This window comes from Pseudomonas sp. B21-017 (assembly GCF_024749245.1).
Taxonomy (GTDB): Bacteria; Pseudomonadota; Gammaproteobacteria; order Pseudomonadales; family Pseudomonadaceae; genus Aquipseudomonas.
Genome location: NZ_CP087194.1, coordinates 400,982 through 516,324 on the forward strand (window position 1 = coordinate 400,982; position 115,343 = coordinate 516,324).

Annotated in this window: 92 protein-coding genes and 2 pseudogenes (2 of these 94 running past the window's edge); 44 read left to right on the plus strand and 50 right to left on the minus strand. The window is 60.3% G+C overall.

The window, feature by feature from the left end:
• The 4 genes from hisI to ubiE all read right to left on the minus strand — a co-directional run.
• A protein-coding gene (gene hisI / locus LOY28_RS01815) for a phosphoribosyl-AMP cyclohydrolase (protein WP_007936797.1) crosses the window boundary here: on the minus strand, window positions 1–143 show its beginning. It extends 259 nt beyond the left edge of the window; the window shows 143 of its 402 coding nt (coding positions 1–143); the start codon lies at window positions 141–143; its stop codon lies off the left edge, out of view.
• Window positions 144–234: 91 nt separating this feature from the next.
• Window positions 235–1,839, minus strand: coding sequence for a ubiquinone biosynthesis regulatory protein kinase UbiB (ubiB, locus tag LOY28_RS01820; protein WP_028939613.1), 1,605 nt, complete (start codon window positions 1,837–1,839; stop codon window positions 235–237).
• The gene (locus LOY28_RS01825) at window positions 1,836–2,459 is read right to left on the minus strand and encodes an SCP2 domain-containing protein (protein WP_258612984.1); all 624 of its coding nucleotides are present in this window, start codon (window positions 2,457–2,459) and stop codon (window positions 1,836–1,838) included. Before LOY28_RS01825 ends, ubiB begins: the two co-directional genes overlap by 4 nt.
• Complete coding sequence (gene ubiE / locus LOY28_RS01830; RefSeq protein ID WP_007936800.1) at window positions 2,459–3,229, minus strand: bifunctional demethylmenaquinone methyltransferase/2-methoxy-6-polyprenyl-1,4-benzoquinol methylase UbiE; 771 nt, start codon at window positions 3,227–3,229, stop codon at window positions 2,459–2,461. The genes LOY28_RS01825 and ubiE overlap by 1 nt, the downstream gene beginning before the upstream one ends.
• A 154-nt stretch (window positions 3,230–3,383) precedes the next feature.
• Between ubiE and LOY28_RS01835 the strand changes: the two genes are divergently transcribed.
• The 3 genes from LOY28_RS01835 to LOY28_RS01845 all read left to right on the plus strand — a co-directional run bounded on the left by LOY28_RS01835 (window position 3,384) and on the right by LOY28_RS01845 (window position 5,131).
• A complete protein-coding gene (locus LOY28_RS01835; RefSeq protein WP_064615913.1) occupies window positions 3,384–3,659 on the plus strand; it encodes a polyhydroxyalkanoic acid system family protein in 276 nt (91 codons plus the stop codon).
• Window positions 3,660–3,864: 205 nt separating this feature from the next.
• Complete coding sequence (locus tag LOY28_RS01840; protein ID WP_258612985.1) at window positions 3,865–4,287, plus strand: phasin family protein; 423 nt, start codon at window positions 3,865–3,867, stop codon at window positions 4,285–4,287.
• 10 nt (window positions 4,288–4,297) lie between these two features.
• Window positions 4,298–5,131: a phasin family protein gene (locus LOY28_RS01845; RefSeq protein WP_064615917.1), complete on the plus strand. Its 834-nt coding sequence runs from the start codon at window positions 4,298–4,300 to the stop codon at window positions 5,129–5,131.
• An 89-nt stretch (window positions 5,132–5,220) separates the two neighbouring features.
• Here LOY28_RS01845 and LOY28_RS01850 read toward each other — a convergent pair whose 3' ends face one another.
• The 10 genes from LOY28_RS01850 to LOY28_RS01895 all read right to left on the minus strand — a co-directional run bounded on the left by LOY28_RS01850 (window position 5,221) and on the right by LOY28_RS01895 (window position 18,201).
• Window positions 5,221–5,841, minus strand: coding sequence for a TetR/AcrR family transcriptional regulator (locus LOY28_RS01850; RefSeq protein ID WP_018929155.1), 621 nt, complete (start codon window positions 5,839–5,841; stop codon window positions 5,221–5,223).
• A 59-nt stretch (window positions 5,842–5,900) separates the two neighbouring features.
• Window positions 5,901–7,583, minus strand: a complete 1,683-nt coding sequence (gene phaC, locus LOY28_RS01855; RefSeq protein ID WP_018929154.1) for a class II poly(R)-hydroxyalkanoic acid synthase — start codon at window positions 7,581–7,583, stop codon at window positions 5,901–5,903.
• Window positions 7,584–7,712: 129 nt separating this feature from the next.
• Window positions 7,713–8,567, minus strand: a complete 855-nt coding sequence (gene phaZ, locus LOY28_RS01860; RefSeq protein WP_018929153.1) for a poly(3-hydroxyalkanoate) depolymerase — start codon at window positions 8,565–8,567, stop codon at window positions 7,713–7,715.
• Window positions 8,568–8,701: 134 nt separating this feature from the next.
• On the minus strand, window positions 8,702–10,381 hold the full coding sequence (gene phaC / locus LOY28_RS01865) for a class II poly(R)-hydroxyalkanoic acid synthase (protein ID WP_026286647.1): 1,680 nt from the start codon (window positions 10,379–10,381) through the stop codon (window positions 8,702–8,704).
• Between the two features lie 242 nt (window positions 10,382–10,623).
• Window positions 10,624–11,004: a gamma-butyrobetaine hydroxylase-like domain-containing protein gene (locus LOY28_RS01870; protein ID WP_018929151.1), complete on the minus strand. Its 381-nt coding sequence runs from the start codon at window positions 11,002–11,004 to the stop codon at window positions 10,624–10,626.
• Between the two features lie 205 nt (window positions 11,005–11,209).
• Complete coding sequence (gene hslU / locus LOY28_RS01875; protein ID WP_019581849.1) at window positions 11,210–12,550, minus strand: ATP-dependent protease ATPase subunit HslU; 1,341 nt, start codon at window positions 12,548–12,550, stop codon at window positions 11,210–11,212.
• 54 nt (window positions 12,551–12,604) lie between these two features.
• On the minus strand, window positions 12,605–13,135 hold the full coding sequence (hslV, locus tag LOY28_RS01880) for an ATP-dependent protease subunit HslV (protein ID WP_007936812.1): 531 nt from the start codon (window positions 13,133–13,135) through the stop codon (window positions 12,605–12,607).
• A 231-nt stretch (window positions 13,136–13,366) separates the two neighbouring features.
• Window positions 13,367–14,077: an SPOR domain-containing protein gene (locus tag LOY28_RS01885; protein WP_007936813.1), complete on the minus strand. Its 711-nt coding sequence runs from the start codon at window positions 14,075–14,077 to the stop codon at window positions 13,367–13,369.
• Window position 14,078: 1 nt separating this feature from the next.
• A complete protein-coding gene (argS, locus tag LOY28_RS01890; RefSeq protein WP_064615921.1) occupies window positions 14,079–15,815 on the minus strand; it encodes an arginine--tRNA ligase in 1,737 nt (578 codons plus the stop codon).
• A gap of 166 nt (window positions 15,816–15,981) precedes the next feature.
• Window positions 15,982–18,201, minus strand: coding sequence for a primosomal protein N' (locus LOY28_RS01895; RefSeq protein WP_018929148.1), 2,220 nt, complete (start codon window positions 18,199–18,201; stop codon window positions 15,982–15,984).
• A gap of 330 nt (window positions 18,202–18,531) precedes the next feature.
• Here LOY28_RS01895 and rpmE point away from each other — a divergent pair, with 330 nt between their 5' ends.
• From rpmE to LOY28_RS01910, 3 genes are all read left to right on the plus strand, one after another.
• On the plus strand, window positions 18,532–18,750 hold the full coding sequence (gene rpmE / locus LOY28_RS01900; RefSeq protein ID WP_018929146.1) for a 50S ribosomal protein L31: 219 nt from the start codon (window positions 18,532–18,534) through the stop codon (window positions 18,748–18,750).
• 35 nt (window positions 18,751–18,785) lie between these two features.
• Window positions 18,786–19,586 (plus strand): thermonuclease family protein, encoded by an 801-nt coding sequence (locus LOY28_RS01905; protein ID WP_258612986.1) that lies wholly within the window; start codon window positions 18,786–18,788, stop codon window positions 19,584–19,586.
• A gap of 170 nt (window positions 19,587–19,756) precedes the next feature.
• On the plus strand, window positions 19,757–21,025 hold the full coding sequence (locus tag LOY28_RS01910) for a malic enzyme-like NAD(P)-binding protein (protein ID WP_018929144.1): 1,269 nt from the start codon (window positions 19,757–19,759) through the stop codon (window positions 21,023–21,025).
• A 133-nt stretch (window positions 21,026–21,158) separates the two neighbouring features.
• Here LOY28_RS01910 and LOY28_RS01915 read toward each other — a convergent pair whose 3' ends face one another.
• On the minus strand, window positions 21,159–23,600 hold the full coding sequence (locus LOY28_RS01915; protein ID WP_018928619.1) for a penicillin-binding protein 1A: 2,442 nt from the start codon (window positions 23,598–23,600) through the stop codon (window positions 21,159–21,161).
• Between the two features lie 214 nt (window positions 23,601–23,814).
• On the opposite strand from LOY28_RS01915, the gene LOY28_RS01920 reads away from it, so the two are divergent.
• The 11 genes from LOY28_RS01920 (at window position 23,815) to hemE (ending at window position 39,620) form a co-directional block, all read left to right on the plus strand.
• Window positions 23,815–24,879 (plus strand): pilus assembly protein PilM, encoded by a 1,065-nt coding sequence (locus tag LOY28_RS01920; RefSeq protein ID WP_018928618.1) that lies wholly within the window; start codon window positions 23,815–23,817, stop codon window positions 24,877–24,879.
• A complete protein-coding gene (locus LOY28_RS01925) occupies window positions 24,879–25,445 on the plus strand; it encodes a PilN domain-containing protein (RefSeq protein ID WP_018928617.1) in 567 nt (188 codons plus the stop codon). Before LOY28_RS01920 ends, LOY28_RS01925 begins: the two co-directional genes overlap by 1 nt.
• Window positions 25,442–26,065 carry a type 4a pilus biogenesis protein PilO gene (gene pilO / locus LOY28_RS01930; RefSeq protein WP_018928616.1) on the plus strand — a complete coding sequence of 208 codons (624 nt, stop codon included), beginning with the start codon at window positions 25,442–25,444 and terminating at the stop codon, window positions 26,063–26,065. Before LOY28_RS01925 ends, pilO begins: the two co-directional genes overlap by 4 nt.
• The gene (locus LOY28_RS01935) at window positions 26,062–26,589 is read left to right on the plus strand and encodes a pilus assembly protein PilP (RefSeq protein ID WP_018928615.1); all 528 of its coding nucleotides are present in this window, start codon (window positions 26,062–26,064) and stop codon (window positions 26,587–26,589) included. The genes pilO and LOY28_RS01935 overlap by 4 nt, the downstream gene beginning before the upstream one ends.
• Before the next feature lie 13 nt (window positions 26,590–26,602).
• The gene (pilQ, locus tag LOY28_RS01940) at window positions 26,603–28,678 is read left to right on the plus strand and encodes a type IV pilus secretin PilQ (protein ID WP_018928614.1); all 2,076 of its coding nucleotides are present in this window, start codon (window positions 26,603–26,605) and stop codon (window positions 28,676–28,678) included.
• A 4-nt stretch (window positions 28,679–28,682) separates the two neighbouring features.
• Window positions 28,683–29,201, plus strand: a complete 519-nt coding sequence (gene aroK, locus LOY28_RS01945) for a shikimate kinase AroK (RefSeq protein ID WP_019581860.1) — start codon at window positions 28,683–28,685, stop codon at window positions 29,199–29,201.
• A gap of 150 nt (window positions 29,202–29,351) precedes the next feature.
• Window positions 29,352–30,452 carry a 3-dehydroquinate synthase gene (aroB, locus tag LOY28_RS01950; RefSeq protein WP_258612987.1) on the plus strand — a complete coding sequence of 367 codons (1,101 nt, stop codon included), beginning with the start codon at window positions 29,352–29,354 and terminating at the stop codon, window positions 30,450–30,452.
• A gap of 10 nt (window positions 30,453–30,462) precedes the next feature.
• Window positions 30,463–32,070 carry an AAA family ATPase gene (locus LOY28_RS01955; RefSeq protein ID WP_018928612.1) on the plus strand — a complete coding sequence of 536 codons (1,608 nt, stop codon included), beginning with the start codon at window positions 30,463–30,465 and terminating at the stop codon, window positions 32,068–32,070.
• Window positions 32,071–32,421: 351 nt separating this feature from the next.
• Window positions 32,422–36,867, plus strand: a complete 4,446-nt coding sequence (gene gltB, locus LOY28_RS01960) for a glutamate synthase large subunit (RefSeq protein WP_026286612.1) — start codon at window positions 32,422–32,424, stop codon at window positions 36,865–36,867.
• A 33-nt stretch (window positions 36,868–36,900) separates the two neighbouring features.
• On the plus strand, window positions 36,901–38,319 hold the full coding sequence (locus LOY28_RS01965) for an FAD-dependent oxidoreductase (protein WP_007936832.1): 1,419 nt from the start codon (window positions 36,901–36,903) through the stop codon (window positions 38,317–38,319).
• 233 nt (window positions 38,320–38,552) lie between these two features.
• Window positions 38,553–39,620 carry a uroporphyrinogen decarboxylase gene (gene hemE, locus LOY28_RS01970; protein ID WP_018928609.1) on the plus strand — a complete coding sequence of 356 codons (1,068 nt, stop codon included), beginning with the start codon at window positions 38,553–38,555 and terminating at the stop codon, window positions 39,618–39,620.
• A gap of 69 nt (window positions 39,621–39,689) precedes the next feature.
• Here hemE and LOY28_RS01975 read toward each other — a convergent pair whose 3' ends face one another.
• Window positions 39,690–40,964 (minus strand): MFS transporter, encoded by a 1,275-nt coding sequence (locus LOY28_RS01975; protein WP_018928608.1) that lies wholly within the window; start codon window positions 40,962–40,964, stop codon window positions 39,690–39,692.
• A gap of 118 nt (window positions 40,965–41,082) precedes the next feature.
• Here LOY28_RS01975 and LOY28_RS01980 point away from each other — a divergent pair, with 118 nt between their 5' ends.
• Together LOY28_RS01980 and LOY28_RS01985 are read left to right on the plus strand one after the other, a co-directional pair.
• Window positions 41,083–41,976, plus strand: a complete 894-nt coding sequence (locus LOY28_RS01980) for a LysR family transcriptional regulator (RefSeq protein ID WP_018928607.1) — start codon at window positions 41,083–41,085, stop codon at window positions 41,974–41,976.
• A gap of 92 nt (window positions 41,977–42,068) precedes the next feature.
• The gene (locus LOY28_RS01985; protein ID WP_018928606.1) at window positions 42,069–42,512 is read left to right on the plus strand and encodes a DUF2846 domain-containing protein; all 444 of its coding nucleotides are present in this window, start codon (window positions 42,069–42,071) and stop codon (window positions 42,510–42,512) included.
• Between the two features lie 42 nt (window positions 42,513–42,554).
• Here LOY28_RS01985 and LOY28_RS01990 read toward each other — a convergent pair.
• The 21 genes and pseudogenes from LOY28_RS01990 to LOY28_RS02090 form a co-directional block, all read right to left on the minus strand.
• Window positions 42,555–42,722, minus strand: a pseudogene (locus tag LOY28_RS01990) (excinuclease); the annotation flags it as partial.
• Between the two features lie 15 nt (window positions 42,723–42,737).
• Window positions 42,738–43,964: a beta-ketoacyl-ACP synthase gene (locus LOY28_RS01995; RefSeq protein WP_018928604.1), complete on the minus strand. Its 1,227-nt coding sequence runs from the start codon at window positions 43,962–43,964 to the stop codon at window positions 42,738–42,740.
• Window positions 43,964–44,692, minus strand: coding sequence for a 3-oxoacyl-ACP reductase FabG (gene fabG / locus LOY28_RS02000; protein WP_018928603.1), 729 nt, complete (start codon window positions 44,690–44,692; stop codon window positions 43,964–43,966). The genes LOY28_RS01995 and fabG overlap by 1 nt, the downstream gene beginning before the upstream one ends.
• The gene (locus LOY28_RS02005) at window positions 44,692–45,150 is read right to left on the minus strand and encodes a hotdog family protein (protein WP_018928602.1); all 459 of its coding nucleotides are present in this window, start codon (window positions 45,148–45,150) and stop codon (window positions 44,692–44,694) included. The genes fabG and LOY28_RS02005 overlap by 1 nt, the downstream gene beginning before the upstream one ends.
• A complete protein-coding gene (locus LOY28_RS02010; RefSeq protein WP_064615935.1) occupies window positions 45,147–46,343 on the minus strand; it encodes a beta-ketoacyl-[acyl-carrier-protein] synthase family protein in 1,197 nt (398 codons plus the stop codon). Before LOY28_RS02010 ends, LOY28_RS02005 begins: the two co-directional genes overlap by 4 nt.
• Window positions 46,340–46,837: a DUF3261 domain-containing protein gene (locus tag LOY28_RS02015; RefSeq protein WP_018928600.1), complete on the minus strand. Its 498-nt coding sequence runs from the start codon at window positions 46,835–46,837 to the stop codon at window positions 46,340–46,342. The genes LOY28_RS02010 and LOY28_RS02015 overlap by 4 nt, the downstream gene beginning before the upstream one ends.
• On the minus strand, window positions 46,837–47,562 hold the full coding sequence (locus LOY28_RS02020; RefSeq protein ID WP_018928599.1) for a class I SAM-dependent methyltransferase: 726 nt from the start codon (window positions 47,560–47,562) through the stop codon (window positions 46,837–46,839). Before LOY28_RS02020 ends, LOY28_RS02015 begins: the two co-directional genes overlap by 1 nt.
• Window positions 47,559–48,806 carry an NAD(P)/FAD-dependent oxidoreductase gene (locus LOY28_RS02025; protein WP_258612988.1) on the minus strand — a complete coding sequence of 416 codons (1,248 nt, stop codon included), beginning with the start codon at window positions 48,804–48,806 and terminating at the stop codon, window positions 47,559–47,561. The genes LOY28_RS02020 and LOY28_RS02025 overlap by 4 nt, the downstream gene beginning before the upstream one ends.
• Window positions 48,793–49,950, minus strand: coding sequence for a sodium:proton antiporter (locus tag LOY28_RS02030; RefSeq protein WP_258614405.1), 1,158 nt, complete (start codon window positions 49,948–49,950; stop codon window positions 48,793–48,795). Before LOY28_RS02030 ends, LOY28_RS02025 begins: the two co-directional genes overlap by 14 nt.
• A complete protein-coding gene (locus tag LOY28_RS02035; RefSeq protein WP_018928596.1) occupies window positions 49,950–52,289 on the minus strand; it encodes an MMPL family transporter in 2,340 nt (779 codons plus the stop codon). Before LOY28_RS02035 ends, LOY28_RS02030 begins: the two co-directional genes overlap by 1 nt.
• Window positions 52,273–52,875, minus strand: coding sequence for an outer membrane lipoprotein carrier protein LolA (locus LOY28_RS02040; protein WP_258612989.1), 603 nt, complete (start codon window positions 52,873–52,875; stop codon window positions 52,273–52,275). The genes LOY28_RS02035 and LOY28_RS02040 overlap by 17 nt, the downstream gene beginning before the upstream one ends.
• On the minus strand, window positions 52,872–53,297 hold the full coding sequence (locus LOY28_RS02045) for a thioesterase family protein (protein ID WP_018928594.1): 426 nt from the start codon (window positions 53,295–53,297) through the stop codon (window positions 52,872–52,874). Before LOY28_RS02045 ends, LOY28_RS02040 begins: the two co-directional genes overlap by 4 nt.
• Window positions 53,290–54,834 (minus strand): histidine ammonia-lyase, encoded by a 1,545-nt coding sequence (hutH, locus tag LOY28_RS02050; protein ID WP_018928593.1) that lies wholly within the window; start codon window positions 54,832–54,834, stop codon window positions 53,290–53,292. The genes LOY28_RS02045 and hutH overlap by 8 nt, the downstream gene beginning before the upstream one ends.
• Entirely contained in the window at window positions 54,815–55,762 is a 948-nt protein-coding gene (locus LOY28_RS02055) for a glycosyl transferase (protein ID WP_018928592.1), read from the minus strand. The genes hutH and LOY28_RS02055 overlap by 20 nt, the downstream gene beginning before the upstream one ends.
• Window positions 55,759–56,493, minus strand: coding sequence for a glycosyltransferase family 2 protein (locus LOY28_RS02060; RefSeq protein ID WP_018928591.1), 735 nt, complete (start codon window positions 56,491–56,493; stop codon window positions 55,759–55,761). The genes LOY28_RS02055 and LOY28_RS02060 overlap by 4 nt, the downstream gene beginning before the upstream one ends.
• A complete protein-coding gene (locus LOY28_RS02065; RefSeq protein ID WP_258612990.1) occupies window positions 56,486–58,168 on the minus strand; it encodes an acyl-CoA synthetase family protein in 1,683 nt (560 codons plus the stop codon). Before LOY28_RS02065 ends, LOY28_RS02060 begins: the two co-directional genes overlap by 8 nt.
• A complete protein-coding gene (locus LOY28_RS02070) occupies window positions 58,165–58,710 on the minus strand; it encodes a membrane protein (RefSeq protein WP_018928589.1) in 546 nt (181 codons plus the stop codon). The genes LOY28_RS02065 and LOY28_RS02070 overlap by 4 nt, the downstream gene beginning before the upstream one ends.
• Entirely contained in the window at window positions 58,707–58,961 is a 255-nt protein-coding gene (locus LOY28_RS02075; RefSeq protein ID WP_111453912.1) for an acyl carrier protein, read from the minus strand. Before LOY28_RS02075 ends, LOY28_RS02070 begins: the two co-directional genes overlap by 4 nt.
• 9 nt (window positions 58,962–58,970) lie before the next feature.
• Complete coding sequence (locus LOY28_RS02080; RefSeq protein ID WP_018928588.1) at window positions 58,971–59,246, minus strand: phosphopantetheine-binding protein; 276 nt, start codon at window positions 59,244–59,246, stop codon at window positions 58,971–58,973.
• Complete coding sequence (locus tag LOY28_RS02085; RefSeq protein ID WP_018928587.1) at window positions 59,224–60,036, minus strand: 1-acyl-sn-glycerol-3-phosphate acyltransferase; 813 nt, start codon at window positions 60,034–60,036, stop codon at window positions 59,224–59,226. Before LOY28_RS02085 ends, LOY28_RS02080 begins: the two co-directional genes overlap by 23 nt.
• Complete coding sequence (locus LOY28_RS02090) at window positions 60,012–60,737, minus strand: beta-ketoacyl synthase chain length factor (protein ID WP_064615949.1); 726 nt, start codon at window positions 60,735–60,737, stop codon at window positions 60,012–60,014. The genes LOY28_RS02085 and LOY28_RS02090 overlap by 25 nt, the downstream gene beginning before the upstream one ends.
• A 356-nt stretch (window positions 60,738–61,093) precedes the next feature.
• On the opposite strand from LOY28_RS02090, the gene LOY28_RS02095 reads away from it, so the two are divergent.
• The gene (locus LOY28_RS02095; RefSeq protein WP_018928585.1) at window positions 61,094–61,864 is read left to right on the plus strand and encodes a ParA family protein; all 771 of its coding nucleotides are present in this window, start codon (window positions 61,094–61,096) and stop codon (window positions 61,862–61,864) included.
• A gap of 7 nt (window positions 61,865–61,871) precedes the next feature.
• On the opposite strand, the gene trxC is transcribed toward LOY28_RS02095, so the two are convergent.
• The gene (trxC, locus tag LOY28_RS02100) at window positions 61,872–62,306 is read right to left on the minus strand and encodes a thioredoxin TrxC (RefSeq protein WP_258612991.1); all 435 of its coding nucleotides are present in this window, start codon (window positions 62,304–62,306) and stop codon (window positions 61,872–61,874) included.
• Window positions 62,307–62,501: 195 nt separating this feature from the next.
• Between trxC and LOY28_RS02105 the strand changes: the two genes are divergently transcribed.
• Together LOY28_RS02105 and LOY28_RS02110 are read left to right on the plus strand one after the other, a co-directional pair.
• Window positions 62,502–62,798 carry a type II toxin-antitoxin system HigB family toxin gene (locus LOY28_RS02105; RefSeq protein WP_018928583.1) on the plus strand — a complete coding sequence of 99 codons (297 nt, stop codon included), beginning with the start codon at window positions 62,502–62,504 and terminating at the stop codon, window positions 62,796–62,798.
• On the plus strand, window positions 62,795–63,196 hold the full coding sequence (locus LOY28_RS02110; RefSeq protein ID WP_018928582.1) for a type II toxin-antitoxin system HigA family antitoxin: 402 nt from the start codon (window positions 62,795–62,797) through the stop codon (window positions 63,194–63,196). The genes LOY28_RS02105 and LOY28_RS02110 overlap by 4 nt, the downstream gene beginning before the upstream one ends.
• 6 nt (window positions 63,197–63,202) lie before the next feature.
• Here LOY28_RS02110 and selO read toward each other — a convergent pair whose 3' ends face one another.
• The 5 genes and pseudogenes from selO to LOY28_RS29990 form a co-directional block, all read right to left on the minus strand.
• Entirely contained in the window at window positions 63,203–64,666 is a 1,464-nt protein-coding gene (gene selO, locus LOY28_RS02115; RefSeq protein WP_064615953.1) for a protein adenylyltransferase SelO, read from the minus strand.
• 48 nt (window positions 64,667–64,714) lie between these two features.
• Window positions 64,715–68,065, minus strand: a complete 3,351-nt coding sequence (mscK, locus tag LOY28_RS02120) for a mechanosensitive channel MscK (protein WP_258612992.1) — start codon at window positions 68,063–68,065, stop codon at window positions 64,715–64,717.
• Between the two features lie 34 nt (window positions 68,066–68,099).
• Window positions 68,100–69,842, minus strand: coding sequence for a potassium/proton antiporter (locus LOY28_RS02125; protein ID WP_018928579.1), 1,743 nt, complete (start codon window positions 69,840–69,842; stop codon window positions 68,100–68,102).
• A 258-nt stretch (window positions 69,843–70,100) separates the two neighbouring features.
• The gene (locus LOY28_RS29985) at window positions 70,101–70,973 is read right to left on the minus strand and encodes a methyl-accepting chemotaxis protein (protein WP_370695248.1); all 873 of its coding nucleotides are present in this window, start codon (window positions 70,971–70,973) and stop codon (window positions 70,101–70,103) included.
• Window positions 70,956–71,792 (minus strand): annotated as a pseudogene (locus LOY28_RS29990) (MCP four helix bundle domain-containing protein); the annotation flags it as partial. The gene LOY28_RS29985 and the pseudogene LOY28_RS29990, both read right to left, overlap by 18 nt.
• 208 nt (window positions 71,793–72,000) lie before the next feature.
• On the opposite strand from LOY28_RS29990, the gene LOY28_RS02135 reads away from it, so the two are divergent.
• The 3 genes from LOY28_RS02135 (at window position 72,001) to LOY28_RS02145 (ending at window position 74,568) form a co-directional block, all read left to right on the plus strand.
• Entirely contained in the window at window positions 72,001–72,231 is a 231-nt protein-coding gene (locus LOY28_RS02135) for a hypothetical protein (protein WP_018928577.1), read from the plus strand.
• Window positions 72,228–72,530 carry a cell division protein ZapA gene (locus tag LOY28_RS02140; protein WP_007936757.1) on the plus strand — a complete coding sequence of 101 codons (303 nt, stop codon included), beginning with the start codon at window positions 72,228–72,230 and terminating at the stop codon, window positions 72,528–72,530. The genes LOY28_RS02135 and LOY28_RS02140 overlap by 4 nt, the downstream gene beginning before the upstream one ends.
• 100 nt (window positions 72,531–72,630) lie before the next feature.
• Window positions 72,631–74,568 carry a methyl-accepting chemotaxis protein gene (locus LOY28_RS02145; RefSeq protein ID WP_258612993.1) on the plus strand — a complete coding sequence of 646 codons (1,938 nt, stop codon included), beginning with the start codon at window positions 72,631–72,633 and terminating at the stop codon, window positions 74,566–74,568.
• Window positions 74,569–74,687: 119 nt separating this feature from the next.
• On the opposite strand, the gene LOY28_RS02150 is transcribed toward LOY28_RS02145, so the two are convergent.
• Both LOY28_RS02150 and putA read right to left on the minus strand, forming a co-directional pair.
• Window positions 74,688–76,490: an acyl-CoA dehydrogenase gene (locus LOY28_RS02150; protein WP_258612994.1), complete on the minus strand. Its 1,803-nt coding sequence runs from the start codon at window positions 76,488–76,490 to the stop codon at window positions 74,688–74,690.
• 145 nt (window positions 76,491–76,635) lie between these two features.
• Complete coding sequence (putA, locus tag LOY28_RS02155) at window positions 76,636–80,589, minus strand: trifunctional transcriptional regulator/proline dehydrogenase/L-glutamate gamma-semialdehyde dehydrogenase (RefSeq protein ID WP_258612995.1); 3,954 nt, start codon at window positions 80,587–80,589, stop codon at window positions 76,636–76,638.
• Window positions 80,590–81,049: 460 nt separating this feature from the next.
• Between putA and putP the strand changes: the two genes are divergently transcribed.
• The 9 genes from putP to LOY28_RS02200 all read left to right on the plus strand — a co-directional run bounded on the left by putP (window position 81,050) and on the right by LOY28_RS02200 (window position 93,276).
• Window positions 81,050–82,534, plus strand: a complete 1,485-nt coding sequence (gene putP, locus LOY28_RS02160; protein WP_018928573.1) for a sodium/proline symporter PutP — start codon at window positions 81,050–81,052, stop codon at window positions 82,532–82,534.
• Window positions 82,535–82,788: 254 nt separating this feature from the next.
• On the plus strand, window positions 82,789–84,807 hold the full coding sequence (locus tag LOY28_RS02165) for a type VI secretion system tip protein VgrG (protein ID WP_258612996.1): 2,019 nt from the start codon (window positions 82,789–82,791) through the stop codon (window positions 84,805–84,807).
• Entirely contained in the window at window positions 84,797–85,534 is a 738-nt protein-coding gene (locus LOY28_RS02170) for a DUF4123 domain-containing protein (protein WP_258612997.1), read from the plus strand. The genes LOY28_RS02165 and LOY28_RS02170 overlap by 11 nt, the downstream gene beginning before the upstream one ends.
• Entirely contained in the window at window positions 85,534–90,192 is a 4,659-nt protein-coding gene (locus tag LOY28_RS02175; RefSeq protein WP_258612998.1) for an RHS repeat protein, read from the plus strand. Before LOY28_RS02170 ends, LOY28_RS02175 begins: the two co-directional genes overlap by 1 nt.
• Entirely contained in the window at window positions 90,185–90,490 is a 306-nt protein-coding gene (locus LOY28_RS02180) for a contact-dependent growth inhibition system immunity protein (RefSeq protein WP_258612999.1), read from the plus strand. The genes LOY28_RS02175 and LOY28_RS02180 overlap by 8 nt, the downstream gene beginning before the upstream one ends.
• A gap of 281 nt (window positions 90,491–90,771) precedes the next feature.
• Window positions 90,772–90,969: a hypothetical protein gene (locus LOY28_RS02185; protein WP_026331923.1), complete on the plus strand. Its 198-nt coding sequence runs from the start codon at window positions 90,772–90,774 to the stop codon at window positions 90,967–90,969.
• Complete coding sequence (locus LOY28_RS02190; RefSeq protein ID WP_258613000.1) at window positions 90,969–91,385, plus strand: hypothetical protein; 417 nt, start codon at window positions 90,969–90,971, stop codon at window positions 91,383–91,385. The genes LOY28_RS02185 and LOY28_RS02190 overlap by 1 nt, the downstream gene beginning before the upstream one ends.
• Before the next feature lie 404 nt (window positions 91,386–91,789).
• Window positions 91,790–92,113 carry a hypothetical protein gene (locus tag LOY28_RS02195; RefSeq protein ID WP_258614406.1) on the plus strand — a complete coding sequence of 108 codons (324 nt, stop codon included), beginning with the start codon at window positions 91,790–91,792 and terminating at the stop codon, window positions 92,111–92,113.
• A 323-nt stretch (window positions 92,114–92,436) separates the two neighbouring features.
• Entirely contained in the window at window positions 92,437–93,276 is an 840-nt protein-coding gene (locus LOY28_RS02200) for a 23S rRNA (adenine(2030)-N(6))-methyltransferase RlmJ (RefSeq protein WP_018928567.1), read from the plus strand.
• A 113-nt stretch (window positions 93,277–93,389) separates the two neighbouring features.
• On the opposite strand, the gene msrA is transcribed toward LOY28_RS02200, so the two are convergent.
• The 5 genes from msrA to aceE form a co-directional block, all read right to left on the minus strand.
• On the minus strand, window positions 93,390–94,037 hold the full coding sequence (gene msrA / locus LOY28_RS02205; protein WP_018928566.1) for a peptide-methionine (S)-S-oxide reductase MsrA: 648 nt from the start codon (window positions 94,035–94,037) through the stop codon (window positions 93,390–93,392).
• Window positions 94,038–94,105: 68 nt separating this feature from the next.
• Window positions 94,106–96,799, minus strand: a complete 2,694-nt coding sequence (locus LOY28_RS02210) for a bifunctional diguanylate cyclase/phosphodiesterase (protein WP_018928565.1) — start codon at window positions 96,797–96,799, stop codon at window positions 94,106–94,108.
• A 235-nt stretch (window positions 96,800–97,034) separates the two neighbouring features.
• Complete coding sequence (locus LOY28_RS02215) at window positions 97,035–98,429, minus strand: alkaline phosphatase D family protein (RefSeq protein WP_258613001.1); 1,395 nt, start codon at window positions 98,427–98,429, stop codon at window positions 97,035–97,037.
• 347 nt (window positions 98,430–98,776) lie between these two features.
• Window positions 98,777–100,744, minus strand: coding sequence for a dihydrolipoyllysine-residue acetyltransferase (gene aceF / locus LOY28_RS02220; protein ID WP_138866681.1), 1,968 nt, complete (start codon window positions 100,742–100,744; stop codon window positions 98,777–98,779).
• Between the two features lie 11 nt (window positions 100,745–100,755).
• Window positions 100,756–103,401: a pyruvate dehydrogenase (acetyl-transferring), homodimeric type gene (gene aceE, locus LOY28_RS02225; protein ID WP_018928562.1), complete on the minus strand. Its 2,646-nt coding sequence runs from the start codon at window positions 103,399–103,401 to the stop codon at window positions 100,756–100,758.
• A gap of 383 nt (window positions 103,402–103,784) precedes the next feature.
• Between aceE and glnE the strand changes: the two genes are divergently transcribed.
• The 10 genes from glnE to LOY28_RS02275 form a co-directional block, all read left to right on the plus strand.
• Window positions 103,785–106,724 (plus strand): bifunctional [glutamate--ammonia ligase]-adenylyl-L-tyrosine phosphorylase/[glutamate--ammonia-ligase] adenylyltransferase, encoded by a 2,940-nt coding sequence (glnE, locus tag LOY28_RS02230; protein ID WP_258613002.1) that lies wholly within the window; start codon window positions 103,785–103,787, stop codon window positions 106,722–106,724.
• Window positions 106,725–107,030: 306 nt separating this feature from the next.
• Complete coding sequence (waaF, locus tag LOY28_RS02235) at window positions 107,031–108,065, plus strand: lipopolysaccharide heptosyltransferase II (RefSeq protein ID WP_018928560.1); 1,035 nt, start codon at window positions 107,031–107,033, stop codon at window positions 108,063–108,065.
• 1 nt (window position 108,066) lies between these two features.
• The gene (gene rfaC, locus LOY28_RS02240; protein ID WP_258613003.1) at window positions 108,067–109,128 is read left to right on the plus strand and encodes a lipopolysaccharide heptosyltransferase RfaC; all 1,062 of its coding nucleotides are present in this window, start codon (window positions 108,067–108,069) and stop codon (window positions 109,126–109,128) included.
• Window positions 109,128–110,249 carry a glycosyltransferase family 4 protein gene (locus LOY28_RS02245; protein ID WP_018928558.1) on the plus strand — a complete coding sequence of 374 codons (1,122 nt, stop codon included), beginning with the start codon at window positions 109,128–109,130 and terminating at the stop codon, window positions 110,247–110,249. Before rfaC ends, LOY28_RS02245 begins: the two co-directional genes overlap by 1 nt.
• Entirely contained in the window at window positions 110,249–111,055 is an 807-nt protein-coding gene (rfaP, locus tag LOY28_RS02250; protein ID WP_018928557.1) for a lipopolysaccharide core heptose(I) kinase RfaP, read from the plus strand. The genes LOY28_RS02245 and rfaP overlap by 1 nt, the downstream gene beginning before the upstream one ends.
• On the plus strand, window positions 111,055–111,789 hold the full coding sequence (locus LOY28_RS02255; RefSeq protein ID WP_018928556.1) for a lipopolysaccharide kinase InaA family protein: 735 nt from the start codon (window positions 111,055–111,057) through the stop codon (window positions 111,787–111,789). Before rfaP ends, LOY28_RS02255 begins: the two co-directional genes overlap by 1 nt.
• A complete protein-coding gene (locus LOY28_RS02260; RefSeq protein WP_018928555.1) occupies window positions 111,786–112,538 on the plus strand; it encodes a lipopolysaccharide kinase InaA family protein in 753 nt (250 codons plus the stop codon). Before LOY28_RS02255 ends, LOY28_RS02260 begins: the two co-directional genes overlap by 4 nt.
• Entirely contained in the window at window positions 112,538–113,989 is a 1,452-nt protein-coding gene (locus tag LOY28_RS02265; RefSeq protein WP_018928554.1) for a lipopolysaccharide kinase InaA family protein, read from the plus strand. The genes LOY28_RS02260 and LOY28_RS02265 overlap by 1 nt, the downstream gene beginning before the upstream one ends.
• Before the next feature lie 168 nt (window positions 113,990–114,157).
• Complete coding sequence (locus LOY28_RS02270; RefSeq protein ID WP_081626544.1) at window positions 114,158–114,493, plus strand: YceK/YidQ family lipoprotein; 336 nt, start codon at window positions 114,158–114,160, stop codon at window positions 114,491–114,493.
• A gap of 174 nt (window positions 114,494–114,667) precedes the next feature.
• Window positions 114,668–115,343: the start of a carbamoyltransferase gene (locus LOY28_RS02275; protein ID WP_258613004.1), read on the plus strand. The gene runs 1,082 nt beyond the window's last position; 676 of the gene's 1,758 nt are visible here — the first part of the coding sequence; it begins with the start codon at window positions 114,668–114,670; its stop codon lies beyond the right edge, outside the window.

Genomic DNA, 115,343 nt, shown 5'->3' on the forward strand with positions numbered 1-115,343 from the left:
GCACGGTTCTCGGCGGCGGTCAATTGCAGTGCTTCGCGGTTCATCCAGGCCATCATCAGGACGCGTCCGGTCTTGTGATCCTGGGCAATCGCCGGCACCAGTCCATCGGCGTCCCACTTGATCTCGTCCAGCCAGTTTTTCATCTTCGACTCCGACAGCGGGCTCTACTTCAATAGTTGAGGCCAATGTTCAAATTCAGCGTTCAAACAGTGTGCCAGCCGATGATCCAACTGGCTATCGGCGAACGACCAGATACAAGCCGATCGCCACCATGATTCCGGCGGGCCAATGCCCCAGTTCGTGTAACGGGCCACCGGCGGCGAGTATCGTGCCACCCGCCAGATGAGCGGTACCGAGCAGGCGCAGGAACACGTCGTCCTTGCGCCGGTGCCACGGAGGCGGCGGGTCGTTGGCGTGGGGTTGGGACATGCGCTCAAGCAGGTCGCGGGCCATGTTGGCCAGGTGCGGGAGCTGCTCGAACTGGCTCTGCACGTTGCCCAGCAAGGCTTTGGGGCTGACGCGCTCGCGCATCCAGCGTTCGAGGAACGGCTGGGCGGTGTTCCACAGATCGAGGTCCGGGTACAACTGACGACCCAGGCCTTCGATGTTCAACAGGGTTTTTTGCAGCAAGACCAACTGCGGCTGCACTTCCATGTTGAAGCGTCGGGCGGTCTGGAACAGGCGCATCAGCACCTGACCAAAGGAAATATCTTTTAACGGTTTTTCGAAGATCGGCTCGCACACCGTGCGGATCGCCGCTTCGAATTCGTTGAGCTTGGTTTCCGCCGGTACCCAGCCCGAGTCGATGTGCAATTGCGCGACACGCCGGTAGTCACGCTTGAAAAACGCGAACAGGTTGCGCGCCAGATAGTCCTGGTCTTCCGGGGTCAGGCTGCCGACGATGCCGCAGTCGATGGCGATGTACTGCGGGCTCCAGGGCTGCACGGTGCTGACGAAAATGTTGCCGGGGTGCATGTCGGCGTGGAAGAAGCTGTCGCGGAACACCTGGGTGAAGAAGATCTCCACGCCACGCTCGGCGAGCATTTTCATGTCGGTGCGCTGGTCGGCCAGGGTCGCGAGGTCGGTGACCTGAATCCCGTAGATGCGCTCCATCACCAGCACTTTCGGTCGGCACCAGTCCCAATAGACTTGCGGCACATACAGTAGCGGCGAACCGTCGAAGTTGCGCTTCAACTGGCTGGCGTTGGCGGCCTCACGCAGCAGATCGAGTTCGTCGTAGATGGTTTTTTCGTAATCACTGACCACGTCCACCGGGTGTAGCAGACGGGCGTCGGCCGAGAGTTTTTCCGCAGCGCGGGCAAGAATGAACAGCCATGCCAGGTCCTGGGCAATCACCGGTTTGAGGCCTGGGCGGATTACCTTGACCACCACTTCTTCGCCGGTTTTCAGCTGCGCGGCATGCACCTGCGCCACCGAAGCCGAGGCCAGCGGTTCGACGTCGAAACGTGAGAAGACTTCATTGATCTTCTTGCCGAGCTGCTCCTCGATCAGCCGGACCGACACTTGTGAGTCGAACGGCGGCACCCGGTCCTGCAACATCATCAACTCATCGGCGATGTCTTCGGGTAGCAGGTCGCGGCGTGTCGAAAGGATCTGGCCGAACTTGATGAAAATCGGCCCAAGGTCCTGCAACGCCAGGCGCAATCGTGCGCCACGGCTCAGGTCCAGGGGCTTGCGCGGGAACCAGCGCCACGGCAAGGCATAGCGCAGCGCCAGCAGAAACCAGGGCAATGGCAGGGCGAACAGCAGGTCATCGAGGCGGTAGCGGATCACGACGCGCTGGATGCGCAACAAACGGCGGACGGCAAGCAGCTTCATGCGTTATCGCTTGGGTCGAGGGATCGGGAAAGGCGCTCGAAACGCGCCTCGAGACGTTCCAGATCGAGTTTGATCTGGTCCAGTTCACTGAAACGGGCTTCGGCTTCGCGCTGACCGACCAGGGTGCGCGATTCTTCGGCCAGATATTCGCCCAGGTTCTGGTTGAGGCTGGCGAACCCTTGCTGATACCAGCGTGCGCGGCTGCGCAGATGACCGCCGACCAGTTGCGTGGCCAGAGGCCCCAGCCAGCGCGAGAGTTCATACTCCCAGTCCAGCTCCAGGTCCTGAAGGACCGCCGCCAGTTCCAGCAGCACGCCGCTGTCGCCGTCGAGTTCGACTTCCGGGGCATGCAGCACCGACGTCTTGTCTTTGCTCGTCGCCAGTTTCAGCAGGCTTGAGGCCGGTGCGCGCAAGGTGCAGTCGGCACCGGTTTCCCAGTGGGACGCCAGCATCAGGCCTTCATCGCTGGGCAGGATGAACAATTGCAACGCCGGGCTGCGGCAGTCGACGGCAATCACCTTGCCACTCAAATGCGCCAGCCGCGGCAGCGCCGTGCTGTCGAGACGCAGCACCCGGTTCAGACCGAGTTCAACGCTGGCGAGCAGGCCGGCCAGCAACATCAGGGTTTGATGCCACGGTGCAGGGCGACGATGCCTGCGGTCATGTTGTGGTAGGTCACGCGGTCGAAACCGGCCTCGACCATCATCGACTTCAGGGTTTCCTGATTCGGGTGCATGCGGATCGATTCGGCCAGGTAGCGATAGCTTTCCGAATCATTGGTGATCAGCTTGCCCATCAACGGCATGAAGGCGAACGAATAGGCATCGTAGGCTTTGGACATCAGTGCGTTGGTGGGTTTGGAGAACTCCAGCACCAGCAGGCGACCGCCGGGCTTGAGCACGCGCAGCATCGAGCGCAGGGCGTCTTCTTTATGCGTCACGTTGCGCAGGCCGAAAGCGATGGTCACGCAGTCGAAGTGGTTGTCCGGGAACGGCAGCTTTTCAGCGTCGGCCTGGACGAATTCGACGTTGCCGGACACACCCAGATCCAGCAGGCGGTCACGACCGACCTTGAGCATGGATTCGTTGATGTCGGCCAACACTACCTGACCAGTTGGCCCCACAAGATGCGAAAACTTTTTGGTCAGGTCGCCAGTGCCGCCGGCGATGTCCAGCACGCGGTTACCGGCACGCACGCCCGACAGTTCGATCGCGAAACGCTTCCACAGACGGTGCATGCCGCCCGACAGGAGGTCGTTCATCAAGTCGTACTTGGCGGCTACCGAGTGGAAAACCTCAGCGACTTTTTCCGCTTTCTGGCTTTCCGGAACGTTTTTGAAGCCGAAGTGAGTGGTGGGTTCGGCATCGCTGCCTTTGCGCTGATCAGTCATATCGCTGTCACCAAAATAGAATGCGGGACATTCTAATCCCGGTGGCCTGCTTTGTCTTGGCAAGGCTGAAGGTAAGATATAGAGAAACCGGGACGTTTTGACGCAGTAACGGTCAAGATGCTTCAGGAAGTGTCCATAAAGCAGGAGTCATTCGATGGCCCATATTAGTGTTGAGCGTGCCCATGGCCTGGGTAAGGAAGCGGCCCGCGAGAAGGCCGACAAGTTGGCGCAGAAACTGTCCGATCAATATGGCCTGGAGCCACAGTGGTCTGGCGACACGCTGAACCTCAAGCGCTCCGGTGTGAAAGGGGCGGTGCATGTGGGCGAGGATTCGATCCGGGTTGATGTCGAATTGGGGCTGTTGATGTCCGCCATGAGCAGCACCATCAAATCGGAAATCGAAAGGGCCCTCGACAAAGCCCTCGCGTGACTCCCCAAAGAGCGCAGCCTTCGGCGGCTCCTGCATTGAAATGTGTACATCTGCAGGCGTTGCCGAAGGCTGAGATCTTTTCCCGGAGGCACCACCGATTTGTGTCATTTGTTAGGGTGCCGTTTCTAATTTTTCTCCCTACTTTGTGCCTGAGCCCGACACTTTCGCGGGCAGTTCCTCAACCCTTCTGCGCGTGAGGTGGACCATGGCCAAAGTTATTGTGAAGAAAAAAGTCGACGTTGAGACCAACACTCTGAACGACGTCAAATCGTATGCCCGCAAGATCTGGCTGGCGAGCCTGGGTGCTTACACCAAGGTCGGTCAAGAGGGTGGCGAGTACGTTCAAGAGTTGATCAAGGCTGGTCAAGCTGTTGAAAAGAAAGGCAAAAAAGTAGTTGCTGAGAAACTTGAAGCGGCTAATGCCGAGATCGATGAAGCCAAGAGTGAGGTGAGTACTTTCAAAGGCAAAGTCGAACTTCAACTCGACAAAGTCGAGAAGGCTTTCGATATGCGTATCGCAAGTGCCTTGAATCGTATCGGCATTCCGTCTAAACATGACGTGGAGACACTCTCTGCTAAGCTCGATGAGCTGACAGCATTGCTCGAACGTGTCGCGCGTAAATCTTAAGGAGAACGGGATGGCTGGCAAAAAGAATACTGAAAAAGAAGGCAGCTCGTGGATCGGGAAGGTCGAAGACTACTCCCGCAAGATCTGGCTGGCTGGTTTAGGCGTGTACTCGAAGATTGATACTGACGGCAGCAAACTCTTCGATGCATTGGTTAAGGACGGCGAGAAAGCCGAGAAGCTCACCAAGAGCGCTGTCGGCAAGACTGTCGATGCTGCCAAGGACTCCGCTTCGTCGGCCAAGTCGCGCATCAGCGGCGTGAAAGATCGCGCACTGGGCAAGTGGGATGAGCTGGAAGGGGCTTTCGACAAGCGCCTGAACAGCGCCATTTCGCGCCTGGGTGTACCGAGCCGCAATGAAGTCAAGGCACTGCACAGCAAGGTCGATACCCTGACCAAGCAAATCGAAAAACTCACCGGTGCCAAGGTTGCGCCTGTTGCGGCGAAAACCGCGGCGGCCAAACCGGCAGCTAAAAGCGCTGCCAAACCATTGGCCAAGGCCGCAGCGAAACCTGCCGCCAAGCCGGCCGCCAAAACTGCTGCTGCGAAACCTGCAGCCAAAGCGGCCGCTAAACCCGCTGCTAAACCCGCTGCAAAAGCTGCCGCAAAACCAGCCGCTAAACCAGCGGCCAAACCTGCAGCTAAAACCGCAGCGGCCAAACCCGCTGCGGCGAAGAAGCCAGCAGTGAAAAAACCAGCCGCCCCGAAAGCGGCCGCTCCGAAACCAGCAGTGGCTGCCGCCAAACCGGCAACCCCGGTCAGTCCGGCGAACTCCGCCGCTGCGCCGACCCCTGCTGTAACCCCGACTATCGCACCGACTCCATCGGCGCCAACCAGTCAGTCCTGATTTCCAGGACGCAAAAAAACGCCCGGCCTGTAAAGGTCGGGCGTTTTTGTTTGTGCATGGATTCCAGAAGCCATCGAAGACCCACCGGGTCAGTTGTGCTCTTCGAGGTACTGCAACGCCAACCGCTCGGTCGCGACTTTGACCGGCGGCAACAAGTGCGGCGCCACCAGCATCATGATCTGGTACACCACCAGTCGTACTTCACCTTCACGGTCGAGAATCCGCTGATAGTCCAGCGAGAACAGCAATGTCATGGTGATTTGCTCCACCAGTTGCCCCAATGCCTGGGTGTCGCTGACCAACTGCCCCTGAGCCTTCAACTGTGCCAGCAATGAAGCCAGTGTGCGCTTCAACGCATTGAGCAGGTTGCGTATCCCCTTGGCCAGTTTCGGCAGGCGGCCGGCAAGGTTCGACAAGTCCTGGAACAGAAACCGGTATTGAGCCAGGCGTTCGACGATCAGGTGCAGGAACAGCCAGTAATCTTCGGGTGCCAATTCCACATCGGACGGTGGATCGAGCAAGGGCGTCAGTTCGGTCTGGAAGCGTTCGAACAGCCCCAGGATCAGCGGCTCCTTGCCGTGGAAGTGGTAGTAGAGGTTGCCGGGGCTGATGCCCATTTCGTTGGCCACCTCCATGGTGGACACGTTCGGTTCGCCCTTCTGATTGAACAACTGCAGGGCACATTCGAGAATCCGGTCGCGGGTTTTCATCCAGTCTTCTTAATGGTCGAGTCAGGCCACGGCCATTGGCGGCCGTGGTTCATTGAACGTCAGCGCACGCGCACGTAAGTACCGGGTGCCGCCTCCATCGGTGGATAGTTCTGGTTGCCGAGGGTCATCTGGGTTTCGTGTAGTGCGCCGGAGCGTTCCTGAATCCAGCTCAGCCATTGCGTCCACCAACTGCCGTCGACGCGTTTGGCGTCGTAATACCAGGCCCGCGGGTCGCTGCTCAGTTTCGGGTTCTCGACGTAGTTGGCTTTCGAGTTGTGCGGCGGGTTGAGAATGCTCTGCACATGACCGCTGCTCGACAGCACGAAGCGTCGCTCGCCACCCAGCAGCAAGGTCGAGCGATACACCGCATCCCACGGGGTGATGTGATCGTTCATGCCGGCCACGCTGAAACTGTCGACGGTGACTTTCTGCAGGTCGATCGGTGTGCCGCACACTTCCAGCCCACCCGGATGACTCAGCGGGTTGTGCTTGAAGAAGTCCAGCAGATCGCCATGAAACGCTGCCGGCAGGCGCGTGTTGTCATTGTTCCAGTAGAGGATGTCGAACGCCGGTGGCTCCTTGCCCAGCAGGTAGTTATTGACGAAGTAATTCCAGATCAAATCGTTGGGGCGCATCCAGGCAAAAACCCTGGCCATGTCGCGACCTTCCAGAACGCCCTTCTGATATGAGCGGCGCTTGGCCGCTTCCAGCGTTTGTTCGTCGACGAAGAGGGTGGCCGGGCTTTCTATCTGACTGTCGAGCAGGCTGACCAGATAGGTCGCGCTGGACACCCGCCGCAGCTGCCGCTTGGCCTGCAAGTGCCCTTGCAGCGCGGCGATGGTCAGCCCGCCGGCGCAGGCACCCATCAGGTTGACGTCGCGGGAGCCGGTAATCGCCCGGCACACATTCATCGCTTCTTCGGTGGCTTCGACGTAAGACGACAGCCCCCATTCGCGGTGACGCACATCAGGATTGCGCCAGCTGATCACGAAGGTCTGCAAGCCGTTTTTAAGGGCGAACTGGACGAAGCTGTTACTGGGGCTCAAGTCGAAAATGTAGAACTTGTTGATCTGTGGCGGCACGATCAGCAACGGCTTGGAATACTGTTTTTCGCTCATCGGCTTGTACTGGATCAGTTCCAGCAGCTCATTGCGAAACACCACGGAGCCGGTGGTGGTGGCGACTGTCTTGCCTACCTCGAATGCTTGTTTGGTGACCTGTCTGGGCAAGCCGTCGTTGTGCAGCAGATCGTCAAGCAAATGGCCGATACCCCGCACCAGGCTGTGACCGCCAGAGTTGAAGATCTCCTTGACCGCCAGCGGATTGAGCAGGGTGTTGGACGGCGCCACGGCGTCGTTGATCAAGGCAAACGCAAAGTGGGCGCGGGCGCGATCGTCCGGGCTCAGGTTGCTCTCGTCGATCCAGTTTTTGACCTCCTTCTGCCAACTCAGGTAGGCCTGCAAGCTGCGGCGATAAAAAGGGTTGAGGCTCCACGCCGGGTCGGCAAAGCGATTGTCTTGCGGATTGATCGGGTGCAGGGTTTCACCCAACAACACGCGGCCAAGCTGGCCCCCCAGCTTCAAGGCATGCCGGGCCGTGTACACCGGGTTGCGCAGGCCATGGGTGGCCAGGCTGCGCAAGGTTGAAAGCAAGTCCCGGCCGCGCAGACCGGTAACCGCACTCTGTGCGTTGATGAATGCAGCGGGAGTGGGCAAGGAGCCCTTCGCTGGTTTGTCGCGCATGAGTCAACACTCCTTCGTCATCAGGCCAAAAACAAACTCACCGAACAAATCACCATAGACGTTGTTGCGGATTGTTGCGCGGTACGACGTCCTGTCGACGCTCTTTTCCTGAACCAAATCCGGGGCCGGTCAACTGCCCGATGGCGCCGGATGCGGATGCATCACTGCGCGCTGACGTTCCTCTTCGAGAAACTTCATGATGATCGGTGCCACCGCTTCGGCCCGGGTAATCAAGAACAGATGCCCGTCGTCGATGATGTGCAATTGGGCGTTGGGAATTCGCCAGGCCAGCATGCGCATATTGATCAGCGGGATCAGTGGGTCGTCGTCGCCGGCCAGCACCAGGGTCGGCTGGTGGATCTTGTGCAGCCAGTGAATGCTGGTCCAGCCGAACCCGGCGAATAGCTGCCAGTAGTAGCCCAGTTTGCCTGCCGAGCGAACCCGCGCGGCGTGACTGGCCGCCAGGGTCGGATCGCGACGGAACGAGCCGCCATAGATCATCGGCGCGATGCGAATCACATGGGACGGCTGGATGTAGCGTCGTGGGCTGGCCATCATCCATAGCACTTTTGGTTTGCCCGGGACCATCACTGTGCCGGCCGCCGTGGCTGCCAGCACCAGCTTCTTGCAGCGCTCGGGATAGTCATAGGCAAATTGCTGCGCCAGGGCGCCACCCCATGACACGCCGATCACATTGACCTGCCCGTAATCGAGATAATCGAGCATTCGCGCCGTCAGTTTCGCCAGGCCCGAAAAGCGATACGGCCGGCTGGGCGTCGATGAGCCGCCGACACCGGGTACGTCGAAGGCGATGACTTCCAGGTCCGGATCCAGTGCCTGGACGAACGGAAATATCAGCTCCAGGTTGGCGCCGATGCCATTGAAAACCAGCAAGGGCGTCAAGTGAGGCTTGCCGGGGCGTACCGCGGTGCGGAGGGTCTGCCCATCCAGGTTGACGGTACGGAATACGAACGGTTGCGGCATGCACGAAGCCCTGTAAGTTTTAAACGCTGATTGGGCCATCCCGGGCCGTCGCAGAATGTTCGAGGCTGGCCTCGAGGCTGATTAATGACAATCGCGGCACCTCCCAGTGCCGCGGACTGCGAGTTGTTTGAAGCTCAACGTTCGTGCACATACGTGCCTGGCGACGCCTCACCCGCGGGATAGGCCTTGTTGCCAAGGTTGGCGGGGGACTTCTTCAGTTTGCCCGAGCGTTCGGCCTGCCACGCCTGCCAATGCAACCACCAGGAGTCGGTGTGCTTGGTGGAGTTTTCCATCCAGTCCTCGGCCTTGACCGGCATGTCGGTGCTGGTCATGTAGCGTGCTTTCGGATTGCCCGGCGGGTTCAGAATGCTCTGGATATGTCCGCTGCTGGACAGCACGAACTCGACCTTGCCGCCGAACAGTTGTGCCGACTTGTAGCAGGACTTCCACGGGGTGATGTGATCGTTGGTGCCGGCCAGGGAAAAGATGTCGGCATCGACCTGTTTGAGGTCGATCGGTGTGCCGCACACTTCCAGTGCATTGGGGCGGATCAGTGGGTTGTTTTTGAACATCTCGATCAGGTCGCCGTGGAAAGCGGCCGGCAGGCGAGTGGTGTCGTTGTTCCAGAACAGAATGTCGAACACCGGTGGCTCGTTGCCCAACAGGTAGTTGTTGACCCAGTAGTTCCAGATCAAGTCGTTGGGACGCATCCAGGCGAAGACTTTCGCCATATCGCGACCTTCCAGCACACCGGCCTGGTAGGAGTGGCGCTTGGCGGCTTCGAGGGTCTGCTCGTCGACGAACAGGGCCACGTCGCTGTCGAGGGTGGTGTCGAGCACGCTGACCAGCAGCGTCAGGGCGTTTACTTTCTTCTCGCCGATCGCTGCGTAATGACCCAGCAGCGCGGTGCAGGTAATGCCGCCGGAGCAGGCACCGAGCATGTTCACGTCTTTGCTGCCGGTGATCGCGGTGACCACGTCGACCGCTTCCTTGAGCGCTTCGATGTAGGTCGACAGACCCCACTCGCGTTGTTCCTTGGTCGGGTTGCGCCAGCTGACGATGAACGTCTGCATGTTGTTGCGCAGGCAGAAGCGCGCCAGGCTCTTGTCCGGGCTGAGGTCGAAAACATAGAACTTGTTGATTTGCGGCGGCACCACCAGCAGTGGGCGTTCATGCACTTGCTCGGTGATCGGCTTGTACTGGATCAGCTCCAGCACGTCGTTGCGAAAGACCACCGCGCCTTCGGTCACACCCAGGCTCTTGCCGACTTCGAACGCGCCCATGTTGACCTGGCTCGGCATCCCGCCGTTGTGGATCAGATCCTTGGCCAGATGAGAGAGGCCGTCGAGCAGGCTTTTGCCGCCGGTTTCGAAGAAGCGTTTGACCGCCGCCGGGTTGGCTGCCGTGTTGGTCGGGGCCATGGCTTCGGTCATGAGGTTGATCACGAAATGCCCGCGAGCGACGTCCTTGGGCGAGAGATTGCTCTTATCGATCCAGGTATGGAGCTCCTTGCGCCACGCCAGATAAGTTTGCAAATAACGTTTGTAGAGAGGGTTCTGGCTCCAGGCCGGGTCGAGGAAACGGCGGTCGTCGCTTTGCGGTTGAAGCTCGGATTTTCCGAACAGCACGTTCTTGAGTTCGATGCCGAAATGGGCGACGTGCCTGGCACTGTGGATGGGTTGTCTGATGGCCTGGGTCAGCACCATTCGGGCAGAGCCCAGTAGATCCTTTCTACGCAGCCCAACAACAGGATTCAGTCCCAAGGTATTTTCTGAAGCCTGGAATTTCAGGTCATCGTTTTGCTTGTTACTCATCTACGACGCTCCATTGTCCTGAGGCGAGTACCTGAGCCCAGCTGTGTAGTCACACAGCAAACGCCAGGTACTACTGCTCGGGGTGACCGTTAATTGCGCATAGCTACAAATGCACGGAACTTGCCAGCTCCATTGGTTACCCGAGTTTAATTTTTTCGCAAGCGGGCCAATCGTTGACCCGGCAGCCAAGCATTCAAACAGATGGAATTAGAAAATGCCCTCTAAATACCTCGAGGCCTGACCTAGAGCATCAGCTTGACGACCGACTCGTTCGGATCACGGGTCTTTCCGGCCGCTTTGAGTTCGGCAAGATAATCGTTCCACAGATCCTCTTGGCGCACCGCCAACTGGTACAGATATTCCCAGGTGAACAGGCCGCTGTCGTGGCCGTCGTCGAAGGTCAATTTCAGTGCGTACTGACCGGCTGGTTCGACCTTGCTCAGGCCTACGCCGATCTTGCCAAATTGCAGGATAGGTTTGCCGTGGCCCTGGACCTCGGCGGAAGGAGAGTGCACGCGAAGGAATTCTGCGGGCAGGTGATACTCCTCGCCGGACGCGTATTTGAGCGTCAGGGTTTTCGAGGCTTTGTGCAGTTTGATGTCGGTGGGGAGTTGGGTCGTCATGGGGCCGATCTTCCGTTTGTATGAAGGCCCTGTGTCGGCGGGTGATCTGTGGCGAGGGAGCTTGCTCCCGCTCGGCTGCGTAGCAGTCGTAAATCCGGTGAATGAGGTCTTGTAGATAAACCGCATTCACCGACTTTAGGGCCGCATCGCGACCCAGCGGGAGCAAGCTCCCTCGCCACAGAAGCCCGCTCACACAGAATGAGACCTACAGGATATAACGGGACAGGTCTTCGTTCTGTGCCAATTCGCCCAAGTGGCTGTTGACGTAATCGGCATCGATCAGGATCGCCTTTTCGTCATGGGTGCTGGCCAGATCGCCGGCACTGAACGACACCTCTTCAAGCAGACGCTCCAGCAAGGTGTGCAGGCGACGGGCGCCGATGTTCTCGGTCTTCTCGTTGACCTGCCAGGCAATCTCGGCAATACGCTTGATGCCGTCCGGCTGGAACTCGATGAGCAGCCCTTCGGTTTTCAGCAGCGCGCAATACTGCTCGGTGAGAGAGGCATGCGGTTCGCTGAGGATACGCTCGAAATCTTCCGGGCTCAGGGCCTTGAGTTCGACCCGAATCGGCAGGCGACCTTGCAGCTCCGGCACCAGATCACTCGGCTTGCTCAGGTGGAATGCACCAGAGGCGATAAACAGGATATGGTCGGTCTTGACCATGCCCAGTTTGGTGTTGACGGTGCAGCCTTCGATCAGCGGCAGCAAGTCGCGCTGTACGCCTTCACGGGATACATCGACGCCACCGGTATTGCCGCGCTTGGCGACCTTGTCGATTTCGTCGATGAACACGATGCCGTGCTGTTCGACAGCTTCCAGCGCCTTGGCCTTCAACTCTTCTTCGTTGACCAGGCGACCGGCTTCTTCGTCGCGAACCAGTTTCAGCGCTTCCTTGACCTTGAGCTTGCGGCTCTTGCGCTTGCCCTTGCCCATGTTGGCGAACAGGCTCTGCAACTGGTTGGTCATTTCTTCCATGCCCGGTGGCGCGGAGATATCGACGCCGGTGATTTCGGCGACTTCGATTTCGATCTCCTTGTCGTCCAGCTGACCTTCACGCAGGCGTTTGCGGAACAGCTGGCGGGTGTTGGAGTCCTGGGCCGGGGCGGCGTCTTCGTTGCTGAAACCCATGCGTGCCGGTGGCAGCAAGGCGTCGAGGATGCGTTCTTCGGCGGCGTCTTCGGCGCGGTGGCGAACCTTGGTCATTTCCTGTTCGCGCAGCAGCTTGATCGCCGCGTCCGCCAGATCACGAATGATCGATTCGACGTCGCGGCCGACATAGCCCACTTCGGTGAATTTGGTCGCTTCGACTTTGATGAACGGAGCGTTGGCGAGTTTGGCCAGGCGACGGGCGATCTCGGTTTTACCGACGCCGGTCGGGCCGATCATCAGAATGTTCTTGGGGGTGACTTCGACGCGCAGCTCTTCGGGCAGCTGCATCCGGCGCCAGCGGTTGCGCAAGGCAATGGCGACGGCGCGTTTGGCATCGTCCTGGCCGATGATATGGCGATTGAGTTCGTGGACGATTTCACGGGGGGTCATGGGCATAGTAATTGGCGGTCCTCAAGCAAAAGTGAGCCGTGGCGCTAGGCCAAGACAGGCTTACTCAGCGAGATCCTGCTCCTCGATGGTGATGTTGTGGTTGGTGAACACGCAGATGTCGCCAGCGATGCCCAAAGCGGTTTCGACGATTTCCCGGGCCGACAGGTCGGTCTTTTTCAACAGCGCGCTGGCCGCAGCCTGGGCGTAGCCGCCGCCGGAACCCATGGCGATCAGGCCTTCTTCAGGCTCAACCACGTCACCGTTGCCGGTGATGATCAGGGAGGCATCCTTGTTGGCGACCGCGAGCATGGCTTCGAGGCGGCTGAGGGAGCGGTCGGTGCGCCATTCTTTGGCGAGTTCGACAGCGGCGCGAACCAGGTGGCCCTGATGTTTTTCGAGTTGGCCTTCGAAACGTTCGAAGAGGGTGAAGGCGTCAGCGGTAGCCCCGGCAAAACCGGCGATAACCTGACCGTGGTACAGGCGGCGAACTTTCTTCGCGTTGCCTTTCATCACGGTATTGCCGAGCGAAACCTGGCCGTCGCCGCCCATGACGACTTTGCCGTGGCGGCGAACTGAAACGATGGTGGTCAAGGGAGAGTCTCCACGCAGCGGGGCGAAAATGCCTTATGCCAACTCATATGGGGGTGGTGGAGCGTTTTTCAACTGTAGGACGCGGCGGGGGACGAGCGGTGGTGGGCAGAGATGAATGTGTTGTCTGTTCTGACGCCTTCGCGGGCAAGCCTCGCTCCTACAGAGATTTACGTGATCCTGTAGGAGCGAGGCTTGCCCGCGAAGAACGATGACGCAGTGTCCTTGACGAAATTAGCGGCTCTGGCGTTGTTGTAACAACAGGTTACTGAAGCCACTGCCCGCCAATTGTTTCTGGGCGGTGGTCAGTTGTTCGCGGTTGCTGAACGGGCCGACCAGCACCCGGTACCAGGTCTCGTCCTTCACCGTGCCGGATTCAACCGCCACGGCCTGACCCAGCAGGATGATCTGCGCCCGAACCTTGTCGGCATCGGCTTGCTTGCGGAACGAACCGGCCTGCAGGAAGAACTTGGTCACTGGCGCCGCTTTAGCCACCGGTGGCGCTGGCGGCGGAGTGATGCCGGCCAATGCCGCCTGAGCCCGGGCGGTGTCGATCTTCGCCGCTTCCGCAGGCGTCACCGGCGTGGTCGGCACGGCCGGCACTTGTGGCGTCGGCAGGGTTTTCTCCGGTACCGCATCCGGCGGCACGATCACTTCCGATTCCGGCAGCAAGGTGTAGAAGTCGTACTTCGGCTTCACCGGTTGCGTCGGGCTCGGCGGGGTCTTGTTGGCTTCGGCGATCTTGGTAGCTTTCTGCTGTTGCTCGACCTTCTCGCGCTTGACGCTGTCACTGCCCTTGCCCGGCTCCAGCTTCATCAGGAACACAATGAACGCGCCGACCGTCAGGCCGATGGCCATCCACAGCCAGCCCGGGATCGGTTGCTTTGCAGGAGCTTGGTAACGGCTGGCGCCACGCTTGGGTGCAGGTTTTTTCTTGGCAGCCAACTTACATACGCTCCAGAGTTTCCAGACCCAAGAGTTCCAGGCCTTGCTTGAGAGTGCGGCCGGTCAACGCAGCAAGGCGCAAACGGCTCTGCATTTGCGCCGGGGTATCGGCGCCGAGGATCGGGCAGTTCTCGTAGAAACTGGAGAACAGGCCGGCAACATCGTACAGGTAGGTGCAGAGAATGTGCGGCGTGCCTTTGTCGGACACGTTATTCAGGATTTCGCCGAACTGCGCCAGTTTCGCCGCCAGCTCATGTTCGTGCGGCGCTTCGAGGACGATTTGCCCTTCGACTTCGCTGAAATCCTTGCCAAGCTTGCGGAACACGCCGGCCACTCGGGTGTAGGCGTACAGCAGGTACGGTGCGGTGTTGCCTTCGAAGTTCAGCATCAGGTCGAAGTTGAAGCTGTAGTCGCTGGTGCGGTGCTTGGACAGGTCGGCGTACTTCACCGCGCCAATGCCCACGACCTTGGCGATGTTGCGCAACTCGTCTTCGGCCAACTCCGGGTTCTTCTCCTTCACCAGCGTGTAGGCGCGTTCCTGGGCTTCGGTCAGCAGGTCGATCAGCTTCACGGTGCCGCCGTCACGGGTTTTGAACGGGCGGCCATCGGCGCCGTTCATGGTGCCGAAGCCCATGTGTTCCATTTCCATCGGATGGGTCACGAAGCCGGCCTGACGCGCGACCTGGAACACCTGCTGGAAGTGCAGGGCCTGGCGCTGGTCAACGAAGTACAGCGCGCGATCGGCTTTCAGCACGCCGCTGCGGTAGCGCACGGCCGCCAGGTCGGTGGTGGCATAGAGGTAGCCGCCATCGGCCTTGACGATGATCACTGGCAGCGGTTCGCCCTCGGCGTTCTTGAACTCGTCGAGGAACACGCACTGGGCGCCGTTGCTCTCGACCAGCATGCCTTTGGCCTTGAGGTCGTTGACCACGTTGATCAGGTCGTCGTTGTAGGCGCTTTCACCCATCACGTCGGCCATGGTCAGTTTGACGTTCAGCAGTTCGTAGATTTTCTGGCAGTGGGACAGCGAGATGTCCTTGAACTTGGTCCACAGGGCCAGGCAGTCCGGGTCGCCTGCTTGCAGCTTGACCACCAGGCCACGGGCGCGGTCGGCGAACTCTTCGGACTCGTCGAAGCGCTGCTTGGCGGCGCGGTAGAAGTTTTCCAGGTCCGACAGCTCGTCGCTGGTGATCGGGTTTTCCTGCAGATAAGCCATCAGCATGCCGAACTGGGTGCCCCAGTCGCCGACATGGTTCTGACGGATCACGGTGTCGCCGAGGAACTCCAGCACCCGGGCCACGCCGTCGCCGATGATGGTCGAGCGCAAGTGGCCGACGTGCATCTCTTTGGCCAGGTTCGGGGCCGACAGGTCAACCACGGTGCGCTGCACCGGGCCGGCCTTGCGTACGCCGATGTGGTCGTCGGCCAGGGCCGCGTCCAGGCGGGTCGCCAGGGCTTGGGTGTTCTGGAAGAAGTTCAGGAAGCCAGGGCCGGCGATTTCGGCTTTGGAGACGTTTTCGTCAGCCGGCAGCGCGGCGATGATTTTCTCGGCCAGGTCACGGGGTTTCATGCCGGCCGGTTTGGCCAGCATCATCGCGATGTTGCTGGCGAAGTCGCCGTGAGTCTTGTCACGGGAGTTTTCCACCTGGATCGCCGGCGACAGGCCTTCAGGCAACACACCTTCGTTGACGAGTTGGGTGATGGCTTGTTGGATCAGCTGGCGAATGGTGTCTTTCATGGTCTTCTCTTTCGACCGCAGGCGCGGCGGCGCTTCAGTGCGCTAGTGGAAAAACTGGGCATTATCCGTTGCGAAGACGGGCTTGCCAACTATAGCGGGCAGGTTATGGATATGTGGTGACTATTCGACCGCTATCGCGGGCTTGCTCGCGAAAGCAACCTTCCAATCAATACAAATCCACAGGGTCGACATCCAAAGACCAACGCACTGCCCGCCCACTGGGCATCTGCTCCAAAGCCAGCAACCAACTGCTCAACAATCGATGCAGTGGCGCCCGGGCCGTGGCTTGCAGCAATAACTGTGCGCGATAGCGCCCGGCTCGGCGCTCCATCGGTGCCGGAACCGGCCCCAGCAACTCGATGCCGGTCAGATGCTGTTCGGTCAGCAGTCGTTCGGCCTCACTGCACGCTTCATCGAGGAACCCTTCGGCCTGCCCCGGTTTGTGCGCTTCGGCCCGCAGCAGCGCGAGATGCGCAAATGGCGGCAACCCGGCGGAGCGGCGCTCGCTCAGCGCCTGTTCGGCGAAGGCGAAGTAGCCCTGTTCGGTCAGTTGCACCAGCAGCGGGTGGTCCGCCAGGTGCGTCTGGATGATCACTTTGCCCGGTTCTTCGGCCCGCCCCGCGCGCCCGGCGACCTGCACGATCAACTGCGCCATGCGCTCGCTGGCGCGGAAGTCACCGGAGAACAACCCGCCGTCGGCATCGAGAATCGACACCAGTGTCACCCGAGGAAAGTGGTGCCCTTTGGCAAGCATCTGTGTGCCGACCAGAATGCACGGCTGGCCTTTCTGGATGGTCGCGAACAACTGATTCATCGCGTCTTTGCGTGAAGTACTGTCGCGGTCGACCCGCAGCACCGGGACGTCCGGAAACAGAATCCCCAAGCGTTCCTCGGCACGCTCGGTACCGGCGCCCACGGGCCGCAAATCGACCTTGCCGCACTTCGGGCAATGCCGAGGCACGCGCTCGACGTAGCCACAATGATGGCAACGCAATTCGCCCGAGCGCTGGTGCACGGTCATTCGCGCGTCGCAACGCTGGCATTCGGACATCCAGCCGCAATCGTGGCAGAGCAGTGTCGGGGCGAACCCTCGACGGTTGAGGAACACCAGCACCTGCTGGCCGGCGGCCAGGGTCTGACCGATGGCTTGCTGCATCGGCCCGGAAATGCCGCTGTCCAGTGGACGACTTTTCACGTCCAGGCGCAGGAAGCGCGGTTGCTTGGCACCACCGGCGCGCTCATTCAGGCGCAGCAGGCCGTAACGACCGGTGTAGGCGTTTTGCAGGCTTTCCAGCGAAGGCGTGGCGGAGCCGAGGACAATCGGGATGTTTTCCTGCCGGGCGCGAACCAGCGCCAGGTCGCGGGCGTGGTAGCGCAAGCCTTCCTGCTGTTTATAGGAGCCGTCGTGCTCTTCATCGATGATGATCAGGCCGGGGTTCTTCATCGGCGTGAACAGCGCCGAACGGGTGCCGATAATAATGTCGGCTTCGCCATCCCGGGCGGCCAGCCAGGCGTCCAGGCGCTCGCGGTCGTTGACGGCGGAGTGGATCAGTGCGATGCGTGCATTGAAGCGCTGTTCGAAGCGCGCCAGGGTTTGCGGGCCGAGGTTGATCTCCGGGATCAGCACCAGGGCTTGCTTGCCGGCCTCGAGGGTTTCGCGGATCAGTTGCAAATAGACTTCGGTCTTGCCGCTGCCGGTGACGCCGGCCAGCAGGAACGCGTGATAACTGTCGAACCCGGCGCGAATCGCTTCATAAGCGGCGCGCTGCTCCGGGTTGAGCGGCAATTCCGGTTGTGCCAGCCAGTGTTCGTGGCGAGCGCCGGGCGCGTGCCTGCGGATGTCTACCTGCACCAGATCCTTGGCCAGCAACAGATCGAGGCTGTCCTTGCTCAGCATCAGTTTGCTCAGCAACTGATGGGCGACGCCGTGGGGATGTTGCGCCAGGGTCGCCAGGGCTTCGCGCTGCCTCGGGGCGCGGGCGATGCGCGGGTCATCGAGGCTGGCGCCGGGCGCGGCGGACCAGAACCGCTCCTGACGGGCTTCGGCCAGTTCACCCTGACGCAGCAACACCGGCAGCGCCCAGCTCAACGTGTCACCGAGGCTGTGCTGATAATACTGGGACGTCCACAGGCACAGCTTGAACAGCGCGGGTGGCAGCGGCGGTACCGCATCGAGCAGGGCCAGCGCCGGTTTGAGCTTTTCTGTCGGGACTTCGCTGTGGTCGGTGATCTCCACCAGAATCCCGATCATCTCCCGCCGGCCGAACGGCACCCGCAAACGCATGCCCGGGTGTAACTGGGCGCGCAGGACTCCAGCCGGGGCGCGATAGTCGAACAGGCGGCGCAGGGGCGAAGGCAGGGCGAGGCGCAGAATGGCGTTGGGCACGCGATTGTTTACTCGGTGAAGGGGTGATGAAGAAGGCCGGGAGCCTAGCAGACGGTCGGATTTGTGTCCTCCATCAGGAAAGCGTTCAAGTGTTGACGAGTGGATTTTAATGCCAGGCAAGGCGCTACGACGACTCATAGCGCGCTATGGGGAGGAGTAGCAACGCAGCATGGCGTTAAAAGACGCCGTCAACATTGAACAGTCTTTCCTGATGGAGGGCACCCACGACAGCTTGCGTGTTTGCAAAGGTCTGGTAGAATCCGCGGCCTAATTACGTGCGGTATTCAACAATAGTGTTGGGTGGCGGCACGCTAGCCTGAGGAAGACACCATGAAAGCTGATATCCATCCAGAATACCCAGCAGTTGCTGTTACCTGCAGCTGCGGCAACAAGTTCGAAACCCGTTCGACCTACGGCAAAGCCCTGGCGATCGACGTTTGCAACGAATGCCACCCGTTCTACACCGGTAAGCAAAAGACTCTGGACACTGGCGGCCGCGTTCAGCGTTTCGCAGACCGTTTCGGTGCTTTCGGCGCGAAAAAGGCCTAAGGCCGATCAACTTGGGAAGCCGTTACGGTTTTTCCATGCTGATGAAAAAGGCGTCCCTCGCGGGCGCCTTTTTTATGTCTGCGATTTGGTTTTCCGCTGCCCAGGCCTTCTGCCCGGCGCCGAGCGGGCTGACGCCGGTCGCAGTCCAGCGGGTGGTGGATGGCGACACCTTGCGTCTGAGCGATGGGCGCAGTGTGCGCATGATCGGTTTGAACACGCCGGAGCTGGGCAAGCAGGGTCGTTCCGACGAGCCGTTCGCCGAGGCCGCGCGCAAACGCCTGGAAGCCCTGGTGGCCGCCAGCGACGGGCGGGTCGGTCTGCTGCCGGGTAAAGAAGGCAAGGACCATTACGGCCGCACGCTGGCCCATGTCTACAGCGTCGATGGCGCCAACCTCGAAGCGCAGATGCTTGCTGAAGGTCTCGGTTTTCAGGTCGCGGTAGCGCCGAACGTCGATTTGGTCGGCTGCCAGCAGGCGGCGGAACGCAGTGCTCGTCAGGCCGGTCTCGGGCTGTGGCGACAGTCACCTGTACTGAAAGCGGAGCAGATCAACGCGTCCGGCTTCGCCGTGCTTAGTGGTCGTGTGAGCAAGGTTCAGCGCAATCGCGGCGGGGTTTGGATCGAGTTGCAGGATTCAGTTGTATTGCGGGTTGCACCCAATTTGCTGGGGCAATTCGATGACGCGTCGCTTGAGAAGCTCAAAGGCAAGCAAATCGAGGCTCGTGGCTGGGTCGTGGATCGTTCGCGCCGTGGCGGGCTGAAGCCCGGGCAGGCACGCTGGCTTTTGCCGCTGACCGATCCGGCGATGTTGCAGGTCGCGCCGCAAGAAAAATTGTAGACATTTATTCTGTAGATTGTGAACAGTCCATCCCTTGTATTCCGTGGCTCTTGGCCCAAAGTCGTAGGGCAGGGCGCTTGACAGGGGTGACTGGTCAGTCTTGTGGGGACTTTGCGACACGAGTATCCTCGGCGGTCCGTCTGTCCAACAGTAAAAAGCGGAATGCCCACATGTCTGATTTGAAAACTGCCGCTCTCGAATATCACGCCAATCCTCGTCCAGGGAAGCTGAGTGTCGAGCTCACCAAGGCCACTGCTACCGCCCGCGACCTGTCGCTGGCCTACAGCCCCGGCGTAGCCGAACCAGTACGCGAAATCGCCCGCGATCCTGAACTGGCCTACAAATACACCGGCAAAGGCAACCTGGTTGCAGTCATTTCCGATGGCACCGCGATTCTGGGCCTGGGTAACCTCGGTCCATTGGCTTCCAAGCCGGTGATGGAAGGTAAAGGTGTTCTGTTCAAGCGCTTCGCCGGCATCGACGTGTTCGACATCGAAGTCGACTCCGAAAGCCCGCAAGCCTTCATCGACACCGTCAAGCGTATCTCCATCACCTTCGGTGGCATCAACCTGGAAGACATCAAGGCACCTGAGTGCTTTGAAATCGAACGCGCTCTGATCGAGCAGTGCGACATTCCGGTATTCCACGATGACCAGCACGGTACCGCGATCGTGACCGCTGCCGGCATGATCAACGCCCTGGAAATCGCCGGTAAAACCCTGCCGGAAGCCAAGATCGTCTGCCTGGGCGCCGGTGCTGCCGCCATCTCCTGCATGAAATTGCTGGTGAGCATGGGCGCCAACATCGAAAACATCTACATGGTTGACCGTACCGGTGTGATCCACTCCGGCCGTGATGACCTGAACCAGTACAAGGCCGTCTTCGCTCACGCGACCGACAAGCGCACCCTGGCTGACGCACTGGAAGGCGCCGACGTGTTTGTTGGCTTGTCCGGCCCGAACCTGCTGAGCGCTGAAGGCCTGAAATCCATGGCGGCCAACCCGATCGTGTTCGCATGCTCGAACCCGGATCCGGAAATCTCCCCGGAACTGGCGCACGCCACTCGCAACGATGTGATCATGGCCACCGGCCGTTCGGACTACCCGAACCAGGTCAACAACGTACTGGGCTTCCCGTTCATCTTCCGTGGTGCCCTGGACGTTCGCGCCAAGCGCATCAACGAAGAAATGAAAGTGGCTGCTGCCAACGCCCTGCGTGAACTGGCCAAGCTGCCAGTGCCTCAGGAAGTGTGCGATGCCTACGGCGGCATCAAGCTGGAATTCGGTCGTGAGTACATCATCCCGAAACCAATGGATGCCCGTCTGATCACCCTGATCTCCGATGCCGTGGCCAAGGCTGCAATCGAGACCGGTGTGGCGACCCTGCCGTATCCGAAGAACTACCCGCTGAAAAGCGTGGATGACGTGTTCAACGGCTAAGCCGTTGTAGCGCTTCAACCAAAGGCCCCGGCTCATTCTGAGTCGGGGCTTTTTTGTATCTGAGTGGTTTGCAGGCAGGCAATAAAAAGCCCCGCACTTCTTTCGAAGGCGGGGCTTTTTGGTGTTGCGGCGATCAGAACAAATCGATCGGCGCCGCTTCGTCCGCTGGTAGCGGGCTGCCCGGCACATTGCCGTTACCCAGCTCGTTCACCGACGGTGGCGTATCTTCGGCCTTGAACAGCTCAAAGTAGGCGCCTGGCGTGCTTGGGGTGGCTGCACGACCGCTGACCGGGTCGACCCGCAGGCTAAGGATGCCTTCAGGTTCCGGCTGGGTATGGGCTGGCTTGCCTTTGAGGGCAGCGCCCATGTAGTTCATCCAGATCGGCAGGGCGACGGTGCCGCCGAACTCGCGTTTACCCAGGCTTTCCGGTTGGTCGAAGCCGGTCCAGACGGTGGTCACGTAATCGGCGTTGTAGCCGGAGAACCAGGCGTCCTTGGATTCGTTGGTGGTGCCGGTCTTGCCCGCAATGTCACTGCGGCCCAAGGCCAGCGCACGACGGCCAGTACCGAGTTTGATCACGTCCTCAAGCATGCTGTTGAGGATGTAGGTGGTGCGACCATCGATGATACGTTCGGCCACCGCTGGCGTTTGTGACACTGGCTGGGCGCCCGGCGCTTCGCCTGGGATGGCGTTGACGGTGAAGGTATTGGCGGCCGGCACGGCGATGCCGTCGCTGACTACGTTGCCTTTCGGAACGCTCGGCGGGTTGGCAACGAACAGTGTGTCGCCGTTGCGGCTTTCAATCTTGTCGATGATATACGGGGAAATCTTGTAGCCGCCGTTGGCGAAGGTGCTCCAGCCAGTGGCGATTTCCATTGGCGTCAGGGTCGCGGTGCCCAATGCCAGGGACAGGTTGCGTGGCAGGTCCTGCTTGTTGAAGCCGAACTTGCTGATGTAGTCGATGGTGCGGTCGACGCCCAGCGCTTGCAGCAGGCGGATCGATACCAGGTTGCGCGACTTGTAGAGCGCTTCACGCATGCGGATAGGGCCGAGGAAGGTGTTGGTGTCGTTCTTCGGGCGCCAGACCTTGTCCAGGTACTCGTCGACGAACACGATCGGTGCGTCGTTCACCAGGCTGGCGGCGGTGTAGCCGTTATCCAGGGCGGCACTATAGACGAACGGCTTGAAGCTCGAACCTGGCTGGCGCTTGGCCTGCATGGCGCGGTTGTAGTTGCTCTGCTCGAAGGCAAAACCGCCGACCAGGGAACGAATGGCACCGTTCTGCGGATCGAGGGACACCAGTGCGCCCTGGGCCTGCGGAATCTGGCTGAATTTGAGCGAATTGTCCGGCTGACGTTGTACGCGAATCAGATCGCCGACCTGCGCGACGTCCGACGGCTGCTTCGGATTGGCGCCCATGCTGTTGGTGTTCAGGAACGGACGGGCCCACTTCATGGTGTCCCAGGCAACGTGTTCTTCGCCGGTGCGGGTCAGCACCTGCACGCCGTTCTTGTCGACCTGGGTCACGATCGCCGGCTCCAGGCTGCTGATGGTCCGCTGCTTGGTCAGTTCCTGGGTCCAGGCCTCTCGGGTTTTACCCGGCAGGCGTGACTCGGGGCCGCGATAACCGTGCCGTTGATCGTAGGTCATCAAGCCTTCGTGAACCGCGCTGTTGGCCATTTCCTGCAAATCGCTAGGCACCGTGGTGGTGACGCGGAAACCTTCGGTGTACGCATCGCTGCCATAGCGACCGACCATTTCGGCGCGGGCCATTTCGGCGACGTACGGTGCGTTCACTTCCGGAGTCGGCACGTGATAGCTGGCGTTCAGCGGTTCGTTGATCGCCGCGGTGTAGTCGGCTTCGGTGATCTTGCCGAGCTTGTACATGCGCCCCAGGATCCAGTCGCGACGCTCCTTGCTGCGGGCCGGGTTGGCCAGCGGGTTGAAGCGCGACGGGGCTTTTGGCAGACCGGCGATCATCGCCATCTGCGCCAGGCTGACGTCACGAATCGACTTGCCGTAATAGACCTGCGCCGCTGCCTCGATGCCATAGGCGCGGTTGCCCAGATAAATCTTGTTGACGTACAGCTCGAGGATTTCGTCCTTGGTCAGCTGCCGTTCGATCTGCAGGGCCAGGAGGATTTCGGTGGTTTTGCGCGAGAAGCTGCGTTCGCTGCTCAGGAAGAAGTTCTTCGCCACCTGCATGGTGATGGTGCTGCCGCCGGACTGAATGTGTCCGCTCTTTACCAGCTGGGTGGCGGCACGCATCAGGCTGCTGGGATCGACGCCGTAGTGGTTGGCGAAATTGTCGTCTTCAGCACTTAGTAACGCATTAATGAAATTGGGGGGAATGTCGGCGAAACGGATCGGCGTACGGCGCATTTCGCCAAATTCTGCGATCAACTTGTTGTCGCTGCTGTACACCCGCAAAGGAATCTGCAACTGAATGCTTCTCAGCGCCTCCACAGATGGCAATCCAGGGCTAAGGTAAAGAAAGGCGCCGCTCAGACCCAGGAGCAGTCCGCAGAAAACGGCGACGATGGACCAACCGAAGAATTTCAGCAGACGAATCAAGGCTTTTGGATATCCAGGGCAAAGAATGAATTAGGCATCAGGGTTCAGGCTATAAAGAGAATGACCCGCGCTTGCAGTGAAAGCGGAAAAACGCTCGGCATTATAAGCATTTTTCCGCAGGGAGCGTCATTTGCGCTTCTGTCAAGACGGGGGGTATTGAACGCAATGGATATTACAGAGTCCGTAACTCACGGATAGTCATAGGGAATTGGTAGTGCTAGGACTCTTCAATAAAAAAACCAATGCGCTTCTGGGGATCGACATCAGCTCTACGTCGGTGAAGCTGTTGGAGTTAAGCCGCCAAGGCGACCGTTATCGGGTCGAGGCCTATGCGGTCGAGCCGCTGCCCGCCAGTGCCGTGGTCGAAAAAAATATTGCCGAGCTCGAAGGCGTGGGGCAGGCCCTTGCGCGCGTGCTGCTCAAGGCCAAAACCAGCCAGAGGAACGTCGCCGTAGCGGTCGCCGGCTCGGCGGTGATCACCAAGACCATCGAGATGGACGCCGGTCTTTCCGACGACGAGATGGAAAACCAGCTGAAGATCGAGGCCGATCAGTACATCCCGTATCCGCTGGATGAAGTGGCGATCGACTTTGAAGTGCAAGGCGCGTCAGTGCGCAACCCCGAGCGGGTCAATGTGCTGCTGGCCGCCTGTCGCAAGGAAAACGTCGAGGTTCGTGAAGCGGCCCTGGCCCTGGCCGGGCTGACCGCGCGAGTAGTCGATGTCGAAGCCTATGCCCTGGAGCGAGCGTTCGGCTTGCTGGCAACCCAGCTGGCCGCCTCTCAGGAGCATCTGACCGTGGCGGTAGTCGATATCGGCGCCACCATGACCACCCTGAGCGTGTTGAATAATGGGCGGATCATCTACACCCGCGAACAATTGTTCGGCGGCCGACAACTGACGGAAGAAATCCAGCGCCGTTATGGCCTGACGGTCGAGCAGGCTGGGTTGGCGAAGAAACAGGGTGGTTTGCCGGACGATTACGTCAGTGAGGTCTTGCAGCCGTTTCGGGATGCGTTGGTGCAACAAGTATCGCGCTCATTGCAGTTTTTCTTTGCCTCCGGCCAATACAGCTCGGTCGATCACATTCTCCTGGCCGGCGGCACTGCCTCGGTCCCAGGGCTGGATCGGTTGATCGAGCAGCGTCTGGGTACGCCGACCCAGGTCGCTAACCCATTCTCCGACATGACCCTGAGCAGCAGGGTCAACGCCAGTGCCCTGGCGAGCGATGCGCCGGCACTGATGATCGCCTGCGGGCTGGCCCTCAGGAGTTTCGACTGATGGCACGGATCAATCTTTTACCCTGGCGTGAAGAGTTGCGCGAAGCGCGGCGCAAACGCTTTTTGCTGGCGTTGGCCGGTGTGCTGGCAGGGTCGGTGGGGGCACTGCTGATCACGGACCAGGTCATTAACAGCGCCATTGATCAACAAGTCGCGCGTAACGATTACATCGCCAAGCAGATTGCCGTGGTCGACGAACGGATCAAACAGATCAGCGATCTGAAGGCTCGTCGCCAGCAGCTCGTCGAGCGCATGCGCATCATCCAGGACCTGCAAGGCAACCGGCCGATCAGCGGGAGGATCTTCGATCAGTTGGCGCGCACCTTGCCGGACGGCGTGTATTTCACCGAAGTGAAAATGGTCGGCAAGACCTTGTCCATCACCGGCGCGGCGGAGTCCAACAATCGTGTTTCGGATTTGATGCGCAATCTAGATGCATCCGACTGGTTTGATGCGCCCAATCTCACGGAAGTCAAAGCGACCACCGCCGGTCAGCTGGATCAGGCCAATATTTTTCAGTTGACCGTCCGTCAGACTCAGCCGGCGATTGTGGGGGTGGCTAAATGAGGCTGTCCGAATGGCTCGAAGGGTTGCGCCAGATCGACATCAGCGATCTGGACACCAACAACATGGGTTCCTGGCCAAGGGCGATCAAGGTTCTTGCGAGTGTTCTGCTGATGGTGCTGGTGATGGCTCTGGGCTATAGCTTCCTGATCAGCGACCTGGAAAGCCACCTGGAACTCAAGCGTGAGGAGGAGTCGACGCTCAAGGAGCAGTTTGCGACCAAAGCCCACATGGCGGCCAATCTTGAGCTGTATACCCAGCAGATGAAGGAAATGGAGAACTCCTTCGGCATGCTATTACGGCAATTGCCCAGCGACACCGAAGTGCCCGGCCTGCTGGAGGACATCACCCGCACCGGCCTGGGCAGTGGCCTGGAGTTCGAAGAGATCAAGCTGCTGCCGGAGGTCACCCAGCAGTTCTACATCGAACTCCCTATCCAGATCACCGTCACCGGCGCCTATCACGACCTGGCCACTTTCGTCAGCGGCGTGGCGGGGTTGCCGCGGATCGTCACCCTGCATGATTTCGACTTGGTGCCGGCCAATCCCGAAGGCGGTCCGAAGTTGCGCATGAGCATCCTTGCCAAGACCTACCGCTACAACGACAAGGGGTTGCAGAAATGAACCCGATTCGTTGCCTGTCGATGGTGATGTGTCTGGTCGTCCTGGCCGGTTGTGGCGGTGACAATGGTTTCAGCGACATCGACGCCTACCTGAACGAAGTGCGCCTGCGAGCGCCCGGCAAGATTGAACCAACGCCGACATTCCAGTCTTATCCGACATTCACCTACAGCGCTGCCAACCTGCGCAGCCCGTTCTCCCGGCAGGTCAGAGTCGATCTGGCTGGCCAGAAGCACGGCTCGCGCAACGTCAAGCCCGACCCCAACCGGGTCAAGCAGTACCTCGAAGGCTTCAACATCGAACAATTTGAAATGGTCGGCACAATCTCCAATGCCTCCGGCTCCTTTGCGCTGCTGCGTGGGGCGGGCGGTGTGCATCGGCTGAAAGTCGGCGATTACCTGGGACGTAATGATGGACGGATCGTCGCCATCAGCGCTTCGCAAGTCGATGTGGTCGAAATCGTTCCCGATGGCGAAGGCGCCTGGCTGGAGCGGCCGCGGACCATCCCTTTGAAAGAGCACTCATAGTGGAACTCGAACAATGAACAGGATTTTCTCAACCTTCGGTATTTCGCTATGGATAGCGTTTCTGTCGCCGTTGGTACAGGCGGCCAACCTCAAAGCGCTGGATGTCGCCGCGCTGCCTGGTGACCGTGTCGAGCTGAAGTTGTCGTTCGACGGGCCGCCACCGCAGCCTCATGGCTATACGACTGAGCAGCCTGCGCGGATTGCGCTGGATTTGCCGGGAGTTACCAGTCAGCTGGCGAACAAGAGTCGTGACCTGGGCGGCGGCAATGCCCGCAGCGCCACGGTGGTGGAAGCCAAGGACCGCACGCGGCTGATCATCGGTCTGACTCAACTGACTCCGTATAACGCACGCGTCGAAGGCAACAACCTGTTCGTGGTCGTCGGGCAGGCGCCCGGTAACAAGGCGTCCAAACCGATTGCCAGCGCACCACGCGCGGCCACGGCGGTACCCGCACCCGCCAGAGCCAGTGCTCCCGTGGGCAAGGCTATTCGTGGCGTGGATTTCCAGCGTGGCACCCAGGGTGAAGGCAACGTGGTTATCGATCTGTCGGATCCGTCCATCGCCCCGGACATTCAGGAACGCGATGGCAAGATCATCGTCGGCTTCACCAAAACCCAATTGCCTGAGCGGTTGCGCGTCCGTCTCGACGTCAAGGATTTCGCTACCCCGGTGCAGTTCGTCAACGCCAGCGCCACGGGCGACCGGGCCATCATCAGCATCGAGCCCAGCGGCGCCTTCGATTATTCGACCTACCAGACCGATAACAAACTGACCATCAGCATCCGGCCGATGACTGTCGATGACTTGCAAAAACGCAACGCCGAACGTTTTGCCTACAGCGGCGAAAAGCTCTCGTTGAATTTCCAGGACATCGATGTGCGCTCGGTGCTGCAATTGATCGCCGATTTCACCAACCTCAATCTGGTGGCCAGTGATACGGTGCAGGGCGGCATCACGTTGCGCCTGCAGAATGTACCGTGGGATCAGGCGCTGGACCTGGTGTTGAAAACCAAAGGCCTGGATAAGCGCAAAATTGGCAATGTGTTGCTGGTGGCGCCGGCCGATGAAATCGCCGCCCGGGAGCGTCAGGAGCTGGAGTCGCAGAAACAAATCGCCGAACTGGCGCCTCTGCGTCGCGAGCTGTTGCAGGTCAACTACGCCAAGGCTGCCGATATCGCCAAGCTGTTCCAGTCGGTGACCAGCGCCGAGGCGAAAGTCGACGAGCGCGGTTCAATCACTGTCGATGAGCGGACCAACAACATCATTGCCTACCAGACCCAGGACCGCCTCGACGAGCTGCGTCGCATCGTTGCGCAGCTGGATATTCCAGTGCGTCAGGTGATGATCGAGGCGCGCATCGTTGAAGCCAACGTCGATTACGACAAAAGCCTCGGCGTGCGCTGGGGCGGTTCGGTGCAGAAGGGTAATTGGAACGGCTCCGGGGTCAACGGCTCTTCGACCACCGTCGGCACGCCGGGCAGCACCAGCACCAACTCGCCGTTCGTCGATCTTGGGACTTCCTCCAACACCTCGGGGATCGGCATCGCCTTCATTACCGACAATGTGCTGCTGGACCTTGAGCTGACGGCCATGGAAAAAACCGGCAACGGGGAAATCGTCTCGCAGCCCAAGGTGGTCACGTCAGACAAGGAAACCGCGAAAATCCTCAAGGGCACCGAAATCCCCTATCAGGAAGCCAGCTCCAGCGGTGCCACTTCAGTGTCGTTCAAGGAGGCTTCGCTGTCCCTGGAAGTGACACCGCAGATCACCCCGGACAACCGCATCATCATGGAGGTCAAGGTCACCAAGGACGAACCGGACTACCTGAACAAAGTGCAGGATGTACCGCCGATCAAGAAAAACGAGGTCAACGCCAAGGTATTGGTCAACGACGGCGAGACCATCGTGATTGGTGGGGTTTTCTCAAATACTCAGAGCAAGGTTGTAGATAAGGTGCCATTTCTCGGTGATGTGCCGTATCTTGGCCGCCTTTTCCGGCGTGACGTGGTTTCGGAGAAAAAATCCGAGCTGCTGGTATTTCTCACTCCGCGTATCATGAACAATCAGGCGATTGCTGTGAGTCATTGATTCTGTGCGAAATTTGATTCTTGTTGGACCGATGGGGGCTGGAAAAAGCACCATCGGCCGGTTGCTGGCCAAAGAGCTGCGCCTGCCGTTCAAAGATTCCGATAAGGAAATTGAATTGCGCACGGGCGCCAATATCCCGTGGATTTTCGATAAAGAAGGCGAACCGGGCTTTCGTGACCGCGAGCAGGCGATGATTGCCGAGCTGTGCGCGTCCGACGGCGTGGTGTTGGCGACCGGTGGCGGAGCGGTAATGCGCGAGGCCAATCGTCGGGCGCTGCACGCCGGTGGTCGGGTGGTCTATCTGCACGCGTCTGTCGAGCAGCAAGTGGGCCGAACGGCTCGCGATCGCAATCGGCCACTGCTGCGTACCGCCGATCCGGCCAAGACCCTGCGGGACTTGCTTGCGATCCGTGACCCGCTGTATCGGGAAATCGCCGACCTGGTGGTGGAAACCGATGAGCGGCCACCGCGGATGGTGGTGCTCGATATTCTCGAACGCTTGCAGCAGCTGCCGCCCCGTTAATGCACGGGGCGAAATGCGCTATCCTCGGCGTCCTGTCGCAGCCGCTCAAGGTTGTGGCGGATGACTACCGGACGGCGTCACACCAGCAGACGCCATGGAATTCGTAAACTCAAGGCAGGACGCCTGATTCCATCTTCACTGTGGGGACACATGCAGACACTCAAGGTCGATCTAGGCGAGCGCAGCTACCCGATTCATATTGGCGAAGGTTTGTTGGATAAGCCTGAGCTGCTGGCCCCGCATATCCGCGGGCGGCAGGTGGCGATCATCTCCAACGAGACCGTCGCGCCGCTCTACCTCGAGCGTCTGACCCGCAGTCTGGTGCAGTTCTCGGTCATTTCCGTGGTGCTGCCCGATGGCGAAGCCTTCAAGACCTGGGAAACCCTGCAACTGATTTTCGATGGCCTGCTGACCGCTCGGCACGACCGTCGCACCACGGTGATTGCCCTCGGTGGCGGCGTGATCGGTGACATGGCCGGTTTTGCCGCGGCCTGCTACCAGCGGGGCGTCGATTTCATCCAGGTGCCGACCACGTTGCTGTCGCAAGTCGATTCCTCGGTGGGCGGCAAGACCGGGATCAATCATCCGCTGGGCAAGAACATGGTCGGCGCCTTCTATCAGCCCAATGTGGTGCTGATCGATACCGCCACCCTCAACACACTGCCGGCCCGCGAACTGTCTGCCGGGCTGGCGGAAGTCATCAAGTACGGGCTGATCTGTGACGAGCCATTCCTGACCTGGCTCGAAGAAAACGTCGATCGCCTGCGCGCCCTGGACCAGGCCGCCCTGACTTACGCTATCGAACGTTCCTGTGCGGCCAAGGCGGCAGTGGTGGGTGCCGACGAGAAAGAGACCGGCGTGCGTGCCACGTTGAACCTGGGGCATACCTTCGGCCACGCGATCGAAACCCATATGGGCTATGGTGTCTGGTTGCATGGTGAAGCAGTCGCTGCTGGCACCGTGATGGCTCTGGAAATGTCCGCGCGGCTGGGCTGGATCAGCGAAGAGGAGCGTAATCGCGGTATTCGCCTGTTCCAGCGCGCCGGCCTGCCGGTCATCCCGCCGGAAGAGATGACCGAAGCAGATTTTCTCGAACACATGGCAATTGACAAGAAAGTGATCGACGGTCGTTTGCGCCTGGTGCTGCTGCGCCACATGGGCGAAGCGGTGGTGACCGACGATTATCCGAAAGAGGTTTTACAGGCCACGCTGGGAGCGGATTACCGCGCCCTGGCTCAGCTTAAAGGTTAATAAGATCCCGATGACTAGTTTGCATGCCGACGAGGCTTTCCTCGGCCATTACCAGTTAAGTCATGACCCTTTCGCTCCACGGGTGCCTGGCTTCAAATTCTTCCCGGCCCAGCGCAAGCCGGTGCTGGGCCAGTTGCACCACCTGGCTCGCTACAGCCAGTTGCTGCTGGTGGTCACCGGTCCGCAAGGCAGCGGCAAAACCCTGTTGCGTCAGGCCCTGGTAGCCAGCACCAACAAACAGTCAGTGCAGAGCGTGGTGGTTTCCGCCCGTGGCGCCGGCGATGCCGCTGGCGTGCTGAATCAAGTGGCTCAGGCGCTGGACGTTGCTCAGGCCGAGATCGGTGCGATCCTGGCTCAAGTGGTGCAGCTTGCGCTCACGGGGCAGGAAGTCTATTTGCTGGTGGATGACGCCGAGCAACTCGACGAGTCTGCACTGGAAGCCTTGTTGGCCCTGGCTGCCGGCGCGCCGGAAGGTCGTCCGCATGTATTCCTGTTCGGTGAGTCCTCGCTGATTGCTCAACTTGATGCGCTGAGCCTCGAGGAAGAGCGTTTTCACGTCATCGAATTGCAGCCCTACACCGAAGAAGAAACCCGCGAATATCTGGATCAGCGTCTTGAAGGTGCTGGCCGGGGAATCGAACTTTTCACCGCGGATCAGATCTCTGATATTCACGAAAGCTCCGACGGTTGGCCTGGCAACATCAACCAGGTCGCCCGCGATGCAATGATCGAAGCCATGATTGCCAGCCGCTCAGCGGTCAAGCGTCCAAGTATGGGGTTCAACATGCCGAAGAAACACGTATTGGCAATTTCCGCCGTCGTCGTGGTCGCGGTAGCTGCCGCCTGGTTGATGCCAGGTCGCAACAAAGCACCGACCACCGGCGCGCCTGCCAACGAACAGGCACAACTGCCGCTGGGCCAGGGCACGCCAAAACCTAACAGTGCAGGCGCTCCCTCCGTGGAGTTCGCCGGTAATACGCAACCGATGCCATTGCCGTTGGTCGGTAACTCGCAGCCAGTGATGCGTGGTCCGTTGGCCGAAGCGGCTGGAGGCATTACCGAAGGCGATGATGGCGTACCGGTCGAAGGCTCCAGCGCCACACCGCCGACCGTGACCACCACTGCGCCACCGGCAGGCGTTCCAGCGGGGCCCGCGCCGACACCGGCTGCCAAGCCGACGCCTGCGCCGACTCAAGTCGCGACCGCCAAGCCTGTCGCGCCTGTGGCCAAGCCAGCGCCTGCACCGGCTGCCAAACCGGCTCCAGCGCCCGCCAAGCCGGCCGTCGTGGCCAAACCCGCCGAGAAGCCAGCTACCGTGGCCAAAGCCGCTGGTGGCAGCTGGTACGCAGGCCAGGCACCGGGCAGCTATGTAGTGCAGATCCTTGGCACCAGCTCCGAATCGACCGCGCAAAACTTCGTCAAGGAGCAGGGCGGCGAGTACCGTTATTTCAAGAAAGTGCTCAACGGCAAGCCGCTTTACGTCATCACCTACGGTAGCTTCGCCAACCGCGATGCAGCCGTTACTGCCATCAAGGCCTTGCCAGCGAAGGTTCAGGCTGGTAAACCTTGGCCTCGCACTGTCGCCAGCGTCCAACAGGAACTGGCAACAACTCGCTGAAGATTCGGCGGCCTTACCCAGGCCGCCTCTCCAAGCACCTCAAAATTTCTACAAGTGCGCGCGCTGTCTCTATAGACCGCGTGCCTTGTGGTGTCTGCGTCACAGTAGTCTTTGAGTCGCTGCGGTCAAAATTAAAAAAGTTTTGACTAGCACAGCATATCGCTTTAAACCTTTCACAAATGCGACATGGATTTGCGACATTTCGTCGTCAAATTTGTGAGCCTCTGTGTCGGTGTGTACAATGACCTCCCTTTTGCCCCGCAAAGCTGGCGTACGTTCGGCGTGGATGGTAACTGGTTGAATTGAAAAGAAATTTGCCTCGGTAAGAGGCAGCCTGGTGAGAAAGTGTCTATGAAAGCAGGTCTGTACCAACCAGATGAATTCAAGGATAACTGCGGTTTTGGCCTGATAGCCCATATGCAGGGCGAGCCCAGTCATACCCTTTTGCAAACGGCCATTGAGGCCCTGACCTGCATGACCCACCGCGGTGGGATCAACGCCGACGGCAAGACCGGTGACGGTTGCGGTCTGCTGATTCAAAAGCCGGATGTGTTCCTGCGTGCCATCGCCCAGGAAACCTTCGGCGTCGAACTGCCCAAGCAATATGCCGTGGGCATGGTCTTCTTCAACCAGGATCCGGTGAAAGCCGAAGCCGCTCGCGAGAACATGAACCGCGAAATCCTGGCCGAAGGCCTGACCCTGGTCGGCTGGCGCAAAGTGCCGATCGACACCAGCGTCCTCGGCCGCCTGGCCCTCGAGCGCCTGCCGCTGATCGAGCAAGTGTTCGTCGGTGGTGAAGGCCTGAGCGATCAGGACATGGCGATCAAGCTGTTCAGCGCCCGTCGTCGTTCGTCCGTGGCCAACGCCGCCGATGTCGATCACTACATCTGCAGCTTTTCCCACAAGACCATTATTTACAAAGGCCTGATGATGCCGGCGGACTTGACCGCCTTCTATCCAGACCTGAGCGACCAGCGCCTGCAAACTTCGATCTGCGTGTTCCACCAGCGCTTTTCGACCAACACGCTGCCGAAATGGCCGCTGGCGCAGCCGTTCCGCTTCCTTGCCCACAACGGCGAAATCAACACCATCACCGGCAACCGCAACTGGGCGCAGGCCCGTCGCACCAAGTTCACCAATGATCTGATGGATCTGGATGAACTCGGCCCGCTGGTGAACCGTGTCGGTTCCGACTCCTCCAGCATGGACAACATGCTCGAGCTGATGGTCACCGGTGGCATCGACCTGTTCCGTGGCGTGCGGATGATCATCCCGCCTGCGTGGCAGAACGTCGAAACCATGGACCCGGATCTGCGTGCGTTCTACGAATACAACTCGATGCACATGGAACCGTGGGACGGCCCGGCCGGCGTGGTAATGACCGACGGTCGCTACGCGGTGTGCCTGCTCGACCGTAACGGCCTGCGGCCGGCGCGTTGGGTGACCACCAAGAACGGTTTCATCACCCTGGCCTCGGAAATCGGTGTCTGGAACTACCAGCCTGAGGACGTGATCGCCAAGGGGCGTGTCGGCCCGGGCCAGATCTTTGCCGTGGACACCGAAACCGGTCAGATCCTCGACACCGACGCCATCGACAACCGCTTGAAGTCCCGTCATCCGTACAAGCAATGGCTGCGCAAGAATGCCCTGCGCATTCAGGCGACCATGGAAGACAACGACCACGGATCAGCGTTCTACGACGTCGACCAGCTCAAGCAATACATGAAGATGTACCAGGTCACGTTCGAAGAGCGCGACCAGGTGCTGCGTCCGCTCGGCGAGCAAGGCTACGAAGCCGTCGGCTCGATGGGTGACGATACGCCGATGGCCGTGCTGTCCCAGCGCGTGCGCACGCCGTACGACTATTTCCGTCAGCAGTTCGCGCAGGTCACCAACCCGCCGATCGACCCGCTGCGCGAAGCCATCGTCATGTCGCTGGAAGTCTGCCTCGGTGCCGAGCGCAACATCTTCCAGGAGTCGCCGGAACACGCCTCGCGCGTGATCCTCAGCTCGCCGGTCATTTCTCCGGCCAAGTGGCGCTCGCTGATGAACCTCGATCGCCCAGGCTTCGAGCGTCAGATCATCGACCTCAACTATGACGAGAGCGTCGGTCTCGAAGCCGCGGTGCGTAACGTCGCCGATCAGGCTGAAGAAGCCGTTCGCGCCGGTCGCACCCAGGTCGTACTGAGTGACCGTCACATTGCTCCGGGCAAGCTGCCGATCCACGCTTCGCTGGCGACCGGTGCCGTGCACCATCGCCTGACCGAAAAAGGCCTGCGTTGCGACTCCAACATTCTGGTGGAAACCGCGACCGCTCGTGATCCGCACCACTTCGCGGTGCTGATCGGTTTCGGCGCCTCGGCGGTCTACCCGTTCCTGGCCTATGAAGTGCTGGGTGACCTGATCCGCACCGGTGAAGTGCTGGGCGACCTCTATGAGGTGTTCAAGAACTACCGCAAAGGCATCACCAAGGGCCTGCTCAAGATCCTGTCGAAGATGGGCATCTCGACCATCACGTCGTATCGCGGTGCGCAGCTGTTCGAGGCCATCGGTCTGTCCGAAGAAGTCTGCGAACTGAGCTTCCGTGGTGTGCCAAGCCGCATCAAGGGTGCACGCTTCGTCGACATCGAAGCCGAGCAGAAAGCCCTGGCGGCCGAAGCCTGGAGCCCGCGCAAGCCGATCCAGCAAGGCGGTCTGCTGAAGTTCGTCCACGGTGGCGAATATCACGCCTACAACCCTGACGTGGTCAACACCTTGCAAGCCGCAGTGCAGCAGGGCGACTACAGCAAGTTCAAGGAATACACGTCACTGGTGGATAACCGCCCGGTGTCGATGATCCGCGACCTGCTCAAGGTCAAGACCCTCGACACGCCGATGGACATCAGCGAAGTCGAGCCTCTGGAGTCGGTGCTCAAGCGCTTCGACTCCGCTGGTATTTCGCTGGGCGCCCTGTCGCCGGAAGCCCACGAAGCCCTGGCCGAAGCCATGAACCGCCTCGGTGCGCGTTCGAACTCCGGCGAAGGCGGCGAAGACCCGGCGCGCTACGGCACCATCAAGAGCTCGAAAATCAAGCAAGTCGCCACTGGCCGCTTTGGCGTGACCCCGGAATACCTGGTCAACGCCGAAGTGCTGCAGATCAAAGTCGCCCAGGGTGCCAAGCCCGGCGAAGGTGGTCAGTTGCCAGGCGGCAAGGTCAACGGTCTGATCGCCAAGCTGCGTTACGCAGTGCCGGGCGTGACCCTGATTTCGCCTCCGCCGCACCACGACATCTATTCGATCGAAGACTTGTCGCAGCTGATTTTCGACCTGAAACAAGTCAACCCGAATGCGCTGGTTTCGGTGAAGCTGGTGGCAGAAGCGGGCGTCGGCACCATCGCGGCCGGTGTGGCCAAGGCCTACGCGGACTTGATCACCATCTCCGGCTACGACGGCGGCACCGGTGCATCACCACTGACCTCGATCAAATACGCGGGTGCGCCGTGGGAACTCGGCCTGGCCGAAACCCACCAGACCCTGCGTGGCAACGACCTGCGCGGCAAAGTCCGGGTACAAACCGATGGTGGCCTGAAAACCGGCCTCGACGTGATCAAGGCAGCCATTCTCGGCGCTGAAAGCTTCGGCTTCGGCACCGCGCCAATGATCGCCCTGGGCTGCAAATACCTGCGCATCTGCCACCTGAACAACTGCGCCACCGGCGTTGCGACTCAGAACGAGAAGCTGCGCAAGGATCACTACATCGGGACCGTCGACATGGTGGTGAATTTCTTCACCTACGTCGCCGAAGAAACCCGTGAGTGGCTGGCCAAGCTGGGCGTGCGCTCCCTCGAAGAGCTGATCGGTCGTACCGATCTGCTGGAAGTCCTCGAAGGCCAGACCGCCAAGCAGAACCACCTGGACCTGACTCCGTTGCTCGGCAGCGATCACATCCCGGCAGACAAGCCTCAATTCTGCCAGGTCGACCGCAACCCGCCGTTCGACAAAGGCCTGCTGGCCGAGAAAATGGTCGACATGGCCACCTCGGCAATCAACGACCTGAGCGGTGCCGATTTCGCCCTGGATATCTGCAACTGCGACCGTTCCATCGGCGCGCGGATCTCCGGTGAAATCGCTCGCAAACACGGCAACCAGGGCATGGCTAACGCGCCGATCACCTTCCGCTTCAAAGGCACGGCGGGTCAGAGCTTTGGCGTGTGGAACGCTGGCGGCCTGAACATGTACCTGGAAGGCGATGCCAACGACTACGTCGGCAAAGGCATGACCGGCGGCAAACTGGTCATCGTTCCGCCGAAAGGCAGCGTCTACAAGACTCAGGACAGTGCCATCATCGGTAACACCTGCCTGTATGGCGCCACTGGCGGCAAGCTGTTCGCTGCTGGCACCGCGGGTGAGCGTTTCGCAGTGCGTAACTCCGGTGCTCACACCGTGGTGGAAGGCACAGGCGATCACTGCTGCGAGTACATGACCGGTGGTTTCGTCTGCGTTCTGGGCAAGACCGGTTACAACTTCGGCTCAGGCATGACCGGTGGTTTCGCCTACGTGCTCGACCAGGACAACACCTTCGTTGACCGGGTCAACCACGAACTGGTGGAAATCCAGCGGATCAGCGGTGAGGCGATGGAAGCCTATCGCAGCCACTTGCAACGCGTGCTGAACGAATACGTCGAGGAAACCGACAGCGAGTGGGGTCGTAACCTCGCTGAAAACCTCGATGACTATCTGCGTCGTTTCTGGCTGGTCAAGCCCAAGGCTGCCAACCTGAAATCGTTGCTTTCCAGCACCCGTGCCAACCCGCAGTGATATGCGCCTGAAGAGTTTGATGAGGTTTTAACAATGGCTGAACGTCTGAATAACGACTTCCAGTTCATCGATGTCGGGCGCAAGGATCCGAAGAAGAAACTGTTGCGTCAACGCAAGAAAGAGTTCGTGGAAATCTACGAACCGTTCAAACCCCAGCAGTCGGCCGACCAGGCCCACCGCTGCCTGGGCTGCGGTAACCCGTATTGCGAATGGAAGTGCCCGGTGCACAACTTCATTCCCAACTGGCTCAAATTGGTGGCTGAGGGCAACATCCTCCAGGCCGCCGAGTTGTCGCACCAGACCAACACCTTGCCGGAAGTCTGCGGCCGGGTGTGCCCGCAGGATCGTCTGTGCGAGGGGGCCTGCACCCTCAACGACGGTTTCGGTGCGGTGACCATCGGTTCGGTCGAGAAGTACATCACTGACACCGCGTTCGCCATGGGCTGGCGCCCGGACATGTCCAAGGTCAAGCCGACCGGCAAGCGTGTTGCGGTAATCGGTGCGGGCCCTGCGGGCCTGGGCTGTGCCGACGTGCTGGTGCGTGGCGGCGTGACGCCGGTGGTGTTCGACAAGAACCCGGAAATCGGCGGTCTGCTGACCTTCGGCATTCCTGAGTTCAAGCTGGAAAAGACCGTGCTGAGCAATCGCCGCGAAGTCTTCACTGGCATGGGCATCGAGTTCCGCCTGAACACCGAAGTGGGCAAGGACGTGACCATGGAACAACTGCTCGAAGAGTTCGATGCGGTCTTCATGGGCATGGGCACCTACACCTACATGAAGGGCGGCTTCGCCGGCGAGGACCTGCCAGGCGTGCACGACGCGCTGGACTTCCTGATCGCCAACGTCAACCGCAACCTGGGCTTTGAAAAGTCGCCGGAAGATTTCGTCGACATGAAAGGCAAGAAGGTGGTGGTTCTGGGCGGCGGTGACACGGCGATGGACTGCAACCGTACCTCGATCCGTCAGGGCGCCAAGGCAGTGACCTGTGCCTATCGTCGTGACGAAGCGAACATGCCGGGCTCGCGCAAAGAGGTGAAGAACGCCAAGGAAGAAGGCGTGAAGTTCCTCTACAACCGCCAGCCGATCGCAATCGTCGGTGAAGACCGTGTCGAAGGCGTGAAGGTGGTCGAGACCCGTCTCGGCGAGCCGGATGCCCGTGGCCGTCGCAGCCCCGAGCCGATCCCGGGTTCCGAAGAGATCATCCCGGCCGACGCCGTGGTCATCGCGTTCGGTTTCCGTCCAAGCCCGGCGTCGTGGTTCGAGCAGTTCAGCATCCAGACCGACAGCCAGGGCCGCGTCGTGGCGCCGGAGCAAGGCCAGTACAAGCACCAGACCAGCAACCCGAAAATCTTCGCCGGTGGTGACATGGTGCGCGGTTCCGACCTGGTGGTGACGGCGATCTTCGAAGGCCGCAATGCCGCTGAAGGGATCCTGGATTACCTGGGCGTCTGATCGACGCCTGACCCTGTAGGAGCCGGCTTGCTGGCGATGAACGATAACGCGGTGTACCTGATACATCGCGTCGTCTGAATCGCCAGCAAGCCGGCTCCTACAGTGTTTTGTGGTGCTGCAAAGTCTGCATTTCACCGCGACAAATTGACCCGATAGACAAAAGGATCGGCTCTTGCCGTGCCTTTTGCGTCGCGCTCTGAGAAAATGCCCGCACTTTTTTTCCGGATGCCGACATGACTGCCCTGAAGAACGACCGTTTCCTTCGCGCCCTGCTCAAGCAACCCGTAGACGTCACCCCCGTGTGGATGATGCGTCAGGCCGGTCGCTACCTGCCTGAATACCGCGCCAGCCGTGCCAAGGCCGGTGACTTCATGAGCCTGTGCATGAACCCGGCGTTCGCTTGCGAAGTCACGATGCAACCGCTCGACCGCTATCCACAACTGGACGCGGCGATCCTCTTCTCCGACATCCTGACCATCCCCGATGCCATGGGCCAGGGCCTGTACTTCGAGACCGGTGAAGGTCCACGCTTCAAGAAAGTCGTCAGCACCTTGGCTGACATCGAAGCGTTGCCGATTCCTGATCCACAGAAAGACCTCGGCTACGTCATGGACGCAGTCAGCACCATCCGCCGCGAACTGAACGGCCGTGTGCCGCTGATCGGTTTTTCCGGCAGCCCATGGACCCTGGCCACCTACATGGTTGAAGGCGGTTCGTCGAAAGACTTCCGCAAGACCAAGGCCATGCTCTACGACAACCCGCAAGCCATGCACCTGCTGCTGGACAAGCTTGCGCAGTCGGTCACCTCGTACCTCAATGGCCAGATCCTGGCTGGCGCGCAAGCGGTGCAGATCTTCGACACCTGGGGCGGTAATCTCTCGGCGGCGGCGTACCAGGAATTCTCCCTGGCCTACATGCGCAAAATCGTCAGCGGCCTGATCCGCGAACATGAAGGCCGCAAAGTGCCGGTCATCCTGTTCACCAAGAATGGCGGCCTGTGGCTGGAAAGCATCGCCGACGCCGGCGCTGATGCGCTAGGCCTGGACTGGACTTGCGACATCGGTGAGGCCCGTCAACGCGTCGGCAACAAAGTCGCCCTGCAAGGCAACATGGACCCGACCGTGCTTTACGCCAAGCCAGAAGCCATCCGCGCCGAAGTCGGCCGGATCCTCGCCAGCTACGGCAAGGGCAGTGGTCACGTGTTCAACCTCGGCCATGGCATTACCCCGGAAGTCGATCCGGAGCACGCAGGCGCTTTCTTGCGCGCGGTGCATGAGCTGTCGGCGCAGTATCACGAGTGATCGTCGCCCGATAAAAAACGCCCGGCATTTGCCGGGCGTTTTTGCATCAAAATCAAAAAGATCGCAGCCTTAAGCTTTCAAATTCTCCAACGGCGGCAACTTCGCCAATTTCAACGCCACCAACAGCGCAATCACCAGCAATCCGCTGATGAACAGCCCGATCCCGTTCCAGCCACCCAGATGCCAGGCCATACCGCCCGCCGTACCCGCGATACTCGACCCGGCGTAATAGCTGAACAGGTACAACGACGTCGCCTGCCCCTTGGCCTTGGTCGCGCGACGACCGATCCAGCTGCTGGCCACCGAATGCGCGCCGAAGAAGCCGAAGGTGAAGACCAGCATGCCGAAGATCACTACTGGCAGGGGCGTAAACATCGTCAACGCAAGGCCCGCGAGCATCACCACAATGGTTGCCCAGAGCACTTTGCGCCGGCCGAGCTGGTCGGCCAGGGCGCCGATTTTCGCCGAGCTGTAGATGCCCGACAGGTACACCACCGAGAGTAGCCCGACGAAGGCCTGGTCCATGTGATACGGCTCGGCCAGCAGGCGATAGCCGATGTAGTTGAACAGGGTAACGAACGCGCCCATCAGCACGAACGCTTCGACAAACAGCAGCGGCAGGCCGGCGTCGCGAAAGTGCATGGTGAAGCCGTCGAGCAGGCTACGCGGGTGCAGCGAGCGGGCGCGGAAGTTGCGCGATTCGGGGAGGATTTTCCAGAACACCGCGGCGGCAATCAGCGCCAGGCCGCCGATGACCAGCATTGCCGTGTGCCAGCTGACGAAGTCGATCAGCACCCCGACGATCAAGCGTCCACACATGCCGCCGATGGCATTGCCACCGATGTACAAGCCCATGGCCAGGCCAATGTGCTGCGGGTGGATCTCTTCGCTCAGGTAAGTCATCGCCACCGCCGCCAGACCGCTCAACGACAGCCCGACCAGCGCCCGCATCACCAGCACGCCTTGCCAGCTCGGCATCATCGCACTGGCCATGGTGCACAGTGCGGCGGCGAACAGTGCGGCGACCATCACCGGTTTACGCCCGATGCGATCGGAGATGGGGCCGGTGATCAGCAAGCCGATGGCGAGAAGGCCGGTGGCGACCGACAGGATCAGGCTGCTCTGGGCCGCATTGATGGAAAACTCGCGGGACAGCAGCGGCATCATCGGCTGTACGCAGTAGAGCAGGGCAAAGGTCGCGAAGCCTCCGGAGAACAGCGCCAGCACCGTGCGCATAAACATCGGTGTGCCTTTCTCGATGTAGATCTCGTTGTGTTCAGCGACGACATCATTCAGCGCGGCGGGCGGGATTTCATGGGCGAGTGGGGCGACAGCAGTTTTCACTTCGGACCTCGGAGGACGCAGCCGGTCAGGCAATGAAAAAATCATATAGCTGGCTAATGTTTCTATCCAATATATTGTTCGACCTGTTTGATAGGTTTAACGACCTAATGGAGTTTTCATGGAATTGCGTCACCTGCGCTACTTCATTGCCGTCGCCGAAGAACTGCATTTCGGCCGCGCCGCCCAAGTGCTGGGCATCTCGCAGCCGCCGCTGAGCCAGCAGATTCAGGCGCTGGAACAGGAAGTGGGGGCGCGTCTGTTCGAGCGGACCAATCGTCGGGTCGAGCTGAGTGAGGCCGGTCGGCTGTTTCTGGAAGAGGCGCGGCTGGCGCTGGCGCAGGTCGACAAAGCGGCGGATGTGGCTCGGCGGGCACAACTTGGTGAATTGGGTGAACTGAAGATCGGCTTCACCTCGTCGGCGCCGTTCAACTCGACCATTCCCCAGGCGATTTTCTCATTTCGCCAGCGCTTCCCGGCGGTGCACCTGAACCTGCGGGAAATGAGCAGCACCCAAGTGGCCGATGCGCTGGTGGACGAGTCGATCGAGGTCGGCATCATGCGACCGTTGGGCTTGCCGGACTCCCTCAGCGTGGTGGAACTGATGCGTGAGCCATTGGTGGCGGTGCTCAGCTCCAAGCATCCGCTGGTGGATGGCAGCGAAGAAGGTCTGTTCCTGTCCGCTCTGGCCCTCGAGCCGTTCGTATTTTTCCCGCGCAGCTATGGCAGCGGTCTGTACGCACAACTGCTCAGCCTGGCGCGGGACGCCGGCTTCAGCCCGCACTTTGCCCAGGAGGCGGGCGAGGCGATGACCATCATCGGGCTGGTGGCGGCGGGTTTGGGGGTATCGGTGTTGCCGGCGTCTTATCAGCGGATGCGCATTGATGGCGTGGTGTATCGGCCATTGCTCGATCCAGAGGCGATTTCGGCGGTGTGGCTGGTGCAGCGCAAGGATCAGAAGTCGCCGATGGCCAAGGCGTTTGTGGAGTTGTTGACGCGTAAGCTGATGCCATAGCGCTACAAGGTTTTTATTGGGTGCAGCCCTAGGTCTTTTAACGTATCGGCCGATACCGTCATTGGACTCATCACAAACTAGGGAGATACAGGATGTTCAAGCAGTTAACGTTCACCGCATTGCTGGCATTGTTTGCTCTGACCGGTGGTTGTGCTTCGGTAAAAATGGCCGATGAGACCCAGGACGCTCAAGCGAAGACTTTCCAAGTGAGCCCCGACAAAGCCAATATCTACGTTTATCGCAACGAGAGCATGGGCGCCGGGGTGAAAATGCCGGTGACCCTCAATGGCAAGCCTGTAGGGCAGACAGTCGCCAAGTCCTATCTGATGTTGGCCGTCCCGGCTGGCCAGCAGACGCTGGTGTCTTCGGCGGAAAACGACTCGGAACTGAAACTCACCGCAGAAGCGGGCAAAAACTACTTTGTCTGGCAGGAAGTGAAAGTGGGTTTCATCAAGGCGCGTAACAACCTGCAAGTCGTCGACGACAAGACAGGCCGTGCTGGTGTCGCTGAAAGCAAGTTGATTCAAGCGCAGTAAGTGTCTGGGCGGCCCCTGCGCTGAGCGTGGGGGCAAGCCCCTTCACCTCAAGTGTTGTTGCTGAACCTTCGCCAAATCCCCCTTCAACGCAACCCCGGCCATGATCGCCCCAGCGTGGCACTCATAGGTCTTGGCATCCTTGCGCTCATTGCTCTTGTAGAAGCTGACGAGGTTGGTCACGGCGTTGGCGCCGGCATGCTGGTCTCCTTGACCCTGGTATTTCGTTTACGACCAGCGGCGGAAGATCAACGAGGTGTTGACCCCACCAAAAGCGAAGTTGTTGTTCATCACATACTGGTTGCTCATCTGCCGGAATTCGCCGCGCAGGTAATCGAGCTTGCCGCACTGCGGATCGACCTCGTCGAGGTTGAAGGTGTGCACGTACAGGTCGCGGTTCATCATTTCGATGCTGAACCAGGACTCCAGCGCGCCGCAGGCTCCCAGGGTGTGGCCGAGGAAGCTCTTCTGCGAGCTGATCGGCATGTGTTCGCCGAACAAACTGTTGGTCGCCAGTGTTTCGGCAATGTCGCCCTGTTCTGTCGCCGTACCGTGACCATTTACATAACCGATGGCGCTTGGGTCGAGCCCGGCGTCTTCCAAAGCCAGCTCCATGGCCCGGCGCATGGTGATCAGCTCGGGGCGGGTGGCATGCTGGCCGTCGGCGTTGCTGCCGAAACCGACGATCTCGGCGTGGATGCGGGCGCCACGTGCCAGGGCGTGTTCGAGTTCTTCGAGTACCAGCATGCCGCCGCCCTCACCGATGACCAGGCCATCGCGGCCGCTGTCGTAAGGGCGCGGGCTGGTTTGCGGGGCATCGTTTTTCAGGCTGGTGGCGTAGAGCGCATCGAACACCATGGCCTCGGTCGGGCACAGCTCTTCGGCGCCGCCGGCGAGCATCAGCGGCAGGCGGCCGAACTTGATCGACTCGTAGGCGTAACCGATGCCCTGGCTACCGCTGGTGCAGGCACTGGAGGTCGGGATCAGTCGGCCGGTGAGGCCGAAGAAGATGCTGATATTCGCTGCCGTGGTGTGCGGCATCATCCGCACGTAGGAGTTGGCGTTCAGGCCTTCGGCCACCGAGTTGAGCAACATTTTGCCGAACGCCTTGATCTCGTCGGTGCTGCCGGTGGACGAGCCGCAGGACACGCCCATGCGCCCGTCCTTGATCGACTCATCACCCAACAGCCCGGCGTCCGCCAGGGCCTGTTCTGCAGCGCCGACCGCTAGCCGCGATACCCGGCCCATGCTGCGCAGTTGCTTGCGCGTCCAGTGGCCGGGCACCTCGAAGTCGTCTATCGGCCCGGCCAGGCGGGTATTGAGTTCGGTAAAGCGATCCCACTCGTGCATGCGACGAATGCCGCTGCGGTTGGCGGCGAAGTTGGCGGCGATGGTGTCCCAGTCGCTGCCCAGTGAGGTGATGCCGGCCATGCCGGTGACGACGACGCGCTTCATCAGCACAGGCCTCCGTTGACGGCCAGAACCTGCCGGGTGATGTACGAAGCTTCCGCCGACATCAGGAAATTCACTGCGCTGGCCACCTCTTCCGGGGTGCCCATGCGTTGTGCGGGGATCATTTTCATCAGTTCTTCCACCGGCACGTTTTCATCGAGCATCGCCGTGTCGATCAGGCCGGGTGCGACACAGTTAACCGTGATTTTGCGCTTGCCCAGCTCAATCGCCAATGCCTTGGCCGCGCCGATCAGACCGGCCTTGGACGCGCTGTAATTGACCTGCCCGCGATTGCCGATCAGCCCGGACACCGAAGTAATGCAGACAATCCGCCCGGCGGCGCGACGACGGATCATCGGCATCATCACCGGGTGCAGCACGTTGTAGAAACCGTCGAGGTTGGTGCGCATCACCACATCCCAATCCTCCTCGCTCAGGGCCGGAAAAGCACCGTCGCGGGTCAGGCCGGCGTTGAGCACCACGCCGTAATAGGCGCCATGGGCTTCGACATCGGCTTCAAGGATCGCTTTGCAGCTGGCGCGGTTGCTGACGTCGAATTGCAGGATGCGCGCGTTGCGGCCCAAGGTTTCCACTTCGGCTTTGACGGCTTCGGCGTCCGCCAAGCCGCTGCGGCAGTGCAGCACGATGTCATGCCCGGCCCTGGCCAGACGCAATGCGATGGCGCGGCCAATACCACGGCTGGAGCCGGTGACCAGTACGGATTCAGTCATCACTCGACTCCTTGGGATTCATGCAGATATTGAGCGGCTTGAGGCGGGCGGAACACGTTCAGCCGAGCGGTCGCGTGGATGCCGGGGGCGGTGATGTGGCATTCGAATACGCCCATGCCGTTATCGTCTTCCAGCGAGCGTATCCCGTGGATAGTCAGCTCGGTGCCGGCGGGGAAGTGTTCCACGTTGCATTCGAATTTGCGGCTGCCGAGCAGGAAGCCCAGTTCCACCGCATTGCCTTTCTGGCGCGCATGGCAACCGGCATAAGCGGCGACGCTCTGGGCCATCAGCTCGATGCCGACCCAGGCCGGCAGACTGCCGTCGGGGCGATTGAACAGGCCGCCGGGTTTGACGGTGAGTCGGGTATAGATCTGCTCGTCGTCGAACGACAGGATCTGATCGATGAGGATCATGTCGCCGGCGTGCGGCAGCAATTCGGCGAGCGGCCAGGTAATCATGAGGCGTCTCCGATAATCAGGCTGACGTTATTGCCACCAAAGGCAAAGGAATTACTCATCAGGTAGCGGGGTGCAATGGACGTCAGGTGGTCGGTCGGGGTCACCCAATGCAACGCCGGCAACTCGGGGTCGGGCTGCCCGTCCCAGACATGGGGCGGCAGGGCATGCTCGTGGTTATCCGCGCTCAGGCTCAACCAGCAGAACGCCGCTTCCAGGGCACCAGCGGCGCCGAGGGTATGGCCGGTCATCGGTTTGGTCGATGAGCAAGGCACGCCTTGTGGAAACAGCGCCGTCACAGCCAGGCTTTCCATGGCGTCATTGTGTTGGGTGGCGGTGCCGTGCAGGTTCAGATAGCTGATCTGTTGGGGTTGCAGGCCTGCGCGGCTCAAGGCTTTGTGCATGGCTTGCCGGGCGCCACGGCCGGTGGGTTCCGGCGCGGAAATATGGTGTGCATCGGAGCTGGCGCCACTGCCGAGCAAAGCAATCGGTTGGCTGCTGCCGGCGGTTTTGCTCATCAGGAACAGCACCGCGGCTTCGCCGATATTGATGCCGTTGCGGTTCGCCGAAAACGGGTTGCAGCGTTGCTCGGACACCGCTTCCAGGGCAGAGAAACCGTTGAGGGTCAGCTTGCACAAGCTGTCGACACCACCGCACAACACGGCGTCGCACATGCCCAGGTCGAGCAGTCGTTGGGCACTCATCAGCGCGCGGGCGCTGGAGGTGCAGGCGGTGGATATCACATAGGCCGGGCCGCTCAATTGCAGCCAGTCGGCGAGAAACGTCGCCGGTGCGCCGAGCTCTTGCTGCTGATAGTCATAATCGGCCGGGAAGTGATGTTCGCGGATGTAATGGGCCAGGCCGCGGCTGGCTTCGTCGATGCCTGAGGTGCTGGTGCCCAGAATGACGCCGATACGGTCGCGGCCGTAGGTCTGGATCGCCTGCTCAATGTCTTGGCGAATTTGCAGCGCGGCCTCCAGCAGCAATTGATTGTTGCGACTGCTTTGATGAGCCAGCTCAGCCGGAATCGGTGCCAGCTCACCACGCACCGCCGCCACTGGCAACGAGCGCTCCGCGACCCAGCCGGCCTCGTTGCGTATGCCCGAGCAATCGCCGGCAAACAGGTTGCGGGCGACTTCCTGCTTGTCGCGGCCGAGGGCGCAGATTACCCCGAGGGCATTCAGGTAAGCGGTCATGGCGTGTTTTCGCCTAACGGGGTGACGCGATAATGCGGGCCTTGGGACACGTTCAATTCAAAGCTCGGTGGTTGCGAAAGACTTGGTTGTGAATAGCGGATATTCCAGCGCGCTGACAATGACCGTTGCCCGTCATGCTGCCGGGCGGCGGGATAGTTGCCGTGCAACTCGCCTTCGGGGGTCAATGCAAACAACAGGGCGGCGAACAGCTCCCGGGCTTCCGGATTGGGTGGTAGCAGACCGTCGGCTTGCCATTGGCCATCGATCAGTTTCTGTCGTGCCACGGGAATCCCCAACGGGTCCATCATCGACCAGCGAATGCCCGGGCCTTCACGCTGGATCACCAGGAGCCAGTCCTGACGCTGCTCGGCCATCTGCCGTTCGATATGCAGTTGCAGTGGCAACGCCAGGTTCGGGGTTCGCTCGGGCAGCGGCGTCTGGCTGGCACAGGCGCTCAGTAGCAGGACACAACCCAGAAGCAGGAAACGGATCATCAGACACTCTCTTCAAGGGGCTTGCGCGCGACCACATTGACCAGGGTTTCTTCCCGTTGGCCAAAGGGTTTTGGCTGGCGCAAGCCGAAGCGTTCGAGCAGGCCGAAATCCTTGGCGCGACTCCACCACAAGTAAGGGTAAGACACGTTTTTCGGGCCGAATTCAAAACCCTGCCGACGAATCATCTCCAGGTAGCCGGCGGCGCTCTTTTGCACGTGCATCGGGTGGCGGAACAACCAGCGAATCACCCACGTATCAATGTAAGCCTCGGTGGACTCGGCGAACAGCAGATAACCGCCCGGCTTGAGCACCCGATAGAACTCGGCCAGGGCCTGATCCTGATCGACAAGATGATGGAAAGTCTGGTGACAGAACAGCAGATCGACACTGGCGTCCGGCACTTTAATGCTCGCGCAGTCACTGCCGATCAGCTCTACCTCCATGCCCTGGCGGGCCGCTTCTTCGCCGCTCAGGTTCAGGCTGTGAGGGTCGGCATCCAGCCCGATCAGATGCTTGGGCGCGAAGGTCTGACGCAGGTACTGGAACGACTTGCCCTGGCCGCAACCGGCATCGAGCAAGACCGGTTTGTTGGGCAATGGCTCGCTGAACAGGCTGCGCAAATCGTTGATCGCCACTCGCAATACATGGTGCTGCCAGGTGTGGCTGCGCAGGAACCAGAAGCCGAAACGGGTTTCTTCGACGTAGTTGTCGCTCAAATAACTCATGTCGCGTCCCTTGCGCACAGGTCCGAGATCATCCGCAGTCGGCGTTTGGCTTCGCTGACGAACGGGTTGCGTTCATCCCAGGCATAACCCGCGAGGATCGAGCTGATCATGCGGCGAATATCCTCTGTACCGCCCTGATAGAAAATCACATCCTGAAAAGTCCCTGCGTACCAGCCTTCGACGTAGCAACGGAAGGTGTCGACGCCGCGCTTGAGCGGTTCGGCGAATTCGGTCTGCCAGTCGACGCTTTCACCTTGCAGTTGGCGGTGCAACACCCCGGCGGCCATGCTCGCCGAACGCATGGCAATGGTCACGCCGGAGGAGAACACCGGGTCGAGAAATTCCGCGGCATTGCCCAACAAGGCGAAGCCAGGGCCATGCAGGGTTTTGACGTTGGCCGAGTAGCCGCCGATGGTCCGCGCAGGGGTATCCCATACGGAGTTGTTCAGCACCCCTGCCAGGCTTGGCGTTTCGGCGATGAAGCCGCGCAGGCAGTCGTCCAGATTCTCGGTGCGGCCTGCGAAGTGTTCGGCGGCTGCCACGACGCCCACCGAGCAGCGACCGTTGCTGAACGGGATGGTCCAGAACCAGATGTCGCGCTGGGTCGGATGGGTGGTAATGAGGATTTTTTCCCGTTCGAAAGCCGGGCTGTCGATACAGTCTTCGACGTGGGTGAACACCGCCTGGCGCACCGGAAAGTTCGACGGTGCCTCAAGGTCCAGCAAGCGTGGCAGTACGCGACCGTAGCCGCTGGCATCGAGCACGAAATCGGCCTCGACGCGGTATTGGCTGCCATCTTCGCGAAGCACATCGAGCTGCGGTTTCGCCAAGCTGAAATCAACGCTGACGATGGCTTCGCCGTAACGGACGTCGACTCCCTGCAGTTCAGCCTGATCGGCCAGCAGTTTGTCAAAGTCGGCGCGCTGGACCTGGAAGGTCGTCGGCTTGCCGTTGCTGAACGTCTCACCGAAATCGAAGGTGCTGTACTGATCGCCCCAGGCGAATGCCGCACCGTTCTTCAATTGGAAACCGGCCGCATTGACCGCGTCGAGCATGCCGGCTTCTTCGACGAAATCCAGGCAGTGGGACAGCAGGCTTTCACCGATGGAAAACCGCGGGAAATGCTGGCGTTCGATCATCAGCACATCATGGCCTTTGCGCTTGAGCAGCGCGGCGGCGATGGCGCCCGAGGGACCGGCACCGATCACCACCACCTGACGACGTTCCATTTCAACTGTTGGCACGGGTGCTCCTTGCCGGGGCGGCGATGTTCAAAGGGATTCGGTGCATGCCGGCGAGTGCCGGCAGCAGGGTTGCGACCAGGCCCATCAACATCAGCGCGAAATACAGCTCGGGGCTGATGAGTTGTTGTTGCAGCAGCAGGTTGAGAAAGACGATCTCGCTCAAGCCGCGGATATTCAGTAAAAGGCTTTCCCGCCAGCGGCTGGCACCTTCAAACGAGACGCCGGCCCAGCCGAGGCCCAGCCAGTTGCCCAACAATTTGCTGGCGATCGGCAACAACAGGAGCGCGGCCAGTTGCACCCCACCGAGATTGTCGAGGGCGCTGTGCACGTTGATCTGCACGATGCCGAACGTGAGGATCAACGGGATGGCGATCCAGGTCTGCAAACGACTCATCCACGCCGTTGGCAATGGCAGTACCAGCGACACCTTCAGCGCGGCCATGCACAGCAGGTAACCGATGCCGAAAATCAGCGCATTGAGCTTGAAGTGCTCGGCGACCACCAGCAGCGCGAAGAAGCAGCCGCTGTGCAGCAACGGTTGGCGCAACCCGAGCAGTCGCAGCAATAACGGCAGACAGGCGCCTGCCAGCGGCAGCAAGAGGCTGCTCAGGTGCAGGCTGCCTTGGGCGAACGCGAACAGGGTCCAGCAAGTCAGGTCGATCAGGATCGCGGTCTGCACCAGGCGCCGGGTGGCAGCGGGCGGGTAGTTGATGTGTCGCAGGTACAGGTACAACACCGGAATCGCGGTGATGGCGAACAACAGACCGACCGCCAGCGAGCTGATCCACGGCTGTGGCGGCAGTAGCCAGACCGCTGTCGCCAGCCCGCAGGCAAATGGAATGCAGAAACTCGGCAGGGCGATTTTCAGGCTCTGGCGATCCAGTCGCAGGTCGATCACGTCGCTGAGGATATGCCCCAGCAGCAAGGCAAAGCTCAGGCTGTAGAGGTTCTTCAGCCAACCCGGCGAGATCAGGTCGGCACCGCTGAGATGCCAGCCCGGTTCGATCCAGAAATACATCAGCAGCGGCAGGCCGAAGGTTGCCAGCAACAACTGGCTGACGATCGGAATCAGACCGAAACGTCGACCGACGTGGGTGGCCATGGCGAACAACACCAGGGCCATGACCCAGAACGCCGTGACCATCACGCTGCTGGCTCCGCAACCGGGGCGGTGTGGACTTGGCGTCCGGCCCACGGCGCCAGGATGAAGCTGTACGCTAGGCCGAGGCTCACCGACAGGCCGAAGTTGCTCACCGCCGGTGTGCTGGACACCGCCAGCAGGCCAAACGACAACCATGTGGTTGCAGCTGCCAGCATGGTGCCCAACAGGCTCGCGGCGGCGCCACCGATCTGTTCGCGCATGAGGATCGCGTAGTCGACGCTGATGGCTGTCACCAGCAGCAGGCCGAACAGGCTGAACAGCGTCAGCGGCTGCCCGAGCCAGCCGAGGCTTGCCAGGCTGCACAGGGCCGCCAGTAGTGGCAGGGAGACAATTCGCAGTGCGCCACCGAGACCGAATGGCAGGATCAGCACCAGCACAATCAATACGCAGGAGGCGAGTTTCAATTCAGCGGCGCTGATTTGAGTTGCGGCGAACACCTTGTTCAGGTCGCCGAGGCGGTCGACCAGTTGCACACCCGGCAAGTCCAGCGCCTGGACCCGCAACAACGCCGGATTGTTCAAACCTTGCAGGCTGACCATCGCGGCCACGCCGTTATCGGTCGGCCCCAGCCACAGGGTGCGGTAGGGCTCGGCCAATGGGCCGGCCAGGGCCGCATCGATATCTTCGGTGGGCAGCGCCTGTAGCTTCACCAACTCGGCTTGCAGCGCGTCGGCAGGCACGCCAAGCTCGAGCAACGGTTGCCAGAACTGCGGCAGCTTGCCCAGAGCATCACGCACTTTGCGCTGTTCGCTCGGCGGGCTGACCAACTGGTTGAGCGACAGGTAGCCCTGGAGTTTTTCCAGGTTGACCAACTGATCCAGGCGCTCGCTCAGTGCCGTCTGGCGTTCGAGCAACTCCTGCTGATTGGCCGCGCGCACCAGGAAAAACTGGCTGGTGGGTTGATAGCCGGTGATGCGCGCAATGGTCTGGGCTTCGTCCGTCAGTTGCTGCGGTGCGCCGACCCATTGGCGAATGTCGTTTTTTGTTTGCAACTGCAACAGACCGCCAACACAGAACGCGATCAACAGCGCCAGCAACACCGGCGTGCGTACGTATTTGAGCAGCGATTCACGCAGCGCCAGCAAAGACTCGGCAATGCGCATCGGCCATTGCGCCGGACGCAGTTGCGCGCCCTTGAGCAGCGCCGGCAGCAGGCACACCGCCGACAGATAAGCGCCGAGCAGGCCCGCGGCGGAGAACACGGCAATCTGGGTCAGGGCCGGGAACGGCGTCCAGGCCAGGGCCAGGTAGCCGATGCAACTGGTGATCAGGCTCAGCGTCAGCCCCGGCAGGGTCAGGCGCAACGCCGGCCAGCTGTGCCAGGGTTTCAGGCTCCAGCTTTTCGACAGGTAATGCAGTGGGTAATCCACCGCCACGCCGATCAGGCTTGAGCCCAGCACCAGCGTCATCACATGCATCTGACCGAACAGTGCCACGCAGGCCACCGCGCCGAACAGCATGCCCACCAGCACCGGGACGAACGCTAGCACCACCCGCCAACGCCGGAAGGCCAGCAACAGCAGCAACAAAATCCCCATCGTGGCGCCGCCACCGACCCAGGTGATCTCGCGCGCGGCTTGCCGTTGACCGCTGGCGGCATACAGCAGGCCGCTGGCGGCGAGCAGTTGCACATCCGCCTGGGCGGCTTCTTCGCGACTGTGCTGGAGCAGGTCAGCCACTTGCAGCGGCAGGTTCATGTCGAATGCGTTGCCGACGGTTCGCGCCCGCAGCATCACCCAGCTCTTGCCGTCGGCATCGGCGACCAGCACGCCGCTGCCGATGTCCAACTGCACCGAACCGCGCTGTGGCTGGCTGTTCTGGATGCGCCCGGTCAGGCCGAGCCAGTCATCCTGGCTCGGCACCAGGCTGAACCCGGTGAAGGGGTCGAACAGGGCTTGTACCCGTTGCTGGATAAAGGCGTCGGGATGCTCGATGAGTTGCTGACGGTCGGCCGCGGACAGCATCGCCAGTCGGCCTTGCAGCAATTGCGTGCGCAGCGCTGGCAAGTCGGCTTGCAGGTTCCACTGGACCTTTTCGAACACGCCGCTGGCTTGCCACTGTTCACCGAGTTTTTGCGCCATGGCGATGGCTTGCTGACGGTCTTTATGGCCGACCAGCACCAGCATTTCCCGGTTCAGCGGTTCTTGCATGCGTTGTTCGGCGCGCAACTCCAGCGCGTCCGGCGCGGTGCCTGGCACCAGTTCCATCAGGTTGGCCGACAGCGGAGTGCCGTCGCGCCACTGCCAACCGGCGAGTGCGAGCACCGCCAGCAGCAGGACCAGGAACAGCCGCGGCAGCATCCGTTCACTCGGCAAAGTCATGTTGCTCCGCATCGCTCAAAGGTTGGGCGCTGGTGCTGTCCTGCATGCGCAACAGGGTTCGGTCACCCTGGGTTTCGAGCAGTTCGATGTTGTGTACCAGTTCGCCGCCGTCAATGTTGATCTGATTGAACACCTGTTTGAGCAGCATCGAACGCGGGGTCAGGGTCAGTTTCCAGTTCTGCGCATCGCCACTCAACGACAGCTCGAAATCCCGTTGCAGGCCACTGCTGTCGCCTTGCAGCACGGCGAGGAACAAACGGTTCTGTTCGGCGCCGGCACTCTTGTTCGGCAGCATTTGCCAGCCGCTGGCATCCCGCCGGGCAATGCCCTTGTCGCTGATGCGGTAATCCTGTTGCAGCGGCGTTTTCAGCAGCCAGAGCAAGCCGTGATTTTTCGCCAGAACGAAGGTGCCCTTGCTGGTCAGCGGCTGGGGCAGGGCGCGCAGGTGTTTTTCCTGGATGAAGTTGCCGTGGATCACATCGGGTTTGGCCAGTTGATCGCTCAGTTGCTGGAGATCGAAGGCCTGGGCCAACGATGAAAGCCCGAGCAACGCTAAAGCGCCAAGGCATTTGAAAAGCGAATTCATGGCAGCACCCTTTCAACCGCGTCGGTAAACACCTTGGGCGAAGCCAACTGCATTTCGCGGCTGCTCATGTCGACGGCAACCTGCACTGAAACAGCGCGGGTCAGACGTTCGCCGGTTGCGAGATCGCTGATCAGGTAATTGATCTTCAGTCGGTTCTCCCATTCCACCAGGCTGGCGCGCACATTCAACTTCTGGCCGAACACGGCGCCGCGCACATAGCGCAACTGCAAGTCGATCACCGGCCAGGCGTAACCCGACGCAACCATGGCGTCGTAGTTGTGGCCGATCCTGTCCAGCAGCGCACAGCGGGCGACTTCCAGGTATTTGACGTAATGGCCGTGCCAGACCACGTTCATGGTGTCGACGTCAAAGAACGGGACGAGGATTTCCGTATCGGTGTGAAGCACTCCCTTGCTACGCATGCAGCCTCCAGTGTTGCTCGGCGATGCGTTGCAGGCACAGGCGCAATTCGCCTTCCAGGGCACGGTCTTCGATGACCGGCGGGAAGTCCTTGGCCAATTCCTCGTGCATCGCGGCCAGGGCCGGTGGCAGTGGACGAGCGTCTTCAGCCTGGCCGCGCAGCCACACGCCTTGATTGGCGGCCAGCAGCGTGGCGGCGGCAACCTGTTCGGTCAGCTCCAGCACGCGGATGGCGTCGCGGGCAGCGATGGTGCCCATGCTGACTTTGTCCTGGTTGTGGCACTCGGTGGAGCGCGAGAAGACGCTGGCCGGCATGGTGTTTTTCAGGGCTTCGGCGGTCCAGGCGCTGGTGCCGATCTGCACGGCCTTGAAGCCGTGATTGAGCATCGCACGGTCGGCGGTGGCGCCGGACAGGTTGCTCGGCAAGCCATGGTTGTAGCGTTCGTCCACCAGCAGCGCGAGTTGACGGTCGAGCAAGTCGGCGACGTTGGCCACCAGGTTTTTCAGGCTGTCCATGGCGAACGCAATGTGGCCGCCGTAGAAGTGCCCGCCGTGCAGCACGCGTTCGGCTTCGGCGTCGATGATCGGGTTGTCGTTGGCGCTGTTGAGTTCGATCTCGATGAACGAGCGCAGCCAGTTCAGACTGTCGGCCAGCACACCGAGCACGTGTGGTGCGCAACGCAGGGAGTAACGGTCTTGCAGGCGATGCAGCGGCGCGGTCGGCGCGTCGATCGCCAGATCCTTGCGCAGCCACGCGGCAACTTGCATCTGCCCTGGATGGGGTTTGGCGGCGAACAGGCGCTCGTCGAAGTGCTCCGGGTTGCCCTGCAAAGCGACCACGTTCAGCGCGGTGATGCGCGTGGCCAGTTGCAGCAGGTAATCGGCACGGGCGTAAGCCAGGCACGCAAGGCCGGTCATCACGGCGGTGCCGTTCATCAGCGCCAGGGCTTCCTTGGGGCGCAATACCAGCGGTTGCCAACCCAGTTCCTTGTGCACATCAGCCGCTTGCCGGCGTTCGCCGCGGAACATCACTTCGCGCTCACCGGACAAGGTCGCGGCGACGTAGGACAGCGGCGTCAGATCACCGCTGGCGCCCACGGAACCTTCTTCCGGAATCAGCGGCAGGATGTCGTGTTCGAGGAACGCTTGCAGGCGCTCCAGCAACTCCACGCGTACCCCGGACACACCCTGGCACAGCGACTGTAAACGTGCCGCCAGCACCGCACGGGTGGCCTGGGCGTCGAGCAGTTTGCCCAGGCCGCAGCCGTGGAATGTGTACAGATGACGAGGCAGGGCTTCGACGTGGTGCAGCGGCACCGCCACCACACAGGAATCGCCATAACCGGTGGTCACGCCATAGATCACGCCTTCCTTGTCCAGCAGGGAGTCAAGGAACTGCGGACCCTTGGCAATGCGCTGGCGAAACTCGGGGTTGCCCTGCAACTGCGTCGGCACCTGACGGTTGGCCAGGGCCAGCACGTCTTCGATGCACAAAGGGAGTTCGCCGAAGGTTACCGGCTCAAGCGTTGGCGTCGTCATCGGTCTTCCAGAAAGGGTAAAAGTTGAACCATTGTTGGGGCGCTTCGAGGCAATAGTGACCCAGGCGTTCGGCATAGCGCGAAGCCCACTGATGAATGACCTGTTCGCGTTCGCTGCGTTTCCACACCACCGCCTCGGTGAACGGTTCGAGGGTCAGTCGATAGTCGCCCGTGGGCTTCTTCAGGCACAGCAGCAGATTGACCGGGCATTTCAGCAAACCGGCCAGCAGCCACGGGCCTTGCGGGAACGCTGCCTGGTGACCGAGAAAATCCACCGTCACGCTGCGCCCGCCATGCAGCGGCACGCGGTCGCCGGCAATTGCCAGCCACTCGCCGCGTTCCAGGCGCTCATGCAGTTGCAACATGATCACCGGGTCGAGCTCGCTGACCTGGATCAGCCGCAGATTGGTTGCCCCGGCTTCGCCCAGCAGGCGGTTGAACTGCTCGGCGTGCTTGGTGTGCACCAGCACGTTCATGGTGACTTTCTCGCCGATCTCGGCCAGTGCCCGGCAAACCTCGAGATTGCCCAGGTGCGCGCCCACCAGCATCTGCCCGCGTGTGCCGCGCAGTTTATTGCGCAGCAGCGCCGGGTCGATGATTTCGATCTGCTCGATGCTCAGCTTGCCGTTCCACACGTCGAGTTTGTCGAGCATGGAATCGGCGAAGGCCATGAACTGGCCGAACACCCGCCAATGAGTCGGACGCAATTCGCTGCGCCCGCTCCAGTCGGCGAGCCGCTGCTGGTATTGCCAGGCGCTTTGGCGGGCGCTGCGTCCGAACAGGAAAAAGTACAGCACGATGCCGTAGAGCAGCGGGCTCAGCAGGCGTCGGCCCAGGACCTTTGCGCAGAATGCGGTGAACTTCATCAGCCAGAAACTGCCACGCTCCTGGCGGTCGGCCCAGTGCTGTTTGTCTGCGTTGCCGTTCATGCCCGCCACCGTCGCCAGAGGATCACCGGTGCTCGCAGCAACATGCCGAAGAACAGCCGGGTGTGCATGCTCGTAATCAGTACGTTGTCGTAGAACAGACGGAAATGTGAAACGCCATCCAGAGGGTAATGGACCCTGGTTTTCAGCCACTGCATCGGCAGATTGCGCCAGGCCAGGCGCACCAGGATGTCGGAGTCGAAGTCCATGCGCTTGCCGATCCTGGCCGAGTCGATCAGTGCCAGGGTTGGCGGTAACGGATAGACACGGAAGCCGCACATCGAGTCGCGAATCTGCAGTGACAGGGTGTTGATCCAGACCATGACGTGAGTCAGGTAGCGCGCGTACAAACGACCTTTCGGCACGCTGGCGTCGTATTGCGGATAGCCGCAGATCACCGCCTCGGGATGGTTGCGTGAGTATTCGATGAAGACTTTGACGTCTTGCAGGTCGTGCTGGCCGTCGGCGTCCACCTGCAAGGCATGGCTGAAGCCCAGGCGCGAAGCCTCCCGCAGACCGGTCATCACTGCGCCGCCCTTGCCCTGATTGATGGTGAGCCGGATCAGATAAACCCTGTCGCGCTGCGCCAGTTGGTCGAGTACCTTGGCGCAGGCGGGGCTACTGGCATCGTCCACCAGAATGCATGGCAGGTCACAGGCTAGCAGCGCATCGACCACGGCAGTGATGGCGGTTTCGTGGTTGTAGACCGGGATTATGGCGCAGGGGTTATGCATCGCTGGCAGCCTCCAGCAAAATCCGCCCGCTGGAGCAGGTGGCGGTTTCGTTGCGATAGGCGAAATACAATTTGCCGCGCACCGGGTCGAAGCGAAGGTGCAACTGGATTTCATCGCCAGGGCGCACCAGTTGCTGGAATTTCAGCACTTCCATGCCGGCGAACTTTGCCGGCAGGTCCATCAATTGTTGGCCCAGGCTCATTGCCCACTCCACTTGCACCACGCCGGGCAATACCGGCGCCCGGGGAAAGTGTCCGCTGAAATACGCCAGGTCCGGCGGGACGGCCAGTTGCAGGCTCCACTCACCATCGGCTTCGACCTGCTCCAGCACTTGCGGCGCCTTTGGGCGGGGCGCCAGCAGCAAGGCTTCAACCTCAGCCTGGGGCAGTTTGCCCTGCGCGTTCAGCGGCAACTGCCGCAACAGGCGCCAGCGTCGTGGCAGGGCCAGCGTTTCACAGTGCTGGCTCAGATGCTGACGCAACGCTTGTGTGAGGCTGCGTCGTCCCTGATTGCGCAACGCGTGCATACCTCGCTCGCTGAGCACCAGCAGCGCCCCCAATGAGGCGCGGTTTTCCTGAACCACTCCCAGGCGCGCTTCGGCGACCCAGGCGTGCGCCATCAGCGCGTGTTCGAGCATGGGTAGCGAGATACGTTTTTCTTCCAGTTTGACGATCCGGTCCAGCCGCCCCAACAGCTCGAAACGGCCGTCGGCTGCGATGCGCGCGGCATCGGCGGTGTGTTCGATATGACCTGCCGGCAGGTATGGCGATGCGATAAGCAGGGCGCCATCGCTGTCCTGGCTCAGCTCCACGCCGGCGAAGGGCTGCCAGAGATCCTGGCCCTGACGCCAGGCGATGCCGCCGGTTTCCGAGCTGCCGAGGATCTCGGTCGGCCATTGTTGCAGGCGTTCGTAAAGGCTTTGCGAGGCTTCGGCGGGTAACGCGCCACCGGAGGAGAACACTCGGCGCACTGCGCTCAGCGCTGGCCAGTCGAGGTTGTCGCCCATGCGCTTGAGCAATGCCGGGCTGGCGACCCAGGCGAAGGCCGGGTGTTCGCGGCTGGCGCGTTGCAAGTCTTCCGGGAAAGCCAGTTGCTTGCGCACGAACGAACGCCCGGCGCACAGCGGCCACAGCACCCGAAACAGCAAACCGTAGATGTGCTGGGTGGCGACGCTGCCGATGATGCAGGCTTCGCCCAGATCTGCGCCCCACAAGTGCTCCAGCGCTTCGACTTCATTGGCCAGTTGGCGCAGGGTTTTGTCGATGCGCTTGGGTTCGCCACTGGAGCCTGAGGTGCACAGGCTCAGCTGACAACGATCCAGGTCCAGCGGGTGGGTTGGTAGCGGCGGATGCCGATAATCGCTCAGGTGCGCATCGTCGGTCTGATCGGTCAGCCACAGATCGACCTCGGTCGACCAGCGCTGGCGCGTCTGCGCTTGCAGGTCGGCGGGCAGCAGTACGCTGATCCCGGCACGCCAGGCGCCGAGCAGGGCAATGGCCAGGTCGGCGGCGTCTTCAAGGTGCACGGCGATGCGCTGCACACCCTGGGCTTGCAGGCCGGCAGCCAGGCTCAGGGCCCGGTCGCACAATTGCGCGTGATTCAACGCCGGCTCGGCCGTCACGGCACGCTCCGGCTGAGCCTTGAGCAGCAGTTGCTCAAGTTTTATCCAATTCATGGGTGGCCTCGTACCCGTTGTCGTATCAGCCATTCAATGGCAAACATCAGGCCGATCAATCCATAGGAGATCAGGCCGGTGTACAACATCCACCAGCTCAGCGGCGCCCAAAGGGTCAGGGCGGCGGCGCACAAACCGTTGCAGAGAAAAAACACGCTCCAGGCAATGGTCACCTGGCGGGTGTAGCGAATGGCCCTGGGCGGTAAATCCGGTTCTCGCAGGCGGGCCAGGCGTTCGACCATCGGCGGGCCGTATTTCAGGCTAAGACCGAACAGCACCAGCATGAACGCGCTGATCAGCACCGGGTACCAGCGCAGCAGCACCGGGCTGTCGAACGCTGCCAGCAGCAGGCAGAACGCGATGGCGACCGTGGACATCCACAGGCTGCCGGGGCGCCGTTCGCCGGTCAGTGCTCGCGCCAGCCACAGGCTGCCCAGCAGCAGACCGAACTGCCACGGGGCAAAATGCTCCATGCCGAAATACACCGCAAAGGGGTACAGCAGGCCTGCGAGCAGCAGGCCAAGGCCGATCAGTCGGCTCATGCGGCGGGCTGAACCAGACGGTAGACCGCCTCGACCACGTCGCTGACGGTACGCACCGATTTGAATTCTTCGGCGGCGATTTTCTTGCCGGTCTGGCGTTTGATGTGATCGATCAGGTCGACCGCATCGATGCTGTCGATTTCCAGATCCTGGTACAGGTTGGATTCCAGGTTGATGCGCTCGGGGTCCAGCTCGAAGAGTTCGACCAGAGCATCGCGCAGGGTGTTGAAAATATCGTCACGAGTTTGCATGGTCCGGTCTCAAGCTGCCTGTTTTGCAGTGACGAACGCCGCAAGGCTCGCCACGTTGCTGAAGTGATTACGGGTGTCCTTGGCGTCGGCATCGATTTTGATGCCGTACTTTTTCTGGATCGCCAGGCCGAGTTCCAGCGCGTCTACCGAGTCCAGGCCCAGGCCTTCGCCGAACAGCGTCTGGTTGTCGCCGATGTCGTCGACGCTGATGTCTTCGAGGCCCAGGGCTTCGATGATCAGCTCTTTGATTTCCTGCATCAGGCTAACGGTGTTCTGATCGCTCATCTTCGGCGAGCTCCTTGATAAAGTAAGAGTGCAAATAGTCGTTGAGCTTGCGCGAGGCCTGGGGTGCAGGGCCTTGCGTAGCGAAGGCCTGTGGGTCTATATCGGCCCCGACGCGAAAACTGAAGTGCACGCGGCGTTTGGGAATCCGATACCAGGGTTCGGCCTTGGTCAATGTGGTCGGGTTGACCTTGATAATCACTGGGGTGAGGATTCTCGCACCGCGCAGGGCGATTGCCGCGCCCCCCCGATGAAAGGCCGGCGGTTGGCCGGGTCGGGTCCGGGTGCCCTCGGGAAAGATGATCAGGGTCTGACCGCTTTTCAGCGCGTCGGCAGCGGCGTCGAGCATGTCCATGCTGCCATCGTTGCTGATGTATTCGGTACAGCGTAGCGGACCGCGAGTGAACGGGTTTTCCCAGAGGCTTTTCTTGACCACGCAGTTGGCGTGGCGCACCAGTCCGATCAAAAACACCACATCGATCAGCGAGGGGTGGTTGGCCACGATCATTTGGCCTGGGCGCCCGAGCTTTTCTGCCCCCTGAATGTCATAGGTCAGCACGCCACTGCGCGCCATGAACCGAATGAAAAACCAGAAACACCGGCTGACCGTATGTCGCGCGCGTTGACGATGGACCTGAGCGTCTCCTGGCAGGCAGTTCAACAGCGGGAACACCACCAGTCGCAGGCACAGGCTGCTCAACCCGAACAGGGTAAAGCTTGCGGCGGTGGCCAGCAGGCGCCAGTAGTAGGCGTCGCGGTTTTTATCGGTTACGGGTTGCGTTGCCAGGTCCATACACGATTTTTCCAGGCATGTTGGCAGGTTGTTTGCTGGCCGAGCAGCGTACGCAACAGATTCAGAGCATGGGGCCAGCGGGCTTTGGACAACGTGTGCGGGTCGCTGTTCAGCGACAGTTGCCACTGATTACCGGGGGTGATCAACAGGCCGACCGCATAAGGGAAAGGCACATCATCGATCCAGGCCGAGTAGGCGGCGGGAGGTTGCTCTTCGGTGACGATCAGCAGTACCGCGGGCGCGCCTTCCTCAAGCAGCGCCGCGGCCTCTAGCATGCCGTGTTCAAGACCATCGCCGGCGGCGGCGAGGGCGGTCATTTCGCTGGTTTCGCCACGCATGATCGACCACAGGCCGATGACCGCGTTGTGCACCGACAGGCTGAACTGGGTGGGCGACAACGGTTGGTCGGTCGCCAGATCGCTGAGAATTTCGAAGGTGCGCGGGGTTTCGCCGTGGCGAGAAATAAAGACCAACGGTAAATCCGGATGACCTTCGGCCAAGGGCCAGCCGACACTGAACGCCATCCGCGCCAGACGGCTGAGTCGCCGACGCTGCATGGCCGGCAGAAACGACACATCCGGGGCGGCATCGCTGGGCTCGAGCACGACCGGTTGTCGGCTCCAGGCCTGCCAATCATCCACGCTTTCAAGCCCAGGGGCCCAAGCGCGCCATTGGGCGATGTTGAAGTTGATCACAGACATTCATCCCGCCCCTGCGGGCTTCCTTTAACGCGGTGAGTCGCAAGAACCGCGGCTGACCTGACGTGGCGCTTAACGCCGAGTGGCGCGCATTATCCCGGTGCTGCGGGCGTGTAGCAAATGCTGGTTACATTTTGCGCAACGAAATGTACCGTCTGGTTCGCGAAAAGCTGTCGTTTGGCCATTATCCACAATGCGGCGGACATGTCTGTCGGCACTGTCGGCTATCAATGGACGAGTTGGCAGCTGTTCCGGCCAGAGATTTGCCTATGACTGTGTAGTCTAGATGCTGGCGAGGTAGCTAAGCAGCGATGTGGACTACTACACTCGGTCATTCTTTGATACACGGAGGTTTAGACATGCGGCGCGTGGTGTTCAATCAGAAAGGTGGCGTGGGCAAATCAAGCATTGCCTGCAATCTGGCGGCGGTCAGCGCCAGCGAAGGCTATCGCACGTTATTGGTGGATCTCGATGCCCAGGCCAACTCCACTCAATACCTGACGGGGCTCACCGGTGAGGATATCCCAATGGGTATCGCCGACTTCTTCAAGCAGACCCTGTCCTCCGGGCCGTTCTCGAAGAAAGGTCAGGTCGACATCTACGAAACTCCGTTCGACAACCTTCACGTCATCACTGCCACCGCTGAGCTGGCAGACTTGCAGCCCAAGCTTGAGGCCAAACACAAGATCAACAAGCTGCGCAAATTGCTCGAGGAGCTGGACGGTGATTACGACCGGATCTACCTCGACACCCCGCCAGCGCTGAATTTCTATGCCGTCTCCGCCTTGATCGCCGCTGATCGCGTGCTGATTCCCTTTGACTGCGACAGCTTCTCGCGCCAGGCGTTGTATGGTCTGTTGGCGGAAATCGAAGAGTTGAAGGACGACCACAATGAAGGGCTGGAAGTCGAAGGCATTGTCGTCAACCAGTTCCAGGCCCGCGCCAGTCTGCCGCAGCAAATTCTCGACGAACTGATCGCCGAAGGGCTGCCGGTACTGCCGGTGTACCTGGCAAGTTCGGTGCGCATGCGCGAATCCCATCAGGCCAACACGCCGCTGATCCACCTCGACCCGCGGCACAAGCTGACCCAGCAATTCGTCGAACTGCACAACCTGCTGGAAAATGCCTGAAAGGCAATCAGATCCCCTGACTGTGCAACCAGCTCATCAACTGCGGTAACGGGAAGGCCCCGCTTTGGCGAGCCACTTCCCGGCCGTTCTTGAACAGAATCAGGCTCGGGATCGAGCGAATCCCCAGCTGCGCCGACAACTGTTGATTCGCCTCGCTGTCCAGCTTGGCCAACCGACACTTGCCTGCCAATTGCCCCGCCGCTTGCTCGAACACCGGCGCAAACGATTTGCACGGCCCGCACCAATCAGCCCACACATCCACCAGCAACGGCAGGTCACCCTTGATCTGACTGGCGTAATCGCCTTGCTTCAGTTCGAACGGCTTGCTCAGCAGGACATCAGCCTTGCAGCGGCCGCATTTTGGATGATCGTTGAGGCGTTCGGCGGGGATGCGGTTCAGGCCGTTGCAGTGGGGGCAGGGGATGAGGAGTGGGTCGGTCATGAAGGAGGTCCTGTTAAGAAGCCGATCACTCCTATGTGGAGACGTTTGCTCATATTTTCAATCGTGCAGCGTCTGGCGATGAAACTAGGCTGAATCGTACTGAGCGAGACCGTTGGTCTGCCGAGAGCTATCGCAACTTGCGATATTTTTGATCTGTGTTTAACTCCCCATAGCAGAATGCGATAAGGATGTTGCATGCATGTGTTTACTGAAAAACCAATTCGTGAGGCCAAGGAAAAGTGGCCGCGGGCAGCCAATGCATTGGAGCAGTGGTATCGACTCGCCAAAGGGAGTAGCCCGGGAGACTTCGCGGCGATGAAGTCTATTTTTCCCGCAACCGACAAAGTCGGCGAGTTTCATGTGTTCGACATCGGTGGCAACAAATTGCGGCTTATCGCTTTTGTCAGGTATCGGTCTCAAAAGCTTTATATCAAGCATGTGCTGGATCATAGCGAATATGACCGCGGTAAATGGAAGGAGGGAAGGGTATGAGTGTTCTAATCAAAAAAGCTGCTGAGCATTGGGAGTTCGTCTCGCCATTGCTTCGAAAACCGAAAAACGAAGACGACTATGACATGTTGGCGCGGGCACTCGATGAATTGCTTGAGATGACCGGCGATGATGAGTCGCATCCGTTGATGAGCTTGGTGGACATCATCGGTGACTGGATTGCGGAGTGGGATCGCAACCATCACCCCATGCGCGAAGCCTCTGGTGCAGAGGTTCTTGGCTATATGATGCGCGAACACGGCCTGAGCCAGAGCGAGCTGCCCGGTGTGGGCACGCAATCGGTAGTCTCGGAGATCTTAAGCGGCAAGCGCCAGCTCAACCTGCGGCAGGTTCGCTGGTTGGCCGAGCGCTTTGGTGTGTCCGTAGAGACCTTTATCTGACAAGCCTCACGACGAACAGCTGATCTCCAGATGCTTGCCCCATTCCGGTGGCCGCTCGGCGTAGCTCTCCATTCCAGGCTGCTCCTCGAACGGATTGCTCAATACCGCGTGCAAGCGACGAACTTCTGAATAGTCGCCGCTTTCCGCCGCATCGATGGCTTTTTGCGCCAGATAATTGCGCAGGATGTACAGCGGATTGACCGCATGCATTCGTTTGCGGCGCTGCTCCTGATCAATCACGCCTTCACGGGCAACCCGGGCGGCGTAGAGCTCGCCCCACGCATCGAAACCCTTGATGTCGACAAAGTCATCGCGCAACCGGGCGACAGCCAGCTCCGGTGCCTCATCGCCCAGGCGGCGGAAGAACAGGCTGTAATCGACGCCGCTGTTCTGCATCAGTTGCAGCAGCTGCTCCAGCAGTTTCTGGTCGTCGTCTTCGGCGGTAGTAAGGCCGAGGCGGCGGCGCATCAGGTCCAGGTAGTGGGCCTGGAACAGTGGCAGGTACAGGCCGAGAGTCTCGCGCAGGGCTTCGACGCTGATGAACGGTGTCAGGGCCTGGGCGAGGGCGCTGAGGTTCCACTGGCCAATCGGTACCTGGTTGCTGAAGGAGTAGCGGCCCTGGTCATCGGAGTGGTTGCAGATGAAGTGGGCGTCGAAGTCGTCGAGGAAGGCGAACGGGCCGAAGTCGAAGGTGATGCCGAGGATCGACATGTTGTCGGTGTTCATCACGCCGTGGCAGAACCCATAGGCCTGCCATTTGGCGATCAGTTCGGCATTACGCTCGACAATTTCGCGGAACATCGCCAGGTACGGCTCCGGCTGCTCCAGGCAGTGCGGGAAGTGCATGGCCAGCACGTGCTCGCCGAGTTCTTTCTGCTGCTCGGGGCGCTTGGTGTAGTAGAAAAATTCGAAGTGCCCGAAACGCACATGGCTCGGCGACAGGCGCAGGACCATGGCCGCGCGCTCCTGTTTCTCGCGCCAGACCGGCGTGTCGGAGCCGATCACGCAGAGTGCGCGCGTGGTGGGAATGTTCAGGGCATGCAGGGCTTCGGAGGCAAGGAATTCGCGGATCGAGGAGCGCAGCACCGCCCGTCCATCGCCCATGCGTGAGTAAGGCGTCTGACCGGCACCCTTGAGGTGCAGGTCCCAATGCTCGCCGGCTTCGTTATAGACCTCGCCCAGCAACAGGCCGCGACCGTCACCCAACTGCGGGTTATAGGAGCCGAATTGATGCCCGGAATAGACCATCGCCCGCGGCTCGGCTTCAGCCCACAGCTTGTGGCCGCCGAACAGCTCGGCGAATACTGGTGTTTCGGCCTCGGCCGGGTCCAGGTCCAGCAGCGCCATGGCGGCGGGGCTGGCGACCACCAGTCGCGGAGCCGCAATGGGCTCAGGCAGTACGTGGGTTGAGAACGCATCGCCCAGGCGGGCGAAGCGATTGTCGAAGGTCAGTTCGTCGAGGGCTTTCAACGGCCATCTCCAGCAGAATGTCCGAGCATTCTGCTAGGGATAGCGCGCTTAGTCGAGTTCGACAGGCGGTGGCTCTTGCCGCGGTTTGCTGGTGGGTTCCGGAACAACGGTTTTGGTTTCCGGCTCAACCGGGACCATTTTGTATTCCTGGCCCTGAAGGTTCTTGAGATAGACCTCCATCTGCCGGAACGAGATGTTGATGTGCTGCTTCTTGAACTCGCGGTTGATGAAGCGGTTGACCTCATCGAGCACCGGGTTACGGTCACCGAGGTCGCGCACATGCATGCGCAGCTCGTGGTCGAGGGTGCTTTCGCCGAAGTTCAGGAAGTACACGTGGGGTTCCGGGTCCTTCAGCACACGCGGGTTATCGCGTGCGGCCTTGAGCAACAGTTCTTTCACCAGGTCCAGATCCGAGCCGTAGTCGACGCCGAGCTTGAGGGTCACCCGGGTGATGGTGTCGGTCAGCGACCAGTTGATCAGTTGCCCGGTGATGAACGTCTTGTTCGGGACGATGATGTCCTTGCGATCGAAGTCGGTGATGGTCGTGGCACGGATGCGGATCTTGCTCACCGTGCCCGACAGGTTGCCGATGGTGATGGTGTCGCCGATCCGCACCGGGCGTTCGAACAGGATCATGATGCCGGAGATGAAGTTGGCGAAGATTTCCTGCATCCCGAAACCGAGACCCACCGACAGCGCTGCCACCAGCCATTGCAACTTGTCCCAGCTCACGCCGAGCGTGGACAGGGTCGAGACGAAACCGACACCGGCGATCACATAGGACAGCAACGTGGTCGTGGCGTAGGAACTGCCCTGGGCCAGGTTGAGCTTGGACAGCACAAACACTTCCAGCAGACCCGGCAAGTTGCGCGCCAGCGCGAAGGTGATGCCGATGATGATCAGCGCGCCAAGCATGTCGCCGATGCTGATCGGCACCATGCTCATGTTGGCGCCGGTGCCGCTGGTGTATTCGTAGAGGGTGATGTTGTCCAGGTACGAGAACACCGAGATCAGGTCCGACCAGACCCAGTACAGCGCCGCGATGAAACCGCCGAGCAGGGCCAGGCGGATCAGTCGCAGCGACTGCTCGTTGACCTTCTCGATGTCCAGGGTCGGCTCTTCGATCACGGCTTCGCCGTCGCCAGCCTCTTTCGCAGCCTGGCGTTTGGCCAGGGCGCGCTGATAGGCCAGGCGCCGTGCCGCAACGCTGAGGCCGCGCACGAAGGTGGCTTCGATCACCAGCCAGAACATCAGCAGGTACAGGGTGTTGATCAACCGGTCGCTGAGTTTCAGCGCGGTGTAGTAGTAGCCGAAGCACACGGCGACGAACAACGCGATCGGCAGGACGGTGAACATGATTCCCACGGCCTTGCGGAACAGCGAGGCGTTTTCATGGTTTGGGCTGCTGACCAGCAAGCGGCTGAGCAGCCAGGTCATCAAGGCGTAGCAGGTCAGCACCACCGGCATGCCAAGCACGTCATCGGCCAGCGCCGCCGGTTGCAGCTCGGCGACCGCCACTACAGTCACCAGGGCCATCACCACCAGCCCGAGCCGGCGAATCCAGCCTTGAAGGAATTCGACCTGGGGCTTTTCCCAACGGAAATGCAGTTCGGCCACGCCACCCGGCGCGAGGATGCGGTAGGCGGTGTAGAACACCAGCCAGGCCTGGGCCATCTGCAACAGCGCTGCGCCCATGTTGGCGTTCTGGCCGCGGGCGTCGATCTGCAAGGCCAGGCCGCACAAGGCCAGGCCCAGGGAAACCGGCATCGCCAGCAGGATGTTGATCAGAATCGCTTGCGGGGTGTGCCACTGGCTGTCGCGTTTGAAATGGCCGATGTCCTGGTGAACTTTGTTCAGGCGGGAATAGAGATTTTTGCGGCGCCACAGCAGCGCGCCGATCAACAGGGCCAGTGGCAGGAACAGCAGCGGTCGTTGCGTCAGGCCATCGGTCAATTCGCTCAGGCTCGAAGCCCACGGCAGGGTAGTGACCTGGCGTTGCAGGCGTTCCGGCACGCTGTGCATCCACTCAAGATCCAGCGGTTTGTTGCTGGGAATCCAGAACATCTGCTCGTCCAGCGTAGCCCGCAGACTTTGCGCGGTGCTGAGCAGTTGTTTCTGATTGAGTTGCAGCGTGATGGATTCGTTGAGCACCGCGCTCAGTTCGCGATTCAAGCGCTCCAACAGGTCCGCGCGGGTGTTGGCCAGGTCCAGCAGGCTCTTGCGCAGTTGCGGGGTGACTTGCTCGGGTGGTTGAGTCGCCAGCAGGTTATCGACGTAGGTGATCGGGTTGCTGAGCAGTTCCCGTTGCTGGCTGACTTCGAACTGATACAGGCGAATGTCGGCAATCTGGTCGGCCAGGTCGCGGTCGAGCCTTAGGCGCGGCAGGGCCTGTTTCTGTTTGTAGAGAATCTTGGAGAGCAGCAGGCTGCCCTTGAGCACGTTGATCTGTTCGTCCAGCGCCGAGTCGCTCTGGGTCACGCTGTCCAGTTGCTGCTTGGTCTGCAGGTTCTGTTGAGTGACTTCGTTGAGGCGGTCGGTGCTTTTGAGCAGGTAGTCGGAGAGCTTCAGGTTGGCCGCGCTTTCGGTGGCCAGCAGGCTACTGCCGCCGGCCTTCTGCGCCTCGATGGACTGCTGGGTCACGGTCTCTTGTGACTGGGCCAGGCGTTTCTGGTTGATCAGGGTTTGCAGGTCCTGGATCTCCTGATCCAGGCGATCGGATTTTTCTGACAGCAAGTCGTGCTGGCTGTTGCCCAGGTCCTGCAACAGGCTGTTGCCGGCCAGTTCCTGGCGACGCAACGGGATCAAGGCGTTCAGTGCCGCGAGTTCGGCGTTGAGCTGATCGCGTTGCTCGGCGGTCAGGGTCTTGCCGCTGTCCTTGCCAAGTTTGAGGATGTTGTTGATCTGCTGGATGCGCGTCTGGCTGGCAGAGATCTCGGCCTGGGCGCGCTCGGGGCGGGTCTGGGCGGTAATGATCAGGCTGTTCGCTTCGGCCAGGGCTTTCTGCAGGTCGCTTTGTTGAGTGGAGCGTTCGGTCAGCAGTTGCTCAAGCTGCTGGATCGTCTCTTTGGTATAGCGTTGCCCCACCGGCACCACTTTGGTGGCCTTGAGGCGGGTCAGCTCGCGCTGGTTCTCGATGTTCTGCCTGGGAGCGTTGGTCAACTGCTGCTTGAGATCGATCAGTTTCTGGTCGTAATCACGCCGGTTGTTGAGCTGGGTGAGCGTGCTCTGCAGGACCGCTTGCAGGGCTTTTTGATCGGCCTCCGGCAGTTTGCGGTCGGCGATCTTGTCCAGGCTCGCTTGCACGGCTTCGCTGGACGGCGGCTCGGCGGCTTGTAGCGTGTTGATGGAAAGACTCAAGCCCAGCAGGGCCATGATGAAAAAGGTACGCAGAGTTGACATAGAGACCGATCGAAAACGAGACGAAGTGTGGAGTTTAGAGGAACAGGCCGGGGCCGGGGCGACTTCCTTCGGGGAATCTGACGCCCACTTTCCCAATCTTGTTCCCTTCCATGACCGCGACGGTCCAGAGGGTGTTGTTCCACTCCACCTGGTCACCGACGACTGGAGCGCCGCCCACTTTCTGGGCAATGAAGTGGCCCAGGGACATGTTCGGATCGATGCCCTCGACTTTCAATCCGTACAGGGCCGCAACCGCGCCCAGCTGGGCGTCTCCTTCGAGTACGAAGTCGCCGAAGAAGCGCAAATCCAGCCCCCGTTGCGGTGCCTGGCTGAAGAGTTTTCCGAGGGCCGGAAGGTTGTGTTCATGGCCGATCACGCAGAGCAAATCATCGACTTCGAGCACCGTACTACCCGACGGATGGAGCAGTTGCTGGCCACGAAACAGGGCTGCGATACGTGTGCCTTCGGGCATTTTCAGTTCGCGAAGGGGTGAACCGATGCACCATTTCTCGGCACCGAGGCGATACACGAACAGTTCCCACTCGCTGGTGACATGCACTTCCAGCGCCGATCGGGAGATCGGCAGGGGCTCTGGCGGGACGGTCACTTTCAAAAGCTTGGCGACCCACGGCAGGCTTGTGCCCTGCACCAACAGCGACACCAGCACGATAAAGAACGCCAGATTGAAATACAGTTGAGCATTGGGCAGCCCCGCCATCAGCGGGAACACCGCCAGAATGATCGGTACGGCGCCGCGCAGGCCAACCCAGGAAATGAATGCCTTCTCGCGTCCATGGAACGCCTTGAAAGGCAGCAGGCCAGCCAGCACCGACAGCGGACGGGCAAACAGAATCATCCACAGCGCCAGGCCCAGCGCCGGCAAAGCGATCGGCAGCAGGTCATGGGGCGTGACCAGCAGCCCCAGCACCAGGAACATGCCGATCTGGGCCAGCCAGGCCATGCCGTCGAGCATATGCAAAATGCCGTGACGGCTGCGTACCGGGCGGTTGCCGATCACCAGGCCGCACAGGTACACCGCCAAAAAGCCGCTGCCGTGCAGGGCGTTGGTCAGGGCGAACACCACCAGGCCGCCGGCAATCACCAGAATTGGATAAAGGCCGGTGGCCAGGTGGATGCGGTTGACCAGTTGCAACATCAGCCAGCCACCGCCGAGGCCGATGACGCCGCCAATACCGAACTCACGCAGCAAGTGCCCGAGCAGGCTCCAGTGCAGGCCGGTCTGGCCGCTGGCGAGCATGTCGATCAGGGTGACGGTGAGAAATACTGCCATCGGGTCGTTGCTGCCGGACTCGATCTCCAGGCTCGCGGTCACCCGCTCGTTCAAGCCTTTACCACCGAGCAGCGAGAACACGGCCGCGGCATCGGTGGAACCGACGATGGCGCCGATCAGCAGGCCCTGAATCAGGTTCAGGTCGAACAACCACGCCGCCGCCATCCCGGTCAGCCCGGTGGTGATCAACACCCCGACCGTGGCCAGCGACAGCGCCGGCCATAACGCCACGCGAAAACTCGCCACCCGGGTGCGCAAGCCGCCGTCGAGCAGGATCACTGCCAGGGCGAGGTTACCGACCAGATAAGCCGTGGGGTAGTTATCGAAAATAATGCCGGCGCCGTCGACACCGGCCGACATGCCCACCGCGAGGATGATCACCAGAATCGGGATCCCGAGGCGCGATGAAAGTGAGCTCACCAGAATGCTCGCACCTACCAGCAACGCGCCGATCAAGAACAGGCTGTTGATGGTCGTCGCATTCAAGGGCAGTACTCCGGAAGCGTAAAGGCGGGCGCAAACTGACCATGCAGTCCGCGTGCCAGCGATTCTAACCTGTTGAAATGTGATGCTGTCAAAAAGCTTTTGACGGCGATCATCCCCTGTGGCGAGGGGGCTTGCCCCCGTTGGGTCGCGCAGCGACCCCAAAGCCGGCGCTGCGGTGCGCCAGGTTCAACGCGTGGGTCAATTGCGACTGCTTCGCAGCCGAACGGGGGCAAGCCCCCTCGCCACAGAGGGGAGCCGTTACAGGCTAAACCGTCCAACCATGTTGTTCAGGTCCAGCGCCAGGCGCGACAGTTCGTTGCTGGCCGCACTCGTCTGGTTGGCACCGGTGGCCGATTGCACCGACAGGTCACGAATGTTCACCAGATTGCGGTCCACTTCACGGGCCACTTGCGCCTGCTCTTCGGCCGCGCTGGCGATCACCAGGTTGCGCTCGTTGATTTCGACGATGGCGCTGTTGATGGTGTCCAGCGACAGGCCGGCACCGCGCGCGATGTTCAAGGTCGACTCGGCGCGCTCGGTGCTGTTGCGCATCGAGTCCACGGCGTGTTCGGTACCGCTCTGGATGCTGCCGATCATGCGTTCGATTTCGCTGGTCGACTGCTGGGTGCGGTGGGCCAGGGCACGTACTTCGTCGGCAACCACCGCAAAACCACGACCGGCTTCACCGGCACGGGCCGCTTCGATGGCGGCGTTCAACGCCAGCAGGTTGGTCTGGTCGGCCAGGCCGCGAATCACGTCCAGCACTTTGCCGATGTCTCGCGACTCGTTGGCCAGATCGCCGATCAGGGTGGCGGTGCTCTGCACATCGGCGCTCATGCGTTCGATGGCGCTGACGGTCTCCTGTACCAGGTCACGACCGTCTCCCGCCGAGGTGGTGGCGTTTTTCGAGGCTTCGGAAGTGCTCACGGCATTGCGCGCGACTTCTTCCACGGCGCTGGTCATTTCGTTGACGGCGGTGGCGGCCTGTTCGATTTCGTTGTTCTGCTGGGTCAGGCCGCGGGCGCTTTCGTCGGTGACACTGTTGAGCTCTTCCGCGGCGGATGCCAGTTGCGTGGCTGAACCGGAAATCCGTTGCAGGGTGTCGCGCAGTTTGTCCTGCATCTTCTCCATGGCGGCCAATAGACGACCGGCTTCGTCTGCACCGTCAACCGTGATCGGGCGCGTCAGGTTGCCTTCGGCGATTTCTTCGGCGGCGCTCAGGGCGTTGGCGATCGGCTTGGTGATGCTGTTGGTCAGCAGCCAGGCGAACAGCAGAGTCAGGCCAGTGGCGATGACCAGCAGGGTCACCACCAGGTTGAAGGCCGAAGAGTACTGGTCGGCGGCTTGCTGGTTGGTGTCGATGGTCTGCTGAGTGTTGATCTCCAGCAAACGGTTGAGCGCGGCGTTGGTGGCTTCAACGTTGTTCAGTAAATCGGTGTTGAGCAGCGTGCGCAGTTCGTCGACCTGATTGTTGCGCGACAGGCTCTTCATCCGATCTTCGATCTGGCGGTACTGACCCAGCAGTTGCACATACTGATCATAGGCTGCACGTTCCTGCGGGCTGGCGATCAACTTTTCGTAGCTCGTCTGCGCCGCTCGGATCTGCTGGTTACGGGTTTCCAGCAGCTCGATGGTTTTCTGCTGGACGTCCGGCTCACGATTCACCAACAGGCGATAAGACAGCACACGCAGGCGCAGGGTTATCTGAGTGAGTTCGTCGAGGCTTTTGATGCTCGGTACGCTGTTCGAGGTGATCTCTTCGGCGGCGCTGCGAATCTTGCTCATCTGGTTCAGGGCGAACACACCCAGGATCAGCATCATGGCGCCAATCAGGGTGAAACCGAGGAACGCCCGCGGTGCGATATTCATATTTCTTAGGGACATGGTGTTCACCGAAAAAAGCGCCTCCGTGCGAGGCTGAGACTGTTGTATGGATGACTTATCGGTCATGCGACTAAAGTCTTGAGTCGCTGCGCGTATTTGTCGCAGAAGGGCCGCGACGACGAAGTGCAGGAACCAGAGCCGTCAATCGCAGTCTTTAAAGTTCGCGAGGAAGGTCGACCGCCAGGAAAATCAAGGCCTTGCGCCTGCATACCCCTGGCTTCCACAGTGACTTTTCTTTATCGTACGCGCCCTTTGAAAATGCCCGGAAATCAAAATGTTAGAAGCAACCCTAAGCCAATTGGAACAACTGGTCAGCGACCTGGTGCAACAGAACCAGGCGCTGCTCGGCACCAATCAATCCCTGAGTGCGGAGCTGGCCCAGGTCAAGGATGAAAACGAAAGCTTGCAACTGAGCCTGATGGAACAGGAAGAGAAACAAGGCGCCACCGTTGCACGCATTCAGGCCTTGGTTGAGCGCGTCAGCGCCGGCCCTGTCAGCGCATGAGTTACGGCGCCGCAGGGGTAAAAGTCGTCTCGATTCTGGGTGAAGACTATTCAATCAAGGCTCCGGCCGGGGAAGAGCAGACCCTGCTGGACGCCGCCTTAATGTTGAAGGCCGCTCTGGCCGAGACCAAAAAGAAATACCCGGCACTGATCGGTGACCGCTTGCTGGTGCTGGCGGCGATGAATCTGTGCTCGCAGCAGATCGAAATGCAAAAGCGTCACCAGCAGGAACTCGACCGTTACCAAGAGCAAGTCAGCGCCACGGTTGAAGTGATCGCCAAGACGATCAACCAGGCCTGAGCGGCTTTGCGCACAACCAAAGAATAAATTGTCGATTTAGTTGTATACAATCGGCATGGCTGTTGCAGTGTTTCAGCCTCTTATTCTTTGGGGGTGCTCCATGCAGTTCTGGCGACGCAGTATTCAATGGCAGTTGATCCTGAGCATGGGTACCGCCCTGCTGATCAGTATTCTGATCGTGGTTGGCATTTATACCCTCGTGGTCAACCGCCTCGCCCAGCGCTATCTGGTCGAGCAGGCGTTACCGTCGAGCATCGAAGCGATGCGCAACGACATCGAGCGCATCCTCGTTCAACCCCTCACCGCCGCCAAGGACATCGCCAGTAACAGCATGGTGCGCGACTGGTTGGCCGGAGGCGAAAACACTGCCCAGACCGCGGCCTTCGTCAGTTACCTGGAAGGCATCCGGACCGAGCACAAAGCCTTTACCGCGTTGATCATCGGCACCGCTTCAAACCATTACTTCACCGAAAAGGGCCTGGATCGTACGCTCAGCCGCTCCAATCCCAATGACGCCTGGTTCTATTCGTTCCTCGACAGTAATCAACCGCGCACCCTCAATATCGACCATGACACCGCCACCGGCGAGTTGGCGCTGTTCATCGACCTCAAGGTCGAGCAGGCCGGCAAAGTCGTGGGCGTGGCCGGGCTGGGGCTGAGCATGAAAGAGCTGTCGGAGCTGATCCACAACTTCAACTTTGGTGAGCGCGGCAAGGTCTATCTCGTGCGCTCCGACGGTTTGATCCAGGTTCATCCCGAGGCGCAGTTCAGCGGCAAACGTACGCTGGTCGAACAGATCGGCGCCTCGGCGGCGCAAGCGGTGATGACCTCCACCGCGTCTGGCAGCAGCAGTTTTGCCCGCGATGGTGAAGAGTTTCTGGCCTTGAGCCTGCCGCTGCGTGATCTGGGCTGGACCCTGGTGGCCGAAGTGCCGCAGTCGCAGATCTACGCTGAAGCTCGCCGGGCGATGTGGATGAGCGGCGGCATTGGCCTGGCGGTGGCGTTGGTTTGTCTTTTATTGGTGGTGTTGCTGGCTCGTGGATTGGTGCGACCGATTCGTCAGGTAACAGCGGCGTTGGTGGCCATCGGTAGCGGTGGTGGAGATTTGACCCACCGGTTAGATTCCAGTCGCGCCGATGAGCTGGGTGACCTGGCTCGTGGCTTCAATCGGTTCCTGGAAAGTCAGCGCGAGATGATCGGCGAAGTGCTGGCCACCAGTGAACATTTGCGCACGGCAGTCAGTCAGGTGGCGCGGGTGGTGGACAACACCGCTGAGCGTTCCGGACGTCAGCAGGAAATGACCGACATGGTTGCCACCGCCGTTCATGAGATGGGGCTGACCGTGCAGGAAATCGCCCAGAACGCCGGCAATGCGGCGGTCGCTTCGCAAACCGCGCGGGATGAAGCGCTGCAGGCGCGGGAAGTGGTGGGCGGGTCGATCCGGCACATCGAAAGTATGTCTGACGAAATTGGCGTCGCCGCCGCAGCGGTGGGTGAGTTGGCCCAGCAGGTGGCGTCCATCGATCAAGTGTTGGCGGTGATTCGCGGGATTTCCGAGCAGACCAATTTGCTGGCACTCAACGCGGCCATTGAAGCGGCGCGGGCCGGGGATATGGGGCGCGGGTTTGCGGTGGTGGCCGATGAAGTGCGGACCCTGGCGCGGAGGACTCAGTCGTCCACCGACGAGATCCAGCAGATGATCGGCAGCCTCAAGCAGGGTGCGGAGCATGCAGTGTCTTCAATGCACGCCGGGCAAGCGGCGACCGGCACGGGGGTTGAGTCAAGCCAGCGCACCGGGGCGTCGTTGACGGCGATTACCGGGCAGGTCGAGCACATCAGCGACATGAACCATCAGGTGGCCACAGCGACTGAAGAGCAATCGGCGGTGACGGAAGAGATCAACCGCAACGTGCAGGGGATTTCCGATTTGGCACGGGCCACGGCGGGGGAGGTCAGGGCTTGTCGTGAAGACTGTCAGACGTTGCAGCGTCTGGCCGATGATTTGGCGCGGCAGATGGGTGGGTTCAAGTTGAGCTAACTGATCATTCCCACGCTCTGCGTGGGAATGCAGCCCGGGACGTTCCGCGTCCCATTGGAACGCGGAGCGTCCCCTGAGGCATTCCCACGCGGAGCGTGGGAACGATCAGTGTGAGGGGGTCAGAACCACTCATCCTGCATGCTCAGGCACACATCATCCCGCGCCTCAAGAATCGCCAGTTCATGGTGGCAACCCGGCACTTCCCACGTCAGGAAATACCGCGCCGCCTGTAGCTTGCCTTTATAGAAGCTCGCATCCGCCGCATTACCCTTGGCCAACCCTTCCTCGGCGCGAATCGCCTGTTCCAGCCAGCGCCAGCCGATCACCGTATGACCGAACACTTTCAGGTACAGCGCCGAGTTCGCCAGGCTGCTGTTGACCTTGCCCTGGGCCAGATCGGTCAGCAGGCCGATGGTCACGGTTTGCAGGCGAGCCACCAGTTTTTCCAGCGGTTCACGCAATGGAGTCAGCGACTCATGCGCCTGCGCCCGCTCGGCGGTGTCGGCGATCAGACGGATCAATTGCTTGAGCCCCGCGCCACCGTTTTGCGCCAGTTTGCGCCCCAGCAAGTCCAGGGACTGAATGCCGTGGGTGCCTTCATGGATCGGGTTCAGGCGGTTGTCGCGGTAATACTGCTCCACCGGATACTCGCGGGTGTAGCCGTGACCGCCGAGAATCTGGATCGCCAGTTCGTTGGCCTTCAGGCAAAACTCCGACGGCCAGGATTTGACGATCGGCGTCAGCAGATCCAATAGCTCGTGGGCCTGTTTGCGCTCGGCTTCGCTTTCAAGCGTCGTGGTGTCGTCGAACAGCCGCGCCGCATACAAACCGAGGTCGAATGCGCCTTCGACGTAGGCTTTCTGGGTCAGCAGCATGCGTTTGACGTCGGCGTGCTGAATGATCGCAACCGGTGCGGTGGTCGGATCCTTGCTGTCCGGCACCCGACCTTGCGGACGCTCGCGGGCGTATTCCAGGGAATACAGATACCCGGCGTAACCCAGCATCACCGCGCCCATGCCGACGCCGATCCGCGCTTCGTTCATCATCTGGAACATGTAGCTCAAGCCATGGTGCGGCTTGCCCACCAGATAGCCGACGCACTCGCCGTTATCGCCGAAGTTCAGCGCAGTGGAGGTGGTGCCGCGCCAGCCCATCTTGTGGAACAGCCCGGCCAGCAGCACATCGTTGCGCTTGCCGAGACTGCCGTCATCGTTGACCAAAAACTTGGGCACGATAAACAGCGAAATCCCCTTTACCCCGGCCGGAGCGTCCGGCAACTTGGCCAACACCATGTGCACGATGTTTTCCGACAGCGGGTGATCGCCACCGGAGATGAAGATCTTGTTGCCCTTGAGTCGATAGGTGCCGTCGGACGCCGGCTCGGCGCGGGTACGAATATCCGACAGTGATGAGCCGGCGTGGGGCTCGGTCAGCGCCATGGTGCCGAAGAAGCGACCGTCGATCATCGGTTGCAAAAAACGCTGCTTCTGCTCATCGGTGCCGAAGCTTTCAATCAGGTTGGCCGCGCCCATGGTCAGGAACGGGTAGGAGGTCGATGCCGCGTTGGCCGATTGAAAGTGCGCGAAGCAAGCCTGGGACAGCAGCGTAGGAAGTTGCATGCCGCCGGCATCGAAACTGCGCGCGGCGTTGAGGAAACCGGCTTCGAGGAAGGCATCCACCGCCGGCTTCACTTCCGGAATCAGAATCGCCTGACCGTCCTCATAGCGCGGCTCGTTCTCATCGCCCTTGCGGTTGTGCGGGGCGAAGAACTTCTCGGCGATATTGCGGGCAGTGCCGATGGCGGCATCGAAGGTCTCGCGATTGTGCTCGGCGAAACGCTCACGTTGGGTCAGGCCCTCGGCATCAAGGACTTCATACAGCTCGAAAGCCAGATTGCGGGAACTGAGCAACGTCTCGGACATGGCGGCCTACCTTTATTTGGGATGGGCCGAGTCTAGGCGTGGGAATAGAGGCTGAACAGGATGATTGATCTTGGTGATGGAGAAGCAAAAGATCTTGCTTCAAAAAAACCGGACGCCCATTGCAGGCGCCCGGCTTTATTACGGTTTAACCGATAGTCATCAAGCTGGCATTACCACCCGCCGCGGCGGTGTTTACGCTCAACGCCCGTTCGATCACCAGGCGCTCCAGCGCAATGTTGGTTTCACCCTGGGACAAACCATGAACCCCGACAATCGCCCCCGCCCGCTTGGCCACTTGCTGGCACACCGCGCGCAGCTGATCGGAATGGCCATGATGCAGAACGGCATCAACCACCACTTCGTCCTTGGTCCAGTCGGCCACCCGCTTGATCCGTGCCTGCACTTCTTTCGGCAGACGTGCGAACAAGGCCTTGCCCGGTTCCGCGTCCGGCCACACCGCCGAGCCGCCGACGGCCAATACCGCCGCCAGTTGAGTCAGCAGATCGCCTTCGACGTCCGCCAGGCACAGCACGTGTTCGCGCGGCAGGATGGCGTAGCTGTTGCGCTCGCCGGTCGGGCCGGCCAGCACGCGGGTGATCCCGCTTTGCGATTGTGCCGCGAACTGCACGCACAGGGCGCTCAGGTCCGTAAGCTTGTTGCTGTCGGCCCAGGCTTGCAGCGCGGTCAGCGGTTTGCTCATGGCGTCTCGCAGACGCACGTCCGGCGCTACGATAGCGTCGCCGCGAGCGAAGGATTGTTCGATCGCATCGGTAGGACGCGTCGACAGCAGACGGTACAGGTACAACGGACCGCCGGCCTTTGGACCGGTACCCGACAGGCCTTCGCCGCCGAATGGCTGCACGCCGACCACGGCGCCGACGATGTTGCGGTTGACGTAGACGTTACCGGCGTTGACGTTGTCGATCACCTTGGCGATGGTCTCGTCGATGCGCGTGTGTACACCCAGGGTCAGGCCGTAACCGGACGCGTTGATCTGGCCGATCAGTTGGTCGATGTCTTTGCGCTTGTAGCGCACCACGTGCAGCACCGGGCCAAAGATCTCCCGTTGCAGCTCGTCGAAGCTTTCCAGCTCGATCAGGGTCGGCATCACGAAGGTGCCGCGTTTGACTTCTTCGCTGTTGGCGATCGCCACCTGGTACACGTTGCGACCTTTGTCGCGCATGGCCTGGATGTGTTTCTCGATGCCGGCCTTGGCTTCGGCGTCGATCACCGGGCCAATGTCCACGGACAGGCGCTCCGGGTTACCGAGACGGCATTCCGCCATGGCGCCCTTGAGCATTTCGATGACACGATCAGCGGAATCTTCCTGCAAGCACAGCACCCGCAGCGCCGAGCAGCGTTGACCGGCGCTGTCGAAGGCTGACGACACCACGTCGATAACGACTTGTTCGGTCAGTGCCGAGGAGTCGACGATCATCGCGTTCTGGCCGCCGGTTTCGGCGATCAGCGGGATCGGACGGCCCTGAGCATCCAGGCGACCGGCGATGTTGCGTTGCAGCAGGCGCGCGACTTCGGTGGAGCCGGTGAACATCACGCCTTTGACCCGATCGTCGCCGACCAGACGGGCGCCGACGGTTTCGCCACGGCCCGGCAGCAGTTGCAGCACGCCTTCCGGAATCCCGGCTTCGAGCAGCAGGCGCACGGCTTGAGCAGCGACCAGCGGGGTTTGCTCGGCAGGCTTGGCCAGTACCGGGTTACCGGCGGCCAAAGCAGCAGCCACTTGGCCACTGAAGATTGCCAGCGGGAAGTTCCACGGGCTGATGCACACCACCGGGCCCAGTGGGCGGTGGGCGTCGTTGGTGAAATCGTTGCGTGCCTGCACCGCGTAATAACGCAGGAAGTCCACGGCTTCACGCACTTCGGCGATGGCGTTGGCGAACGTCTTGCCGGCTTCGCGAGCCAACAGGCCCATCAGCGGCTGGATCTCGCCTTCCATCAAATCGGCGGCACGTTCCAGGATCGCGGCGCGTTCGGCCGGCGGCGTGGCCTGCCAGATCGGCGCAGCATTCAAGGCGCATTGGATCGCGTTGTCGACGTCTTCGACGGTGGCTTCCTGCACATGGCCCACCACGTCACGCAGATCGGAAGGGTTCAGGACTGGCGCAGGGCTTTCAGTGCTGGAGGCGCAACCGAGCATCGGCGCGGCTTTCCAGTTGTTGTGCGCGGTGGCCAGCAGGGCGCACGACAGGGATGCCAAACGGTGTTCGTTGGCCATGTCGATGCCACTGGAGTTGGCGCGCTCGGCACCGTACAGGTCACGTGGCAGCGGGATGCGCGGGTGCGGCAGGCCGAAACCGCCTTCCAGCGTCGCCATCTGCTCGATGCTGGCCACCGGATCGGCCACCAGTTCCTGAATCGAAATCGACTGGTCGGCAATGCGGTTAACGAATGAGGTGTTCGCGCCGTTTTCCAGCAGACGACGCACCAGATACGCCAGCAGGGTTTCGTGGGTGCCGACCGGAGCGTACACGCGGCACGGACGGTTCAGCTTGCCTTCGGAGACTTTGCCTACAACCTGTTCGTAAAGCGGTTCACCCATGCCATGCAGGCACTGGAACTCGTACTGACCGGGGTAATAGTTCTGGCCAGCGATGTGGTAAATGGCCGACAGGGTGTGGGCGTTGTGCGTGGCGAATTGCGGGTAGATGACTTCCGGCACCGACAACAGTTTGCGCGCGCAGGCGATGTAGGAAACGTCGGTGTACACCTTGCGGGTGTAGACCGGATAGCCTTCCAGGCCTTCGACTTGGGCGCGTTTGATTTCGCTGTCCCAGTACGCGCCTTTCACCAGGCGGATCATCAGGCGATGACGGCTGCGGCGAGCCAGGTCGATCACGTAGTCGATCACGTAAGGGCAGCGCTTCTGGTAAGCCTGGATCACGAAACCGATACCGTTCCAGCCGGTCAGTTGCGGCTCGAAGCACAGGCGCTCCAGCAGATCCAGCGACAACTCGAGGCGGTCGGCTTCTTCGGCGTCGATGTTCAGGCCGATATCGTATTGCTTGGCCAACAGGGTCAGCGACAGCAGGCGCGGGTACAGCTCGTCCATCACCCGCTCGTACTGGGCGCGGCTGTAGCGCGGGTGCAAGGCGGACAGCTTGATCGAAATGCCCGGGCCTTCGTAAATCCCACGGCCGTGAGAGGCTTTGCCGATCGCATGGATGGCTTGTTCGTACGAGGCCAGGTACTTCTGGGCGTCATGTTCGGTGAGGGCGGCTTCGCCCAGCATGTCGTAGGAATAGCGGAAGCCTTTGGCTTCGAACTTGCTGGCGTTGGCCAGGGCTTCGGCGATGGTTTCGCCGGTGACGAACTGCTCGCCCATCAGGCGCATGGCCATGTCGACGCCCTTGCGGATCATCGGCTCGCCGCTCTTGCCGATGATGCGGCTCAGGGAGGAGGTCAGTCCGGCTTCATTGTGGGTGGCGACCAGTTTGCCGGTCAGCAACAGGCCCCAAGTGGCGGCGTTGACGAACAGCGACGGGCTGTTGCCCAGGTGTGGCTGCCAGTTGCCGGTGCTGATCTTGTCGCGGATCAAGGCATCGCGAGTGCCTTTGTCCGGGATGCGCAGCAGCGCTTCGGCGAGGCACATCAGCGCTACGCCTTCCTGGGACGACAGGGAAAACTCCTGCAACAGGCCCTGAACAATCCCGGCACGGCCGCCGGCGCTCTTCTGATTGCGCAGTTTCTCGGCAATCGAGGCAGCGAGCTTGTTGGTGGCGTCGCACATCGGTGCCGGCAGGCGAGCCTGTTCGATCAGCATCGGCACCACTTCAGGTTCCGGGCGACGGTAAGCGGCAGTGATCGAGGCGCGCAGCACCGATTGCGGCAGGATGCTTTCAGCGAATTCCAGGAAGCATTGGTGCGCGTGATCGACGTGGACCTCGCCCACCTCGTCAACTTCCTTGCCGTTCAAACCGTTCAGCTCGGACAGGGTTGCACCACCCTCGAGTTTTTCCAGGTAATTGAAAATTGCCTGCTTGATCAGCCAGTGCGGTGTGCGATCAATCGAGGTCGCGGCGGCCTTGAGGCGTTCGCGGGTCGGGTCGTCAAGTTTGACCCCAAGGGTGGTGGTAGCCATATTTTTATCCTCATGTTTGCCACGACCGCGTGGCATCAGCTGACGGCAAGATTAGCTGTGCGCTGGTTGAGGTGCAACCGGGTGCAACCCTTTTTTTGCCGGAATAATAAGCAGCTCGTCAGGAAATAAATTCTGGTACACCCGGACCGCTCCTGCTTGGTGCTTTTACTTCTAGCGCAATCCGGAAAACGCCCTAAAAAGGAGCAAAAACCGACTGTTTTCAGGTAAATCCGATTAGGTGCAACTTATTCGAACGAAACTGGTTGCACCTTATTTGCATTGTTGAATAGCATTCGCGGCCAAGGTGCAACCGGTCAAAAAATCGGAGCACCGGCTGATGGCTTTCCTGGGGAAACATCAGTCATAAATGCGCGGGCCCCCGAATCGTCTGTCAAACGTCATCGTTTGCGAGCGGTTCACCAGCCGCCGCTACATAAAAACAATGCCAGGGCGTAACTCAATGAGCGTAAGCAATCCAACCCTGATCACGTTCGTGATCTACATCGCAGCAATGGTGCTGATCGGCTTCATGGCCTATCGCTCCACCAACAACCTTTCTGACTACATTCTGGGCGGCCGTAGCCTGGGCAGCGTCGTGACCGCACTCTCTGCCGGTGCTTCCGACATGAGCGGCTGGTTGTTGATGGGCCTGCCGGGCGCTATCTACATGTCCGGTCTTTCCGAAAGCTGGATCGCCATCGGCCTGATCGTCGGTGCTTACCTGAACTGGCTGTTCGTCGCCGGCCGTCTGCGTGTGCAGACCGAGCACAATGGCGATGCGCTGACCCTGCCGGACTACTTCTCCAGCCGTTTCGAAGACAAAAGCGGCCTGCTGCGGATCATCTCCGCGGTCGTGATCCTGGTGTTCTTCACCATCTACTGCGCTTCCGGCATCGTGGCCGGTGCCCGTCTGTTCGAAAGCACCTTCGGCATGTCCTACGAGACCGCGCTGTGGGCCGGTGCTGCGGCGACGATTGCCTACACCTTCGTTGGTGGTTTCCTGGCAGTGAGCTGGACCGACACCGTACAAGCCACGTTGATGATCTTCGCCCTGTTGCTGACGCCGATCATCGTGCTGTTGGCCACTGGCGGCATCGACACCACGTTCCTGGCCATTGAAGCGCAAGATCCAAGCAACTTCGACATGCTGAAAAACACCACCTTCATCGGCGTGATTTCGCTGATGGGCTGGGGTCTTGGCTACTTCGGCCAGCCGCACATCCTGGCGCGTTTCATGGCGGCGGATTCGGTCAAGTCGATCGCCAACGCTCGTCGCATCTCCATGACCTGGATGATCCTGTGCCTGGGCGGCACCGTCGCCGTAGGTTTCTTCGGCATCGCTTACTTCTCGGCAAACCCAGCCCTGGCCTTGCCGGTGAGCGAAAACCACGAACGTGTGTTCATCGAACTGGCAAAAATCCTGTTCAACCCATGGGTTGCCGGTGTGTTGCTGTCGGCCATTCTGGCGGCGGTGATGAGTACCCTGAGCTGCCAACTGCTGGTGTGCTCGAGCGCCCTGACCGAAGACTTCTACAAAACCTTCCTGCGTAAAAGTGCTTCCCAGGTTGAGCTGGTCTGGGTCGGCCGTGCCATGGTGCTGCTGGTTGCGCTGATCGCTATCGCTCTGGCGGCTAACCCGCAAAACCGTGTACTGGGCCTGGTCAGCTACGCCTGGGCAGGTTTCGGTGCTGCGTTCGGTCCAGTTGTCCTGATCTCCGTGATCTGGAAAAACATGACCCGCAACGGCGCACTGGCCGGCATCCTGGTTGGCGCGACCACTGTGATCGTCTGGAAACACTTCGAACTGCTGGGCCTGTACGAAATCATCCCTGGTTTCATCTTCGCCAGCCTGGCGATCTACATCGTCAGCAAAATGGGCGCACCGACCAGCGGCATGCTTTCGCGCTTCGCTGCAGCCGAAAAGGATTTCCGCCTGAACCAGTGAGGGGGATGAGCTGATGCTCTGACCTTTCGCCGAACATGAAAACGGCCCGCTTCCTTTTGGAGGCGGGCCGTTTTTTTTGCGCTCCCACATTTGTTTGGTGGTGCTTCTGACAGGAATGTCTGTAGTGCTTTATCCAGTTTTTTGAAGGAAAAATCCCTAAAAAAGCAGGGTAAATCTGATTTCCTTGTCCCTCCATCAACACCCCTTGTCGCTCATGCAGAATCGCCCGCCTTCATTCTGCAGAGACACATCGGATGTTCGCGCCTGCCAATCAACCGCGTTTCACGTTGACCCTCGACGGCGTCCAGAATGAGCTCAAGGTGCTTGAGTTCACGGGCAAGGAAGCCATCAGCCAACCCTACCGTTTTGACCTGGAACTGGTCAGCGAGCGACCCGACATAGAGCTCGAAAGCCTGCTGCATCGTCAGGCGTTTCTGAGTTTCGATGCGCAAGGTTCCGGTATTCATGGTCAGATCTTTCGCGTCGGCCAAAGCGATTCCGGGCACCGTCTGACGGGTTACCAGATCAGTCTCGTACCGCGTCTGGCGTATCTCGACCGGCGTATCAATCAGCGGATCTTCCAGCACAAAAGTGTGCCGACGATCGTCACGCAAATCCTCAAAGACCATGGCATCCAGCGCGATGCCTTCGAGTTCCGGCTCGGCAGTGACTACCCCGATCGCGAGTACTGCGTGCAATACGCTGAAAGCGATCTGGCGTTCATCCAGCGCCTGTGTGCCGAGGTCGGCATTCACTATCACTTCCAGCACAGCCCCGACGGGCACCTGTTGGTGTTCGGCGATGACCAGACGGTTTTCCCCCGTCTGCCCGAGCCGACGCTGTACCTGCCGGGCAGCGGGATGGCTGCGGATGCGCCGGCGATCAAGCGTTTCAATGTACGGCTGGAAACCCGGACCACCGCAGTCACCCGTCGCGACTACGACTTCCAGAAACCGCGTTTGCAACTCGAGAGTCGCCTCGACAGCGAGCAGCGACCGGTGCTGGAGGACTACCACTTCCCCGGCCAATTCACCGATCGCGAACACGGCAAGCACCTGGCTCAACGAGCGCTGGAGCGACACAGCGCGGATTACCGTCAGGCCGAAGGTCGCGGCGACGAATCCGCATTGGTCAGCGGGCATTTCCTATACCTGGCCGAACACCCGCGTCAGGCGTGGAATGACCTGTGGTTGATCACCGAAATCGAACACCGCGGCCGTCAACCGCAGGTGCTGGAGGAGTCAGCCACCAGCGACAGCCCGGATGATTTCCAGGGTTATCGCAATACCTTTCTGGCGACGCCGTGGGACGTTTCTTTTCGCCCACCGCTGGGGCCTGAAAAGCCACGGATGCTCGGCTATCAACCCGCAGTGGTCACCGGTCCGACGGACAGCGAAATCCATTGCGACGAGTACGGTCGGGTCAAGGTTCAGCTCGCCTGGGACCGTGACGGTCAGCTCAACGAGCACTCCAGTTGTTGGTTGCGCGTAGCCACTGGCTGGGCTCACGACCGTTACGGCAGCGTGATGATTCCGCGCGTCGGCATGGAAGTGCTGGTGGGGTTTATCGATGCCGATGCCGACAAACCGCTGGTGATGGGTTGCCTGCCCAACGCCGCGACGCCTGTGCCCCTCGATCTGCCGGCGGACAAGACCCGCAGCATTTTCCGCAGCCAAAGCAGTCCCGGTGGCGGCGGTTACAACGAATTGCGCATCGAGGATCGCAAAGGGGCCGAGGAAATCTACCTGCGCGCCCAGCGCAACTGGACTCAGCACGTCCTCAACGATCAACAGGTGCAGGTTGATAACCAGCGCAGCATCGTCGTCACCGGCACCGCCCGCCATGAGTTGAAGGCCGACGAAAAGCGCATCACCCATGGCCAGCGCCAGACCGAAGTGCGGTTGGACGATCACCTGGTGGTGGTCGGCGACCGGCACATTCGCGTGAGCAATCAAGCCCTCAATGCCAGTCAGCAATTCCACGTCAGCGCCGGCCAACAAGTGGTCATCGACGGCGGCGCCAGCGCGACCATTCAGGCGGGCGGGCAGTGGATCAACATCGGCCCCGGCGGGATTTTCAGCAGCGTGCCGATTCAGGTCGGTGGGGCACCGATGGCGGCCATGGCTTCTGCGCCGAACTTGCCGGATGTGCCGTTGAAGCTTGCGGCGGCCCCGGCGGCGCTGCTCAGTGCCGCGCAGATTCTCAGCCTGCAAAGCGACGCGCCGTTCTGCGAAGAGTGTGAGCGCTGCAAGGGCGGTGTCTGTGCTGCCTGATGTTTTGTCGCCTCGCGCCTGGCTGGAGCGCCAGCCACTGCAACCGTCGGAGCAACTGTTCGCGATTTTCAGCAGCGCCAGTGCCGCCGAACCGTTCAAAACCTGGCAACGCTCGATCACTGCACAAGCGCCGAGCCCGATCTGGGCCGGCACTGCCTACGCCGAGTGGGAAGCGGTGATGCCCTATGTCGGAATCGTCACCGCTGACAGTGAGTTTCTGGACTGGGTAGCCGCCACTGAGTCCCGCGATTGGGGTTGGCTGGCGGTGTCTTGCGCCACTCAAGAGGCGTTGGTCGAGCATTTGCGCAGCCTCACACACGTTCTGATGCCCAACGGCAACGCGGTGTTTTTCCGCTATTGGGATGGGCGCTATGTGCTGCCGATTCTGCAGTCTGCCGAGGTTAACGCTGCGCAACTGATGCCGGTGATCGGGCGTTGCCTGATCAATGGCCAAGCGTTGGACGTCGGTGGGAGTGCGCTGAAAACCGCCAGGGTTTTTCCGTGGTGGGAGGTTTCCGAGTTGCTGCTCAACCACCTCGCCACCGAGTCCGCGACAACGCATATCAACAACCTGCTGAAGTGGTTGAGCGAGGACCGTCCTGATCTTTATGAGGCGTTCTCCGAAAGCGTGTTGCGGCGCAAAGTCGCGAGCTTTCTTGAGACGCCCGACCTGCCTCAAGCGCCGAAATCAGCGTTGGTGGATTACCTGATGACGGAGCTGGACTGATGGATCAGATCGTACGGATCGAGCAGGAGCTCGACGGTTTCAAAGACACACTGGTTTTGTATCGCCAACAGCTTGGCAACTTCTTGAGCCGGAATGCGGACAAGGTCAGCCGGGCGATGGACATGCCTTCGCTGTTGGATATGGAGCGGGTGATAAAACTCGGCGACACCACGACTGCGGTGAGCAGTGGCGACGATGATTTTATCTCGGGTCTTGCGCAGTGTCCGGACGGCGGAACTCTGCAGATCGAGAGCAAGTTCGAATCGGTTTATGACATTCCATTGGGGAATATTCAGGTCGATGTGATTGCCGTTGATGGCGGCGAAAGCACGCCAGTCACGCTCGATGAACATGGTAAAGGGCAGTTCACAGGCACACCCGGCAAGTTCTATCGCGTTCATGTCCAGGGTGAAGTTGCACCCTCGAAAATCAACGATCTTTTTGATTCTTACAAAGGCCTGACCAGCGACTTGGAGGGCTGGCTACGCAGTGAGTGGGAAGGTTTCAAACCTCAGTGGTCGCAATCGACTTTTGCGGCTGCCGGTAGCGGCCTGCTTGCGGGCAGTTGGGCGGCAGTCATGGGCGTTTGGGACAGCCTCAGCCTGCTCTCGGACATCCTCAAGGATCCCGGCCGGTTCGCAGAGCGGTTGGGCAGCGGTGCCGATCAGTTGCGTGAGCTGGCGGAAAAATCACCGCAAGTGATGCAAAAAATCCAGCTACTGGCCAGTGACGAAGCGGCGCTCTGTTTACTGTTGCGTACTGCCAGTCTCTGGCTGGAAATGCTGCCGCCCAGCGAGATCGCCGGCAACGCGGCAGAGGCGGCCAGCCAAGTCATCGTCTCGGTGCTGATCGATATTCTGATTGCTTCGGTACTGGCTTTCACAGGTGTCGGCATACCCGCCGCCAAAGCCTATTTAACGGCTCGCGGTCTTAAATACGGGATGGGGCTGGCCAGTCTCGCGATGCGCTTCGTTGAGGCAACGTTCAATATCCTCAGCGCCTTCATGAAGTACGTCGACCAGTACAAAGCGGTCGCCGCACGCGGTGTTGCAGCGGGCCTGAAAAAAGGCCGGATGCAACTGCGCTGGGATGCCAAACGCAACACCACACTCAAGCAAAACGAACACCACGACGACTCCCCGGATCAGGCGAAAAACCCCAACGGCGACAGCGCCGACTCAGTCGACAAAACTGCGACCAACAAATGCCCGGTGTCGATGGTCACCGGCGAAGAACTGCTGACCCTCACCGACGGTGCGCTGGACGGCATCCTGCCGTTCGACTTCACCCGACTCTATCGCACCAGCGCCGCCGAGATCGACTGCGGCCTCGGCTTTGGCTGGAGCCATTCGCTCGCCCATCGACTGGAGATCGACGGCGACCAGGTCATCTGGATCGACCACGAAAACCGCCGCACCACTTTCCCGCTGCCGAGCAGCGAACGCCCGGCGATCCACAACAGCCTGTCGCGCGCGGCGATTTATCTCGGCGATGCCCCTGAAGAACTGATCCTCGCCCAGGCCGGCGACGACACGCGGTTCTACCACTTTCACCAGGGTCGGCTGACGGCGATCAGCGACGCCTACGACAACCGCCTGCGCATCACCCGCGACCGCCAGGAGCGCATTCAGCGCCTCGACAACGGCGCCGGCCGCGCCTTGCTGTTGCGTTACGACTGCGCCCACCTGATCGCCGTCGACTACCAGTGTTTCCGCCCGGCGCAGACCCTCGCCGAGGCCTGGTATACCGAGCAGACGCTGGTCAGTTATCACTACGACGAACGCGATCAACTGATCGAAGCGAGCAATGCCGCCGGCGAAAGCGAACGTTACGACTACGACGACAACCACGTAATTTTGCAGCGGCAACTGGCCGGTGGCGCGAGTTTCTTCTGGGAGTGGGAAAGGTCCGGCAAGGCGGCGCGCTGCGTGCGGCACTGGGCGTCGTTTGCGCAGATGGATGCGCGCTACGTCTGGGATGATGCGGGCAGCGTCACGGTCCTGAACATCGACGGCAGTGAAGAGGTTTACGTCCACGACGACCGGGCGCGGCTGGTGCGCCGGGTTGGGCTGGATGGCGGTGAACAGCTCAAGGCCTACGACGAGCAGGGCCGGTTGGTGGCCGAGCAGGATCCACTCGGGGCCGTCACTGAATACCGCTACGACGACGTCGGACGATTGGTGGCGCTGATTCCGCCGGAGGACGAACCGACGTCCTACGAGTATCGCAACGGTTTCTTGCACGCGCGCTATCGCGGCAAAGCGGTGTGGAAATACCAGCGCAATGCTCAGGGCGATGTCACCGAAGCGACCGATCCCGACGGGCACGTTACCCATTACCACTACGACCCTCAGGGGCGGTTGCTGTCGATCCGCTACCCGGACACCAGCCGCCATGTCTTCGTCTGGAATGCCCTGGGGCAGCTGCTCGAAGAGACCTTGCCGGACGGCGGGCAGCGGCGCTTTTCCTACGATGTCCTGGGGCGACAGACGACCCGTCAGGACGAACATGGTGCGGTAACCCAATACCAATGGGACGCCGTCGGCCGACTGATCCAGACGACATTGCCTACCGGGGCCTCCCGGGCGTTCAGTTACAACGCCTACGGCAAGATCACCGCTGAACGCGACGAACTGGGCCGCGTCACCCGCTACGAATACGTCGACGATCTGCACCTGGTCAGCCGCCGGATCAACCCCGACGGCACCCAGCTCCAGTACCGCTACGACAACGCGCAGCTGCTGCTCACGGAAATCGAGAATGAATCCGGCGAAACATATCGGCTGGACTACACACCCGGCGGATTGATCCGACAGGAAACCGGTTTCGACGGCCGCCGCACCGCCTACGTCTACGACCTCAACGGCCATCTGCTGGAGAAAACCGAATTCGGCGATGACGGCTCGCAGCTGGTTACCGGGTACGAGCGGGATGCGGAAGGACGGCTGTTAGTCAAAACCTTGCCCGACGGCATCCAGGTCCAATACCGCTACGACAGCCTCGGTCGATTGGTCAGCGTCGACGACGGCCACGACCATCCGCTGGAATTCGAATACGACCAGCAGGACCGGCTGATCACCGAGCATCAGGGCTGGGGCACGCTGCGTTATGCCTACGACGCCTGCGGCCAACTTAACCGCCTGCGCCTGCCGGATGGCAGCAAGCTCGACTACCACCACGCCAAGGGTGGTGCGCTGACGGCTATCGACCTTAATGGCACACGTCTTACAAACCACACGTACAAATCCGGTCGAGAACTACAGCGCCAGCAAGGCCTGCTGCTCAGCGAATATGCCTACGACGAACAGGGCCGGCTAAAGGCCCACGCCGTCAGTCAACAGCAAAAAAGCCTGTACCGCCGCGACTATGCCTACAGCCTCAACGGCAATCTCGACCACATCGCCGACACCCGCCACGGCCAGCGCAGTTACCAGTACGACCCGCTGAACCGGCTGACCCGCGTCCGCCACTCCCACGACCAACAGCCGGAAAGCTACGCCCACGACCCAGCCGGCAACCTGCTGATGCAGGACCGCCCCGGCCCGACGACCGTCAAAGGCAATCGCCTGCTGATGCAAGGCGACCGCCATTACGACTACGACGCCTTCGGCAACCTGATCCGCGAACGCCGTGGCACCGCGCAAAAACTCGTCACCGAATACCGTTACGACTGCCAGCATCGGTTGGTCGGTGTCACATTGCCGGATGGAAGCTGTGCGAGTTATCGCTACGACGCCTTCGGCCGCCGCATCGCCAAAACCATCGACGGCAAAACCACCGAGTTCTTCTGGCAGGGCGACCACCTCGTCGCTGAAAGCAGCAATGAGCACTACCGCAGCTACATCTACGAACCCGGCAGCTTCCGCCCGCTGGCCATGCTCGACGGCAAAGGCCCGCGTAAGGCTTGTCCCTTCTACTACCAGCTCGACCACCTGGGTACACCGCTGGAACTGACCGATTTTGGTGGTGAGATCGTCTGGTCGGCGAAGTACAACGCCTACGGCAAAGTCACGGACCTCGCACTCGGTGGAGGCGAGCAGCTCGACCAACCACTGCGTTTCCAGGGGCAGTACTTCGACGTCGAGAGCGGTCTGCACTACAACCGGCATCGGTACTATGATCCGCAGGTGGGGCGGTATCTGACGCCGGATCCGATCAAGCTAGCCGGTGGGCTGAACCAGTACCAGTACACGCCGAATCCGACGGGGTGGGTTGATCCGTTGGGGTTGGCATGTCTACCTTGCCCCGGTGAGCCTGAAGGGCCGTTTAGCGAAATTGTTCCGGGTGGTGGCTTGGGGGCTCATGAAGCTCGAGGCGGGCATTTGATCGCGAAACATATAGGTCGAACGGAAGCTCAATTGAGGGCTAGGCTTACAGCAGAACCGAGAATACCAATTGCGTCCACATTTGCTAATAGGGTTGAAGCTGAGGCGGCTGTTTCAGGCGTTATTGATAATAATAAGAAAAAAATTGATGATTTTTTGAGTGGTCAAGAAAGAAGGCTAGTTATTAATCAAGTGGTGCCAGCACCTGCAGGTGTTGGTGTAGTGCGCGAGAGTGGAAAGCTTGAAGCATTATCAAAAATAAGGTTAATACTTCAACGAGATCCGGGTTCTCCAACTGGGTATTTCATATTGACAGGGTTTGTAAATGAATAGTGATGATTTTCCGCGCCTTTATCAGTTTTTTGGAGCTTACTTTCATGAAGATTGGATGTGTGAGTTTAAAACGGCTGATGATGTTGTTAAATCGTTTTTATCGGGCTCTAGTAAGGAGGCTGTTTCAGCGGCTAGGGAAGAGATAAGTATGCTTCTGATGGAGTCGGCGGGTGAGGGGGAGTTGCGAGATTTTTTGTTAAAGGATATGGGGGCTTGTTATTGCTATTGGCATGAGTGGCCTTCGGGAGAGTCGTGGTTAAAGCACGTTGTTGTTCTCCTTGGTGGTGAACGGAAATAGAGTAAATAAGTTCTTTATTTTTTACTACTTTAATTGTGTTTCTTTATGGCCGGTCTTTGAAGAATGATGTTGTTAATGATTGTTAAAAATGGATCGCAGTAGTGCGAGGTACGGATAGGAGTCGGGCAGATAGTTCGGGTTCTGCTGTTCAGCAACAAACCACTAGCTGCGAACTTCGTGGTGAAAGCAAGAGTTGGAGAGCCGTTCCAAGCTCTAGGTTTATAAGCCATAGAGCACAGCTGAATGCTTATAATGAAGTGATGACAAGGGAGGCTAGAAAAATGTCTCGTTTTACTGGGGAGGATAGTAAAGGAAATTTGGTAGTAAGAATGGAGGCTGAAAATGTAGGTCAGGGATATGAGCCTAATCCTTTAGACCCAGAAAATCCGCGTTTCATTCCTCAGATGAATGCCTTTGAGATGAAATTCGATTTTGAGACATTGAAGCCTATAGCGCTTTATCCGATAGAGAAAATCTAATGTTGATGCATCCGTATCTTAATGTTCCATATAATCCAAGTGTAGAGCACTTTCTCGGTGGGTTCGATATATATGATCGCGAGGAGAGTCTTGGGGTTGAGTTGTCGGCGTACGATCCTGGGTGTCCTTCAGATAGAGAATTTTTAATATCCCGGTTTATTGTCAAACGCTTCGCTGCGTTGAGTTATCGGCACAAGTTTGTTTTGTTCTTTGTGTTGGGAGAGGCTCTTGATGGTGACTCGAGTGTTTTTTCTGAGATTTTGGAACATGATCCGATGTCTCCCTCCTCGCTCCCTCCTGGGTGGAATGAAATGGAAAATCCTAGGGCGTTTTTTGAAGATGTGTACCTCAAGTTATCCGAGGCGTGGGTTGATGATCTGTATAAAGCAAGTCAGGAGGATTTTTTAACTTGGTGAAAGCTATCATAAAATCGCTAATAGATTGTCTGGCAGACTGGATCGGGCATGATGGCTACGGCTGCGAAATTTCCGGGCAGGATTATCGGAAGTTTCCTTCAGCTCGTATCGGTTTCCATGAACTGGTTTGAAATGCATTCCATCGATAGTCTCTGGTGGTCACTGAAGACTCAGTGGCGGGGTGTAGGAACCCTTCAAAGTCGTTGGAAATGTATTAGCGTTGAAGCTTGGTTTGCGGCCGTTAACGTGCGTCCGTAATATCAGTTGCGGCGGTTGTGCGCGGGCACGCTTCGGCGTGGTCGAGTTTTCCAAAGGCCTCGATATTCCTACCCCGCGCATAGCTGCCACCCCAGCCTGTAGGAAGGCTGATGGCAGTTCCTGTTTACTGCCTCTGGAACTTGAAAATGAAAAATCTTCACCCCGACCCACCCTACGAAAAACCAATTCCCCACCCCAAAAGCCGCTTCATGGCCCTAACCGGCAACTGCACCGACATGCCCACGCTATTCGTCGATACCCACGCGCCACTGGATATCTTGACCGACACTGCCAGCTATCGAATTCGCGCAGTTACTCAGGTGCTTGAGAACATGTCCATGCGAGGTTCGGTCGAGTGCGAATCCTTCATTCTTAGTGATTTTGCTTTGCTCTGTGCCATTTCATTGCGCGATGGGTGTGATGTGCTGGATGTGGTGGGGCGGCGGTTGCGGGCTCGGCCTTCGGAATAACGTCGAGTGGCTTTTGTGGCGAGGGAGCTTGCTCCCGTTGGGCTGCGTAGCAGCCCCAAAGCCTGCAATCCCGTTTTGTCAGCTGTACCGAGTGGTTTGGTTTGGCGACTGCTTCGCAGTCGAGCGGGAGCAAGCTCCCTCGCCACAGGTTATGGGGTGGTCTGGATATTTTGGGGCTGCTTTGCAGCCCAACGGGGGCAAGCCCCCTAGCCACAGGGTTTATGGATTGGCGCGGTATTGGGGTTGTACTTGCCCGCTCAGCCGCGAACCCCTGACGTTCTGCGCCGTACAAGGTAAACTTCCCGGCCTTCGCAGGAGCAGCCATGAATTATCGTCACGCCTTCCATGCCGGCAATCACGCCGATGTGTTCAAACACCTGACTTTGACCCGCCTCATCGCCTTGATGTCGCGCAAGGAGCAGCCGTTTGCTTATCTCGACACTCACGCCGGCATCGGCCTGTATGACCTGCAGGGCGATCAGGCCAGTCGTACCGGTGAGTACCTGGAAGGCATCGCGCGGTTGTGGGATCAGCCGGATTTGCCAGCGCTGACCGCTGATTACATGAAGGTGTTGCACGAGATGAACCCGGATGGCCAGTTGCGCTATTACCCGGGGTCGCCGGAGTTGGCGCGGCGTTTGACCCGGCCGCAGGATCGCGTGTTGCTCAATGAGAAGCACCCGGAAGACGGTGTGTTGCTCAAGGACAACATGAAGGGCGATCGTCGGGTGAAGGTTCACCTGGGCGAAGGCTGGCATGTGCCGCGTGCGCTGCTGCCGGTGCCGGAGAAGCGGGCGGTGATGTTGATCGATCCGCCGTTCGAACAGCTTGATGAGATGCAGCGTTGTGCGGCGTCGTTGAAAGAGGCGATTGGCCGTATGCGCCAGACGGTGGCGGCGATCTGGTATCCGGTGAAGGATCAGCGGGCGTTGCGGCGCTTCTATCAGGATCTGGCCGGAACGGGCGCGCCTAAGTTGTTGCGGGTGGAGTTGTTGGTGCATCCGCTGGATACGCCGAACAGCCTGAACGGTTCGGGGTTGGCGATTGCCAATCCGCCGTGGGGGCTGGAAGAGGAGTTGCGTGAGTTGCTGCCGTGGTTGTCCAAGAAGTTGGGGCAGACCCAGGGTGGGTGGCAGATGGATTGGTTGATTGCCGAGAGTTAATCAGTTGCATGTGTGGCGTCTAGTCGGACGCCTTCGCGGGCAAGCCTCGCTCCTACAGGTCGGTGTGACCGTAGGAGCGAGGCTTGCCCGCGAAGCTTTTCAGCGTCCGAAATTTAGATCGGGCACGTCACGCCAGTACCGCCAATCCCGCAATACCCCTCAGGATTCTTGGCCAGGTACTGCTGGTGATACGCCTCGGCGTAGTAGAACGTCGGTGCTTCGTCGATCTCGGTGGTAATGATGCCTTTGCCCGCTTTGGTCAGTTCCGCCTGGAACACTTTCGCGCTGTTCTTCGCCGCTTCCAGTTGTTCCGGTTTGGTGCAGTAGATCACCGAGCGGTACTGGGTGCCGATGTCGTTGCCCTGGCGCATGCCCTGGGTCGGGTTGTGCAGTTCCCAGAACATTTTCAGCAGCTGTTCGTAGCTGACTTTTTCCGGCTCATACACCACGAGCACCACTTCGGTGTGCCCGGTCAGGCCCGAGCAGACTTCTTCGTAGGTCGGGTTCGGCGTGAAGCCGCCGGCATAACCGACCGAGGTGCTGAACACGCCTTCGCGCTGCCAGAATTTGCGTTCCGCGCCCCAGAAGCAACCCAGGCCGAAGATTGCGAATTCTACGTTGCCCGGAAACGGACCCAGCAGCGGGTTGCCGTTGACGAAGTGTTTCTCCGGAACCTTGATCGGGGTTTCGCGGCCAGGCAGAGCTTGTTCTTTAGTCGGGAGCACGTTTTTGTTCACCAGAATTTCCGAGCGCAGAACCATGATCAGTCCTCTCAGTCAGGTTGAGATGTAAATACAGACTGCCAGTTTGCCCGAGTGTTACGTCGCTGTCAGGCGATTGGGCCGCGCGGGTAGCGTTTGAGCTTTTCGATCAGCTCGGAGCCCGGGATCGGTCGGTCGAACAGGTAGCCCTGGCCGACGTCGCAGCGGTGGCGGCGCAGGAAGGCCAGTTGCTCGGCAGTCTCGATGCCTTCAGCCACGACCTTGAGTTTCAGGTTGTGGGCCATGGCAATCACGGCGGAGGTGATTTCCATGTCGTCCTGGTTGTCCGGGATTTCGTGGATGAAGCTTCGATCGATCTTGATGATGTCGATCGGGAATTTTTTCAAGTAGCTGAGCGACGAGTAACCGGTGCCGAAGTCGTCCATCGCCAGGGTCAGGCCCAGACGCTTGAGCTGATCGAGCTGCAAGTGCGTGTCTTCGGTGGCTTCCAGCAGCAGGCCTTCGGTCAGTTCCAACTCCAGCAGGTTCGCCGGCAGCGCTTCTTCCTTGAGGATGTTGGCGATGGACGCCACCAGGTCCGGGTCGGAGAACTGCTTGGGCGACAGGTTGATCGCCACTTGCAGGTTGCCCAGGCCAGCGGCGGTCAGGTCTTTGCTCATACGGCAGGCCTGGCGGGCGATCCATTTGCCGATCGGGATGATCAGCCCGGTTTCTTCGGCCACGCTGATGAATTGGTCCGGGCGGATCATGCCTTTTTCCGGATGGTTCCAGCGCAACAGCGCTTCCATCCCCAGCAAGCGACCACTGCGCAGGCACAGCTTGGGCTGGTAGAACACGTCCAGCTCGTTCTGGGTCAGGGCGCGGCGCAGGTTGTTTTCGACGAACAGTTTGTAGCTGGCCTCGGCGTTCAGCGCTTCGGTGAACACTTGCACCTGGTGTTTGCCGTTGGCCTTGGCCTTGTGCAGCGCCAGGCCGGCGTTGCGCATCAGCGTCTGTGGGTCGCGACCGTGCAGCGGCGCGCAGGCCAGGCCCACGGAGCCGGTGACGCTGATCAACTGGTTGTCGACGAACATCGGTTTGTCGAGGGTTGCCAGCAATTGATTGGCAACCTGCTGGCCCGCCGAGAGGTCAGTGTCGTCCAGCAGCACCGCGAATTCGTTACTGGCAAACCGCGCCAGACTGCCGCTCGAACTCAGGCTGTTGCGCAGGCGCCGCGCCAGGCTGATCAGCAGTTTGTCGCCGGTCTGGTGGCCGAGGCTGTCGTTGATCCGCTTGAAGTTGTCGATGTCCACCAGCAGCAGGCTGATGGGTGTATCGCTGTCTCGGGCGAAGCGCTCATCGAGGTTGCGGATGAACGCCGGGCGGTTGCCGAGGTTGGTCAGGTTATCGGTGTAAGCCAGGCGCTCGATGCGCTGCTGGGCGAGCTTGGTCTGGGTGATGTCTTCGTAGATGCCGATGTAGTGCGTCAGCTCACGGTTGTCGCCGTAGACCTTGGAAATCGACAACTGGCCCCAGTAGGGTTCGAGGTTTTTACGTCGGCTCTTGAACTCGCCCTGCCAGCTGTTGCTTTTGGCCAGCGCCGACGGAGCGTCGAACAGCAGTTCGCTGAGGTTTTCCAGCGCCGGCAGTTCCGACAGCCGCTGGCCGTGGACTTCCTCGGTGGTGTACTGGGTGATCGCGGTGAAGCTTGGGTTGACGTACTCCACCACGCCGTCGCAATTGACCAGCAGAAAGGCGTTGGCGCTTTGTTCCACCGCACGCTGGAACAGGTGCAGGGCGCTGGTGGCGGTACGGCGGTTGTGGTTGTTGATGACTTGGGCGAATTGATCCGCCAGTTCGCCGGCAAAGGCGATTTCGTCCGATTGCCAGGCGCGGGTCGCCCCGATCTGTTCCAGGCAGAGCACGCCGACCACCTGGCCATCGACACGGATGCTGGCGTCGAGCATGGCGTTGACGTCGCGCGGGCGCAGGTACTCGGCGATTTCCCGGGTGCGCGGGTCGCGCATGGCGTTGTGGGCGTCGATGGCGCGGCCGGTGTGCAAGGCCTCGAGGTAATCGGGAAAACCACTGGCGTCGATCGGCTTCGGCAGTTGGTGATTGCGGGTGGCACGGTGATAGGCCGAGATCGGCGTCAGTAGCGAGCCATCGAGGTTCCACAGGCTGGCGCAGTCGATTTCATAGATGTCGCAGGCGCTGCGGGTGATCAGTTCGGCGGCTTCTTGCAGGGAGTTGTTGGTGCTATAGCGCTGGCGGGTCAGCAGCAGGATCAGGTCTTGCTGGGCGCGCACCCGGTCCAGGTGCTGCAGTTGTTCCTGCTGGGCACGTTGATTGAGTTCCAGGGCGATTTGCAGGCGTGAGTTCTGGGTTTCCAGATCCAGCGCCGGCAGCAAGGGTTCGCCGTCGAACAGACCGTCCACCACCATCAGGTAGCCGCGCAGCAGGTGCCGATTGTGTTGTTTGTAGGCTTCGCCCAGTTCCAGCAGACTCAGAACGCCGGCGGCGGTGTGCAAGGTGTAGCGGATCAGGTAATGCGGGCTTTCGGTGAGTTGCTGCTGGATCGTGTCATGCAGTTGATAGCGCGCTTCGGGCTCCATCAGGCTGGCGTAGGGCGAGCCGACCAGAGCACAAAGCTCCACCGCCGGCAGGCCGAACTGTCGTTCGCAATTAGGATCGAGAAACAGCAGCGCCCAGCTTGGTTCATTCAGCCGTTCGAAACGCAGCATGCCGAGCCGCGAGGGCACAGGCAACTGCGTCACTACCTCGGCCACCATACGGCTGGCGGCATCGGGTTGGCTTTTCATTGAAGGAAACTCGCTTCGAATATGCTGATCGCGCCGGGCTCTCGCCCTCTTTACTGTTGCCTGCGGCAAGGTTGCATCATTGCGACACCGACTGACAAGAGACATGAAGGCCAAGTGCTATAAGAATATGTCGGCAGGCGCACAGTTTTCTCCAGCGAGGCGTCAAAAAGTAATGTTGTGGGCCAAAAGATTGCAGCCCGTAGGGGCTGCCGAAGGCTGCGATCTTTTCGAGGGATCAACGAAATTTGATGCTGATCGACTGCAATGGCTTGCCATCCCGATCGTGATAATTGACGCGAACCTGCTCGGCCTCGACGATCAGATGCGCGAAGTTGTCCTGGCTGATCACCTCGCTGGTCAGTTCATGCCGATAGTCGCCTGCCGCTGTTCGGGCCAGGGCCTGATCGAGGATGAAGGTCGATGCCTTGGCGTACGGCAGCAGTTTGCTGTTGCACAACGGTGAAGACACGATGGTGTGGACTTCGAAATCCGGGTCCTCGCTGTGGGTCAGGCGACTGGTGAGGGAGCCGTGGACATCGCCGGAGATGAACAAGACGTTCTTGATACGGCGTGTACGAATCGTCTCCAGCAGCCGTAGGCGTTGCTCCGGGAAGGCTTTCCAGGCGTCATCACCGTGAAGTTTACGGTCGGGATAGAACATGACGCTGGTGACCACGAATTTGACCCGGGCCGGGTTATTGATCAGCCATTTGAGCAGCGCCTGTTCCTGTTCTTCGTCAAGGATGCGCCGGTCGTTGGCCCACAGATTGCGTCGGGTTCGACTGTCGGTGACAAACCACCCGATATCACCCTCGGAGAACTGATACCAATACTTTTCCAGTCTTTTGCTTACTTGCCCATTGGCCAGCAGCTCATACGTGGGGCTGTGACTGGCTTGATATAACTCATATGCTGCAATGGCGTTTTTGTATAAGTAATCATCGGCGTTACTTTTGTTGGCGGGCCAGTTGTCTTCTATTTCATGGTCGTCGAGGATCATGTAAGTCGGCATGCCCGACATTAACTTGGAAATATGAGGCTGCGAAAAGGCTGTGCGGTATTTTTTGAGAATGTCCTTGTATTCCCGGTCGGGGGCCACGAGGTTCAAGTCGTCGACGTAAATCTGATCGCCAGTCATCAGCATGGCACTGACGGGCGGTTCGGCGCTGTCCGCCAGGCTGTTGATCGAGGCAAAAATCCGGTCGCCCAACTGTGGGGCCGACGCAATGCCGGCGGTCATTCGCAGGTAACGACACGAGCCGACGATATAGGCCCGTGGCTGGCTGATTTTGCTGGACTGCGTGCGAAAGCGGTAAATCTCCCGTGGCCATTGCAGCGGCAGTTCCTGAACTGTCTCCACGGTATGCACCGGGCTCATGGGGCTGAACCAGCCTGCCTGGTACTCATAGTCGGTGTCGGTGACCAGGTCATTGAGTGCAATGACATCGGACATGTCGCGCAAGACGGACAGTTTTGCAAATACGCCTTTGGACCAGAGTTTCTCGCCTGTGCGTCGATAACGGATGCCCGCAAATACCAAGGCATCGATCTGTAATTCGCCGCGCAAGAAAATACGCGCATGGTTAGTTGTGGTATGGCCGATAATTGGGCCGACAGTTGGTTTGAACATGTTCGAATCCATTCGAGGTAATGCTAACTAAGCAAATTAAGTCATCGAGGTTTCTATTAGAAATCTCCGAACTAAGCCTAGTTATTGGCTGGAGAAAAATATCGGGCAGAAGTGGACTGGGATTGTAGGTGGCGTAAGCCTTAGATGTAGGAATAAGGCATGAAGAGGGTCAATCCCGTAGCAGCAGCCTCGCAAGCTCGACAGCTGCTACATAGGATGCTGAAACGCGGAGGGCTTTCTTCAGGGCAAAAAAAAGCCCCGCCAAATCGACGGGGTTGAGGTACGAGCGTGGCGCTCGGAAAACGTGGAACGCGATTGGCCCTCCGCCAGGGGAGGGCCAGTCGGTGTTACAGCAGGATGGTGCGGATGTCCGCCAGCAGGTCGCTCAGACGCTTGGTGAAGCGTGCAGCAGCGGCGCCGTTGATCACACGGTGATCGTAGGACAGCGACAGCGGTAGCATCAGTTTCGGCTGGAAGGCTTTGCCGTCCCAGACTGGCTGGATGGTTGCCTTGGAAACACCGAGGATCGCCACTTCCGGCGCGTTGACGATCGGCGTGAAGCCGGTGCCGCCAATGTGGCCGAGGCTGGAAATGGTGAAGCAGGCGCCTTGCATCTCGTCCGACGAAAGCTTCTTGGTCCGGGCTTTCTCAGCCAGGGAAGCAGCTTCGGCGGCCAGTTGCAGGAGGCTCTTCTGGTCGACGTTCTTGATGACCGGTACCAGCAGGCCATCCGGGGTGTCGACGGCGAAGCCGATGTTCACGTATTTCTTGCGGATGATCGCTTTGCCGCTTGGTGCCAGCGAGCTGTTGAAGTCCGGCAGTTCCTTGAGCAGGTGTGCGCAGGACTTGAGCAGCAGCGGCAGGATGGTCAGCTTGACGCCGGCCTTCTCTGCAACGGCTTTCTGGGCGTTACGGAACGCCTCCAGCTCGGTGATATCCGCCGAGTCGAATTGCGTCACGTGCGGCACGTTCAGCCAGCTGCGGTGCAGGTTGGCAGCGCCGACCTGCATCAGGCGTGTCATCGGCACTTCTTCGATTTCGCCGAAGCGGCTGAAGTCCACGACCGGAATCGGCGGGATGCCCGCGCCGCCGGTTGCACCAGCTGCAGCGGCCGGAGCTTCCTTGGCCTTCTGCATCATGGCCTTGACGTAAACCTGAACGTCTTCCTTCAGGATGCGACCGTGCGGACCGCTGGCGCCGACAGCGCTCAGCTCGACGCCGAACTCGCGAGCCAGTTGACGCACGGCAGGGCCGGCGTGAACTTTCGCGCCAGGCTTGGCAGGAGCAGCAGCCGGGGCAGCAGCAGGAGCGGCGGCAGCCGGAGCGGCAGCGGCAGGCGCTGGAGCACTCGGCGCGGCAGCGGCAGTCGGAGCCGGGGCTGCAGCAGGTGCCGCGCCTTTGACTTTCAGCTTCAGGATCAGGTCGCCGGTACCGACTTCGTCATCCAGCTTGATGGAAATGCTTTCCACCACGCCAGCGGCAGGCGATGGGATTTCCATGCTCGCCTTGTCGGATTCCAGGGTGATCAGCGACTGATCGGCGGCAACAGTGTCGCCAGCCTTGACCAGTACTTCGATGATCTTGGCCTTGCCCGCCGAACCGATGTCCGGGACGTGAATGTCCTGAACGCTGTCGGCAACCGGTGCAGCCGGAGCCGCGGCGGCTGGCGCCGGAGCAGCGGCAGCAGGCGCAGCAGCCTGGGCAGGAGCGGCAGCAGCAGGGGCCGCAGCACCCGCCACTTCCAGATCCAGAATCAGGTCGCCCGTGCCGACTTCGTCGTTGAGCTTGACGCTGATGGCCTTGACCACGCCAGCAGCGGGCGAAGGGATTTCCATGCTGGCCTTGTCGGATTCCAGGGTGATCAGCGACTGATCAGCCTCGACGGTGTCGCCGACCTTGACCTGGATCTCGATGATCTGGGCCTTGCCCGACGAACCGATGTCCGGCACGTGCACTTGCTGGATGCTGGCAGCAGCCGGCGCGGCAGCAGGCGCCGCTGGCGCAGGTGCGGCAGCCGGTTTGGCTTCAGCTTTGGCAGCTGGCGCAGCAGCCGCAGCAGCCGCAGGGGCTGGCGCAGCGGCACCTTCGACTTCCAGTTCCAGCAGTTCGTCGCCTTCTTTCAGGCGATCGCCCAGCTTCACTTTCAGGCTCTTGATGATGCCGGCCTTAGGCGCAGGCACTTCCATGCTCGCCTTGTCCGATTCCAGCGTCAGGATGCTCTGATCGGCTTCGATACGGTCGCCGACCTTCACAAACAGTTCAATTACTTCACCTTCACCGCTGCCGATGTCAGGTACGCGAATGAGTTCGCTCACAGAGTGTCTCCTCAGCAGTCCAGTGGGTTGCGTTTTTCCGGGTTGATGCCGAACTTGGCGATGGCTTCAGCCACCACTTTAGGTTCGATGTCACCACGGTCAGCCAAGGCTTCCAGGGCTGCCAACACCACGAAATGACGGTCTACTTCGAAGAAGTGACGCAGCTTCTTGCGGCTGTCACTGCGGCCGAAACCATCGGTGCCCAGGACTTTGAATTCCTTGGACGGGACCCACTGACGAATTTGTTCAGCGAACAGCTTCATGTAGTCGGTAGAGGCAATGACCGGACCTTTACGGCCGTTCAGGCACTCTTCGACGTAGCTCAGCTTAGGCTTCTGGCCAGGGTGCAGACGGTTAGTGCGTTCAACGGCCAGGCCATCGCGACGCAGTTCGTTGAAGCTGGTAACGCTCCATACGTCGGCGCCGACGTTGAACTCTTCACGCAGGATCTTCGCCGCTTCACGGACTTCACGCAGGATGGTGCCGGAGCCCATCAGCTGAACGTGGTGCGCCGCTTCGCGGGTGTCTTCCTCGAGCAGGTACATGCCTTTCTTGATGCCTTCTTCGGCACCGGCCGGCATGGCTGGCTGCTGGTAGGACTCGTTCATTACGGTGATGTAGTAGAAGACGTCCTGTTGCTCTTCGGTCATCTTCTTCATGCCGTCCTGAATGATCACCGCCAGCTCGTAGCCGTAGGTTGGATCGTAGGTGCGGCAGTTCGGGATGGTCGCGGCCAGCAGGTGGCTGTGACCGTCTTCGTGTTGCAGGCCTTCACCGTTCAGGGTGGTACGGCCGGCGGTGCCGCCGATCAGGAAGCCACGGGTACGGCTGTCGCCAGCGGCCCAGGCCAGGTCGCCAATACGCTGGAAGCCGAACATCGAGTAGAAGATGTAGAACGGCAGCATCGGCTGGTTGTGGCTGGAGTACGAAGTACCGGCAGCGATGAAGGAGCTCATGGCGCCCGCTTCGTTGATGCCTTCTTCGAGGATCTGGCCCTTCTGGTCTTCCTTGTAGAACATCACCTGGTCTTTATCGACTGGCTCGTAGAGCTGGCCGACGGAGGAGTAGATGCCCAACTGACGGAACATGCCTTCCATACCAAAGGTACGGGCTTCGTCCGGGATGATCGGTACGATGCGCGGGCCGATTTCCTTGTCCTTGACCAGTTGCGCGAGGATCCGCACGAAGGCCATGGTGGTGGAAATTTCACGGTCGCCCGAGCCGTCCAGGATCGCCTTGAGGGTGTCCAGTGGAGGGGTAGGGATGTTGAAGCTCTTGGCGCGACGCTGAGGAACGAAACCGCCCAGTGCGGTACGGCGCTCGGCCAGGTAGCGGGCTTCGGCGCTGCCTTCTTCCGGTTTGAAGAATGGCAGGTTCTCCAGCTCTTCGTCCCTGACCGGAATGTCGAAACGATCGCGGAACAACTTCAGGCTGTCGACATCGACTTTCTTGGTGTTGTGCGCAGTGTTTTTCGCTTCGCCAGCACCGGTGCCATAACCCTTGATGGTCTTGGCCAGGATGACGGTCGGTTGTTCCTTGTGGTTGACCGCTTCGTGGTATGCCGCGTAGACCTTGTACGGGTCGTGGCCGCCACGGTTGAGCTTCCAGATCTCGTCGTCGGACAGATCGGCAACCATCGCCTTGAGTTCTGGCGAGTTGAAGAAGTGTTCACGCACGAACGCGCCGTCTTTGGCTTTGTAGTTCTGGTACTCGCCGTCGATGACTTCGTCCATGCGGCGTTGCAGGATGCCGTCGACGTCCTTGGCCAGCAGTGGGTCCCAGAAGCGGCCCCAGATGACTTTGGTCACGTTCCACTGAGCACCGCGGAACACGCCTTCGAGTTCCTGGATGATCTTGCCGTTGCCGCGAACCGGGCCGTCGAGGCGCTGCAGGTTGCAGTTGATGACGAAGATCAGGTTGTCCAGCTTTTCGCGGCCGGCCAGGGAGATCGCGCCCAGGGATTCCGGCTCGTCGCACTCGCCGTCGCCCAGGAAGCACCAGACTTTCTGTTTGCCTGGCTGGATGAAGCCACGGTGTTCCAGGTACTTCATGAAGCGTGCCTGGTAGATCGCCTGGATCGGGCCCAGACCCATGGATACGGTCGGGAACTGCCAGAAGTCAGGCATCAGCCATGGGTGTGGGTAGGACGACAGGCCCTGACCGTCGACTTCCTGGCGGAAGTTGTTCATCTGGTCTTCGGTGATGCGGCCTTCCATGAATGCACGGGCGTAAACGCCTGGCGAGGTGTGGCCCTGGAAGTAGATCAGGTCGCCGCCGTGTTCGTCGGTCGGGGCCTGGAAGAAATAGTTGAAGCCGATGTCGTACAGGGTTGCGCTGGAGGCGAAGCTGGAGATGTGACCGCCCAGGTCAGAATCTTTCAGGTTCGTGCGCATCACCATGGCCATCGCGTTCCAGCGTACCAGCGAGCGAATGCGGCGTTCCATGAACAGGTCGCCAGGCATGCGTGCTTCGTGGGTAACGGGAATGGTGTTGCGGTATGGCGTGGTGATGGCGTAAGGCAATTGCGAACCGCTACGGGTTGCGAGTTCGCCCATACGGGTCATCAGATAGTGAGCACGGTCTTCGCCTTCTTTGTCGAGAACCGATTCCAGGGCGTCCAGCCATTCCTGGGTTTCGACGGGATCGAGGTCTTGCATGGCTTGCTCCAGGGCGGAAAGGCTTCCAGAATCGGTTGCCTGAGTTTGCGACTGGCCTTGTGGGCAGACGATATAAATTCTTGGATTGCCGATAGGTTGTTCCGGCGGCGTGTAGTTTTACTACAAATCTTCGGGCATTTCAGCCTTTCGAATGTATATACGAGTAGTAAAACTACAGATGATTGGCTTGTGGCCTCCGGCTGCGTTGTGAGAATAATCGTTAAGGTTGGTCTTTTGCCAATCGAAAAAGGTGGAAGCTTGATGATCGCTGCCAAAAAAAAAGAAATTTCAGCTATTTCTAACCTTTGTTCGACAGTCAGTCGCGTAGCGTGTTTTCACGAATCACTACATGCAGCCCTTCACACGCCGATCAAGGATAGACCATGAGCCTCCCTTCGCTTGCCGAACTGCCCGATGGGCTCCTGCCGTTAGTCACCCGCGCCGAGCAGTCGTTTCGTACGACGGTCGGGGTCCTTCCCGATGACCATGGCCTGTCTGCCTGGACGCCTGAGCGCTGGGTGCAATTTGCCCGCGTCGCCGCTGCCAGCGACTTTGTGATTGAACAGAGTCTGCGTGACCCTTTGATGTTGCTGGAACTGGTGCAGTCCGGCGAACTGGACCGCGCCTTGGCACCGGGCGAGTTGTGCGCACAGATCGCCATGGCGGTGAGCGCCGCCGAAACCGACGACCAGCTAGGCCGTGCCCTGCGCCGCCAGCGTAATCGTCACCAGGTGCGGATCATCTGGCGCGACCTGACTCGCCAGGCCGATCTGGTGCAGACCTGTCGCGACCTCTCGGACATGGCCGATGCCAGCATCGATCAGGCCTATCAGTGGTTGTACTCGCGGCATTGCCAGCAGTTCGGTGTGCCCACCGGGCGGCGCAGCGGCGAGCCGCAGCAGATGGTCATCCTCGGCATGGGCAAGCTCGGCGCGGTGGAGTTGAACCTGTCGTCGGACATCGACCTGATCTTTGCCTACCCCGAGGGCGGCGAAACCGTCGGCGTGAAACGTTCGCTGGATAACCAGGAGTTTTTCATTCGCCTCGGCCAGCGTCTGATCAAGGCGCTGGACCCGATGACTGTCGACGGTTTTGTGTTCCGCGTCGACATGCGCCTGCGGCCTTATGGTTCGTCCGGCGCTCTGGTGCTGAGCTTCAATGCGCTGGAGCAGTATTACCAGGATCAGGGCCGTGACTGGGAACGCTACGCGATGATCAAGGCGCGGGTGGTGGCTGGCGATCAAGTGGCTGGCGCCCAGTTGCTCGAGATGCTGCGGCCGTTCGTTTACCGGCGTTACCTGGACTTCTCGGCCATCGAAGCGCTGCGCACCATGAAGCAGTTGATCCAGCAGGAAGTCCGGCGCAAGGGTATGGCCGACAACATCAAGCTTGGCTCCGGCGGCATCCGTGAAGTCGAGTTTATCGCCCAGGCCTTCCAGCTGATTCACGGTGGTCGCGACCTGAGCCTGCAGCAGCGTCCTCTATTAAAAGTACTGAGCACCCTGGAGGGGCAGGGCTATCTGCCGCCGGCGGTGGTCAGCGAACTGCGCCAAGGCTACGAATTCCTGCGTTACACCGAGCACGCGATTCAGGCAATTGCCGACCGCCAGACCCAGATGTTGCCGGACGGCCCGCAGGATCAGGCGCGCATTGCCTTCATGCTCGGGTTTGCCAACTGGACGGCATTCCACGAACAACTGATGTACTGGCGTGGCCGGGTGGCCTGGCACTTTGGTCAGGTGATTGCCGATCCCGATGAAGAGCAGGGCACCGAGAGCGAAGTGGTGGTCGGCGGGGAATGGCTGCCGCTGTGGGAAGAAGCCCAGGACGAAGAAGCCGCGTGCCGCCAGCTCGAAGAGGGCGGTTTCGCCGATGCCGCCAAGGCGCTGAAAGCATTGGCCAGTCTGCGCAGCAGTCCGCAATTGCGTGCCATGCAGCGCCTGGGGCGGGAACGCCTCGATGCTTTTATACCGCGCTTGCTCGCCCAGGCCGTGGAGCACGCCAATCCCGATCTGGTGCTGGAGCGCGTGCTGCCACTGGTTGAAGCGGTGGCGCGGCGTTCCGCCTATCTGGTGCTGCTGACCGAAAACCCCGGTGCGCTGCGCCGTCTGCTGACACTGTGCGCGGCGAGCCCGTGGATTGCCGAACAGATCACGCGCTTCCCGTTGCTGCTCGACGAATTGCTCAACGAAGGCCGGCTGTTCAAGCCGCCACTGGCGCCGGAACTGGCGGCCGAGTTGCGCGAGCGTCTGACGCGGATTCCCGAAGACGACCTCGAACAACAAATGGAAGCCCTGCGGCATTTCAAACTGGCGCACCGCTTGCGTGTCGCAGCTTCGGAAATTGCCGGTAGCCTGCCGTTGATGAAAGTCAGCGATTACCTGACCTGGCTTGCCGAAGCGATCCTCGAACAAGTGCTGGCCCTGGCCTGGCGCCAGACGGTGGCCAAGTACGGTACACCGCTGCGCACCGATGGCAGCGTGTGCGACCCTGGATTCATCATTGTCGGTTACGGGAAAGTCGGCGGCCTGGAATTGGGGCACAGTTCGGACCTGGACCTGGTGTTCATCCATGACGCGGATCCGCAAGCGGAAACCGACGGCCCGAAACCCATCGACGGTGCACAGTTCTTTACCCGGCTCGGGCAGCGGATCATTCACTTGCTGACGGCTCAGACCAACTCCGGTCAGCTATATGAAGTGGACATGCGCCTGCGGCCGTCCGGTGCTTCCGGTTTGCTGGTGAGTTCATTGGGCGCGTTTGCCCGGTATCAGGAGAACGAGGCCTGGACCTGGGAGCACCAGGCGCTGGTGCGGGCGCGGGTGCTGGTGGGTAGTCAGGATGTCGGCCAGGCGTTCGAGAAGGTCCGCGCGACGGTATTGGCCAAATCGCGGGACCTGTCGACCTTGCGCCAGGAGGTCAGCGAGATGCGCGCCAAGATGCGCGATAACCTCGGCAGCAAGAGCACTGCGGCAGGCACGGCGGCAAATGCCTTCGAGGCCACGGCGCCGTTCGATCTCAAGCAGGACGCTGGAGGTATCGTCGATATTGAATTTATGGTGCAATACGCGGCTCTGGCGTGGTCTGAAACACATCCGTCATTGCTGCGCTACACCGACAATATCCGCATTCTGGAAGGGCTGGAGGAGGAAGGGTTGATACCCGCCGAAGACGCCAGCCTGTTGCGTGAGGCTTATAAAGCCTACCGCTCCGCCGCTCACCGGGAGGCCTTGCAGAAGGACTCCGGGGTAATACCGGGCGATCAGTTCGTGGATGAGCGACGGCAGGTCATGCGGATCTGGCGTGAGCTGGGGTTAAGCTGAAGCTGACAAGAGTGTGGCAGGCTTTTGTGGCGAGGGAGCTTGCTCCCGCTGGAGTGCGAAGCACTCCCATATCAGATTGTGCGGTCCGCCAGATTAAAACGCAGTGGCAGTTTTGGTGCTGCTTCGCAGCCCAGCGGGAGCAAGCTCCCTCGCCACAGAGGGTTATGCTAACTAACATGGATGTGTATTAAATTTATTCGACGAGCCCCAGCCGGCTCGTCCAAATGACCTGGCGGCTCACCCCGCAGGTGCTGGATTCTCGAGGCGGGGAGGCGTATGCCTCCCCGGTTCGTTTTTGGAAACCACATGAAAATTCTGATCGTTGGGCCCAGTTGGGTCGGTGACATGGTGATGGCGCAGACACTTTTTCAGTGTCTCAAACAACGCCACCCGCAGTGCGAAATCGACGTGCTGGCCCCCGAGTGGAGCCGGCCGATCCTCGAGCGCATGCCCGAAGTACGCCAGGCCTTGAGCTTCCCGCTCGGCCACGGCGTGCTGGAACTGGCGACGCGTCGGCGCATCGGTAAATCCCTGGCCGGTCAGTACGACCAGGCCATCCTGCTGCCCAATTCGCTGAAATCGGCCCTGGTGCCGTTTTTTGCCGGCATCCCGAAACGCACCGGCTGGCGTGGCGAGTTCCGCTACGGCCTGCTCAATGATGTGCGCACGCTCGACAAAGAGCGTTATCCGTTGATGATCGAGCGCTTCATGGCCCTGGCCTTTGAGCCTGGCATCGAGCTGCCGAAACCTTATCCACGGCCGAGCTTGCAGATCGATCCGGTGACTCGCGACGGCGCGCTGGCCAAGTTCGGCCTGGCCCTTGACCGTCCGGTGTTGGCGCTGTGCCCTGGCGCCGAGTTCGGCGAGTCCAAGCGCTGGCCATCCGAGCACTATGCCAAGGTCGCCGAGGCGAAGATTCGTGAAGGCTGGCAAGTCTGGTTGTTCGGCTCGAAAAACGATCACGCGGTGGGCGAAGACATTCGTGGGCGGTTGATTCCGGGGCTGCGTGAAGAGTCGGTAAACCTCAGTGGCGGCACTTCCTTGGCCGAGGCCATCGATCTGCTGTCCTGCGCCGACGCGGTGGTCTCCAACGACTCCGGCCTGATGCACGTGGCTGCCGCGCTGAACCGCCCGTTGGTGGCGGTGTACGGCTCGACGTCGCCGGGTTTCACGCCACCGCTGGCCGAGCATGTCGAGATCGTGCGCCTGGGCATCGAATGCAGTCCGTGCTTCGATCGCACCTGCCGTTTCGGTCATTACAACTGCTTGCGCCAGCTCATGCCCAAAGCGGTGAACGAAGCCTTGCAGCGTTTGCTGGGCACTGTGGTCGAGGTCAAATAGTTTGCGGGTACTGTTGATCAAGACTTCTTCGCTGGGCGACGTGATTCACGCGTTGCCAGCGTTGACCGATGCGGCGAGAGCGATCCCCGGCATCAAGTTCGACTGGGTGGTGGAAGAAGGTTTCGCCGAGATTCCGACCTGGCACCCGGCCGTGGGCAAGGTGATTCCGGTGGCGATCCGTCGCTGGCGCAAGAACATCTGGCAGACCATCAAGAGTGGCGAGTGGAAGCGCTTCAAGCAAAGCGTTCGCGCGACGAAATACGACTTGGTGATCGATGCCCAGGGCCTGCTGAAAAGTGCGTTGCTGACGCGCTATGCCAAAGCGCCGGTGGCCGGACTGGACAAGAATTCGGCCCGCGAACCGATCGCCGCGCACTTCTATTCCCGGCGTCTGGCCGTGGCCCGTGGGCAGCACGCGGTTGAGCGAGTGCGTCAGCTGTTCGCGGTGGCCCTGGGTTACGACCTGCCCAAAGGCCTGGGTGATTACGGTCTGAACGTCGAGCGGCTGGTGGAATTGCCGCGCAAGAATCCGTACGTGGTGTTTCTCCACGGCACCACCTGGGACACCAAGCACTGGCCTGAAGCTTATTGGCGCGAGCTGGCCGAGCGGGTGGGTTATCTCGGCGTGGCGGTGAAGCTGCCATGGGGCAACCCGGTCGAAAAAGCCCGCGCCGAGCGCATCGCCAAAGACATGAAACACGTCGAAGTGCTACCCAGGCTGAACCTGGCGGGTGTCGGCAAAGTCCTGGCCGGCGCGCAGGCGTGCGTGGCGGTGGACACCGGCCTCGGTCACCTGGCTGCGGCGCTGGACGTGCCGACCCTGTCGCTGTTCGGCCCGACCAATCCGGGCCTGACCGGCGCCTATGGCAAATCGCAGATTCACATGGCCAGCGACTTCCCTTGCGCACCGTGCCTGCAAAAGAAATGCACCTATCAACCGACGGCCGACGATGCCCGTCGGTTTGACCTGAAACGCGAGTGGCCCCTGTGCTTCACGCGTCTGAATCCCGAGCGTGTCGCGAGCCGACTGAGCACGTTGTTACTGGCTGAGGAGCTGCGCTGATGCAATTGGCATTTGTCCTGTACAAGTACTTTCCCTTTGGCGGCTTGCAGCGTGACTTCATGCGCATCGCCCTTGAATGCCAGCAGCGCGGCCATCAAATTCGTGTCTACACGTTGATCTGGGAAGGCGACATCCCGCCGGGCTTCGAAGTGTTGGTGGCGCCGGTCAAGGCGTTCTTCAATCATCGGCGCAACGAGAAACTCACCGAATGGATGGAGGCCGATCTGGCCAAGCGCCCGGTGGATCGCCTGATCGGTTTCAATAAAATGCCGGGCCTGGACGTTTACTACGCCGCCGACGGCTGCTTCGAAGACAAGGCGCAAAACCTGCGCAACTCGCTGTACCGTCGCTGGGGCCGCTACCGGCACTTCGCCGAGTACGAGCGCGCGGTGTTCGCCAAAGATGCCAAGACCGAAGTGCTGATGATTTCCGAAGTCCAGCAGCCGCTGTTCATCAAGCATTACGACACACCGCTGGAGCGCTTCCATTTGCTGCCACCCGGCATTGCCCAAGACCGTCGTCGCCCCGCGAACGCGGATGAAATTCGCGCCGGGTTCCGCGCCGAATTCAACCTGAAGGACGATGAGCTGCTGCTGGTGCAGATCGGTTCCGGGTTCAAGACCAAAGGCGTGGACCGTAGCCTCAAGGCACTGGCCGCGCTGCCCGCCGAGCTGAAAAAACGCACCCGGCTGTTTGTAATTGGCCAGGACGACCCCAAAGTATTCCAATTGCAGAGCGCCACATTGGGGCTCGGCGACAACGTGCAATTCCTCAAGGGCCGCAGCGATATCCCGCGCTTCCTGCTCGGTGCCGATCTGCTGATCCACCCGGCGTACAACGAAAACACCGGGACGGTATTGCTTGAAGCCCTGGTAGCCGGTTTGCCGGTGTTGGTGAGCGCGGTGTGTGGGTATGCCCATTACATCGCCGAGGCCGACGCGGGTCTGGTGCTGGACGAACCCTTCGATCAGGCGCAACTGACTCAGTACCTGACCGGCATGTTGAACGACACTGATGCACGGGCGGCCTGGAGCCGCAACGGTCTGGCCTTCGCCGAGACGGCCGACCTCTACAGCATGCCGCAGCACGCGGCCGATGTGATTCTGGCGGAGCACGCTTAATGAAGTTGATGCTGGCTGAACCGTTCAAGAGCCTCTGGGCTGGACGCGACCCGTTCGCCGAAGTCGAGGACCTCAAGGGCGAGGTGTACCGCGAGCTCGAAGCGCGCCGGACGCTGCGAACTGAAGTGGACGGCCACGGGTACTTCGTGAAGATCCACCGGGGTATCGGCTGGGGTGAGATTTTCAAGAACCTGCTGACCGCCAAGCTGCCGGTGCTGGGCGCGGGCCAGGAGTGGAAGGCCATTGAGCGCCTGCAAGAAGTCGGCGTGCCGACCATGACTGCCGTCGCTTATGGCGAAAAGGGCAGCAACCCGGCGGATCAGCATTCGTTCATCGTCACTGAAGAATTGGCGCCCACCGTCAGCCTTGAAGATTTCAGCATCGACTGGGTCAAGCACCCGCCGGAGCCAAAGCTCAAGCGCGCGCTGATCGCCGAAGTCGCGCGCATGACCGGCATGATGCACCGCGCCGGGGTCAACCATCGCGACTGCTACATCTGCCACTTCCTGCTGCACACCGATAAGCCGGTGACCTGCGATGACCTCAAGTTGTCGGTGATCGACCTGCACCGCGCCCAGGCCCGCCCGACGATTACCCGGCGCTGGCGCAACAAGGACCTGGCGGCGCTGTATTTTTCGGCGCTGGAGATCGGCCTGACCCGTCGCGACAAACTGCGTTTCCTCAAGGGGTACTTCCAGCAGCCCCTGCGCCAGATACTGGTTGAAGAAGCCGGGTTACTGGCGTGGCTCGAAGGCAAGGCCAACAAGCTCTACGAGCGTAAACAGCGCTACGGGGATGCGCTCTGATGTCGGGTTGGACACTGGAGCCGGCTTACAGCGATCTGGCAGAAGATTTCGGCAGTCTTGATGCGGTGTTTGCCCTCGAGGGCGAGCAACTGACCCATGATCCGCTGTCCGAAGTTATTCGCGTCCAGCGCAAAGGCGTCAACTATTACGTCAAACGCTACGTCAGTGCCGGCAAAGGCCTGCGGCGCTACCTGGGCAAACCTCGGGTCAAGGCCGAATGGCAGAACCTCAAGCGTTTCGCCAAGTGGGGCATTCCCACCGCAGAGGTTGTGGCCTGGGGGTTGGAGCGGCACGGTGTGACGTACGCCCGTGGGGCAATGATCACCCGCGAACTGCCGCATACCGAAGACTTGTCGGTCCTGGCTAATCGGCATGATCCGAAACTGGCGGACCGCGCCTGGGTTGATACCGTCAGTCGCCAATTGGCCGGTTACACCCGGACCATGCACGACAACCGTTTCACTCATAATGATTTGAAGTGGCGCAACCTGTTGGTCGACGATGAGGCCCGGCTGTTCCTGATCGATTGCCCCAACGGCGATTTCTGGCGCGGCTTCTGGCTCAAATACCGCATCACCAAAGACCTGGCCTGCCTCGACAAGGTCGCCAAGTATCACCTGTCGGCGACCCAGCGCCTGCGCTTTTACCTGCAATACCGCCAATGCGCCCGGCTCGATGCCGCGGACAAGAAACGCATTCGGCACGTGGTGAGATTTTTTGAGGGGCGCGAATGACTGATTTTCTGGCTGCTGAAGACCGCGCGCTGTTCGAGCGTCATGGTCTCGGCACCTTCGACGCGCTTTGGGCCAAACAGCTCGACGCGGTGGACGAGCCCAATACCGGTCGGGGTGGCTGGAGCAGTGTGTTTCGGCTGGATCTGGACGGTCATGGCTACTACCTCAAGCGCCAGAGCAACTACCTGACGCGCTCCCGGCATTCGCCCTTTGGCGAGCCGAGTTTTGCCCGTGAGTTTCGCAACATCAGTCGTTATCGGGCGCTGGGTATTCCGGCGCTGCAGGCGGCGTTTTTTGGTGAGCGCAAGGTCGACGGCGAAGTTCGGGCGATTCTGCTGACTCACGCGCTGGACGGTTGGGATGATCTGGATTCGCTGTTGCAGCGCTGGTCGGAGCTGAGTGCGATACAGCACTCGGCCATTCTCAAGGCCTGTGGGCAACTGGCGCGACGCCTGCATGGCAGGCGCCAGGTCCACGGTTGCTTTTACCCCAAGCACATTTTTCTTCAGGCCACCGGCGACGGCTATCAGGCGCAATTGATCGACCTGGAAAAAACCCGGCCGCTGTTTTTCGGCCGGCGTGATCGGGTCAAGGACCTGGAGCCGTTGCTGCGTCGGGCGCCGGAATGGAGCGACAGCCAGCTGCGCGAATTGTTGGCGGTTTATCTGGATCAGCCGCTGAACAGTTCGCGGGTGGACCGTTGGGTATCGCGCCTGAGTGCGCGGCGCAGTAACAAGGAGACGCGTTGATGCGTTTGTCCGAGCTGAAAAACGCCGGCCGTAGCCCGAGCCTGCCGCTGAGTATTCCACTGGCCGATGCCGCGGGGCCTGCCGATTTGCAGTTGCTGAGTCTGCTGCGGGTGTTGCCGGGACAGCGTTATGTTGGGGCTGGCGTCTGGCGTGGCCGGCCGGTGCTGGCCAAGTTGTTGGTCGGTGGCAAAGCGGCGCGGCATTTTCAACGCGAACTGGACGGTGTGCGTTTGCTGGCCGCTCAGGGGCTGACCACGCCGTTGTTATTGGCCGATGGCCTCAAGGACGGCGAGGGCGGTTGGCTGTTGTTCGATTTCCTTGAGGGTGCCGAGAGCCTGGGGGATGCCTGGAAGCAGGTCGAACACTTGCCCGCATTGGCGGATGAACAATCCGCGGTGCTGGCTGAGGCGTTGGGCGCCATCGGCCAACTGCACAGCAAAGGCCTGTGGCAGGAAGACCTGCACCTGGACAACCTGCTGCGCCATGGCGGTCAGTTGTATTTGATCGATGGCGCCGGTATCTGCGTCGAGACGGCGGGCAAGCCGCTGTCGCAACAGAAAGTCCTGGAAAACCTCGGGGTGTTCTTCGCCCAGTTGCCCAAAGTGCTGGAACCCTTCACCGAAGAGTTGCTGGTGTATTACCTGCTGAGTAATGGCGAACACGCGTTGCCGATGGAGGCGTTGCAAAAACAGATCGACAAGGTCCGTCGCTGGCGTTTGAAGGACTTTCTGATCAAGGTCGGCCGCGAATGCACGCTGTTCAGCGTCCAGCGTGGTGCGTTCGGCTTGCGGGCGATTCGCCGTGAGGAAGAGGCGGCGATGCTGCCGGTGCTGGCACAGGCCGACGCCTTGCTCGATCAGGGGCATCTGTACAAGACCGGCGGCGCGGCGAGCGTCGGCAAGGTCGAGGTGGCCGGGCGCACATTGGTGGTCAAGCGTTACAACATCAAAGGCTTTACCCACTGGCTCAAGCGTTTCTGGCGCCCGAGCCGCGCCTGGCACTCATGGCGCGAAGGCAATCGCCTGGCGTTCCTCGGTATTGCCACGCCAAAACCATTGGCGTTGCTGGAGAAGCGTTTTCTCTGGCTACGCGGCCGGGCGTACCTGGTGACCGAGTATTTGCCGGGGCCCGACATCATCGAGCGCTTCTCGCCGTACGTAGAAAGTGGAGAGGCGCCAGAGGCTGAGTTGCAGGCGCTGGATCACCTGTTTGCCGAGTTGATTCGCGAACGGATCAGTCATGGCGATTTCAAGGGCCATAACCTGTTCTGGCAACAGGATCGCTGGGCGCTGATCGACCTGGATTCGATGTGCCAGCATGGCTCGCTCAGCAGCTTCGCTCCAGCGTATGCGCGGGATCGGGCGCGGTTCATGCGCAACTGGCCCGAGAGCAGTGCGCTGTATCGTGTGATTGATCAGCGTCTGCCCAAAAATATCTCTAGCGCTGCTTGAATCGGGTCTTCGACCCCATCGCGGGCTTGCCCGCGATGGCGCCAGATCAGTCTCCCGAGAACTGGCGGACAAGTTCTTGTGAATTGTCCTACATGATCTGCAGAGCCCATGAACTGTGCCCTGAATAGCCACGATGCTAGTTTGCCTGACGTTCTCGGAGGGCAGATTTTGACGATAAAAATGGCTGTGATGTTGAGCTCTTTTTCACTGGCGCTGTCTGGCTGCGGGACCGCTGTCACGGTGCTGCAGGATGACGAAGACGCCGCTCGTGGCCTCAGAAAGCAAAAGACCTACTGTCAGTCCATTCCTCGCATCTACAGCGGTCTGGCTCACGACTTTTGTCTCCTGCACGCGCCGCCCGATCCCACGGGTATTCTGGTGCCGTTCGTATTGCTGGACTTGACCCTTTCGGGTGTATTCGACACGGTTTTCTTGCCCTATACGATTTACCGGCAAGCTGCCGACGGAAACATCAGGATTTACTGGCGGCCGGGTCGCGGATGAGCAAAGGCGAACGCTTGGGCTCGACGTCATCTTCACGGCGCCGATAAGGGCAGGGTCATTCCCGCCACGTTTACGCTATAATCCCGCCCTTTAGCTGTCTCTCGCCCCTTGCGAGGGCACATTAATTTTTGAGGCGCGTTGCGCCTGCATGCAGACTAAAGAGGCTAGACCCCTGTGGCATTGACGATTCTTGGCCTGTCCGGCGCCCTTAGCCATGATCCTTCCGCAGCCTTGTACATCGACGGCAAGCTGGTCGCGGCGGCTGAAGAAGAGCGTTTCGTGCGCGATAAACATGCAAAGAACCGCATGCCTTACGAATCGGCGAAATTCTGCCTCGAGCAGGCGGGCATCAAGCCATCCGACGTTGACGTGGTGGCGATTCCATTCGCGCCGATCAGCCTGTTCGGCAAGGCTCGCTGGCACTACGCCAAGCGCTACTGGTACGCCCCGGACCGCGCCCTCGACGCGATCCTGATGGGTAACCGTCGCTACAAGCGCTATCGCAACAAGATTGTCTGGTGCCTCGAGCAATTGGGTTTCGATCCGAAAAAGATCAAGATCGAGCCGGTCGAGCACCACTTGGCTCACGCCTCCAGCGCCTACCACTGCTCCGGTTTCAAAGAGAAAACCGCGATCCTGGGGATCGACGGCAAGGGCGAATACGCCACGACTTTCTTCGGTTATGGCGAAAACGGCAAGATCCACAAGATCAAGGAATTCTTCGATCCGGACTCCCTCGGCGGCCTGTACGGCGCGATCACCGAGTTCCTCGGCTTCGAAATGCTCGACGGTGAGTTCAAGGTCATGGGCATGGCGCCGTACGGCGACGCCAGCAAATACGATTTCTCGC

Coding starts and splice junctions, on each gene's coding strand:
- ubiB (WP_028939613.1), bottom strand. CDS start 1,839: ATGAAGCTGCTTGCCGTCCGCCGTTTGTTGCGCATCCAGCGCGTCGTG.
- LOY28_RS01825 (WP_258612984.1), bottom strand. CDS start 2,459: ATGTTGCTGGCCGGCCTGCTCGCCAGCGTTGAACTCGGTCTGAACCGG.
- ubiE (WP_007936800.1), bottom strand. CDS start 3,229: ATGACTGATCAGCGCAAAGGCAGCGATGCCGAACCCACCACTCACTTC.
- LOY28_RS01835 (WP_064615913.1), top strand. CDS start 3,384: ATGGCCCATATTAGTGTTGAGCGTGCCCATGGCCTGGGTAAGGAAGCG.
- LOY28_RS01840 (WP_258612985.1), top strand. CDS start 3,865: ATGGCCAAAGTTATTGTGAAGAAAAAAGTCGACGTTGAGACCAACACT.
- LOY28_RS01845 (WP_064615917.1), top strand. CDS start 4,298: ATGGCTGGCAAAAAGAATACTGAAAAAGAAGGCAGCTCGTGGATCGGG.
- LOY28_RS01850 (WP_018929155.1), bottom strand. CDS start 5,841: ATGAAAACCCGCGACCGGATTCTCGAATGTGCCCTGCAGTTGTTCAAT.
- phaC (WP_018929154.1), bottom strand. CDS start 7,583: ATGCGCGACAAACCAGCGAAGGGCTCCTTGCCCACTCCCGCTGCATTC.
- phaZ (WP_018929153.1), bottom strand. CDS start 8,567: ATGCCGCAACCGTTCGTATTCCGTACCGTCAACCTGGATGGGCAGACC.
- phaC (WP_026286647.1), bottom strand. CDS start 10,381: ATGAGTAACAAGCAAAACGATGACCTGAAATTCCAGGCTTCAGAAAAT.
- LOY28_RS01870 (WP_018929151.1), bottom strand. CDS start 11,004: ATGACGACCCAACTCCCCACCGACATCAAACTGCACAAAGCCTCGAAA.
- hslU (WP_019581849.1), bottom strand. CDS start 12,550: ATGCCCATGACCCCCCGTGAAATCGTCCACGAACTCAATCGCCATATC.
- argS (WP_064615921.1), bottom strand. CDS start 15,815: ATGAAAGACACCATTCGCCAGCTGATCCAACAAGCCATCACCCAACTC.
- rpmE (WP_018929146.1), top strand. CDS start 18,532: ATGAAAGCTGATATCCATCCAGAATACCCAGCAGTTGCTGTTACCTGC.
- LOY28_RS01905 (WP_258612986.1), top strand. CDS start 18,786: ATGCTGATGAAAAAGGCGTCCCTCGCGGGCGCCTTTTTTATGTCTGCG.
- LOY28_RS01910 (WP_018929144.1), top strand. CDS start 19,757: ATGTCTGATTTGAAAACTGCCGCTCTCGAATATCACGCCAATCCTCGT.
- LOY28_RS01925 (WP_018928617.1), top strand. CDS start 24,879: ATGGCACGGATCAATCTTTTACCCTGGCGTGAAGAGTTGCGCGAAGCG.
- pilO (WP_018928616.1), top strand. CDS start 25,442: ATGAGGCTGTCCGAATGGCTCGAAGGGTTGCGCCAGATCGACATCAGC.
- LOY28_RS01935 (WP_018928615.1), top strand. CDS start 26,062: ATGAACCCGATTCGTTGCCTGTCGATGGTGATGTGTCTGGTCGTCCTG.
- pilQ (WP_018928614.1), top strand. CDS start 26,603: ATGAACAGGATTTTCTCAACCTTCGGTATTTCGCTATGGATAGCGTTT.
- aroB (WP_258612987.1), top strand. CDS start 29,352: ATGCAGACACTCAAGGTCGATCTAGGCGAGCGCAGCTACCCGATTCAT.
- LOY28_RS01955 (WP_018928612.1), top strand. CDS start 30,463: ATGACTAGTTTGCATGCCGACGAGGCTTTCCTCGGCCATTACCAGTTA.
- gltB (WP_026286612.1), top strand. CDS start 32,422: ATGAAAGCAGGTCTGTACCAACCAGATGAATTCAAGGATAACTGCGGT.
- LOY28_RS01965 (WP_007936832.1), top strand. CDS start 36,901: ATGGCTGAACGTCTGAATAACGACTTCCAGTTCATCGATGTCGGGCGC.
- hemE (WP_018928609.1), top strand. CDS start 38,553: ATGACTGCCCTGAAGAACGACCGTTTCCTTCGCGCCCTGCTCAAGCAA.
- LOY28_RS01980 (WP_018928607.1), top strand. CDS start 41,083: ATGGAATTGCGTCACCTGCGCTACTTCATTGCCGTCGCCGAAGAACTG.
- LOY28_RS01985 (WP_018928606.1), top strand. CDS start 42,069: ATGTTCAAGCAGTTAACGTTCACCGCATTGCTGGCATTGTTTGCTCTG.
- LOY28_RS01995 (WP_018928604.1), bottom strand. CDS start 43,964: ATGAAGCGCGTCGTCGTCACCGGCATGGCCGGCATCACCTCACTGGGC.
- fabG (WP_018928603.1), bottom strand. CDS start 44,692: ATGACTGAATCCGTACTGGTCACCGGCTCCAGCCGTGGTATTGGCCGC.
- LOY28_RS02005 (WP_018928602.1), bottom strand. CDS start 45,150: ATGATTACCTGGCCGCTCGCCGAATTGCTGCCGCACGCCGGCGACATG.
- LOY28_RS02010 (WP_064615935.1), bottom strand. CDS start 46,343: ATGACCGCTTACCTGAATGCCCTCGGGGTAATCTGCGCCCTCGGCCGC.
- LOY28_RS02015 (WP_018928600.1), bottom strand. CDS start 46,837: ATGATCCGTTTCCTGCTTCTGGGTTGTGTCCTGCTACTGAGCGCCTGT.
- LOY28_RS02020 (WP_018928599.1), bottom strand. CDS start 47,562: ATGAGTTATTTGAGCGACAACTACGTCGAAGAAACCCGTTTCGGCTTC.
- LOY28_RS02030 (WP_258614405.1), bottom strand. CDS start 49,950: ATGGTCACGGCGTTCTGGGTCATGGCCCTGGTGTTGTTCGCCATGGCC.
- LOY28_RS02035 (WP_018928596.1), bottom strand. CDS start 52,289: ATGACTTTGCCGAGTGAACGGATGCTGCCGCGGCTGTTCCTGGTCCTG.
- LOY28_RS02040 (WP_258612989.1), bottom strand. CDS start 52,875: ATGAATTCGCTTTTCAAATGCCTTGGCGCTTTAGCGTTGCTCGGGCTT.
- LOY28_RS02045 (WP_018928594.1), bottom strand. CDS start 53,297: ATGCGTAGCAAGGGAGTGCTTCACACCGATACGGAAATCCTCGTCCCG.
- hutH (WP_018928593.1), bottom strand. CDS start 54,834: ATGACGACGCCAACGCTTGAGCCGGTAACCTTCGGCGAACTCCCTTTG.
- LOY28_RS02055 (WP_018928592.1), bottom strand. CDS start 55,762: ATGAACGGCAACGCAGACAAACAGCACTGGGCCGACCGCCAGGAGCGT.
- LOY28_RS02060 (WP_018928591.1), bottom strand. CDS start 56,493: ATGCATAACCCCTGCGCCATAATCCCGGTCTACAACCACGAAACCGCC.
- LOY28_RS02065 (WP_258612990.1), bottom strand. CDS start 58,168: ATGAATTGGATAAAACTTGAGCAACTGCTGCTCAAGGCTCAGCCGGAG.
- LOY28_RS02070 (WP_018928589.1), bottom strand. CDS start 58,710: ATGAGCCGACTGATCGGCCTTGGCCTGCTGCTCGCAGGCCTGCTGTAC.
- LOY28_RS02075 (WP_111453912.1), bottom strand. CDS start 58,961: ATGCAAACTCGTGACGATATTTTCAACACCCTGCGCGATGCTCTGGTC.
- LOY28_RS02080 (WP_018928588.1), bottom strand. CDS start 59,246: ATGAGCGATCAGAACACCGTTAGCCTGATGCAGGAAATCAAAGAGCTG.
- LOY28_RS02085 (WP_018928587.1), bottom strand. CDS start 60,036: ATGGACCTGGCAACGCAACCCGTAACCGATAAAAACCGCGACGCCTAC.
- LOY28_RS02090 (WP_064615949.1), bottom strand. CDS start 60,737: ATGTCTGTGATCAACTTCAACATCGCCCAATGGCGCGCTTGGGCCCCT.
- LOY28_RS02095 (WP_018928585.1), top strand. CDS start 61,094: ATGCGGCGCGTGGTGTTCAATCAGAAAGGTGGCGTGGGCAAATCAAGC.
- trxC (WP_258612991.1), bottom strand. CDS start 62,306: ATGACCGACCCACTCCTCATCCCCTGCCCCCACTGCAACGGCCTGAAC.
- LOY28_RS02105 (WP_018928583.1), top strand. CDS start 62,502: ATGCATGTGTTTACTGAAAAACCAATTCGTGAGGCCAAGGAAAAGTGG.
- LOY28_RS02110 (WP_018928582.1), top strand. CDS start 62,795: ATGAGTGTTCTAATCAAAAAAGCTGCTGAGCATTGGGAGTTCGTCTCG.
- mscK (WP_258612992.1), bottom strand. CDS start 68,065: ATGTCAACTCTGCGTACCTTTTTCATCATGGCCCTGCTGGGCTTGAGT.
- LOY28_RS29985 (WP_370695248.1), bottom strand. CDS start 70,973: ATGGAGAAGATGCAGGACAAACTGCGCGACACCCTGCAACGGATTTCC.
- LOY28_RS02135 (WP_018928577.1), top strand. CDS start 72,001: ATGTTAGAAGCAACCCTAAGCCAATTGGAACAACTGGTCAGCGACCTG.
- LOY28_RS02140 (WP_007936757.1), top strand. CDS start 72,228: ATGAGTTACGGCGCCGCAGGGGTAAAAGTCGTCTCGATTCTGGGTGAA.
- LOY28_RS02145 (WP_258612993.1), top strand. CDS start 72,631: ATGCAGTTCTGGCGACGCAGTATTCAATGGCAGTTGATCCTGAGCATG.
- LOY28_RS02150 (WP_258612994.1), bottom strand. CDS start 76,490: ATGTCCGAGACGTTGCTCAGTTCCCGCAATCTGGCTTTCGAGCTGTAT.
- putA (WP_258612995.1), bottom strand. CDS start 80,589: ATGGCTACCACCACCCTTGGGGTCAAACTTGACGACCCGACCCGCGAA.
- putP (WP_018928573.1), top strand. CDS start 81,050: ATGAGCGTAAGCAATCCAACCCTGATCACGTTCGTGATCTACATCGCA.
- LOY28_RS02165 (WP_258612996.1), top strand. CDS start 82,789: ATGTTCGCGCCTGCCAATCAACCGCGTTTCACGTTGACCCTCGACGGC.
- LOY28_RS02175 (WP_258612998.1), top strand. CDS start 85,534: ATGGATCAGATCGTACGGATCGAGCAGGAGCTCGACGGTTTCAAAGAC.
- LOY28_RS02180 (WP_258612999.1), top strand. CDS start 90,185: ATGAATAGTGATGATTTTCCGCGCCTTTATCAGTTTTTTGGAGCTTAC.
- LOY28_RS02185 (WP_026331923.1), top strand. CDS start 90,772: ATGTCTCGTTTTACTGGGGAGGATAGTAAAGGAAATTTGGTAGTAAGA.
- LOY28_RS02190 (WP_258613000.1), top strand. CDS start 90,969: ATGTTGATGCATCCGTATCTTAATGTTCCATATAATCCAAGTGTAGAG.
- LOY28_RS02195 (WP_258614406.1), top strand. CDS start 91,790: ATGAAAAATCTTCACCCCGACCCACCCTACGAAAAACCAATTCCCCAC.
- LOY28_RS02200 (WP_018928567.1), top strand. CDS start 92,437: ATGAATTATCGTCACGCCTTCCATGCCGGCAATCACGCCGATGTGTTC.
- msrA (WP_018928566.1), bottom strand. CDS start 94,037: ATGGTTCTGCGCTCGGAAATTCTGGTGAACAAAAACGTGCTCCCGACT.
- LOY28_RS02210 (WP_018928565.1), bottom strand. CDS start 96,799: ATGAAAAGCCAACCCGATGCCGCCAGCCGTATGGTGGCCGAGGTAGTG.
- LOY28_RS02215 (WP_258613001.1), bottom strand. CDS start 98,429: ATGTTCAAACCAACTGTCGGCCCAATTATCGGCCATACCACAACTAAC.
- aceE (WP_018928562.1), bottom strand. CDS start 103,401: ATGCAAGACCTCGATCCCGTCGAAACCCAGGAATGGCTGGACGCCCTG.
- glnE (WP_258613002.1), top strand. CDS start 103,785: ATGAGCCTCCCTTCGCTTGCCGAACTGCCCGATGGGCTCCTGCCGTTA.
- waaF (WP_018928560.1), top strand. CDS start 107,031: ATGAAAATTCTGATCGTTGGGCCCAGTTGGGTCGGTGACATGGTGATG.
- LOY28_RS02245 (WP_018928558.1), top strand. CDS start 109,128: ATGCAATTGGCATTTGTCCTGTACAAGTACTTTCCCTTTGGCGGCTTG.
- rfaP (WP_018928557.1), top strand. CDS start 110,249: ATGAAGTTGATGCTGGCTGAACCGTTCAAGAGCCTCTGGGCTGGACGC.
- LOY28_RS02255 (WP_018928556.1), top strand. CDS start 111,055: ATGTCGGGTTGGACACTGGAGCCGGCTTACAGCGATCTGGCAGAAGAT.
- LOY28_RS02260 (WP_018928555.1), top strand. CDS start 111,786: ATGACTGATTTTCTGGCTGCTGAAGACCGCGCGCTGTTCGAGCGTCAT.
- LOY28_RS02265 (WP_018928554.1), top strand. CDS start 112,538: ATGCGTTTGTCCGAGCTGAAAAACGCCGGCCGTAGCCCGAGCCTGCCG.